General features: G+C 45.8%; 88 protein-coding genes (2 of these 88 only partly in view). 50 read left to right on the forward strand and 38 right to left on the reverse strand.

Features of this window, described 5'->3' with window-relative positions:
- The 9 genes from BBC0122_RS04120 to BBC0122_RS12770 all read left to right on the forward strand — a co-directional run.
- On the forward strand, nucleotides 1–3425 hold the 3' portion of the coding sequence (locus BBC0122_RS04120; protein WP_077991616.1) for an invasin domain 3-containing protein. 772 nt of this gene lie to the left of the window's left edge; only the last 3425 of its 4197 coding nucleotides appear in the window; the start codon falls outside the window, past its left edge; its stop codon occupies nucleotides 3423–3425.
- Nucleotides 3422–3613, forward strand: coding sequence for an Ig-like domain-containing protein (locus tag BBC0122_RS04125; protein ID WP_077991618.1), 192 nt, complete (start codon nucleotides 3422–3424; stop codon nucleotides 3611–3613). The genes BBC0122_RS04120 and BBC0122_RS04125 overlap by 4 nt, the downstream gene beginning before the upstream one ends.
- A gap of 153 nt (nucleotides 3614–3766) precedes the next feature.
- On the forward strand, nucleotides 3767–3934 hold the full coding sequence (locus tag BBC0122_RS04130) for an invasin domain 3-containing protein (protein ID WP_077991625.1): 168 nt from the start codon (nucleotides 3767–3769) through the stop codon (nucleotides 3932–3934).
- Nucleotides 3935–4074: 140 nt separating this feature from the next.
- Nucleotides 4075–11469, forward strand: coding sequence for an invasin domain 3-containing protein (locus BBC0122_RS04135; protein ID WP_077991626.1), 7395 nt, complete (start codon nucleotides 4075–4077; stop codon nucleotides 11467–11469).
- A 229-nt stretch (nucleotides 11470–11698) separates the two neighbouring features.
- The gene (locus tag BBC0122_RS04140; protein ID WP_077991629.1) at nucleotides 11699–11920 is read left to right on the forward strand and encodes a hypothetical protein; all 222 of its coding nucleotides are present in this window, start codon (nucleotides 11699–11701) and stop codon (nucleotides 11918–11920) included.
- A complete protein-coding gene (locus BBC0122_RS04145; RefSeq protein ID WP_077991630.1) occupies nucleotides 11910–12182 on the forward strand; it encodes a hypothetical protein in 273 nt (90 codons plus the stop codon). The genes BBC0122_RS04140 and BBC0122_RS04145 overlap by 11 nt, the downstream gene beginning before the upstream one ends.
- A gap of 1168 nt (nucleotides 12183–13350) precedes the next feature.
- Complete coding sequence (locus BBC0122_RS04150; RefSeq protein ID WP_077991632.1) at nucleotides 13351–19413, forward strand: invasin domain 3-containing protein; 6063 nt, start codon at nucleotides 13351–13353, stop codon at nucleotides 19411–19413.
- 447 nt (nucleotides 19414–19860) lie between these two features.
- Complete coding sequence (locus BBC0122_RS04160) at nucleotides 19861–20424, forward strand: hypothetical protein (RefSeq protein ID WP_077991634.1); 564 nt, start codon at nucleotides 19861–19863, stop codon at nucleotides 20422–20424.
- 1655 nt (nucleotides 20425–22079) lie between these two features.
- Entirely contained in the window at nucleotides 22080–33485 is an 11406-nt protein-coding gene (locus BBC0122_RS12770) for an invasin domain 3-containing protein (protein ID WP_149866635.1), read from the forward strand.
- 263 nt (nucleotides 33486–33748) lie between these two features.
- Here the strand turns inward: BBC0122_RS12770 and BBC0122_RS04230 are convergent, their stop codons facing one another.
- Nucleotides 33749–35851 carry a transglycosylase SLT domain-containing protein gene (locus tag BBC0122_RS04230; RefSeq protein WP_077991635.1) on the reverse strand — a complete coding sequence of 701 codons (2103 nt, stop codon included), beginning with the start codon at nucleotides 35849–35851 and terminating at the stop codon, nucleotides 33749–33751.
- Nucleotides 35852–36136: 285 nt separating this feature from the next.
- On the opposite strand from BBC0122_RS04230, the gene dapA reads away from it, so the two are divergent.
- Nucleotides 36137–37021 (forward strand): 4-hydroxy-tetrahydrodipicolinate synthase, encoded by an 885-nt coding sequence (dapA, locus tag BBC0122_RS04235; protein ID WP_077991636.1) that lies wholly within the window; start codon nucleotides 36137–36139, stop codon nucleotides 37019–37021.
- A 53-nt stretch (nucleotides 37022–37074) separates the two neighbouring features.
- Nucleotides 37075–37551, forward strand: coding sequence for an SsrA-binding protein SmpB (gene smpB, locus BBC0122_RS04240; RefSeq protein WP_077991637.1), 477 nt, complete (start codon nucleotides 37075–37077; stop codon nucleotides 37549–37551).
- 585 nt (nucleotides 37552–38136) lie between these two features.
- Here the strand turns inward: smpB and BBC0122_RS04245 are convergent.
- Complete coding sequence (locus BBC0122_RS04245) at nucleotides 38137–38817, reverse strand: uracil-DNA glycosylase (protein WP_077991638.1); 681 nt, start codon at nucleotides 38815–38817, stop codon at nucleotides 38137–38139.
- Nucleotides 38817–39410 carry a LabA-like NYN domain-containing protein gene (locus BBC0122_RS04250; RefSeq protein ID WP_077991639.1) on the reverse strand — a complete coding sequence of 198 codons (594 nt, stop codon included), beginning with the start codon at nucleotides 39408–39410 and terminating at the stop codon, nucleotides 38817–38819. Before BBC0122_RS04250 ends, BBC0122_RS04245 begins: the two co-directional genes overlap by 1 nt.
- Nucleotides 39411–39606: 196 nt before the next feature.
- Between BBC0122_RS04250 and rpoZ the strand changes: the two genes are divergently transcribed.
- The 5 genes from rpoZ to hemN all read left to right on the forward strand — a co-directional run bounded on the left by rpoZ (nucleotide 39607) and on the right by hemN (nucleotide 45341).
- Nucleotides 39607–40011, forward strand: coding sequence for a DNA-directed RNA polymerase subunit omega (rpoZ, locus tag BBC0122_RS04255; RefSeq protein WP_077991641.1), 405 nt, complete (start codon nucleotides 39607–39609; stop codon nucleotides 40009–40011).
- Nucleotides 40012–40164: 153 nt separating this feature from the next.
- Nucleotides 40165–42393 (forward strand): RelA/SpoT family protein, encoded by a 2229-nt coding sequence (locus BBC0122_RS04260; protein ID WP_077991643.1) that lies wholly within the window; start codon nucleotides 40165–40167, stop codon nucleotides 42391–42393.
- 119 nt (nucleotides 42394–42512) lie between these two features.
- Nucleotides 42513–43091, forward strand: a complete 579-nt coding sequence (pyrE, locus tag BBC0122_RS04265) for an orotate phosphoribosyltransferase (protein ID WP_077991645.1) — start codon at nucleotides 42513–42515, stop codon at nucleotides 43089–43091.
- A gap of 90 nt (nucleotides 43092–43181) precedes the next feature.
- Nucleotides 43182–43934, forward strand: coding sequence for a helix-turn-helix domain-containing protein (locus tag BBC0122_RS04270; protein WP_149866636.1), 753 nt, complete (start codon nucleotides 43182–43184; stop codon nucleotides 43932–43934).
- Nucleotides 43935–44006: 72 nt separating this feature from the next.
- A complete protein-coding gene (gene hemN, locus BBC0122_RS04275; RefSeq protein ID WP_077991648.1) occupies nucleotides 44007–45341 on the forward strand; it encodes an oxygen-independent coproporphyrinogen III oxidase in 1335 nt (444 codons plus the stop codon).
- Nucleotides 45342–45417: 76 nt separating this feature from the next.
- Here hemN and BBC0122_RS04280 read toward each other — a convergent pair whose 3' ends face one another.
- On the reverse strand, nucleotides 45418–46614 hold the full coding sequence (locus tag BBC0122_RS04280; RefSeq protein ID WP_077991650.1) for an MFS transporter: 1197 nt from the start codon (nucleotides 46612–46614) through the stop codon (nucleotides 45418–45420).
- 173 nt (nucleotides 46615–46787) lie between these two features.
- Here BBC0122_RS04280 and BBC0122_RS04285 point away from each other — a divergent pair, with 173 nt between their 5' ends.
- From BBC0122_RS04285 to panB, 9 genes are all read left to right on the forward strand, one after another.
- Complete coding sequence (locus BBC0122_RS04285; protein ID WP_077991653.1) at nucleotides 46788–47393, forward strand: DUF2062 domain-containing protein; 606 nt, start codon at nucleotides 46788–46790, stop codon at nucleotides 47391–47393.
- A gap of 2 nt (nucleotides 47394–47395) precedes the next feature.
- Nucleotides 47396–47806, forward strand: a complete 411-nt coding sequence (gene acpS / locus BBC0122_RS04290) for a holo-ACP synthase (protein ID WP_077991654.1) — start codon at nucleotides 47396–47398, stop codon at nucleotides 47804–47806.
- Between the two features lie 67 nt (nucleotides 47807–47873).
- Complete coding sequence (gene lepB / locus BBC0122_RS04295) at nucleotides 47874–48665, forward strand: signal peptidase I (protein WP_077991656.1); 792 nt, start codon at nucleotides 47874–47876, stop codon at nucleotides 48663–48665.
- Between the two features lie 8 nt (nucleotides 48666–48673).
- Nucleotides 48674–49381: a ribonuclease III gene (gene rnc, locus BBC0122_RS04300; RefSeq protein ID WP_077991657.1), complete on the forward strand. Its 708-nt coding sequence runs from the start codon at nucleotides 48674–48676 to the stop codon at nucleotides 49379–49381.
- Nucleotides 49374–50279, forward strand: coding sequence for a GTPase Era (gene era / locus BBC0122_RS04305; RefSeq protein ID WP_077991658.1), 906 nt, complete (start codon nucleotides 49374–49376; stop codon nucleotides 50277–50279). The genes rnc and era overlap by 8 nt, the downstream gene beginning before the upstream one ends.
- A gap of 2 nt (nucleotides 50280–50281) precedes the next feature.
- Nucleotides 50282–51016, forward strand: a complete 735-nt coding sequence (gene recO / locus BBC0122_RS04310; protein ID WP_077991662.1) for a DNA repair protein RecO — start codon at nucleotides 50282–50284, stop codon at nucleotides 51014–51016.
- A gap of 647 nt (nucleotides 51017–51663) precedes the next feature.
- Nucleotides 51664–52152 carry a GlcG/HbpS family heme-binding protein gene (locus tag BBC0122_RS04320; RefSeq protein ID WP_077991666.1) on the forward strand — a complete coding sequence of 163 codons (489 nt, stop codon included), beginning with the start codon at nucleotides 51664–51666 and terminating at the stop codon, nucleotides 52150–52152.
- A gap of 60 nt (nucleotides 52153–52212) precedes the next feature.
- Entirely contained in the window at nucleotides 52213–53073 is an 861-nt protein-coding gene (gene panC, locus BBC0122_RS04325) for a pantoate--beta-alanine ligase (RefSeq protein ID WP_077991668.1), read from the forward strand.
- Nucleotides 53070–53891 (forward strand): 3-methyl-2-oxobutanoate hydroxymethyltransferase, encoded by an 822-nt coding sequence (gene panB / locus BBC0122_RS04330; protein WP_077991671.1) that lies wholly within the window; start codon nucleotides 53070–53072, stop codon nucleotides 53889–53891. The genes panC and panB overlap by 4 nt, the downstream gene beginning before the upstream one ends.
- A 57-nt stretch (nucleotides 53892–53948) precedes the next feature.
- Here the strand turns inward: panB and BBC0122_RS04335 are convergent, their stop codons facing one another.
- The 3 genes from BBC0122_RS04335 to ygfZ are packed head-to-tail and all read right to left on the reverse strand — an operon-like array spanning nucleotide 53949 to nucleotide 55969.
- A complete protein-coding gene (locus tag BBC0122_RS04335) occupies nucleotides 53949–54476 on the reverse strand; it encodes a tyrosine phosphatase family protein (RefSeq protein WP_335617820.1) in 528 nt (175 codons plus the stop codon).
- Complete coding sequence (locus tag BBC0122_RS04340) at nucleotides 54473–55093, reverse strand: HD domain-containing protein (RefSeq protein WP_077991674.1); 621 nt, start codon at nucleotides 55091–55093, stop codon at nucleotides 54473–54475. The genes BBC0122_RS04335 and BBC0122_RS04340 overlap by 4 nt, the downstream gene beginning before the upstream one ends.
- On the reverse strand, nucleotides 55094–55969 hold the full coding sequence (ygfZ, locus tag BBC0122_RS04345) for a CAF17-like 4Fe-4S cluster assembly/insertion protein YgfZ (protein ID WP_077991675.1): 876 nt from the start codon (nucleotides 55967–55969) through the stop codon (nucleotides 55094–55096).
- A 65-nt stretch (nucleotides 55970–56034) separates the two neighbouring features.
- Between ygfZ and BBC0122_RS04350 the strand changes: the two genes are divergently transcribed.
- Both BBC0122_RS04350 and BBC0122_RS04355 read left to right on the forward strand, forming a co-directional pair.
- The gene (locus tag BBC0122_RS04350; protein ID WP_077991677.1) at nucleotides 56035–57372 is read left to right on the forward strand and encodes a dihydroorotase; all 1338 of its coding nucleotides are present in this window, start codon (nucleotides 56035–56037) and stop codon (nucleotides 57370–57372) included.
- 6 nt (nucleotides 57373–57378) lie between these two features.
- Nucleotides 57379–58095 carry an HAD family hydrolase gene (locus BBC0122_RS04355; protein WP_077991678.1) on the forward strand — a complete coding sequence of 239 codons (717 nt, stop codon included), beginning with the start codon at nucleotides 57379–57381 and terminating at the stop codon, nucleotides 58093–58095.
- Between the two features lie 134 nt (nucleotides 58096–58229).
- Here BBC0122_RS04355 and BBC0122_RS04360 read toward each other — a convergent pair whose 3' ends face one another.
- The 3 genes from BBC0122_RS04360 to BBC0122_RS04370 form a co-directional block, all read right to left on the reverse strand.
- Nucleotides 58230–58898, reverse strand: coding sequence for a hypothetical protein (locus tag BBC0122_RS04360; protein ID WP_225868149.1), 669 nt, complete (start codon nucleotides 58896–58898; stop codon nucleotides 58230–58232).
- A 14-nt stretch (nucleotides 58899–58912) separates the two neighbouring features.
- Complete coding sequence (locus BBC0122_RS04365; RefSeq protein ID WP_077991680.1) at nucleotides 58913–59170, reverse strand: hypothetical protein; 258 nt, start codon at nucleotides 59168–59170, stop codon at nucleotides 58913–58915.
- Nucleotides 59171–59253: 83 nt separating this feature from the next.
- The gene (locus BBC0122_RS04370; RefSeq protein WP_077991687.1) at nucleotides 59254–59625 is read right to left on the reverse strand and encodes a TIGR02301 family protein; all 372 of its coding nucleotides are present in this window, start codon (nucleotides 59623–59625) and stop codon (nucleotides 59254–59256) included.
- Between the two features lie 353 nt (nucleotides 59626–59978).
- Between BBC0122_RS04370 and BBC0122_RS04380 the strand changes: the two genes are divergently transcribed.
- From BBC0122_RS04380 to rarD, 4 genes are all read left to right on the forward strand, one after another.
- On the forward strand, nucleotides 59979–60800 hold the full coding sequence (locus BBC0122_RS04380; protein WP_077991690.1) for an SOS response-associated peptidase: 822 nt from the start codon (nucleotides 59979–59981) through the stop codon (nucleotides 60798–60800).
- Between the two features lie 101 nt (nucleotides 60801–60901).
- Nucleotides 60902–62407, forward strand: coding sequence for a cysteine--tRNA ligase (gene cysS, locus BBC0122_RS04385; RefSeq protein ID WP_077991691.1), 1506 nt, complete (start codon nucleotides 60902–60904; stop codon nucleotides 62405–62407).
- 45 nt (nucleotides 62408–62452) lie between these two features.
- The gene (locus tag BBC0122_RS04390; protein WP_077991692.1) at nucleotides 62453–63121 is read left to right on the forward strand and encodes a DUF421 domain-containing protein; all 669 of its coding nucleotides are present in this window, start codon (nucleotides 62453–62455) and stop codon (nucleotides 63119–63121) included.
- A 40-nt stretch (nucleotides 63122–63161) separates the two neighbouring features.
- On the forward strand, nucleotides 63162–64112 hold the full coding sequence (rarD, locus tag BBC0122_RS04395) for an EamA family transporter RarD (protein WP_418214880.1): 951 nt from the start codon (nucleotides 63162–63164) through the stop codon (nucleotides 64110–64112).
- A gap of 107 nt (nucleotides 64113–64219) precedes the next feature.
- Here the strand turns inward: rarD and BBC0122_RS04400 are convergent, their stop codons facing one another.
- Nucleotides 64220–64795 (reverse strand): LOG family protein, encoded by a 576-nt coding sequence (locus tag BBC0122_RS04400; RefSeq protein ID WP_077991693.1) that lies wholly within the window; start codon nucleotides 64793–64795, stop codon nucleotides 64220–64222.
- A 152-nt stretch (nucleotides 64796–64947) separates the two neighbouring features.
- On the opposite strand from BBC0122_RS04400, the gene BBC0122_RS04405 reads away from it, so the two are divergent.
- The 4 genes from BBC0122_RS04405 to pssA all read left to right on the forward strand — a co-directional run bounded on the left by BBC0122_RS04405 (nucleotide 64948) and on the right by pssA (nucleotide 69518).
- On the forward strand, nucleotides 64948–65955 hold the full coding sequence (locus tag BBC0122_RS04405; protein ID WP_077991694.1) for an Ig-like domain-containing protein: 1008 nt from the start codon (nucleotides 64948–64950) through the stop codon (nucleotides 65953–65955).
- Nucleotides 65952–67832 carry an ABCB family ABC transporter ATP-binding protein/permease gene (locus tag BBC0122_RS04410; RefSeq protein ID WP_077991695.1) on the forward strand — a complete coding sequence of 627 codons (1881 nt, stop codon included), beginning with the start codon at nucleotides 65952–65954 and terminating at the stop codon, nucleotides 67830–67832. Before BBC0122_RS04405 ends, BBC0122_RS04410 begins: the two co-directional genes overlap by 4 nt.
- A 120-nt stretch (nucleotides 67833–67952) precedes the next feature.
- Complete coding sequence (locus BBC0122_RS04415) at nucleotides 67953–68651, forward strand: phosphatidylserine decarboxylase (protein ID WP_077991696.1); 699 nt, start codon at nucleotides 67953–67955, stop codon at nucleotides 68649–68651.
- 6 nt (nucleotides 68652–68657) lie between these two features.
- Nucleotides 68658–69518, forward strand: coding sequence for a CDP-diacylglycerol--serine O-phosphatidyltransferase (gene pssA, locus BBC0122_RS04420; RefSeq protein WP_077991697.1), 861 nt, complete (start codon nucleotides 68658–68660; stop codon nucleotides 69516–69518).
- 469 nt (nucleotides 69519–69987) lie between these two features.
- On the opposite strand, the gene BBC0122_RS04425 is transcribed toward pssA, so the two are convergent.
- The 10 genes from BBC0122_RS04425 to rpsF form a co-directional block, all read right to left on the reverse strand.
- Nucleotides 69988–70740: an SDR family NAD(P)-dependent oxidoreductase gene (locus BBC0122_RS04425; protein WP_077991698.1), complete on the reverse strand. Its 753-nt coding sequence runs from the start codon at nucleotides 70738–70740 to the stop codon at nucleotides 69988–69990.
- A 2-nt stretch (nucleotides 70741–70742) separates the two neighbouring features.
- On the reverse strand, nucleotides 70743–72230 hold the full coding sequence (gene purF / locus BBC0122_RS04430; protein ID WP_369805227.1) for an amidophosphoribosyltransferase: 1488 nt from the start codon (nucleotides 72228–72230) through the stop codon (nucleotides 70743–70745).
- Between the two features lie 91 nt (nucleotides 72231–72321).
- Nucleotides 72322–72900 carry a CvpA family protein gene (locus BBC0122_RS04435; protein ID WP_077991702.1) on the reverse strand — a complete coding sequence of 193 codons (579 nt, stop codon included), beginning with the start codon at nucleotides 72898–72900 and terminating at the stop codon, nucleotides 72322–72324.
- 139 nt (nucleotides 72901–73039) lie between these two features.
- Nucleotides 73040–74440, reverse strand: a complete 1401-nt coding sequence (radA, locus tag BBC0122_RS04440) for a DNA repair protein RadA (protein ID WP_077991703.1) — start codon at nucleotides 74438–74440, stop codon at nucleotides 73040–73042.
- A gap of 5 nt (nucleotides 74441–74445) precedes the next feature.
- On the reverse strand, nucleotides 74446–75948 hold the full coding sequence (locus tag BBC0122_RS04445; RefSeq protein WP_077991705.1) for a replicative DNA helicase: 1503 nt from the start codon (nucleotides 75946–75948) through the stop codon (nucleotides 74446–74448).
- Nucleotides 75949–76434: 486 nt separating this feature from the next.
- A complete protein-coding gene (locus BBC0122_RS04450; protein ID WP_077991707.1) occupies nucleotides 76435–77700 on the reverse strand; it encodes an SAM-dependent methyltransferase in 1266 nt (421 codons plus the stop codon).
- 242 nt (nucleotides 77701–77942) lie between these two features.
- A complete protein-coding gene (gene rplI, locus BBC0122_RS04455) occupies nucleotides 77943–78551 on the reverse strand; it encodes a 50S ribosomal protein L9 (RefSeq protein ID WP_077991708.1) in 609 nt (202 codons plus the stop codon).
- Nucleotides 78552–78573: 22 nt separating this feature from the next.
- A complete protein-coding gene (locus BBC0122_RS04460) occupies nucleotides 78574–79554 on the reverse strand; it encodes a hypothetical protein (protein ID WP_077991709.1) in 981 nt (326 codons plus the stop codon).
- A 117-nt stretch (nucleotides 79555–79671) separates the two neighbouring features.
- On the reverse strand, nucleotides 79672–79920 hold the full coding sequence (gene rpsR, locus BBC0122_RS04465; protein WP_075870048.1) for a 30S ribosomal protein S18: 249 nt from the start codon (nucleotides 79918–79920) through the stop codon (nucleotides 79672–79674).
- Nucleotides 79920–80330 (reverse strand): 30S ribosomal protein S6, encoded by a 411-nt coding sequence (rpsF, locus tag BBC0122_RS04470; protein ID WP_077991711.1) that lies wholly within the window; start codon nucleotides 80328–80330, stop codon nucleotides 79920–79922. Before rpsF ends, rpsR begins: the two co-directional genes overlap by 1 nt.
- Nucleotides 80331–80667: 337 nt before the next feature.
- Between rpsF and BBC0122_RS04475 the strand changes: the two genes are divergently transcribed.
- From BBC0122_RS04475 to gmk, 8 genes are all read left to right on the forward strand, one after another.
- Nucleotides 80668–81252 (forward strand): undecaprenyl-diphosphatase, encoded by a 585-nt coding sequence (locus BBC0122_RS04475; protein WP_077991713.1) that lies wholly within the window; start codon nucleotides 80668–80670, stop codon nucleotides 81250–81252.
- A gap of 83 nt (nucleotides 81253–81335) precedes the next feature.
- Nucleotides 81336–82280 carry an ACP S-malonyltransferase gene (gene fabD, locus BBC0122_RS04480; RefSeq protein WP_077991715.1) on the forward strand — a complete coding sequence of 315 codons (945 nt, stop codon included), beginning with the start codon at nucleotides 81336–81338 and terminating at the stop codon, nucleotides 82278–82280.
- A gap of 15 nt (nucleotides 82281–82295) precedes the next feature.
- Nucleotides 82296–83033, forward strand: coding sequence for a 3-oxoacyl-[acyl-carrier-protein] reductase (gene fabG, locus BBC0122_RS04485; RefSeq protein WP_077991717.1), 738 nt, complete (start codon nucleotides 82296–82298; stop codon nucleotides 83031–83033).
- A gap of 346 nt (nucleotides 83034–83379) precedes the next feature.
- Entirely contained in the window at nucleotides 83380–83616 is a 237-nt protein-coding gene (locus tag BBC0122_RS04490; RefSeq protein ID WP_077991719.1) for an acyl carrier protein, read from the forward strand.
- A gap of 118 nt (nucleotides 83617–83734) precedes the next feature.
- Nucleotides 83735–84997 carry a beta-ketoacyl-ACP synthase II gene (gene fabF, locus BBC0122_RS04495; protein WP_077991721.1) on the forward strand — a complete coding sequence of 421 codons (1263 nt, stop codon included), beginning with the start codon at nucleotides 83735–83737 and terminating at the stop codon, nucleotides 84995–84997.
- Nucleotides 84998–85555: 558 nt separating this feature from the next.
- Nucleotides 85556–86581 (forward strand): endolytic transglycosylase MltG, encoded by a 1026-nt coding sequence (mltG, locus tag BBC0122_RS04500; protein WP_225868176.1) that lies wholly within the window; start codon nucleotides 85556–85558, stop codon nucleotides 86579–86581.
- A gap of 607 nt (nucleotides 86582–87188) precedes the next feature.
- Nucleotides 87189–88076 (forward strand): YicC/YloC family endoribonuclease, encoded by an 888-nt coding sequence (locus BBC0122_RS04510; RefSeq protein WP_077991725.1) that lies wholly within the window; start codon nucleotides 87189–87191, stop codon nucleotides 88074–88076.
- 60 nt (nucleotides 88077–88136) lie between these two features.
- Nucleotides 88137–88805: a guanylate kinase gene (gmk, locus tag BBC0122_RS04515; protein ID WP_077991727.1), complete on the forward strand. Its 669-nt coding sequence runs from the start codon at nucleotides 88137–88139 to the stop codon at nucleotides 88803–88805.
- A 232-nt stretch (nucleotides 88806–89037) separates the two neighbouring features.
- Here gmk and rsmA read toward each other — a convergent pair whose 3' ends face one another.
- The 6 genes from rsmA to lptF form a co-directional block, all read right to left on the reverse strand.
- Nucleotides 89038–89874 carry a 16S rRNA (adenine(1518)-N(6)/adenine(1519)-N(6))-dimethyltransferase RsmA gene (rsmA, locus tag BBC0122_RS04520; RefSeq protein WP_077991729.1) on the reverse strand — a complete coding sequence of 279 codons (837 nt, stop codon included), beginning with the start codon at nucleotides 89872–89874 and terminating at the stop codon, nucleotides 89038–89040.
- The gene (pdxA, locus tag BBC0122_RS04525; RefSeq protein ID WP_077991730.1) at nucleotides 89871–90878 is read right to left on the reverse strand and encodes a 4-hydroxythreonine-4-phosphate dehydrogenase PdxA; all 1008 of its coding nucleotides are present in this window, start codon (nucleotides 90876–90878) and stop codon (nucleotides 89871–89873) included. Before pdxA ends, rsmA begins: the two co-directional genes overlap by 4 nt.
- Nucleotides 90878–91849 (reverse strand): peptidylprolyl isomerase, encoded by a 972-nt coding sequence (locus BBC0122_RS04530; protein WP_077991732.1) that lies wholly within the window; start codon nucleotides 91847–91849, stop codon nucleotides 90878–90880. The genes pdxA and BBC0122_RS04530 overlap by 1 nt, the downstream gene beginning before the upstream one ends.
- A 106-nt stretch (nucleotides 91850–91955) precedes the next feature.
- Complete coding sequence (locus BBC0122_RS04535) at nucleotides 91956–94319, reverse strand: LPS-assembly protein LptD (RefSeq protein ID WP_077991734.1); 2364 nt, start codon at nucleotides 94317–94319, stop codon at nucleotides 91956–91958.
- Nucleotides 94320–95411: an LPS export ABC transporter permease LptG gene (gene lptG, locus BBC0122_RS04540; protein ID WP_077991736.1), complete on the reverse strand. Its 1092-nt coding sequence runs from the start codon at nucleotides 95409–95411 to the stop codon at nucleotides 94320–94322. It abuts the gene before it with no gap.
- The gene (gene lptF, locus BBC0122_RS04545) at nucleotides 95408–96598 is read right to left on the reverse strand and encodes an LPS export ABC transporter permease LptF (RefSeq protein ID WP_077994497.1); all 1191 of its coding nucleotides are present in this window, start codon (nucleotides 96596–96598) and stop codon (nucleotides 95408–95410) included. Before lptF ends, lptG begins: the two co-directional genes overlap by 4 nt.
- Nucleotides 96599–96951: 353 nt before the next feature.
- Here lptF and BBC0122_RS04550 point away from each other — a divergent pair, with 353 nt between their 5' ends.
- Genes BBC0122_RS04550 through BBC0122_RS04560 form a run of 4 tightly spaced genes read left to right on the forward strand, consistent with a single transcriptional unit; the run spans nucleotide 96952 to nucleotide 99314 of the window.
- On the forward strand, nucleotides 96952–98439 hold the full coding sequence (locus BBC0122_RS04550) for a leucyl aminopeptidase (RefSeq protein ID WP_077991738.1): 1488 nt from the start codon (nucleotides 96952–96954) through the stop codon (nucleotides 98437–98439).
- 1 nt (nucleotide 98440) lies between these two features.
- Nucleotides 98441–98890, forward strand: a complete 450-nt coding sequence (locus tag BBC0122_RS04555) for a DNA polymerase III subunit chi (protein WP_077991739.1) — start codon at nucleotides 98441–98443, stop codon at nucleotides 98888–98890.
- On the forward strand, nucleotides 98890–99057 hold the full coding sequence (locus tag BBC0122_RS12970) for a hypothetical protein (protein ID WP_188318084.1): 168 nt from the start codon (nucleotides 98890–98892) through the stop codon (nucleotides 99055–99057). Before BBC0122_RS04555 ends, BBC0122_RS12970 begins: the two co-directional genes overlap by 1 nt.
- Nucleotides 99054–99314: a hypothetical protein gene (locus BBC0122_RS04560; RefSeq protein WP_077991741.1), complete on the forward strand. Its 261-nt coding sequence runs from the start codon at nucleotides 99054–99056 to the stop codon at nucleotides 99312–99314. Before BBC0122_RS12970 ends, BBC0122_RS04560 begins: the two co-directional genes overlap by 4 nt.
- A 13-nt stretch (nucleotides 99315–99327) precedes the next feature.
- On the opposite strand, the gene BBC0122_RS04565 is transcribed toward BBC0122_RS04560, so the two are convergent.
- Nucleotides 99328–100617, reverse strand: a complete 1290-nt coding sequence (locus tag BBC0122_RS04565) for an MFS transporter (RefSeq protein ID WP_077991742.1) — start codon at nucleotides 100615–100617, stop codon at nucleotides 99328–99330.
- A gap of 641 nt (nucleotides 100618–101258) precedes the next feature.
- The gene (locus BBC0122_RS04570; protein WP_077991743.1) at nucleotides 101259–103145 is read right to left on the reverse strand and encodes an ABC-F family ATP-binding cassette domain-containing protein; all 1887 of its coding nucleotides are present in this window, start codon (nucleotides 103143–103145) and stop codon (nucleotides 101259–101261) included.
- A gap of 216 nt (nucleotides 103146–103361) precedes the next feature.
- Between BBC0122_RS04570 and ndk the strand changes: the two genes are divergently transcribed.
- Nucleotides 103362–103784, forward strand: coding sequence for a nucleoside-diphosphate kinase (gene ndk, locus BBC0122_RS04575; protein ID WP_077991751.1), 423 nt, complete (start codon nucleotides 103362–103364; stop codon nucleotides 103782–103784).
- Nucleotides 103785–103935: 151 nt separating this feature from the next.
- Here ndk and BBC0122_RS04580 read toward each other — a convergent pair whose 3' ends face one another.
- The 9 genes from BBC0122_RS04580 to BBC0122_RS04620 all read right to left on the reverse strand — a co-directional run bounded on the left by BBC0122_RS04580 (nucleotide 103936) and on the right by BBC0122_RS04620 (nucleotide 112440).
- Nucleotides 103936–104790 (reverse strand): YbaY family lipoprotein, encoded by an 855-nt coding sequence (locus BBC0122_RS04580; RefSeq protein ID WP_077991753.1) that lies wholly within the window; start codon nucleotides 104788–104790, stop codon nucleotides 103936–103938.
- A gap of 251 nt (nucleotides 104791–105041) precedes the next feature.
- Entirely contained in the window at nucleotides 105042–105521 is a 480-nt protein-coding gene (locus BBC0122_RS04585) for a molybdenum cofactor biosynthesis protein MoaE (protein WP_077991755.1), read from the reverse strand.
- Between the two features lie 3 nt (nucleotides 105522–105524).
- Nucleotides 105525–105776: a molybdopterin converting factor subunit 1 gene (gene moaD, locus BBC0122_RS04590; protein WP_077991757.1), complete on the reverse strand. Its 252-nt coding sequence runs from the start codon at nucleotides 105774–105776 to the stop codon at nucleotides 105525–105527.
- Nucleotides 105777–105785: 9 nt separating this feature from the next.
- Complete coding sequence (pgsA, locus tag BBC0122_RS04595) at nucleotides 105786–106367, reverse strand: CDP-diacylglycerol--glycerol-3-phosphate 3-phosphatidyltransferase (protein WP_077991759.1); 582 nt, start codon at nucleotides 106365–106367, stop codon at nucleotides 105786–105788.
- Nucleotides 106368–106538: 171 nt separating this feature from the next.
- Complete coding sequence (gene uvrC / locus BBC0122_RS04600; protein ID WP_077991761.1) at nucleotides 106539–108551, reverse strand: excinuclease ABC subunit UvrC; 2013 nt, start codon at nucleotides 108549–108551, stop codon at nucleotides 106539–106541.
- Nucleotides 108552–108553: 2 nt separating this feature from the next.
- Complete coding sequence (locus BBC0122_RS04605; RefSeq protein WP_077991762.1) at nucleotides 108554–109315, reverse strand: SDR family oxidoreductase; 762 nt, start codon at nucleotides 109313–109315, stop codon at nucleotides 108554–108556.
- A gap of 933 nt (nucleotides 109316–110248) precedes the next feature.
- Nucleotides 110249–110776 carry a hypothetical protein gene (locus tag BBC0122_RS04610; protein ID WP_149866637.1) on the reverse strand — a complete coding sequence of 176 codons (528 nt, stop codon included), beginning with the start codon at nucleotides 110774–110776 and terminating at the stop codon, nucleotides 110249–110251.
- 19 nt (nucleotides 110777–110795) lie between these two features.
- Entirely contained in the window at nucleotides 110796–111653 is an 858-nt protein-coding gene (locus BBC0122_RS04615) for a 23S rRNA (adenine(2030)-N(6))-methyltransferase RlmJ (protein ID WP_077991764.1), read from the reverse strand.
- A 25-nt stretch (nucleotides 111654–111678) separates the two neighbouring features.
- Nucleotides 111679–112440 carry a L,D-transpeptidase gene (locus BBC0122_RS04620; RefSeq protein WP_225868150.1) on the reverse strand — a complete coding sequence of 254 codons (762 nt, stop codon included), beginning with the start codon at nucleotides 112438–112440 and terminating at the stop codon, nucleotides 111679–111681.
- Nucleotides 112441–112719: 279 nt separating this feature from the next.
- Between BBC0122_RS04620 and BBC0122_RS04625 the strand changes: the two genes are divergently transcribed.
- Nucleotides 112720–113571: a DMT family transporter gene (locus tag BBC0122_RS04625; RefSeq protein WP_077991766.1), complete on the forward strand. Its 852-nt coding sequence runs from the start codon at nucleotides 112720–112722 to the stop codon at nucleotides 113569–113571.
- 54 nt (nucleotides 113572–113625) lie between these two features.
- A protein-coding gene (locus tag BBC0122_RS04630; RefSeq protein ID WP_077991767.1) for a molybdopterin oxidoreductase family protein crosses the window boundary here: on the forward strand, nucleotides 113626–115343 show its 5' portion. Its footprint extends 403 nt past the window's final position; only the first 1718 of its 2121 coding nucleotides appear in the window; its start codon is at nucleotides 113626–113628; the stop codon falls past the right edge of the window.

Below are 115343 nucleotides of genomic sequence, written 5' to 3' on the forward strand. Positions count from 1 at the left end.
GTTTTGGCTATCGTTATTTCACACAGGATTATATGTTGGGCGGCAATGCGTTTTGGGATTATGACATTTCCCGTTCGCATTCGCGTATGGGAATTGGTGTCGAATATTGGCGCGATTACCTCAAATTGGGCATGAATGCCTATTATCGTCTATCGGATTGGCGAACCTCTCCCGATGTGGATGATTATTATGAACGTCCGGCCAATGGCTGGGATATTCGTGCGGAAGGTTATCTGCCATCCTATCCGAAGCTTGGAATGAAGCTGAACTTCGAGCAATATTATGGCAACGAGGTCGGGCTTTTTGGAAAGAGCGAACGGCAGAAGAACCCTTATGCGGTTACGTTCGGAGCCAATTATACACCGGTACCGCTTGTGACATTCAATGTAGACCACCGGCAAGGTGCGAATAGCAAGGATGATACACGTTTAGGCTTTCAGGTCAATTATCGTTTTGGTGTTCCGCTGTCGAAGCAGCTTGATCCTGATGCGGTCGGGGATATGCGCACACTTGCGGGAAGCAGATATGATCTGGTTGACCGTAATAACAACATTGTTCTTGAATATAAGAAGCAGGAAGTCATCAAGCTTAATATGGTTGGCGGCATTACCGGCTTTTATAACGAGACTTATTCGCTTGGCATATCGGTGCAGTCGAAATATGACGTTGCCAATGTTACGGTCATTGCAGCAAGTCTGATCGCAGCAGGCGGCAAGATTGTTCAGGGAAGTAGTGCAAGCGATTATTCGGTCGTTCTTCCACCCTATCAGCAGGGTGGTAATAATAACTATGTCATCAATGCCGTTGCAACGGATGTCAAAGGTAACACCTCGAAAGAGGCAACGACAACCGTGACAGTCAAGGCTCCGGGATTTGACAGCACCAACAGTACATTCGAAGCCGATCCACCCTCGATCGTCGCAGACAATACCGCGTACTCGACATTGACCTTTACGGCCAAGGACAAGTATGGCAACGTTATCGGTGGGCTCACCTCGAACTTGAAATTTGTTATGAAAAGCGGTCCTGATAGCAAGGGCATAACGATTGACAAGATAGAAGAGAACAAAACAGGTATCTATACAGCAAAGCTCAAAGGCACGATTGCCGGCGATTATACGATTGTACCGGAATATAATAACGAGCCCGTGGGTTCTCTTTCAGCCACTGTGACATTGACAGCCGGTGCTCCTGTTGAAAAAGGTGTCGAGCTTTCAACATTCGAAGCCAAACCAACCTCGATCATCGCAGACAATGAGGATGCCTCGACATTGACCTTTACGGCCAAGGACAAGTATGGCAACCAGATCGGCGGGCTCACCTCGAACTTGAAATTTGTTAAGGTCAACGGTAAAGACGGTGGCATAACGATTGACGATGTAGTAGAGACCGGAACACCCGGTGTCTATACAGCAACACTCAAAGGCACGATTGCCGGCGATTATAAGATTGTACCGGTATATAATAACGAGCCCGTGGGTTCTCTTTCAGCCACTGTGACATTGAGAGCCGGTTCTAAGCTTGATGAAAAGCTTTCAACATTCGAAGCCAAACCAACCTCGATCATCGCAGACAATGAGGATGCCTCGACATTGACCTTTACGGCCAAGGACAAGTATGGCAACCAGATCGGCGGGCTCACCTCGAACTTGAAATTTGTTAAGGTCAACGGTAAAGACGGTGGCATAACGATTGACGATGTAGTAGAGACCGGAACACCCGGTGTCTATACAGCAACACTGAAAGGCACGATTGCCGGCGATTATAAGATTGTACCGGTATATAATAACGAGCCCGTGGGTTCTCTTTCAGCCACTGTGACATTGAGAGCCGGTTCTAAGCTTGATGAAAAGCTTTCAACATTCGAAGCCAAACCAACCTCGATCATCGCAGACAATGAGGATGCCTCGACATTGACCTTTACGGCCAAGGACAAGTATGGCAACCAGATCGGCGGGCTCACCTCGAACTTGAAATTTGTTAAGGTCAACGGTAAAGACGGTGGCATAACGATTGACGATGTAGTAGAGACCGGAACACCCGGTGTCTATACAGCAACACTCAAAGGCACGATTGCCGGCGATTATACGATTGTACCGCAATATAACAACGTGGCCGTGGGTTCTCTTTCAGCCACTGTGACATTGAGAGCCAGTTCTAAGCTTGATGAAAAGCTTTCAACATTCGAAGCCAAACCAACCTCGATCATCGCAGACAATGAGGATGCCTCGACATTGACCTTTACGGCCAAGGACAAGTATGGCAACCAGATCGGCGGGCTCACCTCGAACTTGAAATTTGTTAAGGTCAACGGTAAAGACGGTGGCATAACGATTGACGATGTAGTAGAGACCGGAACACCCGGTGTCTATACAGCAACACTCAAAGGCACGATTGCCGGCGATTATAAGATTGTACCGGTATATAATAACGAGCCCGTGGGTTCTCTTTCAGCCACTGTGACATTGAGAGCCGGTTCTAAGCTTGATGAAAAGCTTTCAACATTCGAAGCCAAACCAACCTCGATCATCGCAGACAATGAGGATGCCTCGACATTGACCTTTACGGCCAAGGACAAGTATGGCAACCAGATCGGCGGGCTCACCTCGAACTTGAAATTTGTTAAGGTCAACGGTAAAGACGGTGGCATAACGATTGACGATGTAGTAGAGACCGGAACACCCGGTGTCTATACAGCAACACTCAAAGGCACGATTGCCGGCGATTATACGATTGTACCGCAATATAACAACGTGGCCGTGGGTTCTCTTTCAGCCACTGTGACATTGAGAGCCGGTTCTAAGCTTGATGAAAAGCTTTCAACATTCGAAGCCAAACCAACCTCGATCATCGCAGACAATGAGGATGCCTCGACATTGACCTTTACGGCCAAGGACAAGTATGGCAACCAGATCGGCGGGCTCACCTCGAACTTGAAATTTGTTAAGGTCAACGGTAAAGACGGTGGCATAACGATTGACGATGTAGTAGAGACCGGAACACCCGGTGTCTATACAGCAACACTGAAAGGCACGATTGCCGGCGATTATAAGATTGTACCGGTATATAATAACGAGCCCGTGGGTTCTCTTTCAGCCACTGTGACATTGAGAGCCGGTTCTAAGCTTGATGAAAAGCTTTCAACATTCGAAGCCAAACCAACCTCGATCATCGCAGACAATGAGGATGCCTCGACATTGACCTTTACGGCCAAGGACAAGTATGGCAACCAGATCGGCGGGCTCACCTCGAACTTGAAATTTGTTAAGGTCAACGGTAAAGACGGTGGCATAACGATTGACGATGTAGTAGAGACCGGAACACCCGGTGTCTATACAGCAACACTGAAAGGCACGATTGCCGGCGATTATAAGATTGTACCGGTATATAATAACGAGCCCGTGGTTCTCTTTCAGCCACTGTGACATTGAGAGCCGGTTCTAAGCTTGATGAAAAGCTTTCAACATTCGAAGCCAAACCAACCTCGATCATCGCAGACAATGAGGATGCCTCGACATTGACCTTTACGGCCAAGGACAAGTATGGCAACCAGATCGGCGGGCTCACCTCGAACTTGAAATTTGTTAAGGTCAACGTAAAGACGGTGGCATAACGATTGACGATGTAGTAGAGACCGGAACACCCGGTGTCTATACAGCAACACTGAAAGGCACGATTGCCGGCGATTATAAGATTGTACCGGATAAATAACACGCCGTGGGTTCTCTTTCAGCCACTGTGACATTGAGAGCCGGTTCTAAGCTTGATGAAAAGCTTCAACATTCGAAGCCAACCAACCTCGATCATCGCAGACAATGAGGATGCCTCGACATTGACCTTTACGGCCAAGGACAAGTATGGCAACCAGATCGGCGGGCTCACCTCGAACTTGAATTTGTTAAGGTCAACGGTAAAGACGGTGCATAACGATTGACGATGTAGTAGAGACCGGAACACGGTGGCATAACGATTGACGATGTAGTAGAGACCGGAACACCCGGTGTCTATACAGCAACACTGAAAGGCACGATTGCCGGCGATTATAAGATTGTACCGGTATATAATAACGAGCCCGTGGGTTCTCTTTCAGCCACTGTGACATTGAGAGCCGGTTCTAAGCTTGATGAAAAGCTTTCAACATTCGAAGCCAAACCAACCTCGATCATCGCAGACAATGAGGATGCCTCGACATTGACCTTTACGGCCAAGGACAAGTATGGCAACCAGATCGGCGGGCTCACCTCGAACTTGAAATTTGTTAAGGTCAACGGTAAAGACGGTGGCATAACGATTGACGATGTAGTAGAGACCGGAACACCCGGTGTCTATACAGCAACACTCAAAGGCACGATTGCCGGCGATTATAAGATTGTACCGGTATATAATAACGAGCCCGTGGGTTCTCTTTCAGCCACTGTGACATTGAGAGCCGGTTCTAAGCTTGATGAAAAGCTTTCAACATTCGAAGCCAAACCAACCTCGATCATCGCAGACAATGAGGATGCCTCGACATTGACCTTTACGGCCAAGGACAAGTATGGCAACCAGATCGGCGGGCTCACCTCGAACTTGAAATTTGTTAAGGTCAACGGTAAAGACGGTGGCATAACGATTGACGATGTAGTAGAGACCGGAACACCCGGTGTCTATACAGCAACACTGAAAGGCACGATTGCCGGCGATTATAAGATTGTACCGGTATATAATAACGAGCCCGTGGGTTCTCTTTCAGCCACTGTGACATTGAGAGCCGGTTCTAAGCTTGATGAAAAGCTTTCAACATTCGAAGCCAAACCAACCTCGATCATCGCAGACAATGAGGATGCCTCGACATTGACCTTTACGGCCAAGGACAAGTATGGCAACCAGATCGGCGGGCTCACCTCGAACTTGAAATTTGTTAAGGTCAACGGTAAAGACGGTGGCATAACGATTGACGATGTAGTAGAGACCGGAACACCCGGTGTCTATACAGCAACACTCAAAGGCACGATTGCCGGCGATTATAAGATTGTACCGCAATATAACAACGTGGCCGTGGGTTCTCTTTCAGCCACTGTGACATTGAGAGCCGGTTCTAAGCTTGATGAAAAGCTTTCAACATTCGAAGCCAAACCAACCTCGATCATCGCAGACAATGAGGATGCCTCGACATTGACCTTTACGGCCAAGGACAAGTATGGCAACCAGATCGGCGGGCTCACCTCGAACTTGAAATTTGTTAAGGTCAACGGTAAAGACGGTGGCATAACGATTGACGATGTAGTAGAGACCGGAACACCCGGTGTCTATACAGCAACACTCAAAGGCACGATTGCCGGCGATTATAAGATTGTACCGCAATATAACAACGTGGCCGTGGGTTCTCTTTCAGCCACTGTGACATTGAGAGCCGGTTCTAAGCTTGATGAAAAGCTTTCAACATTCGAAGCCAAACCAACCTCGATCATCGCAGACAATGAGGATGCCTCGACATTGACCTTTACGGCCAAGGACAAGTATGGCAACCAGATCGGCGGGCTCACCTCGAACTTGAAATTTGTTAAGGTCAACGGTAAAGACGGTGGCATAACGATTGACGATGTAGTAGAGACCGGAACACCCGGTGTCTATACAGCAACACTGAAAGGCACGATTGCCGGCGATTATAAGATTGTACCGGTATATAATAACGAGCCCGTGGGTTCTCTTTCAGCCACTGTGACATTGAGAGCCGGTTCTAAGCTTGATGAAAAGCTTTCAACATTCGAAGCCAAACCAACCTCGATCATCGCAGACAATGAGGATGCCTCGACATTGACCTTTACGGCCAAGGACAAGTATGGCAACCAGATCGGCGGGCTCACCTCGAACTTGAAATTTGTTAAGGTCAACGGTAAAGACGGTGGCATAACGATTGACGATGTAGTAGAGACCGGAACACCCGGTGTCTATACAGCAACACTCAAAGGCACGATTGCCGGCGATTATAAGATTGTACCGGTATATAATAACGAGCCCGTGGGTTCTCTTTCAGCCACTGTGACATTGAGAGCCGGTTCTAAGCTTGATGAAAAGCTTTCAACATTCGAAGCCAAACCAACCTCGATCATCGCAGACAATGAGGATGCCTCGACATTGACCTTTACGGCCAAGGACAAGTATGGCAACCAGATCGGCGGGCTCACCTCGAACTTGAAATTTGTTAAGGTCAACGGTAAAGACGGTGGCATAACGATTGACGATGTAGTAGAGACCGGAACACCCGGTGTCTATACAGCAACACTGAAAGGCACGATTGCCGGCGATTATAAGATTGTACCGGTATATAATAACGAGCCCGTGGGTTCTCTTTCAGCCACTGTGACATTGAGAGCCGGTTCTAAGCTTGATGAAAAGCTTTCAACATTCGAAGCCAAACCAACCTCGATCATCGCAGACAATGAGGATGCCTCGACATTGACCTTTACGGCCAAGGACAAGTATGGCAACCAGATCGGCGGGCTCACCTCGAACTTGAAATTTGTTAAGGTCAACGGTAAAGACGGTGGCATAACGATTGACGATGTAGTAGAGACCGGAACACCCGGTGTCTATACAGCAACACTGAAAGGCACGATTGCCGGCGATTATAAGATTGTACCGGTATATAATAACGAGCCCGTGGGTTCTCTTTCAGCCACTGTGACATTGAGAGCCGGTTCTAAGCTTGATGAAAAGCTTTCAACATTCGAAGCCAAACCAACCTCGATCATCGCAGACAATGAGGATGCCTCGACATTGACCTTTACGGCCAAGGACAAGTATGGCAACCAGATCGGCGGGCTCACCTCGAACTTGAAATTTGTTAAGGTCAACGGTAAAGACGGTGGCATAACGATTGACGATGTAGTAGAGACCGGAACAGGTGTCTATACAGCAAAGCTCACAGGCACGATTGCCGGCGATTATAAGATTGTACCGCAATATAACAACGTGGCCGTGGGTTCTCTTTCAGCCACTGTGACATTGAAAGCCGGTTCTAAGCTTGATGAAAAGCTTTCAACATTCACAGCCGAACCACCCTCGATCATCGCAGACAATGAGGATGCCTCGACATTGACCTTTACGGCCAAGGACAAGTATGGCAACCAGATCGGCGGGCTCACCTCGAACTTGAAATTTGTTATGGACAACGGTAAAGACGGTGGCATAACGATTGCCGAGATAAAAGAGACCGAAACAGGTGTCTATACAGCAAAGCTCACAGGCACGATTGCCGGCGATTATAAGATTGTACCGCAATATAACAACGTGGCCGTGGGTTCTCTTTCAGCCACTGTGACATTGAAAGCCGGTTCTAAGCTTGATGAAAAGCTTTCAACATTCACAGCCGAACCACCCTCGATCATCGCAGACAATGAGGATGCCTCGACATTGACCTTTACGGCCAAGGACAAGTATGGCAACCAGATCGGCGGGCTCACCTCGAACTTGAAATTTGTTATGGACAACGGTAAAGACGGTGGCATAACGATTGCCGAGATAAAAGAGACCGAAACAGGTGTCTATACAGCAAAGCTCACAGGCACGATTGCCGGCGATTATAAGATTGTACCGCAATATAACAACGTGGCCGTGGGTTCTCTTTCAGCCACTGTGACATTGAAAGCCGGTTCTAAGCTTGATGAAAAGCTTTCAACATTCACAGCCGAACCACCCTCGATCATCGCAGACAATGAGGATGCCTCGACATTGACCTTTACGGCCAAGGACAAGTATGGCAACCAGATCGGCGGGCTCACCTCGAACTTGAAATTTGTTATGGACAACGGTAAAGACGGTGGCATAACGATTGCCGAGATAAAAGAGACCGAAACAGGTGTCTATACAGCAAAGCTCACAGGCACGATTGCCGGCGATTATAAGATTGTACCGCAATATAACAACGTGGCCGTGGGTTCTCTTTCAGCCACTGTGACATTGAAAGCCGGTTCTAAGCTTGATGAAAAGCTTTCAACATTCACAGCCGAACCACCCTCGATCATCGCAGACAATGAGGATGCCTCGACATTGACCTTTACGGCCAAGGACAAGTATGGCAACCAGATCGGCGGGCTCACCTCGAACTTGAAATTTGTTATGGACAACGGTAAAGACGGTGGCATAACGATTGCCGAGATAAAAGAGACCGAAACAGGTGTCTATACAGCAAAGCTCACAGGCACGATTGCCGGCGATTATAAGATTGTACCGCAATATAACAACGAGCCCGTGGGTTCTCTTTCAGCCGATGTGGAATTGACAGCCGGTGATCCTGCTGAAAAGGGTGACAATGATGAAAAGCGTTCAACATTCACAGCCTTCCCACCCTCGATCGCCGCAGACAATACCGCCACCTCGCTATTGACCTTTATGGCCCAGGACAAGTATGGCAATGCGGTAATTGGGAAAGCCAAGGACCTGAAATTTGTTATGAAAAGCGGTCCTAATAGCGGGGACATAACGATTGACGATGTAGTAGAGACCGCAACAGCCGGTACCTATACAGCAAAGCTCAAAGGCACGGTTGTCGGCGTTTATACGATTGTACCGCAATATAACAACAAGGCCGTGGGTTCTCTTTCAGCCGATGTGGAATTGAAAATCGGTGATCCCGTTGACAAGGATGACGACGGTAAGCCGCGTTCAACATTCACAGCTGTTCCGGCCTCGATCGTCGCAGACAATAACGCCACCTCGCTATTGACCTTTATGGCTCAGGACAAGACTGGCCACGTTGTCGGTGGGATCGCCAAGGACTTGAAATTTGTTATGAAAAGCGGTCCTAATAGCAAGGGCATAACGATTGACGATGTAGTAGAGACCGCAACAGCCGGTACCTATACAGCAAACCTCAAAGGCACGATTACCGGCGTTTATACGATTGTACCGCAATATAACAACGTGGCCGTGGGTTCTCTTTCAGCCACTGTGACATTGAAAGCCGGTGATCCTGTTGAAAAGGATGAAAATAATGAACTGCGTTCAACATTCACAGCCTCCCGTCTTTCGATCGTCGCAGACGATGAGGAAACCTCGACATTGACCTTTACGGCCAAGGACAAGTATGGCAATCTGGTAGGTAACATCGCCGATAACTTGAAATTTGTTATGAAAAACGGTCCTAATAGCGGGGGCATAACGATTGACAAGGTACAAGAGACCGGAACAGCCGGTGTCTATACAGCAACACTCAAAGGCACGATTACCGGCGATTATACGATTGTACCGTTATATAACAACGTGGCCGTGGGTTCTCTTTCAGCCACTGTGACATTGGACGCCATTGAATTGGTTCTTTCCTGGAATAATGGTATCACATCGGTCTCGGTGGATGATACGCAACTGCCAACATTCTTGGTTGTTGTGCGTGACAAGAGCACCCTCAGACTCATTCCAAACAAAACTGTCACATTCACCTTAAGTTCAAATGGAGGTGGCAAACCGTCAATCTATCCGGCCACAGTAAAAAGCGGTGCCGATGGCCAAATAACACAAGCACCGGCCGTGTCTGATAATACGGCTGAAACTGTGACTGTTACAGGACAGATATCAGGAACAACTGTTACTACCGACTTAAATATTACGTTTACTGCGGGAGCGATCGACTTCGCTACAACTACGATTTCTGCTGATCCTGCTACGATTGTTGCAGATGGTAAAACCACCTCAACGATCCATTATAAGCCAAAGGATGGTTACGGGAACCCTATTACCAGCATCGATGCGAGCACAATCACAAGTGAAATCATTGGGATAACCGATAGTGGCATAACCATGGGGGGCTGGTCGTTTGTTGATGTTCATTATCAAGCGGTTTTGACATCTGGAACCAAAATCGGCGCTATCAAGGTGATACCGGTGATTAATGGAGAGGATGGCATTTCCCGCTCGACCGGTAATATACTCACCCTTATTCCAGGGCTTCTAGACGCTAGCCAAAGTGAGATCAAAGCGATTCCAAGCGAGATTGTAGCAAATGGAAAGTCAACAAGTCGTATCGAGTTTATCCCACGCGATGCAGCGGGCAACTTCATTTCGACGTTGAAAACTGAAACCATTGGTCAGGTGATTACCCCTCAAGATACCAACGGACCAAGAGACACGTCTATGTCAGCCTGGTCGTATGATAAAGGTGCGGGTGTCTATGTCAGCACGTTGACATCAGGTACAACGATAGGTGCTATCAACATCATGCCTACTGTTAATGGTTTAGATGCCGCTACAATAGGTGTAACGGATACATTGAAGCTTATTGAGATTCCTGGCCAGAACGTCAATATCGATATTGCTCATACCGATAACGCGATAGCCGATGGTGTTGCGACCAATGTTGTTACCATCACTTTAACCGATGACAACGGCGCAGCATTGGGTAATAGGCAAATCACTGTTACACCTTCCAATAGTGAGCTTTCGATTGATGGTGCAAAGGGCAGCACAGACCGTAGGACAGATGAAGATGGCAAGGTCATTCTTCAAATGTCATCAACCTATGCATCATGGCTTGGCAGCAATGGATTTACGGTCACTTTAGAAGGCTTCAGTGCCCAAGGGGAGACAAATTTCAGCCTCTATGTCGACAAAGATGCGTCGTTGGTCAGTCTGGATAAAGCCATACTTTACAATAATGGCACAGACAAGTTGACCGCAACCTATAAGCCTGTTGACAAAGAAGGACGTGCTATTCCTGCGGAGCTGCTCCCTGTAACGTTCTCGACAACAGACCTCGGATCAACACAGGTCATCACGCAAAATGGCCTCGTGGCAACTGTAAGCTCGAAAAGCAGCCCGTCTACCTATAAGCTTTCTGTCACGATGACCAATTATTCTCAAGGTTGGCAGCCTAAGCCTGTCAATTATAAACTCCAACCGTTATCAGGTGTTTTGCTGGCAACTCTGGAAATCTCGCCGAAACTATGTGGTACTACAACAAGCCAGATTGCGAATGGAATGCCATTCACTTACTGCACACCAACGGATGGCGTTGACTACTATCATTCAGGTCTTGGGTTCGTTATTGAACTGAAACAAGCAAGCCCATTATGGGATAAGCAGTTAACGCTACACTCATCAACGGTTGATGGCGCTATTTACGTTTCCACTAAAGATGGAACAAAGACGCAAAACTGTTCGGTTCCGGTATCGGTTCTTCAGTCGTGGATGAATGATTACGGGGATCGTAACAACAACCTTTATCTATCATTCACAGACAAAACCGCTTTCGATACCATCAGCTCGCCCGGTTATCGCAAGCCAAACGGTGGCGGCGGTATAGGCGCATGTGATTACTATGACGGTCGTCAACACCTTGCTTTGAAACCTGATCTGCAAGGAAGTGGTAGCGTTGAGTTTGAAGCCTATACGACGAACCCGAAATCCAGCACTTTTTTCAGTGTTCCATTGACAGGTAGTCGTATGGATGCCGGCAAGCTGACGTCAATTACGGTCAATATCTATGCTAATTAAGGGTTAAAAAAGTGAACCAACAGATATTTAGGCGAATAACCAAATTCGGGAATGTGCATTTCAGGACTTTCGATTTACTCGCTACAGGATTGTATAAATGTTTAACTCTTCGATCAGGAAAGCCACCTGTGCAAATGGGGTGTCTGTTTGCACTCTTATTGCGTCACTGTTTTACAGCAGTACATCTTTAGCAGAAACGTTAGTTTTTGACGGAAACAACACTTCTATTATGCAAATCGATCCAACAGGTAACCGCAGCACTTATAAAAGTCTTTATTCGAGCAATATTTATAGTGACAATGTTGTTTTATCGGTTGTCGAGGGGCGAAGTTCAAGCAGAGCGGGTTCTCTTCTGACACGTAGTGCTTCTGAAATTACGAGCACAACCGACGAACAGGGCGTTGCTATCATACGTCTGACCAGCACGAAAACCGGGTCTGATGGTCTATGACGAGTTGGATATGGGTGCCATTATGCCTGAAAAATTCAAACAGGCTTTTTCTTTTTTTCTGAATGTTTTGCCGATTATGAAAAACGGAGTTATCGCTGTTAAGGACGACCAACTAACATTTGACAGGGTAACTCTTTACAGGCTCAAAAACTCCCGGAATAGAGATGAAAGCATAGCAATTCCGACAGATTTTACGATTGACGAGACATGCGTCTGGGACAAGCCGAATGGCGGCTATTGGCAAAATCCGTGCTTGAACTAGGCAACTATTCTTTTTGAGCATGACATATTACATCCGAAGATTATTGCTTATATGAGAATTATATTTGGAAATGAGTTTCCACTCATTATCAAGAACTCGTTCAAGCGGGTTTTTATTATTTTTTGCGCCGACAAAATAACGGAATTTCTTTCTTGGAAACGTAAATAGGTTTAATTAAACTCATTCCGAGAATAGATGAATAAACTTTGATGATTCGACAATATTAGTAGTGGTATATAACTTAAGAAAAACTCAAAGTGAAGTTATCTTATGAATATAAATGAGTATTGCATTATTAATATAATTTGTTTACCTATGGATAACCAATTTTAAATGTGATAGATATAAAGTATTGATTCGATGTTTAAGTCGAATTGAGTATAAGTAAAGTCAGTTCTAAACATTTAGTTAGAGTCACGGTAAAAATAAGACAGGTATCGGTGGGGCCGTTAGCGTGAAAAATAGCGTCATACACTTTCAAACATTCAAAATGTGAAGACAAGCCGGTTCGGCAGGTCATCGCGATGTTCGCAAACCTTATTATTAGTGCCGCGCGTCAAGGACAAAAATAGCATACGACAAAAAAATAAAGTTTAATATAAAGTATTGGAGGGTGTACGCTTCGTCATAAAATCAGAGAAAAAATAAAAATATCAATTATGTAGTCTTCAAGTAAATAAGTATATAATAGATAATAGAATACATGATTGATTATTATCAATTGTAAACAAGATTGAAATTAAAATATGCATAAGTTAACAGAAAAATATTTAAAAATTTTATTAAAAATATTAATAATGTTATAAAAATACAACAAAAAATAAAATTAAGAAAAATAAATTATATTATATTATTTTTGTTTGTTAATTAAATTATAGATAATTAAAAAGATAAATTAAAAACATAACAAGTTATATTATTATTATGAAATTTAATAAGTTATTTATAAAAAATATTCATAAAAATACATTATTTTGGTAAAAAATTTCAAAATAAAGCGATTTAAAAAATTTTTTTATGATAAAAAGAAGTAGAAATATGTAATTAAATATCTTAAACATCACATATGATTCGATTGTATAGGTATTAAAAAGAATCGATCAGAAAAACATAAGTATTACGATAAAAAATCGAAGCTATGAGAAAAGTGTAATTATCGGGGTAGATCATGAATATGAGGGGTGGTTTTTTAGGTCGTTTTACAAACAAAACGATTTCGTGGCTTACGATATTTTTTTATGTTTGTTCGACGTTTCTCCTTTCGATAGCACAGGCGGATGCAGCACAGAGAAACCGTGATCGTCAATATGAGGGGGCTTATGGTAGCAACTCTTATCAGGGTGGTGGTTATCAGGGTGTCGATTATCAATCGCGAGGTTTGAATCCCGATAGTTATGGTAGCTCATCGTTAAATGATACCTATTCGACGCCGGTGATGACACGCGCCTATGTGCTGGTGTCGGGCGATACGCTTGATAGTGTTGCCAAACGCTATAATTTGAGTGTTGAAGGGTTGCGCCGTCTCAATCTGGATCGGTTTTTCAAGAACGGTTTTGACAAGGTAACGGTGGGGGATACGGTTTATGTTCCGCTGTCACCGGTTTCTGATGACACGGCGCATTATCTCGAAATGGGATCCTCGCAGGATAGTGCAATCAGTTCGCTGGCAACAAGGGCAGGGCATTTTCTTTCCAATGGAAGTCATAGCAGTGAACTGGAAAATATGGCCAAAGGATATTTTTCGGGTAAGGCCAATGGCGAGATCAATCGCTGGTTCAACCAGTTCGGCACGTCCCGTATCCAGTTGAATGTTGATGATGGCTTTTCATTAAAAAATTCGCAATTCGAGATGTTGTTGCCTGTTTATGACAAAGGCAACAGTCTTGCGTTTACACAAACCTCCATTCATCGCACGGATGATCGCACCCAGAGCAATCTGGGTTTTGGCTATCGTTATTTCACACAGGATTATATGTTGGGCGGCAATGCGTTTTGGGATTATGACATTTCCCGTTCGCATTCGCGTATGGGAATTGGTGTCGAATATTGGCGCGATTATCTCAAATTGGGCATGAATGCCTATTACCGGTTATCGGATTGGCGAACCTCTCCCGATGTGGATGATTATTATGAACGTCCGGCCAATGGCTGGGATATTCGTGCGGAAGGTTATCTGCCATCCTATCCGAAGCTTGGAATGAAGCTGAACTTCGAGCAATATTATGGCAACGAGGTCGGGCTTTTTGGAAAGAGCGAACGGCAGAAGAACCCTTATGCGGTTACGTTCGGAGCCAATTATACACCGGTACCGCTTGTGACATTCAATGTAGACCACCGGCAAGGTGCGAGTGGCAAGGATGATACCCGTTTAGGCTTTCAGGTCAATTATCGTTTTGGTGTTCCGCTGTCGAAGCAGCTTGATCCTGATGCGGTCGGGGATATGCGCACACTTGCGGGAAGCAGATATGATCTGGTTGACCGTAATAACAATATGGTACTCGAATATAAGAAGAAGGAAGTCATCAAGCTTTATATGGTTGGCGGCATTACAGGCTTTTATAACGAGACTTATTCGCTTGGCATATCGGTTAAATCCAAGCATGATGTTGCAAGCGTCAGTGTGATGGCAGCAAGCCTGATCGCAGCAGGCGGCAAGATTGTTCAGGGAAGTGGTGTCAGCGATTATTCGGTTGTTCTTCCCCGTTACCAGCAAAATGGTGATAACCGCTATACGGTTGAAGCAGTCGCGAAAGATGTCAAGGGCAACAGCTCGAAGACGGCGACAACGATAGTCACGGTCAATCCCCCGAAAATAGATGGAACCGGCAGCACATTCACACCGTCGGAAACAACATTGCCAGCCGACAATGTGTCGAATGTTGTGCTGACTTTGTCGCTGAAGACAACGCAGGGAACGCCTTACGATGCCGATGTCAAGGATATAGCGCTCACGGTAACAGGGAAAAAGACAGCCAGGGTTGATCCATCCTTCAAGCGGGTTGGTGAAGGCATTTATGAAATCACAGTAACGGCGGGCAAGGATGATGAAACATTAATTCTGACACCGTCAGTTGAAGGACAGAATATTGCGTCGGCCAAGGTTATTGTTGTCGCCAAAGCAGCGGCTCATGTCACCAATGTTTCAATTGTCGGTAACGAAACAGGCAAAGTGGCAAACGGAACCAATTATTTTGATTTCAAGGCAACGGCACAGGATGATGAGGGGAAAGCGGTTGCCGATGCAACGATCATCTGGTCGCAAGATAAGGGAGACAATGTTGTCTTATCCGTTGTCGAGGGGCGAAGTTCAAGCAGAGCGGGTTCTCTTCTGACACGCAGTGCTTCTGAAATTACGAGCACAACCGACGAACAGGGCGTTGCTATCATACGTCTGACCAGCACGAAAAAAGCGGTCAGCAATATTAAAGTGAGTGCCCATGTCCAGAATAGTGACAATATTGTTTCAGCCAATCCTGTAAGCTTTGTTGCCGGAGATATGCCGAAGGACGGGGAAGGCAATTCAACCTTCGAGGCGCAGCCTGCATCGATAGCGGCAGATGATGTTGCAACATCAACATTGAAATTTACGGCGAGAGACGAAAACGGCAATATTATCACCGGTCTTGGTGGAAAACTGAGATTTTCTTTAACGGACAAAAACGGCTCCAGACCGCAAGAGGAAAAGGTCAGACTATCGACCGTTCAGGAGACACCGGCCCAAAGCGGCATTTATGTAGCTACATTGCAAGGCACGCTTGCGGGAATTTATACGATAAAACCGGAGGTTTCTTCTGTTGCTGTCGGAGCTCTCAAAGCACAGGTAACTTTGAAAGCTGCATTGGTTGATGCAAACAGTTCGGAGTTCTGGGTATCATCGAAAACGATAAAGGCAAACGATGCTGAAGCCTCTATAGTGACGTTTAAACCGAAGGATGCCAATGGCGACATTATCACCGAGCTTGGTAACAAGTTGAAATTTGTTGTAACGGACAAAGATAACAAGGAGATAGATACAACTGGTCGTGCCGTTAATCTGTCGGAAATTCAAGAGTCACCGGATGGCACTTATACAGCCACATTAAAAGGCACGCTTGCCGGAATTTATAAAATTACACCGAAGGTTTCTTCTGCTGCTGTTGGAACTCTTGAAGCGGAAGTGACATTGACAGTCGGTGATGTCGATGGGGGAAAAGGCAATTCGGAATTTAGCGCAGATCAGGCATCCTTTAACGCAGGTGATAGCAAAGGATCAACACTCACCTTCAAAGCGAAGGATGCTTATGGCAATCTTGTTGCAGGATTAGGCAATGACCTTGCTTTTGACATTGTTGACGGGGGTGGTAACAAGCCGGATACGAACAAGGTTGTTCTGTCGAACATTCAAGAGACACCGGCTCAAAGCGGCATTTATGTAGCCACATTGCAAGGCACGCTTGCCGGAACTTATAAAATTACACCGAAGGTTTCTTCTGTTGCTGTTGGAACTCTTGAAGCCACTGTGACGATAAAGGGCGGTAAAGTCGATGGGGGAAAAGGAAATTCCACCTTTATCGCATCTTCGACATCATTTAACGCAGGTGATAGCAAAGGATCAACACTCACCTTTACAGCGAAGGATGCTTATGGCAATCTTGTTGCAGGATTAGGCAATGACCTTACCTTTGACATTGTTGACGGGGGCGGTAACAAGCCGGATACGAACAAGGTTGTTCTGTCGAACATTCAAGAGACACCGGCTCAAAGCGGCATTTATGTAGCCACATTGAAAGGCACGCTTGTCGGAACTTATAAAATTACACCGAAGGTTTCTTCTGTTGCTGTTGGAACACTTGAAGCCACTGTGACAATAAAGGGCGGTGATGTCGATGGGGGAAAAGGAAATTCCACCTTTATCGCATCTACGACATCCTTTAACGCAGGTGATAGCAAAGGATCAACACTCACCTTTACAGCGAAGGACACCAATAAAAATGCCATCACAGGATTAGGTAACAAACTTACCTTTGACATTGTTGACGGGGGCGGTAACAAGCCGGATACGAACAAGGTTGTTCTGTCGAACATTCAAGAGACACCGGCTCAAAGCGGCATTTATGTAGCCACATTGCAAGGCACGCTTGTCGGAACTTATAAAATTACACCGAAGGTTTCTTCTGTTGCTGTTGGAACACTTGAAGCCACTGTGACGATAAAGGCCGGTAAAGTCGATGGGGGAAAAGGAAATTCCACCTTTATCGCATCTTCGACATCCTTTAACGCAGGTGATAGCAAAGGATCAACACTCACCTTTACAGCGAAGGATGCTTATGGCAATCTTGTTGCAGGATTAGGCAATGACCTTGCTTTTGACATTGTTGACGGGGGCGGTAACAAGCCGGATGAGAGCAAGGTTATTCTGTCGAACATTCAAGAGACACCGGCTCAAAGCGGCATTTATGTAGCCACATTGAAAGGCACGCTTGTCGGAACTTATAAAATTACACCGAAGGTTTCTTCTGTTGCTGTTGGAACTCTTGAAGCCACTGTGACAATAAAGGGCGGTGATGTTGATGGGGGAAAAGGAAATTCCACCTTTATCGCATCTTCGACATCCTTTAAAGCAGGTGATAGCCAAGGATCAACACTCACCTTTACAGCGAAGGATGCTTATGGCAATCTTGTTGCAGGATTAGGCAATGACCTTACCTTTGACATTGTTGACGGGGGCGGTAATAAGCCGGATGAGAGCAAGGTTGTTCTGTCGAATATTCAAGAGACACCAGCTCAAAGCGGCATTTATGTAGCCACATTGAAAGGCACGCTTGCCGGAACTTATAAAATTACACCGAAGGTTTCTTCTGTTGCCGTTGGAACTCTTGAAGCACAAGTGACACTGACAGCCGGTGATGTCGATGGAGGAGAAGGCAATTCCAGCTTTGGCGCAGATAAGGCATCCATTTCAGCAGATGGAACTGAACAATCAATACTCACCTTTACAGCGAAGGACGCTTATGGCAATGTTGTTGCAGGATTAGGCAACAAACTTGCTTTTGACGTTGTTGACGAAAGCAACAAGAGACCGGATACGAACAAGGTTATTCTGTCGAACATTCAAGAGACACCGGCTCAAAGCGGCATTTATGTAGCCACATTGAAAGGCACGCTTGTCGGAACTTATAAGTTAAAGCCGCTTGTTTCGGGAGCTGCTGTTGGAACTCTTGAAGCACAAGTGGCAATAAAGGGCCATGATATCGATACCGGACGATCCACATTTGAAGTAGAGCCGAAATCCATTCCAGCAGATGGAACCATATCATCAACACTCACCTTTACGGCCATAGATGTTTCTGGCAACCCTATGAGCGGGCTTGCTACAACCGGTTCTGGTGACAAGGTTAGTTTTGTCGTCACAGACAAAAACGGAACAACGGTGTCTACAACTGGCAGTCCTGTTTCTCTCACTTCGCCCCAAGAGACAGCCCACGGTAGCGGCATTTATACTGCTACATTGAAAGGTGCAAAGGTCGGGGAATATACGATCAAACCGAACATTTCCAATAAACCTGTCGGAGAACTTAAAGCTAACGTGACGGTGACAGCCGGTGCGGCGAATGCAGCTACATCCACCTTTACGGTAACCCAGTCAAGCTTTAACGCAGGTGATAGCAAAGGATCAAAACTCACCTTCAAGCCAATGGACGTGAATAGCAATCCCATCAAGGGGCTAAGTGGCAGCGATGTCGGTTTTACCATCGAAGATAGTAGCGAGAATATAGTGGTTCCCGATGGCACTGCCCTCAATCTGACAGCAATCAAAGAGACGTCGCCTGGAACCTATGAAGCCACCTTCACGGGCACGAAAGCGGATACTTATTCTTTTACATCGACGGTTTCAGGTGTTGCAGTTCTTACCCAAGAGGTAACAATAAACCCCGGTGCAATAAATGAAGGTACATCGGAGTTAAAACTAGAGCCAGAAACAAATGTAGTAGCTACTGAATCATTCGCCATTTTTACGGCCAGAGATATTTACAACAACCTTGTGACTGGGAAGAAGAGCGACATTAATTTTGTCATCACGAAAAGTGTAGCTGCAGTTTCATGGACCCGTTCAGGAATAATGGAATTATTTGACGGACAATATTCTATGAGTATAACTTCTAACGATCCGGTAACTTTTACAATTACACCGAAGGTTTCCGGTGTCGTTTATAACAGTTTAACCAAATCCTTAACTGTAACACCGAAGTAACTTGACGAAAAAAATCCAGTTTAACAGTTGATAATAACAAGCCTTAACTTGATGATATCGTAACGCTCATCTTTAAATCTAGTGATAGCTTTGGAAATAACTCTGTTTATGATCCTCAAAATTGAGGTTGCAAGCATACACCTCATTTGAATTTCTGGATGCAACAAAAAGTGAAAATGAAGAAGGAACCTATCTACTGAGATTTAAAGTTCTAAGGAGGGGATCTGCGGTCTTATCTCCCACTTATGACGGGAAAGTAATTAAAGATGATTTTTACGTTATCCTGTTCGTTAATTCAAAACCGGTAAAAGAAAATACCAAGTTTTATGTGGTAAAGGATAGTTATGCTGAAACTAATTCTGTACATTTAAACATAGGTTTGCGAGATAAAATGCTGATGACGTTATAAATATCACAGATGATATAAAAGATTTTCGAAATAACCAAATGCAAAGTGTACTCACAATTCCGGGGTCGGATTATGTAAGATACTATTGCAATAACTCCACCTATTTAAGAAAAATAGATGGCCACACTTACATACAAGTTCCTTATGAAGCAATAAAAGTCGGCACGAATTTAACGTTCACATTAAAATATCCGGAATGGCAGGACGCATTGTCGAGTAATGCATTTTCTATAACGCCAGGCTATGTATTACCCGAATACTTGAAAATCGAATTGAATAAAAAAGAATATAAAGTGGGAGACGATATCATTGTCACAATTCATATCGTTGACAAATTTGGTAATCTCTCAACAGACTTTCATCCAGACAACACCTTCTACATTAATGCACCAAATGCCACACCAACATTGCGGGGGTATATAGGTTATGGTGTGCAGTTTAAAGATTGGATAAAAATAGATGACTATACCTATCAGGTGACCTATAAAGCGACCAAAGTAGGCACCGATCTACAAATATACGCATTGTGGGCTGATTATTCGACCATGCGTAATCACAGGGTGTATAAAGTCGGTGATAAATTCAGTATTGTAGACAATTAGAATGTAAGAATATTCTGATAATTAAATGGTTTTACAAAGCTGTGGCTGCTTTAGTGTTGAAAAAAATATGAAAGTTAAATTTATTGATAATCAGCGCAAAGGTTTTTAGTTATCTAACTCAAAACCTTTTCCAATCGTAATGTAGCAAATACCATTGTCGGCATTTAATTGTGTGATATTGTGGTGTTCATTGTGATATTGCAGGGTTCATCATAAATGCGCAAATAGAAAAGTGGTTTATCTATGCAGGAGTGTGATTGCGCTTAAGAGAATTTAAAGAATAAACCATCGGCTTTATCAAAATGTTGCCTGAATGAACCGCAGCGCGGGCGATAGGCATTTTATCACCAGACCGGCTTGGTAAAGTACAGTGGGGTGAAGGAAATAACGCCAAACAAAATTAAGCAGAGAAAACACAACCAAATTCACTTAAGCAACGCAACACGCAGCCAAGTAGATTTAAGCAAGGTAGAACGCAGCCCAGTAGATTTAAGTAAGGCAAAGCCCTGCAAAACAGTTGGTTCGGTCTATGTAAAGCGGTGTTAAGCCAAGTTTGTGGGTAAGGTGTATTTCATATTCGGTTGAAATAGCTTTATTTCTTTGCTACTACGATAGGCGCTACCGGCTTTTTTGTTTATAGTTTTAAACATACTGTGTTTTTTAAAACGACCGTGCGGAAAATATCAATTTAGGACGGATGGGCTTATCCAATCTGATCGATGTTGGTAATGGTTTGTAACTTCTGAAAAAAACTTCAAACGATGTTATCTTACGATTATAAAAAAGTATCAGATTACAAATATAATTTTTTTATAGATGAATATCCTGTTTTAAATGTGATAAATATAAAATATCAATTCCATATTTAAGTGGAAATGAGTTTAAATAGAATGAGTTCTAAACATTCATTTACAATTACGGTGAAAATAAGTCAGGTTCTGGTGGTGTCGTTTACCTGAAAAATAGCGTCATACACTTTCAAACATTCAAAAATGTGAAGACAAGCTGGTTCGTCAGGTCATCGCGATGTTCACAAACCTTATTAATGTTGCCGCGCGTCACAAAAATAGCATATGACAAAAAGTTAACAAAAAGTATTTTTCTGTATTCTCTTCATCATAAAAACATGTAAAAAATATAAAAATCCGTTCGTTAACACGATAGTAAATAAGTATAGAATAGACAATTGAATAGGTAATTGATTATTATCAATTTAAAAAAAATATGTATCGGAACAAGCGCAATATAACGTAAAAACATTTAAAAACTGTATTAATAATATTATAACAATAAAATAAAAAATAAAAATAAGACAATTAGATAATATTATATTATTTTGCTTGTCGATTAAATTATAAATAATTTAAAAAAATTAATTAAAAACATAAACAGTTATATTATAAATATGAAATTTAATTAATTATAGATAAAAAATATTCATAAAAATACGTTATTTTTGTAAAAAAATTTCAAACCAAAGCGATTTATAAAATTTTTTTATAATAAAAATAAGTAGAAATATATAGTAAAATATTATAAATATAACGTATGATTCTATTTTATATAAGTTAATAAAGAATCGATCGAAAAAATAAAAGTCATTACGATAATAAAAATAGAAGCTATGAAAAAAATTGTCACTATCAGGATAGAGAATGAATATGAGAGGTGGTTTTTTAGGTCGTTTTAGAAATAAAACGATTTCATGGCTTACGATATTCATTTACATTTGTTCGACATTTTTTCTTTCGATCGTACAGGCGGATGCAGCACAGAGAAGCCGTGATCGTCAGTATGAGGGGGCTTATGATAGCAACTCTTATCACAGTGCGGGTTATAAGGGTGGCGATTATCAATCGCGAGGTTTGAATCCTGATAGTTATGGCCGCTCCTCGTTAAATGATACCTATTCGACGCCGGTGATGACACGCGCCTATGTGCTGGTGTCCGGTGATACGCTTGATAATGTTGCCAAACGCTATAATCTGAGTGTTGAGGGGTTGCGCCGTCTCAATCAGGATCGGTTTTTCAAGAACGGCTTTGACAAGGTAACGGTGGGGGATACGGTTTATGTTCCGCTGTCACCGGTTTCTGATGACATGGCGCATTATCTCGAAACGGGATCCTCGCAGGATAGTGCAATCAGTTCGCTGGCAACACGGGCAGGGCAATTTCTTTCCGATGGTGGTCATAGTAGTGAACTGGAAAATATGGCCAAAGGATATTTTTCGGGTAAGGCCAATGGCGAGATCAATCGCTGGTTCAACCAGTTCGGCACGTCCCGTATCCAGTTGAATGTTGATGATGGCTTTTCATTAAAAAATTCGCAATTCGAGATGTTGTTGCCGGTTTATGACAAAGGCAACAGTCTTGCGTTTACACAAACCTCCATTCATCGCACGGATGATCGCACCCAGAGCAATCTGGGTTTTGGCTATCGTTATTTCACACAGGATTATATGTTGGGCGGCAATGCGTTTTGGGATTATGACATTTCCCGTTCGCATTCGCGTATGGGAATTGGTGTCGAATATTGGCGCGATTATCTCAAATTGGGCATGAATGCCTATTACCGGTTATCGGATTGGCGAACCTCTCCCGATGTGGATGATTATTATGAACGTCCGGCCAATGGCTGGGATATTCGTGCGGAAGGTTATCTGCCATCCTATCCGAAGCTTGGAATGAAGCTGAACTTCGAGCAATATTATGGCAACGAGGTCGGGCTTTTTGGAAAGAGCGAACGGCAGAAGAACCCTTATGCGGTTACGTTCGGAGCCAATTATACACCGGTACCGCTTGTGACATTCAATGTAGACCACCGGCAAGGTGCGAGTGGCAAGGATGATACACGTTTAGGCTTTCAGGTCAATTATCGTTTTGGTGTTCCGCTGTCGAAGCAGCTTGATCCTGATGCGGTCGGGGATATGCGCACACTTGCGGGAAGCAGATATGATCTGGTTGACCGTAATAACGACATTGTTCTTGAATATAAGAAGAAGGAAGTTATCAGCCTTAATATGGTTGGCGGCATTACCGGCTTTTATAACGAGACTTATTCGCTTGGCATATCGGTTAAATCCAAGCATGATGTTGCAAGCGTCAGTGTGATGGCAGCAGCCCTGATCGCAGCAGGCGGCAAGATTGTTCAGGGAAGTAGTGCAAGCGATTATTCGGTTGTTCTTCCCCGCTACCAGCAAAATGGTGATAACCGCTATACGGTTGAAGCAGTCGCGAAAGATGTCAAGGGCAACAGCTCGAAGACGGCGACAACGATAGTCACGGTCAATCCCCCGAAAATAGATGGAACCGGCAGCACATTCACACCGTCGGAAACAACATTGCCAGCCGACAATGTGTCGAATGTTGTGCTGACTTTGTCGCTGAAGACAACGCAGGGAACGCCTTATGATGCCGATGTCAAGGATATAGCGCTCAGGGTAACAGGGAAAAAGACAGCCAGGGTTGATCCATCCTTCAAGCGGGTTGGCGAAGGCATTTATGAAATCACAGTAACGGCGGGCAAGGATGATGAAACATTAATTCTGACACCGTCAGTTGAAGGGCAGAATATTGCATCGGCCAAGGTTATTGTTGTCGCCAAAGCAGCGGCTCATGTCACCAATGTTTCAATTGTCGGTAACGAAACAGGCAAAGTGGCAAACGGAACCAATTATTTTGACTTCAAGGCAACGGCACAGGATGATGAGGGGAAAGCGGTTGCCGATGCAACGATCATCTGGTCGCAAGACAAGGGAGACAATGTTGTTTTATCGGTTGTCGAGGGGCGAAGTTCAAGCAGAGCGGGTTCTCTTCTGACACGCAGTGCTTCTGAAATTACGAGCACAACCGACGAACAGGGCGTTGCTATCATACGTCTGACCAGCAAGAAAAAAGCGGTCAGCAATATTAAAGTGAGTGCCCATGTCCAGAATAGTGACAATATTGTTTCAGCCAATCCTGTAAGCTTTGTTGCCGGAGATATGCCGAAGGACGGGGAAGGCAATTCAACCTTCGAGGCGCAGCCTGCATCGATACCGGCAGATGATGTTGCAACATCAACATTGAAATTTACGGCGAAAGACGAAAACGGCAATATTATCACCGGTCTTGGTGGAAAACTGAGATTTTCTTTAACGGACAAAAACGGCTCCAGACCGCAAGAGGAAAAGGTCAGACTATCGACCGTTCAGGAGACACCGGCTCAAAGCGGCATTTATGTAGCCACATTGCAAGGCACGCTTGCGGGAATTTATACGATAAAACCGGAGGTTTCTTCTGTTGCTGTCGGAGCTCTCAAAGTACAGGTAACTTTGAAAGCTGCATTGGTTGATGCAAACAGTTCGGAGTTCTGGGTATCATCGAAAACGATAAAGGCAAACGATGCTGAAGCCTCTATAGTGACGTTTAAACCGAAGGATGCCAATGGTGAGATAATCACCGAGCTTGGTAACAAGTTGAAATTTGTTGTAACGGACAAAGATAACAGGGAGATAGATACAACTGGTCGTGCCGTTAATCTGTCGGAAATTCAAGAGTCACCGGATGGCACTTATACAGCCACATTAAAAGGCACGCTTGCGGGAACTTATAAAATTACACCGAAGGTTTCTTCTGTTGCTGTTGGAACTCTTGAAGCGGAAGTGACATTGACAGTCGGTGATGTCGATGGGGGAAAAGGCAATTCGGAATTTAGCGCAGATCAGGCATCCATTCCAGCAAATGGAACTGAACAATCAATACTCACCTTCAAAGCGAAGGACGCCAATCAAAATCCCGTCACAGAATTAGGAAACAAACTTGCCTTTGACATTGTTGACGAAGGAGGTAACAAGCCGGATACGAACAAGGTTGTTCTGTCGAACATTCAAGAGACACCGGCTCAAAGCGGCATTTATGTAGCTACATTGAAAGGCACGCTTGCGGGAACTTATAAAATTACACCGAAGGTTTCTTCTGTTGCTGTTGGAACTCTTGAAGCACAAGTGAAATTGACCGCCGGTAACGTGTTTGCAGGCAATTCGGAATTTAGCGCAGATCAGGCATCCATTCCAGCAAATGGAACTGAACAATCAATACTCACCTTCAAAGCGAAGGATGCCAATCAAAATCCCGTCACAGAATTAGGCAACAAACTTGCCTTTGACATTGTTGACGAAGGCGGTAACAAGCCGGATACGAACAAGGTTGTTCTGTCGGAAATTCAAGAGACACCGGCTCAAAGCGGCATTTATGTAGCTACATTGAAAGGCACGCTTGCCGGAACTTATAAAATTACACCGAAGGTTTCTTCTGTTGCCGTTGGAACACTCAACGAGGCCGTGACTTTGACCGCCGGTGAGATCGATACGGGAGTAGGCAATTCCAGCTTTCAATTCGACAAACAAACTATGGAAGCTGGTCAGACTGCAACGCTTACTCTTGTGGCCAAAGATAAGTTTGGCAATCCGATAGACTATGACCCCTCACAATTGAGTTTTGTTTCATCGTCTGACGGGAGCGCCATTGATATTGGTACAATAACGAAGGCCGGCGCAGGTACGTATAAAGCGGTCGTTACGGGCAAAAAGATTGGTCAATATAGATTTGTACCGAAAAAGGATAACAACACGCTTGCAGGGCTGTCGGCAACAATCAAGGTGACAGTTGGAACACCGGTTGAAAAGGACAAGGGTGGTGAAATCCGCTCGACCTTTGAAGCCGATCAGTACACGATTGTCGCGGACGGTGCAGCCTCATCGACCTTGACGTTCAAGGCGCAGGATTTTTATGGCAATGTTGTTGCAGGATTAGGCAATGACCTTACCTTTGACATTGTTGACGGGGGCGGTAACAAGCCGGATACGAACAAGGTTGTTCTGTCGGAAATTCAAGAGACACCAGATGGCACTTATAAAGCCACATTAAAAGGCACGCTTGCCGGAACTTATAAAATTACACCGAAGGTTTCTTCTGTTGCTGTTGGAACACTTGAAGCCACTGTGACGATAAAGGGCGGTGATGTCGATGGGGGAAAAGGAAATTCCAGCTTTATCGCATCTTCGACATCATTTAACGCAGGTGATAGCAAAGGATCAACGCTCACCTTTACAGCGAAGGATGCTTATGGCAATCTTGTTGCAGGATTAGGCAATGACCTTACCTTTGACATTGTTGACGGGGGCGGTAATAAGCCGGATGAGAGCAAGGTTGTTCTGTCGAATATTCAAGAGACACCAGCTCAAAGCGGCATTTATGTAGCTACATTGAAAGGCACGCTTGCCGGAACTTATAAAATTACACCGAAGGTTTCTTCTGTTGCTGTTGGAACTCTTGAAGCCACTGTGACAATAAAGGGCGGTGATGTTGATGCAGGAAAAGGAAATTCCACCTTTATCGCATCTTCGACATCATTTAACGCAGGTGATAGCAAAGGATCAACACTCACCTTTACAGCGAAGGATGCTTATGGCAATCTTGTTGCAGGATTAGGCAATGACCTTACCTTTGACATTGTTGACGGGGGCGGTAACAAGCCGGATACGAACAAGGTTGTTCTGTCGAACATTCAAGAGACACCGGCTCAAAGCGGCATTTATGTAGCCACATTGAAAGGCACGCTTGTCGGAACTTATAAGTTAAAGCCGCTTGTTTCGGGAGCTGCTGTTGGAACACTTGAAGCCACTGTGACAATAAAGGGCGGTGATGTCGATGGGGGAAAAGGAAATTCCACCTTTATCGCATCTTCGACATCATTTAACGCAGGTGATAGCCAAGGATCAACACTCACCTTTACTGCGAAGGATGCTTATGGCAATCTTGTTGCAGGATTAGGCAATGACCTTACCTTTGACATTGTTGACGGGGGCGGTAACAAGCCGGATACGAACAAGGTTGTTCTGTCGAACATTCAAGAGACACCGGCTCAAAGCGGCATTTATGTAGCTACATTGAAAGGCACGCTTGCCGGAACTTATAAAATTACACCGAAGGTTTCTTCTGTTGCTGTTGGAACTCTTGAAGCACAAGTGACATTGACCGCCGGTAAAGTCGATGGGGGAAAAGGAAATTCCAGCTTTATCGCATCTACGACATCCTTTAACGCAGGTGATAGCAAAGGATCAACACTCACCTTTACAGCGAAGGATGCTTATGGCAATCTTGTTGCAGGATTAGGCAATGACCTTACCTTTGACATTGTTGACGGGGGTGGTAACAAGCCGGATACGAACAAGGTTGTTCTGTCGGAAATTCAAGAGACACCGGATGGCACCTATAAAGCCACATTGAAAGGCACGCTTGCCGGAACTTATAAGTTAAAGCCGCTTGTTTCGAGAGCTGCTGTTGGAACTCTTGAAGCACAAGTGACATTGACCGCCGGTAAAGTCGATGGGGGAAAAGGAAATTCCACCTTTATCGCATCTCCGACATCCTTTAACGCAGGTGATAGCAAAGGATCAACACTCACCTTTACAGCGAAGGATGCTTATGGCAATGTTGTTGCAGGATTAGGCAACAAACTTGCTTTTGACATTGTTGACGGGGGCGGTAACAAGCCGGATACGAACAAGGTTGTTCTGTCGGAAATTCAAGAGACACCGGATGGCACCTATAAAGCCACATTGAAAGGCACGCTTGTCGGAACTTATAAAATTACACCGAAGGTTTCTTCTGTTGCTGTTGGAACTCTTGAAGCACAAGTGACTTTGACCGCCGGTGATGTCGATGGAGGAGAAGGCAATTCCAGCTTTGGCGCAGATAAGACACCCATTCCAGCAGATGGAACTGCACAATCAACACTTACCTTTAAAGCGAAGGACACCAATCAAAATCCCATCACAGGATTAGGTAACAAACTTACCTTTGACATTGTTGACGGGGGCGGTAACAAGCCGGATACGAACAAGGTTGTTCTGTCGAACATTCAAGAGACACCGGCTCAAAGCGGCATTTATGTAGCCACATTGCAAGGCACACTTGCGGGAACTTATAAAATTACACCGAAGGTTTCTTCTGTTGCTGTTGGAACTCTTGAAGCTGAAGTGACATTGACCGCCGGTGAGATCGATACGGGAGAAGGCAATTCCAGCTTTCAATTCGACGAACAGACTATTGTAGCTGGTCAGAATGCAACGCTTACTCTTGTGGCCAAAGATAAGTTTGGCAATCCGATAGACTATGACCCTTCACAATTGAGTTTTGTTTCATCGTCTGACGGGAGCGCCATTGATATTGGTACAATAACGAAGGCCGGCGCAGGTACGTATAAAGCGGTCGTTACGGGCAAAAAGATTGGTCAATATAGGTTTGTACCCAAAAAGGATAACAACACGCTTGCAGAGCTGTCGGCAACAATCAGTGTGACAGCTGGAACACCGGTTGAAAAGGACAAGGGTGGTGAAATCCGCTCGACCTTTGAAGCCGATCAGTACACGATTGTCGCGGACGGTGCAGCCTCATCGACCTTGACGTTCAAGGCGCAGGATTTTTATGGCAATGTTGTTGCAGGATTAGGCAATGACCTTACCTTTGACATTGTTGACGGGGGCGGTAACAAGCCGGATACGAACAAGGTTGTTCTGTCGAACATTCAAGAGTCACCGGATGGCACCTATAAAGCCACATTAAAAGGCACGCTTGCCGGAACTTATAAAATTACACCGAAGGTTTCTTCTGTTGCTGTTGGAACACTCAATGCGGCCGTGACATTGACCGCCGGTAAAGTCGATGGGGGAAAAGGAAATTCCACCTTTATCGCATCTCCGACATCCTTTAACGCAGGTGATAGCAAAGGATCAACACTCACCTTCAAAGCGAAGGATGCTTATGGCAATCTTGTTGCAGGATTAGGCAATGACCTTACCTTTGACATTGTTGACGAAAGCAACAAGAGACCGGATACGAACAAGGTTGTTCTGTCGAACATTCAAGAGACACCGGCTCAAAGCGGCATTTATGTAGCCACATTGCAAGGCACACTTGCGGGAACTTATAAAATTACACCGAAGATTTCTTCTGTTGCTGTTGGAACTCTTGAAGCCACTGTAACGATAAACGGCGGTAATATCGATGCTACAAAATTCGACTTTTTTGCAGAATCGCCATCCATTACAGCAGATGGAAGCACAGAATCGAAGCTCATTTTTAAGGCTAGGGATGCTTATTCCAATCCCGTTAACGGACTAAGTGGAGATATTATTTTTACCATCAAAAGAGGAACGGTGGTGGTCACAAATGGTAGCACCGTTAATCTGTCGGAAGTTCGGGAGACAGAAGCTGGCACTTATATAGCCAAATTGAAAGGCACGGCATCCGGAGTTTATACAGTAACACTTAACCTTTCGGGCAATGCATCAGTCACACGTACAACTCAGGTGACATTAACAGCCGGTGAAATAGATGAAAGCAAGTCGAGCTTAACATCGAGCGCGTCTTCGGTTATCGCAGATAAAACATTAACGCTGACGTTGATAGCGCAAGATAAATTTGGCAATCCGATTGATTATGATTTAAGCACGCTAAAATTTGTCGACAAAAACGGGAATGATTCAGGCGTAGCGATCGGTGAAATATCGAAAGCTAATGTGCCGGGGCGGTATCAAGCCACGTTAACCGGCGTGATTGCCGGAGACTATGAGATCGTGGCCAAGTCGGGTGACACAATTTTAGCAGCAGGTTCGGCACCCGTAAAAGTCATTTTTGGTGATCCGGTTGAAAAAGGCAAGAATAACGAATTCCGGTCAACGATTGGTGTCGATCGGGGCGAAATAGTTGCAGATGGAACAACAACGGCCAAGCTGACCTTTGTTGCGAAAGATATTTATGGAAATGCTGTGACCGGTATAAAGGACAAGCTTAAATTTGTCGTAAAAGCTTCTCCCACCGGATCATCTTATACAATTGGCACCATTGAAGTGGATGGCAATTCCTTTAGCGCAACTTTCAAAGGAACGACACTTGGTGTTTACACGATTGTCCCACAATATAATTCCAGTCAGGTTGGTTCGCTTTCTGTTAGTATAACTGTAAAGGCAGGTGACGTCGACACGAGTGAAAAAACGAAGTCCACATTCGGGGCGAGTGCTTCGTCGATTACAGCAAATGACGTTGAGACAATAACGCTCACTTTTAAAGCCAAAGACCCGTACAATAATCCGGTTTCGGGTTTGGGAACGAGACTTATATTTGACATTGCCATTCAAAACGCCGGTGCACCGAACGATGGTGATGTCAAGCTTGCTGAAATTCAGGAAACAACTGCGGGAAGCGGAGTTTATACGGCCAAGCTGAGTGGTCACGTGGCCAATTCTTATGTTATAAAGCCAAAAGTTGACGGTAATAATGTCGGAAATCTGAATGTCGTAGTCTCTCTAAAAGCGGGAACTATTGATCCGGACCACTCCACGTTCACTATTGATTCATCGGAAATTGTAGCAGACACGAACACAATAATAACGCTTGAGGCAAAAGACAAATTCGGAAATATTGTAAAAGGAGTTGCAACTCAGCTACAACTTGCAGGAACTCCGGCATTAGCAACGGGGACACTGGTGTCTACGACGGAGCCGCAACCCGGCATCTATAAATTCAAAATACTAGGAATAACTGCAGGCACATACAAAATTGTGCCTAAGCAAAACAGCAATGAATTAACCGGACTATCCGTTGACTTGACGATCAAAGCCGGTGCACCTGTAGCCTATATTTCTCCATCATATGAAGCGAGGTCAAAGTTCTCTGCCGATCAGGGAACACTTCCTGCAGATGGTGTAACCAATGCAAAACTCACATTTGTTGCAATCGACAAATATAAAAACCCGGTGAATGATATCGGGGACGATATCGAGTTCTATATCAAGTTTGTTTCGGACGGTGGTAATGCAGCTACGGTGAGCTTGGGAACCAAAGAAGCTAATGGCAATACCTATACAAACACCTTCAGGGCAACAGCGGCTGGTAGATATAGTATTTACGTAAAATATAAGAATGCTGATATCATGTCCGTTAGTGTGACGGTTCAACCTGGTCCGGTGGCTGTGCTGGGCGAGAATGGAGAGGTTCGTTCAACTTTTGTTGCCGACAGCACTTCAGTCACATTCGACGACAGCGTTAATTTTACGCTGACTTTAAAAGATAAATACGGCAATGTTATTACCGGTATCCCGAACAATAGTCTGAACTTGTTGCTTACAGGAAGAAATTCTGGAGTTTCAGGGGCTACTGAGAACAATTATTTTTATGAGACGTCCACAAAAGGTACTTATAGAATATATTTTTATTCGTCTTCTTACCCCGTTAAAAAACCCGACAGCTATACGATCGTACCACAGCGTCTTGGTACCCCTATTTCAGGACTTTCTGCGACTATTCAAGTTTCGCTAGGCAAACCATATAAGACAGATTCTTCAGGCAATAAAAACTCTACTCTTACTGCCACTCCGCAATCACGAACAGTAAGTGACACGGAATTTATAACGCTGACATTTGTCGCGAAAGACCGTTATGGAAACGATCTTACCGGAATTGCAAACCAACTTGGTGTTAATGTTCAATATGGTATCTATGGTGGAACAATCGAGAAATTTATCGAAACAGAAACGCCAGGTACCTACACCTCATTGGCTCGATTTACTAAAGCAGGGAAACAGACAATTTATGTAACATATAAAGGAAACAATGTCGCTTCCTACAACAACAGCAATGATTATCTCATGGTTGAACCTCGTTGGACGGCAGGTGATCCCGCTGATAAAGATATAAAAGGCAACCAACAGTCAACATTTGTTGCCACACCAACGAGCATAGAGGCGGATGGCATCGATAGTACGACCTTGACATTCAAGGCTATCGACATTTTTGGTAATGCTATTTCTGACGATATTACCGATAAACTCAAGTTTGAAGTAACGAGTGGTAATCAACAAGACTTATCATTTGGACAGATGGTAAAGTCAGGGAATGTCTATACGGTAACTGTAAAGTCAACAACTGCAATAGGACAATATACGATAGTTCCGAAATTTAACGGTGTGCAAATAGGATCGCTTGCGGTGACACTCGCGACGACTGCGCCTCGACCTGCTACAGATAAAACTATTATAAAACTCGACAAATCTAGTTACGCATTTGAAGAAGATATGTTGGTTACCGTAACGGTCAGGAATAAAAATGGTTATCTGTTGGTCGGGCAAACCAATTGGTTGAGTAATGGTGGTTATGGTGGCAAAGGGATTATGGTTGATGGAGGGAAAATAAAAGATACTGAGTGGATAGATAATGGTGACGGGACTTACACGCGCACTTATACGGCTTGGAACTCCGGGTCACGCTCATCCTACATAGCTATCACTAGTTATTCCAAGGCGACTTCGAATAAATATACAATTGGCCACGGGGAAGCACTTGCTGAATATTCATCAATTGATTTAGGCGGTAATACATTTACGGCTGGTTCTTATTCCATGATAAGTGTCAGTGTCACTATAAGGGACAAAGCAGGTAATGTTATTAAGGATAACTTGGACCCTGTACGTAATAATATTGTCGTACCGAAAAATATATCAGTATATAGTGACTGGAATTTATGTAACAACAACGATACTAAATCTTATTGTCGTTATTACGCGGTTGACAAGGTAGGTTCCAATTTGACTGTTACCTTGAAATTGCCCGAGTGGACCAGTGAAATATCATCTCAAACATTCAAAATCGTAGCAGGCTATATTGATAGAAATGCATCGACAGTAACTCTTGATAAATATCTGCTGCAAATAGGCGATGTCATAACTGTTACTGTTTGGATGGCGGATGTCAAAAACAATCCGATAACAACCTGGAACCCGTATGCTGGTGATGATGGTAGTATTTTCGACTGGGAGCCATGTTATGCTGTGGGAGGATATGGTTTTCAGCGTTTGACGAAATGGCTCCAGGAAAGCGATGGTAAATATACAGCTTCATTTAAAGCAACAACAGCAGTAACGAATTATTATTTTTCAATACAATATAGGTATCAATGTAAGGGATTACCCAACGGTAACTATGATTGGTCTAAATTATCTTTACCTTACACAATAAAGTAGTTTATTAAAATTGCGTATTTATAAATAAAATTACGCATTTAATTCATATTTTAAAAATTAAATTATAAATTTATAGTTGATTTTTATTGTATAATTTTTAGGTTCATAATTACAGATATTATATGGTAAGCCCGCGTACAAAAACTTATAATTAAACTATCGCGACTATTTTATTAAATTCCGGACTATAGTTTTCAAAAATCTCCGGATTTATGTTTGTTGCACTGACTTTACGGAATTCAAGACGCCAAGAGATTTGCTCTTTAACCGTGACGGCCGGCGGTTAGGTCGACATTAATATCGGCAGTGCCGGTAAGGCGTGCTTTATAAACCTGATAGTTTTCCATAACACGCATGACATAGTCGCGCGTTTCCGAATAAGGAATACGTTCAACCCAGTCGACAACCCAATCGACCGATTGCCCGCGCGGGTCGCCATAGCGGCTGATCCATTCATTGGCGCGTCGTGAGCCGGCATTATAACCGATAAATGTCAGGATATAGGAACCGTTGAAGCGGTCAAGTTGCTCACCCAGAAAATGGGCTCCCAAAGTCGCATTATAACCGGCATCGGTCGCCAATTTTTCCGGTTGCCATTTTATCGCGTTTTTGGTTGCAACCGCTTTTGCCGTTGTCGGTAGAAGTTGCAGCATACCCTTGGCACCCGCACCTGACACTGCATCTGTTTTAAATTCGCTTTCCTGCCTTGCAATGGCATAAGCAAGTGCCTTGCCGGAAGCCGAAATATTGGCGGTTTCGGGAATTGCTCCGACAGGGTGGGAGAGGGAGCCTACATCCATCCCCCTGATAACCGCACTTTTGCCGATCTTCAGGCTCGTATAATGGTCGCCTTTACGCTCTGCCATAACAGCCAACATTGCAAGTTCACCAGGGCTATCAAGCTCGTCTCCGAGCTCACGATAAAGGACGCCTGCACGATCGGAATATCCTATCGCTTCAAGCCTCTTTATAGCCATAACCGGTTCGCGTGATTCAAAACGCTGGCGGTCGCTTGCTGTCGGCTTCGGATAGGGAATTTCAAGCCTTTGTTCTCCAAGCCGGGCAGCGGCAAGCTGGCCGTAAAAGGTAGTACCATAATGGGCAGCACGGCGAAAATATTGTATGGCGTTGTTACGATTCCCCTGTGCTTCAGCAGTTCTGCCCATCCAGTAGTAACCACGCGAGGCTGCAACCGGTCGTGACGAGATTTGCACAATACGGGAAAAGTGTTGCATTGCGGTTTTATTATCGCCCAGAAACCGGAGAGCATACCAGCCGGCATGAAATTCTGCGTCGGCTGCCAAGGTCGGGCTTTCGGCCGAATGGGCTGCTGCCAGTTGATAGGCGATTTTCGGCTTGTTTTCATCAAGCATTTCGCGTGACAAAACACGCCGTTCGATCCACCAGGCATCGGGATCAACAAGCGTAAGGGCATCTTTCGGTGCTTTTAACATGAGTTTTGCCGCGTCATCGCATTGGCCGGAACGGCGCAAATATTGAATTTGGGCAAAAAGATAAAGTGAATCCTTACGGAAACTTTTATCAACATCTGCAAGTTTTTGGCGGGCATTCGAGTCATTATTGGCGACAGCCGCAAAACCGGCATAGAGAGACCGGGCATTTGCCAGTACAGCAACCCGTTCGGCTGAAGAAATGCGATTGGCATAAAGCATAGCGCGCATACGTTGGAGATGGTCGGCAGGTAGCAAGGCAGCGCCAGCCTTTTTCAAAACGAGTTGCTCTTCCGCAGCACTCAGCTTTGCTTTATACCACCACGGGGCAACAATTTGTCTGGCTCGTGCCGACTGACCGGTTTCGATCAGAGCACCGCCAAGGGCAGCCATGCCTTGGGCTGTTACCGGAATATAATTTCCAAAGCCATTGATAATCGCTTGCGGTGAATTCATTTCACTGGCAAGGGCACGCTCGGAATTTTTGCGCATTGCTGTCATGCCGGGCCAATCATGCAGTTCCTGTGCCGCATTGAATATTTCCGAACTTGGAACTCCTGATACGCCGGATACACCGATCGCCCAAGTGAGGATATGCCGGTCAAGGCTGTTCTTCGGCATTGCGTTGCGGATAGCAATGGCGCTTGACGCCTGTTTGTTATAAAGCGCATCAAGGCCGGATTTCAGGCTTCCGCTTGCCACGTCGCCATTCGTCCGTGGAATGCCACTTGTCACAATTGCATCGGACTTGAACGGGGTTGGTGCTTTCTGCGTTGAAGCAAACGGGCGGGTGGATGGCACGGGTGGATTGTTTTTCACCGAGCTTGCATAGCTTACAGTTGTGGCAAGCATACTGCTTGCCAAAAAGAATGAAAACGCCGTTTTTGCCAAAACACCTGATGAGTATTTATGCATCGTACTTATAAAGACCCATTTCCTCAATTTTTTAGCGTAACATAAGCTGCAACTGTGAAAGAGGCGTTAACGCTTTTTACCTCTTTTATTTTGTGAATGACAAAAATTCGCGCAACAAATCTGTTGGCGAATATCCTTTCTTCAAAGTGTTGCATATTTCTGCCATCGGGAACATGCGAATAGAACAAAATCAACTTGCGTCATTCGTATGGCGATACTATGGTCTTAAAGGCTAATTGAAGGGGCAATTGCCTTAATGCTGAATATATAATCAGGGAGTTTACCATGCTCAAGGGAGCACTGACCGCACTCATTACACCTTTCGACAATAATGGCAGCGTTGCAGAGAAAACATTATGTGATCTTGTCGAATGGCAGGTCAAACAGGGCATTAACGGCCTTGTCCCCGTCGGAACAACCGGTGAATCGCCAACACTGAGCTATCAGGAACACAAACGTGTGATCGAGCTTTGCGTTCGACAGGTTGCAAAACGCGTTCCGGTTATTGCCGGTGCGGGATCAAACAGTACCAAAGAAGCGGTCGAGCTTGCCGAATTTGCCGAAAAAGCCGGTGCAGACGCGGTTCTGGTGGTTACCCCATATTATAACAAACCGAACCAGAGAGGAATGTATCAACACTTCTCGACGGTCGCCAAAGCCATTTCTATTCCGCTTATCATTTATAACATTCCCGGCCGGTCGGTCATTGATATGACGGCTGATACAATGGCAAAACTGCATCATGACTGCAAAAACATCATCGGTGTCAAAGATGCAACCGGCAAGATCGAACGCGTCAGCGAGCAACGGCAAAAATGCGGCACTGATTTTGTGCAGCTTTCCGGCGATGACAGCACGGCTTTGGGCTTCAACGCACAAGGCGGGGTCGGGTGCATTTCGGTTACGTCCAATATTGCGCCGAAACAATGCGCAGAATTGTTTCAGGCTTGCCGCGAAAACAATTTTGCCAAGGCACTTGAGCTTAATGATCGCTTGATGCCGCTCAACCGCGCACTATTTATTGAACCAAGCCCTGCCGGTGTCAAATATGCAGCCGAAAAACTTGGTATCTGTACCAGTGTTGTACGTTCGCCGATTGTGCCTATCGAAGAGGAAACAAGAAAAATAATAGATGCAGCATTAAAACATGCCGGTCTTCTTGACGAATAATCATCGGGAATAATGACTGGCGACGGGAATAATTACTGGCTATCCGGGTATCTATGAATAAAAAAAATGCTTCTCCGGCCTATAAGGTTGTTGCGGACAATCGTAAGGCACGTTTCAATTATGAAATTCTGAACACATTGGAGGCCGGAGTGGTTCTGCAGGGAACCGAGGTCAAATCGTTGCGCTCACATCACGGAAACATAGCCGAAAGTTATGCAAGTTTTGAAAACGGCGAATTCTGGCTGATTAATTCTTACATTCCCGAATATACGCAAGGCAATCGCTTTAATCATGATCCGCGTCGGCTGCGAAAACTTTTGCTCTCGAAGCATGAAATGTCACGTTGGGCAAATGCGGTTGCGAGGGAAGGTTTGACAATTGTTCCATTGAAACTTTATTTCAACGATCGGGGACGGGTCAAACTGGAATTAGCCCTTGCACGTGGTAAAAAGCTTCATGACAAACGCCAAACCGAAAAGAAGCGCGACTGGAACCGCGAAAAATCACGTCTCATGCGCGAACGCGGCTGATATGTCACTATATCCCCATCAAGTTTATCTGTCCGGCGTCTCATGCCCTTATTTTCCGACATTATCGGCAAAGTTTCGCAACAGGCTACTATATAGATTGAACATTCGTGTGGCAGGTAGGGACGGAACATAACTTGTCGTAGTGTTCAAAAGAACCTGACATTTCGGGGAGGGGGGTTATTACCGCGATCATCATATTGGTGATGTAGAAATATCTACCGCAATAAAGGCATGTCGGAAATGGCCGACGACTTCAGAAATCACCCCCAATGTCGTGAGAGTGAATGTGTTATGCCCGTAACATAAGCTTGTGACTTAATATTTTTATGATTTGTGACCGGATTTTGACGAAAACGGGTGGCTTTTTGCGATGATTTAAAGAAATAGAAGGCCGGTTATTTCAGCACCGGTTTTTCATTTTCAGCCGCTTTATTTCAAGCCTTTGCACTTGAAGTTATCGGGACTGACATCTTTTGTCACATGATCGTTTTATTGAAAGACGAAAGTTCAAGGTAGTTCGGAAAAAAGATAACGGTTGCAATCAACCGAATGTCTGAATGTAAAAGTCGACTTTCAACCGGACAATCAATTTTTACCAAGATAATCGTGTACTGCCGAAAAGATTTCATGAAACATCAACTCGGTCAATCTTCCGGTGTTGGTGTTGTAGCGCGAACAGTGGTAGCTTGGAAATATGCGTATATTTCCGATTTCGGTTATTTTTCCGTGTCCAAAAGGGTGCAGTGCCAATTTGGCACCTAGTGCACGTATGGTTGATTGATGGGCAATCGAACCCAATGTCACAACGGCTGTGAGCTTTGGCAAAGAATGGAGGAGTGGAGCAAAAAATTGCCGACATTTGTTAATTTCGGCTCCCGTCGGTTTGTTTTCCGGCGGCACGCACCGCACTGCATTGACAATCGTCGTGTCGATAAGTTCCAGGCTATCGTCCGGTCTTGCCTCGAATATGCCGCGGGCAAAACCATATTTTTTTAACGTCGAATATAAAAGATTTCCGGCATAATCACCGGTAAATGGCCTTCCTGTGCGGTTCGCCCCGCGCAGCCCCGGTGCAAGACCAACAATAAGAAGCCGAGTTGAATTGGCGCCGCCAATCGGAAAAAACGGTTTAACCGGCCCATTATACCAAAGCGGTTCTTTTTTGCGCCATTCTTCGCGAAAATCATGGAGCCTTGGGCATAAACCGCAATCATAAGACGGTTCGGGACAACCGGCGGCAACAGTTTTATTCAAATGCTGAAGCATCAGTATAATTCGTCGTCGCCATTATCTTCGTCGCTGCCGACAGAATATTCCTTTTGCGGTTTATCCGACGGTGCACGGCCAATTTCCGGCTTTAACGTTGTGAGATCTATGAAATGGTCGGCCTGTCTCCTTAATTCGTCGGAAATCATGGCCGGCTGGGTGGTAAGGGTGGAGACAACACTGACTTTGCGGCCACGCCGCTGCAAAGCTTCGACGAGTGAACGAAAATCACCGTCGCCGGAAAAAATCACGAAATGGTCGACCGTATCCGACAATTCCATGGCATCGACAGCGAGTTCGATGTCCATGTTACCCTTCACTTTGCGTCGACCGGCGGGATCGGTAAATTCCCGCGCATTCTTGGTGATAACGCGATAACCGTTATAATCGAGCCAGTCGATCAACGGGCGAATGGATGAATATTCCTGATCTTCAATTAGTGCAGTGTAATAATAGGCCCTGAGAAGATAGCCACGCTTCTGGAAGGCCTTTAAGAGTTTTCGATAATCGATATCAAAGCCAAGCGTTTTCGAGGTTGCGTAAAGGTTCGCTCCGTCTATAAAAAGAGCTATTTTTTCTCTTGGGTCAAACATCGTTCTATATCCATTTTACCATAAAGGCATAAATCACTAATTATTACCGTTAGATATGTCAGCTCTGACAGCACTTGCCAAGAGAGCTTTTGGGAAAATTTATCAAGTTAATGCAGTTTTTCTTGTTTTTTAATTTCAAATTGTATATGCCAAAGACAATTTCATCAATTTACGAACTCTTAGGAAAGGGGCATCTATGGCCCGCGTTACGGTAGAAGATTGTATTGATAAGGTTGATAACCGCTTTGAACTGGTGCTTTTGGCAGCTCACCGTGCCCGCCAAATATCACAAGGCGCTCAAATCACTGTTGATCGAGACAATGACAAGAATCCCGTTGTAGCTCTGCGCGAAATTGCTGACGAAACATTGTCACCGGCAGATCTTAAAGAAGATCTCATCCATTCGCTGCAGAAACATGTTGAAGTTGACGAGCCGGAGCCGGAGCCCGCTTTGATCGGTCACAGTGAAGAAGCGAACGACGTGTTCGGTTCAAATGGCGACAAGTCGGATGAGAAAGTTTCGTTCGATCATATGTCGGAAGATGAACTGCTGGCCGGTATTGAAGGTTTGGTTGCACCGGAAAAAAATGACGATTATTGATTATCAATCCACATTTTAATCATGATATATGCGCTACCTTGTTGGTAGCGCATATTTTTTGTGCTTTTTGATTATTGTATTGTTTTTTTCCGGTACAAGATAAGCATGTTATTATAAACTAAGCCTATTATCGAATAAAAGGAGTATGCCTCAATGATGCGTCAGTACGAGCTTGTCGAGCGTGTCCAACGTTACAAGCCTGACGTTAACGAAGCATTGCTTAATAAGGCTTATGTTTATGCCATGCGCAAGCATGGCTCGCAGAAACGCGCGTCCGGAGACCCATATTTTTCACACCCTCTGGAGGTTGCAGCTATCCTGACCGATATGCATCTTGACGAGGCGACGATAGCGGTTGCACTTCTTCATGATACAATAGAAGATACAAGCGCAACACGTGCGGAAATCGACCAGCTTTTCGGACCTGAAATCGGTAAATTGGTGGAAGGGCTGACGAAACTTAAAAAACTCGATCTGGTGTCGAAAAAAGCCATTCAGGCGGAAAATTTAAGAAAACTTCTTATCGCCATTTCGGAAGACGTAAGAGTGTTATTGGTCAAACTTGCCGACCGGTTGCATAATATGCGCACTCTTGGCGTGATGCGGGAAGAAAAACGCCGTCGCATTGCCGAAGAAACAATGGATATTTATGCACCGCTTGCCGGACGCATGGGTATGCAGGATATGCGTGAAGAACTTGAAGATCGCGCATTTTTTTATCTTAATCCTGAAGCTTATCGCGCAGTGACAGACCGTTTGGCCGACCTGTCGCAACGAAACCGCGATCTGTTGTCGACCATCGAAAATGAGTTGACCAAGCTTTTTGCCGAACATGGTATCAATGCTTATGTTAAAAGCAGGCAAAAAAAGCCTTATTCGGTTTTCCGTAAAATGGAAACAAAGGCGCTATCATTCGAGCAATTGTCGGATATTTACGGTTTTCGTGTGATTGTTGATAGTGTTGCCGATTGTTATCGTGCACTGGGCATTATCCACACAACCTGGCCTATGGTTCCGGGCAGGTTTAAAGACTATATTTCAATTCCCAAACAAAATGATTACCGCTCGCTTCATACAACAATCGTGGGGCCATCAAGACAACGTGTCGAACTGCAAATCAGAACACGGGAGATGGACGAGGTAGCGGAATATGGTGTAGCCGCACATTCCATTTACAAAGATCGCGGCTCGAATAATTCGCCAAGCAAACTCGAAAATGAAACCAATGCCTATGCATGGTTGCGCCAAACCATACAATCATTGTCCGAAGGGGATAATCCGGAAGAGTTTCTGGAACACACAAAACTGGAATTGTTTCAGGATCAGGTTTTTTGTTTTACTCCGAAAGGGCGCCTCATCGCCTTGCCGAAAGGGGCAACGCCGATTGATTTTGCTTATGCTGTCCATACGGATGTCGGTGATTCATGTGTCGGTGTAAAAATTAACGGGCGTATCATGCCGCTCATGACAACCCTTACCAATGGTGACGAGGTCGAGATTATACGCTCGAAAGCACAGGTTCCGCCGGCCGCATGGGAATCTCTTGTTGTGACCGGTAAAGCACGCGCCGCAATCAGGCGCGCTACACGAGTGGCTGTGCGCAAACAATATTCCGGCTTGGGAACGCGTATTCTTGAAAGAACATTTGAACGGGCAGGAAAACAGTTTTCCAAAGAAGAACTCAAGAAAGTTCTGCCGCGTCTGGCACGCCTTGATGTCGAGGATGTGCTTGCTGCGGTTGGACGTGGCGAGTTGCCTTCTGCCGATGTCGTCAAAGCTGTCTATCCCGATTATCAGGATAATCGCGCGCAACAAAAATCTTCGGCCGGTCCGCGTGAAGAAGGCTGGTTTAATATCCAGAATGCGCAAGGAATGTTATTCAAAGTGCCTGACGGTGACAAGACAAAACCTGTAGGGTCTTATCAGGAAGACCATGCACTGCCAATTCGCGGAACACACGGTGATGTTCCCGTGCGCTTTGCACCGGAAGGAGCTGTTCCGGGTGACAGAATTGTCGGCATTATGCAACCGGGAGCCGGCATTGTCATTTACCCTATACAGTCACCGGCGCTGAAAGCGTTTGATGACCAGCCTGAACGCTGGATAGATGTTCGTTGGGATATTGATGCTGCAATGACCGAACGTTTTCCGGCTCGTATCAGGGTACTTGCAATCAATTCGCCGGGTTCACTTGCCGAAGTATCGCAAGCAATAGCCAAGAATGATGCCAATATACAAAACCTTTCAATGGTTCGGACAGCTCCGGATTTTACAGAAATGATTATTGACCTTGAAGTATGGGATTTAAAACACTTGAACAGAATTCTAACTCAACTAAAAGAAGCGGCATCGGTAAGCACGGCCGAACGTGTCAATGGTTAACATATTTGTCTGTCGGGCATTTGGTCGGGCAGGAAAAAGGTTCGGCCCTATTTTTGGAACTGAAAACAATTGAAAAATGAAGTGGCGGATTACACCGCGAAAATGACTGAGGTTTATTCATGAATACGCAAGATGTGCTGGATATTTTTAAAAAAGCGGGTGCCATATTGGAAGGCCATTTCATTTTGACCTCCGGTCGGCATAGCGCAATCTATATGCAGAAAGCGAAAGTTTTCATGCATGCCGATATGACTGAAAAACTATGCCGTGCGCTTGCCGAAAAAATACGTGCAAATGTTGCGGGTAAGATTGATTACGTTGTAGGTCCGGCAATCGGCGGATTGATCCCGTCTTATGAAACATCGCGGCATCTTGGAGTGCCTTCTATTTGGGTTGAACGCGAAAACGGAAAATTCCGCCTTCGCCGGTTCGATATTCCTGAAGGTTCACGTGTGGTTATTGTGGAAGATATTGTGACAACGGGCCTTTCCATTCGCGAAACCATTGAAGCTATGCGTGAAGCGGGTGCCGATGTTGTCGCCGCCGCTTGTATTGTTGACCGCTCGGCAGGAAAAGTTGATGTCGGAGTGCCTCTTATTCCGCTAGCAGAATATGCTGTTCCTTCCTATCCGGCCGACCAAATACCGGAAGAATTGGCAAAAATACCGGCTGTCAAGCCTGGCAGCAGAAATATATAATTGTTTTCTTTAACTTTCATCTTATCTCATTTATGCTGAGTTGAGAAAAAGTCTGCGGGTATTCAACAATATCATTGATGGGTAGCAAATTTGACTTCTAGGACTGACGAATATTGTCCGGATTGTTCGGGGAACATCAAGGATGCGGGGCGTTGCCAATCATGTATGGTGCACGATTTGGCAGTGTGTGCGCCGCTGCACGATGAAGACTTGCTCGAACTTGAACATCTTAAAACGCGCGAGAGCTTTTCAACAGGGGATACTATTTTTCAGGAAGGTTGCCCACGAGAAAAAATATATACAATTGTTTCCGGCGCGGTGCGATTGGTGAAAACCTTGAATGATGGCCGACGTTGCATTACCGGATTTGCTTTTGCCGGTGATTTTCTGGGATTTATTGAAAGCGGCAATCATATTTTGACCGCCGAAGCCGTTACGCCGGTTCATGTCTGTTCGTTTGATCGGAAAATGATCGAAGCCTATCTTCGCGAACATTCCGAGGTTCGGGATCGTGTGCTTGATATGGCAAAAAATGCGTTGCAACGCTCATATGAGAACCAGCTTATATTAAGCAGGTTGTCGCCGGTCGAGAAAGTAGCGCGTTTTCTTTATGATCTCATCGGGCGTATGGAAGATAACCGGTTGAAGGCGTCACCTCTCACTTTGGCGATGAACAGAACAGATATTGCCGACCACCTCGGTTTAACAATCGAGACTGTGAGCCGCTGTTTTTCCAAACTGAAAGTGCAGGGGATAATAAAATTGATTTCTGCCAATCAGGTAGAAATTGTTGACAAGATGATGCTGAAACAGACAGCGGCAATTACCGGCGAGGTTGAATAACACCTTGTCGATGACTATTTTGTAGGGAATGTGAATTAACGGATCTCTTCAGCCAACAGGGAAGGATATAACATGAAAACGGAAACACTGTTGCATTACGCGACATTGGCGGTCCCGCGTTATACCTCCTATCCGACAGCTGCGGATTTTGTAACTGTCAGCGATGGACAGCGGGCAACATGGCTTGGTAAAATCAAGCCTGATGAAGCTGTTTCACTCTATATTCACGTGCCCTATTGCAGGCAGCTTTGCTACTATTGCGGTTGCCATGCGAAGGCAACAAGGAAGGATGATGCAATTGCCGGTTATGCGGATAGTCTTGTAAAAGATATAAGGCTACAGGCACAGCATTTACAGGGTAAGCCGCGCGTCGTGCATTTGCATTGGGGCGGCGGGACACCTTCGATTTTGCCGCGTCAATCTTTTCAGGCAATTATGGAAACGTTACACGAATTTTTTGCATTTGATGAAAAGGCAGAACATGCCATCGAGCTTGATCCGCGGACCGTTACCCGTGACCTTGTCAATACCTTGTTGGAAATGGGTGTCAATCGGGCAAGTCTTGGTGTGCAGGATGTAAACCCGCAGGTTCAAAAAGCAATCGGGCGAATCCAGCCGGCGGCGGTGGTTAAACGGTCTGTCGATTATCTGCGCGAGGCAGGAATTGAACATATCAATTTCGATTTGATCTATGGTCTGCCGCTTCAAACAATCGAAACACTCAACGAGACATGCCGGACAATCGGTGACTATCGTCCGAACCGTATAGCCTGCTATGGTTATGCACATTTGCCGAAAAGACGTGCCAACCAGCGGCTTATTGATGCCGCATTGTTACCTGGTCCGCTTGAGCGTTTTTATCAGGCCGAGGCAGTTGAAAAAAATCTCGTCGCGTCGGGATATATGCCGATAGGCATAGATCATTTTGCTCTACCTGATGATAATTTGGCAATTGCTGCCAAACAACATAATTTGCATCGAAATTTTCAAGGCTATACCGACGATGATTGTCCGGTTTTGATCGGATTCGGTTGTTCTTCCATCTCCGAGTTCCACGACGGTTTTGCCCAGACAGTTGCCGGTATCGCGCAATATCGGCGCACAATTGATGCAAATGAAATGGCAACAGTTCGCGGTATTGCAATAAATGATGATGATCGGCTACGCAGTGCGATGATTGCCGAACTTATGTGCAACTTCAAACTGGATCTCTCGAAATTCGGTGGCAAAGAAAAATTTGCCGATGCTCTTGAACGACTTAAACCGATCATTGCTGACGGATTGGCGCTCGAACACAACGGCCTTATCGAGATGACAGACGAAGGTCGCCCCTTTGTTCGCGCAGTTGCCAGCCTGTTTGATGCCTATAGACAGCAAAATATCGCACAGTTCAGTGCTGCTGTGTAATAATCAATCGGGTTACGCAATATCAAGGCAATATCAGGCTGGTGATATTTTCTTGTCGTCGGGGTGGTGTTTTACGTCAAGCATGGCCTGTGCGTATTTTGGGAAGAAAAACCGCAATAAGTCCCAAAGCCGGCATATAAGAGCAAATTTCAAACATGGTTTGTGCCCCCACAATATCCATCACACGACCAAGTGCGGCAGCCGATAAAGCTCCGATTCCAAAGGAAAGACCAAAGAACAGCCCTGCGACAGTTCCGACTTTTCCAGGCAGCAGTTCCTGTGCAAAAACCACGATTGCCGGAAATGCCGAAGCCAGAATCATTCCGATAATCACGGTAAGAATCGCTGTGAAAGGCAAGTTCACATAGGGCAGAATGACAGTAAAAGGAAATACGCCCAGAATTGATACCCAGATGACTGTTCTTGCGCCGATTCGATCGCCAATGGGGCCACCGAATATTGTGCCTATCGCGATTCCGCCAAGATAAAGAAATAACAGAAGTTGCGCCTGATGAAGACTGACGCCGAATTTCTCCATTGTGTAAAACATATAATAATTCTGCATGCTGGCCATGTATACATATTTGGCAAACATCAAACCGACAAGAACGAACAAGGCGTTACGAACCTGCGCTTTGGGCAGATGATGTCGATCGGCGGAGGCTTTTTTGGTCAAACGTCTTTTGAGGTTATTGGCATACCAGTGGCTTACAAAAGTCAGAATGATGATACCAAAAAAGGCAAGAATGGAAAGCCAGCCGATGCGTTGTTGCTGGCTTATGAAAACCGCTGCAATGACCGGACCGATTGCCGAACCGCAATTGCCGCCAACCTGAAAAATTGATTGTGCCACACCATATTTCCCGCCGGATGCCAGACGCGCAACGCGCGAAGCTTCGGGATGAAAAATGGAAGAACCTAGCCCCACAAAGGCCGAACCGATCAATAATATGTAATAATGATGTGCATTAGCGAGCAGAAGAAGCCCGACCATGGTTGACGCGGAAGCAAAAGGCAGTGAATAGGGACTGGGTTTTTTATCTGTATAAAAGCCGATAACCGGTTGTAAAACCGAACCGGTCATTTGATAAACAGCCGTAATAATACCTATCTGGAGAAAGGTGAGGCCATAGTTTTCGCGTAAGATCGGATAAATTGCCGGAAGCATGGATTGCATGACATCATTGAGAAAATGTCCACAACTGACGGCCAGGATGATTGAAATGAATGTGGTTTCCACTTGTCGATCAGCATTGCTGTTTATTATGCTCATGGCTTCCTCACTCCCGTGGAAGGATATTTTTTAACTTTAAAAAAATAGTCGGCAAGATAAAAACTGTCGGGTAAAGTGATTGTGTTTTTGTATAGAAGTGAATTTTTTAAGTGAGGGCAATAATTTGAATATTAAACATTGTTTCCGGCTTTCAGGGCGTTTATGACAAAAAAATGCTTTTTCGCCGAAGAAAACCTGTAAGTTTCCTGGAACGCGTACGTTTGTGGCTTTGGCCACGGCGTTCATTTTCGCGTTCTTTGAAATATTATGGAAAACGCCTGCTACGCATCTCTGCTACACCGCATCAAGTGGCATTGGGGTTAGCAATCGGTGTATTGGCGGCAAGCTCGCCATTATTCGGCTTTCACATTATTCTGGCCGGTATTGTAACATGGCTTTTGCGCGGCAATGTGGCTGCTGCTATTCTCGGAACAATGCTATCCAACCCGTTGACATTCTTGCCGATAGTCATGCTCGACTATAAACTCGGACATTTCTGTTTTGCACTTTTTGGCAATGTCGACGGAATACCTCTCACCGAAATCAGAGCAATGTTCGAGGGGCTGTCTGTCTCGCAAGCCTGGGTCATACTTCTTGAAGCATGGGACACGGTGATGAAACCCATTCTGTTTGGCGGACTTATACTCGGATTGTTTTTGGGAAGTCTGGCCTATATTTGTGCTTATCGGGCAACAGCACGCTTCCAGAAGCACCGGCAGGAGAAAATGGCTGAAAAAGTTCGTATGCGGTTGAAAAAAGACCAGAAACAGGGTGCTTGATAGTGATTATAGGCATCGGCAATGATATGATCGATATTCGCAGGGTTGAAAAGACACTTGCGCGCCATGGAACACGTTTTATTGATCGTATTTTTACGCCGATCGAACAGAAAAGATCGGAAGGCCGGAAGAATCGTGTTGCGTCATATGCGAAGCGGTTTGCCGCCAAAGAAGCCTGTGCCAAGGCACTTGGTACCGGAATTTCGCGCGGTGTCTGGTGGAAAGATATGGGGGTTGTCAATTTGCCGGGTGGCAAACCCACAATAATGCTCACCAATAACGCGAAAATATTTCTTGATAAAATGACACCTGAAGGACATAAAGCTGTGATCCACTTGACAATTACAGACGATTTTCCTTGGGCTCAAGCTTTCGTCATTATCGAGGCAGTCTCTCTTGGAGATATTGCTTGAAACGTTATACCAATAACCGAAATCCATAAACAATAGAGTGAGCTTTATTATAAAAGGCAAAATGGAAATGAACGAAATGGAAAACACCACTCTTTCTCCCAAAGACAAAAAAAGCGGGGGAGCTGGCGAATTTATCTCTATTGTCATACAGGCGCTCATTATTGCTGTTCTGTTTCAAACCGTTCTTTTCCAGCCCTTCACAATACCTTCGGGGTCGATGCGCCCGACATTGCTTGTCGGCGATTATCTTTTTGTTTCCAAATATGCCTATGGTTATTCACGTTATTCTATACCGTTCTCGCCCGATCTGTTTTCGGGACGTATTTTCGGCAGTGAACCGAAAAGGGGCGATATTATTGTGTTCCGCCCGCCGAACCGAATAAACGATTATTATATCAAGAGACTTGTAGGCCTCCCCGGTGACAGGATACAGGTTCGCAACGGTACGCTTTATATTAACGATGAAGCAGTACCGCGTAAACTCGTCGGACAAATTACCAATGCCGATGTGACCGAAGTTTCAAGACCTGTCGATGTTTACCGCGAAACCATGCCGAATGGCGTGACCTATAATACACTCGATATGGAGTTTTATCCCGAACTCGACGATACCAAAGTGTTCGAGGTGCCAGAAGGCTATTATTTTATGATGGGGGATAATCGTGACCGCTCGGACGACAGCCGCATGAATGTCGGCTATGTCCCATACGAGAATTTGGTCGGCCGCGCCAATCTTATTTTCTTTTCGATAGGAAACGGTGCAAGTGCATGGAAAATCTGGCGCTGGCCAGTAGATATAAGGTGGAGCAGATTGTTTTCGTCGGTGAACACAATCAAATATTTTCCGCCTGATAAATAGGTATGAAGATGGATCACCAAAAAGTCGAAAAACTGGAAAAATCGACAGGCCACAAATTTTTGAACGAAGAACGTTTAAGACGTGCTCTGACACATTCGAGCGTTCAGGATCAAACACATGGCAATTATGAAAGGCTGGAATTTTTAGGCGATAGGGTGCTGGGACTGCTTGTCTCCGAAATGCTTTTCAGGTTCTACCCGCGTGCCAGTGAAGGTGAACTGTCTGTTCGCTTGAACGGGCTTGTCAATGCGGTGACTTGTGCCGAAATTGCGCAAGAAATCGGTTTGCCCGATATTGTCTATGTGGGCGCCGAAATGAAAAATCTTGATGAACGAAGATTGGCAAATATGCACGCCGATGTTGTCGAGGCGTTGATTGCGGCGATGTATCTTGACGGGGGGCTTGATGCGGTGCGCCCCTTTATTCGTCGATATTGGGAAGAGCGTGCCCGTCAATCGGGTGCTGCCCGCAGAGATGCAAAAACCGAATTGCAGGAATGGGCGCATACGCAAAATGGAGCGCAACCGCAATATAGGGTGCTTAAACGGCATGGGCCGGATCATGACCCGATTTTCGATATAGAGGTTCGGGTTTCCGGATTTGCTCCGGAAACGGGGCGTGGACGGTCGAAGCGGGAAGCCGAACGGAATGCAGCAGAAAAACTTCTGGTACGCGAAGGTGTCTGGAAAGAAACCGAAAGTCAAAAAGATGAATGATAATCAAAAGACCCGTTCCGGTTTTGTTGCTTTGATCGGCGCTTCCAACGTCGGTAAATCAACACTTGTCAACCGTCTGGTGGGAACAAAAGTATCGATCGTCACGCATAAAGTTCAAACGACGCGTGCGCTTGTTAAAGGTATTATCATTCACGACAATGCACAAATTGTGCTTATTGACACACCGGGAATTTTTCTCCCTAAACGACGTCTTGACCGGGCGATGGTCACAACCGCCTGGAGCGGTGCAAAAGACGCCGATATTGTACTTGTTCTGGTTGACGCGACCAAAGGTCTGGACGAAGAAACAGAAGAGGTGTTTACGTCACTTTCCAGAATAAAACAGGAAAAAATACTGGTTATCAATAAAGTTGATGCTGTGCCTCGTCCATCGCTCCTTGAACTTGCACAAAAGTTGAATGAAGGCCAACAGTTTTCCGAAACCTTCATGATTTCCGCGTTGAAGGGCACCGGTTGTGACGATTTGCTTGATTGTCTGGCAAAAAAGCTGCCGGAAGGCCCATGGTATTATCCGGAAGATCAGATATCCGATATGCCGATGCGGCAACTCGCAGCAGAAATTACGCGTGAAAAGCTTTATATGCGTTTACATAACGAGTTGCCTTATGCTTCCACGGTAGAAACCGAGAGCTGGGAAGAAAGACCTGATGGATCGGTCAAGATCAACCAGATCATCTATGTCGAGCGCGAGGGGCAGAAAAAGATTGTTTTGGGTACCAAAGGTGAAGCGATCAAAGCAATAGGGCAGGCAGCCCGAAAGGAACTGATGGAAATTCTCGAGCAAAAAGTGCATCTGTTCCTCTTTGTCAAAGTGCGTGACCATTGGAGTGATGATCCGGAACGCTATCGCGAAATGGGATTGGATTATTCAAACTAGCGATGCAATGGAAAGAACAGGCTTTTATTCTTGGCACGAGGCAGCATGGTGAAACGAGCGCCATTGTTGAAGTGTTAACCCGTTCTCACGGTCGGCATCTGGGGCTGGTCAAGGGCGGGAGATCGCGCAAGATGAGTGCTGTTCTCCAGCCGGGAAACAAAGTTATTGCCGATTGGTGGGCAAGGCTTGATGAACATCTCGGTATTTTTAAACTCGAACCGGTTGATTTCAATGCATCTCGTATGATGCTGGAGCCACACGCTTTATACGCTTTGCAATTGGCTGCCGCCCATATCAGGCTTCTGCCGGAACGCGATCCTTATCCGGCACTCTACGATATATTTGAACTGTTGATCGAAAATAGCGATAGCGAACTTATCGTCGGTGAATTGATGGTGAGATTCGAGATGCGGTTGCTGGAGGCCATGGGTTTCGGGCTTGATCTATCAAAATGCGGAGCAACCGGAACACGCGAAAATTTGAAATATGTCTCGCCAAAAACTGCGCGGGCCATTTGTGCAGAAGCAGGAGCGCCATGGAAAGACAAACTGTTACCTCTTCCCGAATTTCTGTTAAAAAAATCGGGACGACCGGAAGGGGTTGAAGACATAAAAAACGGCTTTCTGTTAACCGGTTATTTTTTAATGCGTAATGTCTGGAACGCGCGCGGCATTGAACCGCCGAAGGTTCGCGATCGTTTTATTGAAATGCTTTCGCGTGTTTTTGAAGGCGATTGATTGAGGTTCTGTTCATTGCGGGCAGATCATATTTGGCGAAATTAACAATGAAATTTGTAAGGATAATAATCTTGCCACGATTATTGCCGATAACCAAAGCAGATATATTTTAACAGAAAACTGTTCTTTTTGACTGAACCGGAAAGCAGAAGGTTTTTGAAAAGAGCAGAACAGTTCGGGGTTATAACGTGTAAAAAGCTATTTTTCGTTCCTGGAAAAGGGCATAGTTATCGGCCATAAAACAGTCGGTAAGACCGATCACTGTTCATTTCCGTTTTACATTTACGCTTTGTCGCGGATTGCATTGGAAAAACACTATATTTAGTATTTCTTTTACGAATCTCTGTTTTTTTAATGACAAGTTTGCAAAACTGGCAAACTGAACCGTCCGGCTGTATTATTGTTGTTTCATCTGAATATACGGTCTTGAAGATTGCATATGGCTTTGAAAATGTCCGGCTCTTTTAAAACAAAAAATTGTGTTCGTGGCACTTTTGTCGACATCTTCATCCGGCCAAATATCGCTACCAAGCAAACTCGGAAATCTCGGAATTTTGATTATAGAAGTTGCGCAATATCGGCCTATTGTCGGATGGAACCGCCTCGCGACTATATAAATTGAAAACATCACTGTAATGGAAAAACCAATGAAAAAACCGTTCAAGAAAATAATTTGTTTGGCATTTGTCGCGTCTGTCCTGTCGTCTACAGCAATGGCTGAATATATGACATCGGTCTTATCGCTTGATGACGCACGTGGATTGATTGCCAAGGGACATACGTCAGCGGATACATTAAAAGTCAATGTTTGTATGGCTGTTGTCGATCCGAGTGGTAGCCTTATTGCATTTGACCGGATGGATCGCGCACCATATGGTTGTGTTGATGCAGCCATTGCCAAAGCCAAATCGGCGGCTTTGTTCAGAGTGAAAACATCGGTCAATATGCAACGCGTCAACGGAGACGAACCCGCTATTGCCAGCACTCCGCATATGGTTCCTCTTGGTGGTGGTGTGCCGGTAACAAATAACGACATCGTTGTCGGCGCAGTCGGTGTGAGCGGCGCAACCAATGCAATGGAAGTAAAAATTGCCGAAGCAATGGTTGCCGGCTACGGTGTCATACCGGCAAAATAATTCCATTCGACATAGTTGTCGATTTTTGGTGGTCTCATCGCTTTAGCGGAATGCATGGACATGAAAATCTTCAATAGAATTGACGACCTTCGCCAGCAATTGGCAGAAGATAGAAAAGATGGCCGGACGATAGGTCTCGTCCCGACCATGGGGGCACTTCATAACGGTCATTTGTCACTTGTGTCGAAATCTCGGTCAATGTGTCAAAAAACCGTTGTTTCGATTTTTGTTAATCCCAAACAGTTCGGACAGGATGAAGATTTCAGCGCTTATCCTCGCGATCTGGCGGGGGATTGCACCTTGCTTGAAAAAGCCGGTGTCGATTATGTGTTTGCGCCTTCAGTAGAAGAAATGTGGCCGGAAGGAAACGCGACGTGTGTCGAAGTCGAAGGATTATCCGACATCCTGATTGGCAAATTGCGTCCCGGACACTTTCGGGGCGTCACCACAGTTGTCGCCAAGCTTTTCAATATTGCACAACCCGATTTGGCGTTTTTCGGCGAGAAAGATTATCAGCAGCTAGTTATCATCCGCCAAATGGTAAAAGATTTGTGCTTTCCGGTAAAAATAGAAAGTGTGCCTATTCTGCGCGATGAAGACGGCGTTGCAAGCTCTTCGCGCAATGCATTACTGACGCCGGAAGATCGCAAAGCCGCAATCGTTATTCCTCGAAGCTTGAAAGTCGCAGCCCGGCTTTTTCGCGAAGGGGAGCAAAAAATAGCCACTCTTCGTCAAAGAATTTCAGAGGTTTTGAATAGTGAACCACGAGCGAAACCGGAAGCAATAGATTTTCGTGATGCGGCGACACTGGAAGAAGTCGAAGACAGGATTGTTAAACCGGTCGTACTCTTGTTGACGGTGCGTTTTGGTTCTGTCAGGTTGATAGACCAATATCTATTCAAAGAGGGTGACAGAGAGTGAGCGCACAGAATGGCATCAAACGTGTAACAGTACCGGAAATCAGGGCAAGAAAAGGCGGCGAGCCGATTGTTTCGCTGACAGCCTATTCGGCCTATAGCGCGCGGATTGCCGATTCTTATTGCGACTTTCTGCTTGTCGGCGATAGTGTCGGCATGGTGGTTCATGGCTATGATTCAACTTTGCCCGTTACTGTCGATATGATGATTCTGCACGGGCAGGCTGTGGTTCGCGGCTCAAAACATGCGCTGGTTGTCGTTGATATGCCGTTCGGCTCCTATGAAAAGAGTCCCGAACAGGCTTTTTCAAATGCTTCCCGCATGATGTCCGAGACCGGTTGCGGCGCAGTCAAACTGGAGGGTGGCGCCGAAATGGCGAAAACTGTGCGCTTTCTGGCTCGTCGGGGAATACCGGTGATGGGGCATATCGGCCTGATGCCACAATACGTCAACAGCTTCGGTGGATTTAAAACGCAGGGCCGCCGTCAAAGTGACTGGCCTCGCATCGAGAGTGATGCCGCTGCAATTGCTGAAGCAGGAGCTTTTGCTTTGGTTCTCGAAGGTATTGTTGAACCCTTGGCGGCAAAAATAACACATGATTTATTTATTCCGACAATCGGCATCGGAGCTTCCAACCAATGTGATGGTCAAATTCTGGTTATGGAAGACATGCTCGGATTTGGTGACTCTGTTGCAAAATTTGTCCGCCGTTATTCCAATCTTGAACAGCAATATGGCGAGGCGATCAAACATTATGCCGATGATGTGAAAGCCCGCACCTTCCCTGGCCCGAACGAGACCTATGCAAAGCTCGACGAATAATATATTTTTTTCGTAAACGAAAATTCCCGCTTTAAAAACAGGCTGGACTATTTTACCTCATCCGGCCTGATTTTCGATAGGCAGAATAAAAGGTGTTCCTTCAAAAGCTTCTGCCCCGCGTCCAATATCCGCAATAGCGGCACTCATGCGCCCGCCGCGGCCGAGTATTTTATCAGCAAGTGCGACCATGAGTTTGTTAGGCGTGGCAGTAGCCGAATTTTGGCGTAGAAGTTTGGCAATGTCGGCTTCGCTTTTTTGCGGCTGGAGTGCACAGGCCATCAGAAATGCAGCCGCCGTTGAGCGTGATATTCCCAAAAAGCAATTTATCAGCAGCGGATGGGAACGGTTCCAGTTACCGGCAATATCAAGAAGCTTGTAAATTTCGGTTTCAGTGGGTGCAACAAGGCCGTCTTGCGGTTCATTAATATCATTGAATTCAAGGTAATAATGGCAATTTTCCGCAATCATGGCGGGGCGTTCCATTGCGGTGCCTTTATTCATCAAGGTAACAAGTTCGCGGGGAGAGTGCCGAAGGGCGGTTTCAGCCAATTTTGAAAGCGGTGATACGACAAGATAGGCCATCATTGCTTCCTTTCTTGTTCGATAGCGTTGAAACGGGCGAGAAACGCGCCCTCTATTTGCGGAGTTGGTCGTGGTACCAGATCAAGCCCTTCGGGTTTGATCGCATCAGGTTCGCCAAAATAACGGATTGCTTCTTCCTTGCTGAAGCCGGCAAGCCTTGTTGCTTCAAAAAATGCAGCAATACGATCGGCATGTTTTAATTGTTTTATGGTTTTTTTTGTGAGTTCGGTGGGAAGGCCGAAACGGATACGGATTGCGTCTTCAAGCCTTTTTTCTATGATTTCGTAACTCCCGCCCATAACCGCTTTGAAGGGCGAAATCATATCGCCAATGACATATTCAGGCGCATCATGGAGAAGCGCGAGTTGCTTTTCTTCGGCCGTTGCCGAGTGATTAAGGCGCCGGTAAATCTGTTCGACCAATAACGAATGTTGTGCAACAGAATAGGCATATTCGCCTTTTGTCTGTCCATTCCAGCGCGCAACACGTGCAAGACCGTGAGCAATATCGCTAATCTCGACATCAAGAGGAGATGGATTGATGAGATCCAGTCTTCGCCCTGACAACATGCGTTGCCAGGCACGGGCTTCTCCATTACGGGTTATTTCGGCATCAGCCATTCATTCACCTTCCGACACTTCATCGGGGAAACTGTAATTCATATTGGGTGCTATTGTCAGAGTTACGGGCACATTTTCCACGAAAAAAGGAATGTGTTTATCAATGCCTGCCTTCACCTTGTCAATCCGCACAATTGCCGAGGCATGGTTACCAATGACTGTGCCAAGATTGCCAATCGTTTTGCCGTCACATTCAATAGAACCCGCATTCGGAAGATTGTCTTTTCCTTCGACCACCAACATCCGGCGACGGATAGTGCCTCTATGGTGCATTCGCGACACCACTTCCTGTCCTATATAACATCCTTTTTTATAAGAAATGGCGCCGGTCTCGTCAAAATTGATGTCATGCGGGAAAACATCGCCGACATTAAAATCTTTTCCGCTTTCGGCAATTCCATATTTTATTCGCAGAAGATCCCATTGATCGGATGCTGTTTGCGAAAAGGGGCGGGCGGGCAGTTTTTTTCCATAAGTGCGGATAACTTTTTCTTGTGGCGGAAAGCGTTTATCGACAAAACTTGAATCACTTTCCGAAGTAGCTGAATCTTTTTGCCAGAAAATCCGGATAACCGATTCAGGAGATTCATTAATTTCCACTTTGGAACGCATTCGATAAAGGTTCAACCGTTTCATAAAATTGTCGGCAAGGCTCGCAGAAATATCAATGAGATAAGCAGTGTCGGACCGGCCAATCAGAAAATCGAAAAGCACTTTACCTTGTGGTGACAGTAAGGCGCCGGGCAATAGTTCGCCAACGCCGATTTTTTCGACATCGGTGGTTATCAGACGTTCCAAAAAATGCGTCCTATCATCGCCTGTAACAGTCAATAGACGGTGGTTTTCGAGGGTAAGAGAGCAGTGACTTTCAAGCATTTTCCTTGCCTTTCTTCTCGCATTTACGTAATCGGTATAGTTATGGGCTGCAAGGAGCAAAAGTAATGTCGAGAACATTTGATAGGATTTTTAAAGGCGGAACAGTTGTCAATCATGACGGGATCGGCCAAAGGGACATTGGCGTTGTTGATGGGCGCATCGCCGAAATTGGTGATTTGTCGGCTTGTTCGGCTGGTGAAACGGTTGATTGCACGGGGCTTCATATTTTGCCCGGAATGATTGATAGCCAAGTGCATTTTCGGGAACCCGGTGGCGAATATAAAGAAGATCTTGAAACCGGTTCACGGTCAGCCGTATTGGGCGGTGTGACAGCAGTCTTTGAAATGCCCAATACCAATCCTTTGACAACCAGTGAAGCAGCTCTCGCCGACAAAGTGAAACGTGGCTACCACCGCATGCATTGCGACTTTGCTTTCTGGGTCGGTGGAACGCATGAAAATGCCCGCGATGTCGGTGAACTCGAACGTTTGCCCGGTGCTGCCGGTATAAAGGTTTTCATGGGGTCATCAACGGGTAATCTGCTTGTTGCCGACGATGCGGGAGTGAAAGAAATACTCAAACATACCCGCCGTCGCGCAGCATTCCATTCCGAAGACGAAGCACGGCTTAATGAACGCAAACATTTGCGTGTCGAAGGTGACCCTTCATCCCATCCGGTCTGGCGCGACGTGGAAGCAGCCCTTCATTGCACGAAGCGTCTGGTCAAAATTGCACATGAAACCGGAGCACGCATTCATGTTCTCCATGTCTCGACGGCCGAGGAAATCGAATTTCTCAAAAATCATAAAGATGTTGCCACTCTAGAAGCAACACAGCACCATTTGACTTTGACAGCAGATGATTATGCGCGTTTGGGGACACTTATCCAGATGAACCCGCCAATCCGTGAAAGCCGCCATCGTGCCGGTATATGGTATGGCGTCAGACAAGGCATCATTGATGTTCTCGGTTCCGACCATGCGCCACACACATTGGAAGAGAAGCACAAAACCTATCCGGCATCACCTTCGGGCATGACAGGCGTTCAGACCACAGCAGCCATTATGCTCGATCACGTCAATGCCGGCAGACTTTCGCTTGAACGTTTTGTTGACCTCACCTCGCATGGCCCCAATCGTATTTTCGGTATCAGTCGCAAAGGGCGCATTGCCGCCGGTTATGATGCAGATCTGACAATTGTCGATTTGAAACGTGAAGAAGTTATTCGCAATGAACAGATCGGCTCGAAAGCCGGTTGGACACCCTATGACGGCAAGAAGGTCAAGGGGTGGCCGGTGGGAACCATTATTCGCGGAAAAACTGTCATGTGGCAGGGCGAAATTGTTACGCCATCGACCGGCGAACCGATCGAGTTTCTGGAATGTTTGCACCATACAAACTAAACGGTAATGACGATCACCACTATCGGCCTTGATGGCGATGATACACTTTGGCACAATGAAAAATCGTTTCGGGAGGCTGAACAGCACTTTGTTCAGCTTCTTGAAAATTGTGCCGATAAAGAAACAATTGAAAACGTCCTTTTTTCTACAATTTCGCGTAATATCGGTCTCTACGGCTACGGTTTTAAACCGTTCACACTTTCAATGATCGAGGCCGCAAACCTCATTTGCAAACGAACTATTCCCTCACATTTGATAAAAGAAATTCTCTCGCTTGGCCGCGGGATGATGGAACAGCCGGTGAAGCTCATTGATAATGTTGTCGAAATTCTTGAAACGCTCCATAAAAATTACCGTTTGCTGCTCGTAAGCAAGGGAGATCTTGTCGAACAAGCCCGCAAGTTGGCAAAATCGGGATTGGCCGATTATTTTGACAGAATTGAAATTGTCAGCCACAAAGACAAAGCTGTTTACGAAGAACTGTTGAAACGCAACGGACTCAACGCCAAAAACTTCGTAATGGTAGGAAATTCATTGAAATCGGATGTTTTACCGGCACTCGCGGCGGGTACCTTCGCCGTCTATATCCCTTATGAAATTACCTGGATTCATGAAATGGCAGATGAGCCCTATAATCATGAGGGATATTTCAAAGTTGAAAAAATCGCTCTTCTTCCTCCTCTCGTTCAGGCCATAAGCTCACAAAATAACGGCGTCGCGTAACGTTGAAAGTTTACCTTCACCTGTGTGGCGCAGGCAATTATCAGGTTCATACAGGAAATTGTCACGCGAAATTCTCAGGAGAAATCGTCAAGCTAAATTGTTTGGCGAAATTGGCGGGCGGTCAACAAAATCGCCTAATCACCGGTGACAAAAAAACGCCACGTACCGTCCGGTGTTATGCCGATCCGGAAAAATGAGTAAGTTCCGATTTCCTTCATCTCTTCAAGATCACCGGCCGTCATAATCTGGAATAGTTCAACGAGCTGTGGCTTTGACAGCTTGTCAATCGGCAAGGCTACAAAATAGGGCCAGACATAAATTTCCTCGTCATCTTCTTCGTCGAGATGAACATAACCGGAGTTCAAGAGATCAATCATGATAGCCATGGTTTCAAGGCCATCACCATCGCCGGAAAGCTGTTTTATATAAGCAATCGGATCTTTCACATTGTCGGAAACCGAAAGCTGGGTGGGATCACTACTTGTACCCAGTAACGGTTTAAGGTTGTTGACGTCACCGCTTTTTGCCGCATCAATAATTTTCTGCCGCATCAGTTTGACAGGGGCGGGCAATTTCTCGATGTCATATTCAACCTTGGGCGGTGTATCTGTGCTTTTTACCGCTTTGCTTTTTTTGGCTTCCGGCAAAGGAATGGGATTGGCAGAATCATCGACTTTCGGAATATCTGTTTTTACTTTCACACTCTCGTCGGTCAAATCGGTCGAGGCGAGTTCAAGCGAATTTGCAACCGGCGAGTAAAATAAAATACCACCCAAGAACGCGCAAAAAACAAATTTCTTCAATGATGTAAGACCTTTTATTGAATCGTTTTATGATCGCTTAATTCACCCCTTATGACTTTGTCATGCATACGGGACAATAATTTCAGTACCTGTTTTTCACTACGCGCCTGAAGCAGATATTTGAGCGCGGTATCAAATGCAGCTTCTGCGAGAATTTCCGGTTCAATTCCGTTGGAAATACCGCCCACCCACGCTTCTGATTGAAACTCGTGGGCTACATGTTTTTGCTCTTCGGCAATAATGGCCGGAAGGTCAGTATTCGATTGGCTCATCGGTGAACTCGTTATATCTGTGCTGTTCAGGAGCTTAGATTACCATAAAATCTTTGTCTGTCAGTCTTAATAGTCAAAAAGGGTTAATTGCCATAACGGTTCAAAAGCTCGTGCGAAAGGGCTGTTCCTTCCTTGATATAGCGACGATCAGCAGCAACAGCAGCTTTTGTGCATGTGTGATAATTGTCGGAAAAAGCACGATAGGCATTGTTGAAAGCCGCATAAAGGCGTGCACGGCGTGTCGGTGTCGGGTCTTCGGCTTTGATAAGCTCTTCCATCTTGTCGCGCCACAGAGGCGTCTTTTCACCACATAAATTGCGCAAATAATGGAGCGAGCCAAGGATTTCGGCAAGCCGCAACATTTTGGCATCATATTGGGGAACCGGTTCGGCATGAGCCGGAATTATCGACAAAAGAAAAGTAAAAATAACAAGGTGTTTCAAATACTTGTTCATTTTTCCGGACTCTTTTTGTTAGCAGGATTGAAGTTAAATCCGATTGCGATGATCTTTATAGGGCTTTTTGCGGTTTTCGGGCAATGTCAAAACGTCACTTTATAGCGGAATTGGAAAATGCTTTGAAAAATGGCCTTTTATCCGGTTTCGTTTTATTGTCTCCGGCTTTTTTGCCCGATATTATAAATCGGATATGAAAAATCTATCGGATAGGCCTTGGTCTTTTGATTCGGCGGCATATTTTGTTGTTACCTCGACTGTCGCCTGACGCGAACCGTTATTTTTTACATGATGAAAGCTCCCCTTTCTTGTGTGAAGACTATTTTGGAACTGGTGAATAAAGAAGGATTGCCATGTGTGGTCGCTACGAGCTTGCAGCCTCGAAAAACGAGGTTGCCAATGCTTTTGATGCCTGGATAGAAGAAGATTTTCCCAAGCGCTACAATATTGCGCCAACCCAACCAATTCTGGTTGTCAAAGCGCCGGAAGCCTTTCGTGATCGTTTCTCGAACAAGCCTGAACATGATGCTGTTCTGGTGCGCTGGGGTTTTATTCCTTCCTGGACAAAAAATCCCGATCAATGGCCGCTGACATTCAATATACGCTCTGAAACAGTTGCGGTGAAAAAGTCTTTTACCAACGCATTGCGACATCATCGTGTGATTATTCCGGCAACCGGCTTTTATGAATGGAAGAAACAGCCCCATGGCAAGTCACAACCTTATCATGTGGCTTTCAATGATAACGCCATTATCGGTTTTGCAGGGCTTATGGAAACGTGGAGTGGTCGTGAAGGTTCGCAAATTGATACCGCGGCTATTTTGACAACCGAGGCAAAAGCACCTTTAGCGGAAATTCATCATCGTATGCCGGTTATCGTTCGCAAGAAGGATATAGAAAGATGGCTTGATTGCCGGAATTATCGACCCGCCGACATTATGGATATTCTAAAAAACACGCCTGCCGAAGAACTTCATGTCTTCCCTGTATCCGATAAAATCAATAATGCAAATTATCCCTATAGCGACGTAAAAGCCAGGATAAGCGTTGTCGACGAGAACAACGACACCGGTGACCGGCTTAATCATAAGGCTGAAAAACAGCAAAATGAAAAACCGGACGATCGAAAACAGGGGAAAACTTTAAAGAATAAAGACCAGCTTGATCTTTTCTAAATGCTTCACTGAGATATTTAACATTATAAGGGTAAATGCCTTGACCATTTTTTTGTGGCTTGCCAAGGATCTGGTATTACCTGACAGATGAAAGATTATAGATGACCAGTTTGCATTTCTACAACACGCTCACAAGAACGAAAGAGGAATTCCATCCGATCGACGCTGACAAGGTGCGCCTTTATGTCTGCGGGCCTACAGTTTATGACTATGCCCATATCGGCAATGCACGTCCGGTTGTAGTTTTTGACGTGTTATTTCGTTTGCTGCGCCATGTTTACGGAAAAGAACATGTCATCTATGCCCGTAACATTACCGATGTCGACGATAAGATCAATGCACGTGCCGCCCGTGATTATCCCGAACTTCCGTTAAACGAGGCCATCCGTATTCTTACAGAAAAAACCAATAACCAGTTTCAGGAGGATGTGGCGGCTCTTGGCTGTCTTCCTCCGACAACCCAGCCACGTGCAACCGATAATCTTGATAATATGCGTGCGATGATCGAACGTCTGATTGAACGTGGTCATGCCTATGTTGCGGAAGATCATGTGTTGTTTTCTGTATCCAGCATGGGAGATCATCCCCGTTATGGTGCTCTTGCACGCCGGTCGCTTGATGAAATGATAGCGGGAGCCCGTGTTGATGTTGCCGCCTATAAGCGTGACGAAATGGATTTTGTTTTGTGGAAACCGTCAAAAGAGGGGGAACCGGGTTGGCCTTCTCCTGCGGGTATCAAAACCAGAGGGCGTCCGGGGTGGCACATAGAATGTTCGGCTATGTCGATGGCAAAATTATTGGTTCCCTTTGGCGGCGGCCTCACATGTGATAATCCGCAGAACAATGTTTTTGATATTCACGGCGGCGGCATAGATCTGGTTTTTCCCCACCATGAAAACGAAATTGCACAAAGTTGCTCGGCCTTTGGAACAGAGCGCATGGCAAATCTGTGGATGCATAACGGCTTTCTACAGGTTGAAGGGCAAAAAATGTCCAAAAGTCTGGGCAATTTCATCACGATTCATGATGTGTTGGAAACCGCACTTAATGAAGTATCGCCACAAGTTGACGAAAAACTGCGCCACCAGTGGGTGGGCCTCAGTGCGCGCCTTTCCATGTTGCAAACCCATTATCGCGAACCTTTAAACTGGACAGCACAGCGCCTTGCCGAATCAAGCAGCGAACTTTATCGCTGGTATGAATTATTGCGCCAGCAAAACGTTCGTTCCGGGGATGGTGCACCGGCAAGCGACGAGCTTGTCGAAGCTTTGGGCGAAGATCTCAATTGCTGGAGCGCCATTACCTTTTTGCGTCAGTATTATAAATCGCAAAATGTTGCAGCTCTCAAATCCGGCATGGAGCTTTTGGGCTTGTTGAATGAAACATGGCTTAATGACAAAGATTGCCTGCTCTTTAACAGACAAAGCGAAATAGATAGCCAATTTGTCGAGAGCCAAATTGCCAAACGCTTGTCGTTTATAAAAGACAAAAATTGGGCAGAAGCCGACCGCATCAGAGACGAGCTTCTCAAGAAAGATATAGTGCTGAGGGACGAAAAAAATCCGCAGACAGGCGAACGCGTGACACATTGGGAAATGAAACATTAATCCCGCCAGAATTCGCCACTGGCAATGATAAAGAAGGTCTAACGTATGGATTACCTTTTTGGTTATGGCTATGTGGCGCTCAAGCTTTTCATAGGTCTTGCTGTATTTCTTCTGGTGCTGCGTACAAGCGGTAGGGGAAGTCTCAGTCAGATGACGCCGACGGATTTGATTAGCAATTTCGTGATGGGCGGTATTATCGGCGGTGTTATCTATAATCCGAAAATCACAGTTATCCAGTTATTGATTGTTTTGATTATCTGGCAATTACTGGTTATCGGATTGAATTATTTGCGTCGCCATTCGGTGTTTTTCCATAATCTTGTGGCTGGTGGTGATGTTGCACTTGTGCTCGACGGCAAATTCCAGATGGATGAAATCAAACGGCTCAACATTGATGTGAACGATTTTGCAACAATGCTCAGAATAAAAGGCTGTGCACTTCATGAAGTAGCCTTTGCCCGCCTTGAGTCCAATGGCAGTCTTTCGGTTATCCGCAAGGAAGAGGGAAAAAACGCGACACTTGTTGTAAAAAATGGAAGTATCGTTGATGGCAGCCTTGATGAAATCGGTAAAGATGAAGCCTGGCTTGAAGAGCAGTTGAAGAAGAAGAAAGTATCTCTTGATAATATTTACGCAGCCGAGTGGTATGAGGAAAAAAGCCGGAATGGCAGAACACGCACGGGACTTTTTGTTGTAAAAGGTACGACCAGATAATTTTATTGAACAATTAATAAAAAGCGGGATTATTTGACAAATGTTTATGAAAAAGCCTGTTTTAAATGATAATAAGGTCTTTCCGGCCAATATTTCAGGCTTTTTGGCGGCACTCGGCGCATATGCTATTTGGGGCATTTTTCCGCTTTATATGAAAGCTGTCGCCCATATTCCGGTCATGGAAGTCGTTGTTTATCGGGTGTTGTGGTCGCTACCTATTGCGCTTGGCATTATTATTGTCATCGGGCACACGCGTGCCCTTTGGGAAGCATTGAAGAAGCCGGGAATGGTGGCTATGGCTTTTCTGACGTCTGCCCTTATCACTGCCAATTGGAGCATTTACATTTGGGCAATCGGCAATAATCATGCCGTTGACGCTGCGCTGGGCTATTACATAAACCCTTTGGTAAATGTCATACTGGCGCTTATTTTCTTGAGGGAACACCTCAGTCGTTGGCAGTGGGTTGCTATTGCGCTTGCCTTTATTGCGGTTTCCATTTTGACAATAAACGCCGGTGGTCTACCATGGATTGCGATTTTGTTACCGCTCACTTTCGGCTTTTATGCTTTTTTCAGAAAATCTCTACCTATCGGACCGACAGAAGGTTTTGCACTCGAAACATTGATTATGACGCTCCCCGCATTGATCGGTTGCTTTTATTTTATTGCAACGGGAGAGGATTATTTTTTCCACGGTTCATGGAAGGATGTCGGGCTTCTCGTATTGGCCGGCCCCTTTACAGCAATTCCGTTTATCCTGTTTGCAGTCGGAGCCAAGACGTTGAATTTGACCACACTGGGCTTGATGCAATACATGACCCCGACATTTCTTTTTTTTATAGCCATTTTTGTTTTTCACGAACCGTTCTCGTCAGTGCAATTGGTTGCCTTTTCAATAATCTGGCTGGGACTGGCGATTTATACCGTATCCAGTCTGTCAGCGATCAAACATAAAAAGACAAAAGAAACGATTATCGAACTTAAAAAATAATCGGAAAAACAAGAGATCACCCCGAAACATATCGAAGCGACAGATTTCAGGAAGTTAAAGGTGGAATTCTCGTCATTGCGGGAAGAATATCGAAAGCTTTCAATGACTTACAATACGCTAAGACCCTGATTTTTTGAAAGAGCAGTGATAATTTTTTCGATGTTGTCAATAACAAGAGGCTTCAATCTATGGTCGGAATGGATGAAGCCTTGTCTTGCCATATGGTCGAGAAGAGCAATCATCGGGTTATAAAAGCCATCTATATTGGCAAAAGCGATCGGCTTCATATGTCGGCCAAGCTGCGCCCACGTCATGATCTCGACAATTTCTTCCAGTGTTCCAATGCCACCGGGTAGAGCAAGAAAAGCATCCGAGCGATCGAACATCAATTGTTTGCGCTGATGCATTGTTTCAGTGACAATGAACTCGTCAAAGAGGTCATCATTTTTATTGCGGGCTTCTTTTCTGATGAGAAAATCTGGAATGATTCCGACCACTTTTCCACCATTGCTTTTTACTGATTGTGCAATTGTGCCCATAATGCCGGTTGTGCCACCGCCATATACCAGTGTAATGCCCGCTTGAGCCATAAGTTTGCCAAGTTTGCTTGCGGCGTCGACATAATCGGGATTGTTGCCCGATGAAGAACCACAATAAACGCAGATAGAATTGATTTTTGTCATAAACAGTGTTTTGCCGTTTAAAAAAAATTCCGTCAAGTGGTTACGCACACCACAGGAAAAAGATCGTCCGGACGAGTTTGGTATTCCGTTTGGGTTACAAATGGAATAGGACAGAAAAAGATTGGTCAAGTGCTCGAAAAACAGGATTGTTGATGGCATTCTTTTTGTCGATAAAAAAAATTGCCGTAACTTTGACGCTCTCATTGATGGGGGCGTTTATGTTGTTTGTCGGCATTGCATCTGCGCAAGAAGAAAAAAACAATGTTCAATCAGACCAGCTTGAAAGTCCGAGTTTCGAGAGTTTCATGTTGAATGACGATAATTACGCAGTCATCCTTGGCAAAGCACCGGCAAATTCGGTGGTCGAACTTATAGACGGCGCACGAAAACTTGGCGAAACAAATGCGGATGAAAAAGGCACCTTCACGCTGACATTGCAAAAAAATCTGGGTAAAGGCCAATATCATTTTGTTTTGAGGGCAACAGACAAATCGGGAAAATCATTCACATCGGTTGAAACGGTCACAGTTATTGTTTCACATAAAGGTGCAGACGGATTGACGGCTTTTATGAACGACCCTGCCGGTTCTTCGCGATTTATTTCCAATACTCCCGCAATTATCGAACTCGGAAAAAATAACGATAAAAATTTCGATATAACAAGAATCACCTACAAAAATAGTATTTTGACAATTAGCGGGCACGCCGGAAAACAAATGCAGGTTATTGCAACGCTGGGGAATATGCGGCTAGGGAGTGGCAAAACCGACGAAGCCGGAAATTTTTCTATTCCCCGTTTTGTGACACTATTTGCCGGTGACCATGTTTTTCGTGTCGACCTCTTCAATGAGGGAGGTGAAATTGTCGGCTCACTCGTTACACCTTTTCGTATCGGCGAACGTTACCGGCCCGTTAATCAGGTCTACCGTCACGGAAAACCTGTGAGAACCATTATTGTTGAAAAAGGTGACAGTTTATCGTCTATTGCCGAAAAAGCATATGGTTCAAGCCGTTATAGCGAGGCTATATATTCGGCAAATTCCGATATTTTGAAAAATCGTGACTATATCACAACCGGTCAGGAATTGGTTTTGCCCGAAATAGCCGACGTGCAAAAAACCGATGCTTCAGGTAGCCAAACCGATTTGAAAGAAAAATGACAGAACCTAATAGAGCAAAAACTGTTTCGGCCGATTCAGGAAATACGTTTCGTACGATCCTCAATCTTTGGCCTTATATGTGGCCATCCGATCGGCCGGACTTGAAGCTGCGCGTTTTATGGGCAGTCCTATATCTCGTATTGTCAAAACTGGTTCTGATCTCGGTTCCGTATTTTTTCAAATATGCCACAAATGCTCTGAATGTTGATTATACGCCACCTTCCTGGCTTCCGGCTATCTTTGCAGCACCTTTCATGATGGTTCTTGCCTATAATGTGGCACGCATTTTACAGGCCGGACTAAACCAGTTACGCGACGCTTTGTTTGCAACAGTCGGCCAACATGCTGTCAGGAGACTTGCCTATCAGACTTTCGTTCACATGCATGAATTGTCTTTAAGATTTCATCTTGAAAGGCGAACCGGCGGGCTATCACGAGTGATAGAACGCGGCACCAAAGGCATCGAGGCAATTGTCCGCTTTTCCATATTGAATACAGCACCGACCGTACTTGAATTCGCGCTTACCGCGCTGGTGGTCTATATCAGTTATGGCTGGCATTATATGAGCGTCGTTGCTGTAACTGTGGGGCTTTATACGTGGTTTACAATCAAGGCTAGCAATTGGCGCATTTCAATTCGCCGTGAGATGAACGAATCCGATACCGAAGCAAATACAAGGGCAATCGACTCGCTTTTGAATTACGAGACGGTGAAATATTTCGGCAATGAAGACCTTGAGGCAAAACGTTTTGATAGCTCCATGGCCGGTTATGAAAAGGCTGCTATCAAAACGTGGATTTCACTGGGGTGGCTCAATTTCGGTCAGGCCGTCATATTCGGTGCAGGTATGGCGGTGATGATGCTGATGTCGGCATATGAAGTGATGCATGGCACACACACGCTCGGCGATTTTGTTTTCATCAATGCGCTGCTCATGCAACTTTCGATACCGCTTAATTTCATCGGTTCGATTTATCGGGAAGTTCGCCAAGGTTTGACAGATATTGAAGCCATGTTCGATCTTCTGGATGTCAAACAGGAAGTTACCGACGCTCCCGATGCCAAACCGCTTATTGTTAAAGAAGGCGAAATCCGCTTCAACCATGTCGAATTTTCTTATGATACAAACCGGCAAATTCTTAAAGATATAGATTTTTCTGTACCGGCGGGAAAAACTGTTGCCATAGTCGGGCCTTCGGGGGCAGGAAAATCGACGATTTCAAGGTTGTTATTTCGTTTTTACGACGTTCAAAAAGGCTCGATTACGATTGACGGACAGGATATACGTTCTGTAACACAAAAAAGCTTGCGGCAAGCGATTGGCATGGTGCCACAAGACACAGTGCTTTTTAATGATACGATCGCCTATAATATCCGTTACGGCCGTCCGGATGCTTCCGACGAGGAAGTGAAGAAGGCGGCCAACATGGCGCAAATCGGCGATTTTATCGAGCAATTGCCGGATGGTTACCAGTCAATGGTCGGCGAACGCGGGCTGAAGCTTTCAGGTGGTGAAAAACAGCGTGTTGCGATTGCCCGTACAATTTTGAAAGCTCCACCTATCCTCATTCTTGATGAGGCAACCTCGGCTCTCGATACAGCTACGGAACTCGAAATCCAGCACGCGCTTGATGTTGTAAGTCGTGGGCGTACAACTTTGGTGGTGGCTCACAGACTTTCGACAATTATCGGAGCCGACGAAATTCTGGTGATAAAAGGCGGGCGGATTATTGAACGCGGCAAACATGAAGAATTGCTCGCCAAAGATGGCCTTTATGCTTCAATGTGGCACAAACAGCTTGAAGCTTCCAAGGCAGAAGAGCAATTGCGCAAAATTCGCGAGGAAGATGAGTTGGGCATTATCTCCCATCATTGACAACTATCTTGCAGATGAAGATGAAACAAACTATCGCTTTTTTCACGTTGATTGGATAAACAGGAACCGGCTTCGTGTCGAACGGGCAGGTGCGGTGTAAGATAAATGGGGAATACACGTATGAGCATTGTAAGATCGGTTCGTAACGGTTTTGCACCCATCCATAAGGAAGGGTACCCGTTTATCGTCGGTTTTTTCATTTTGTCGCTCGTTCTGGGGTGGATATGGGATCCACTTTTCTGGTTCGGGCTGGTTCTAACGATATGGTGTATCTATTTTTTCCGTGATCCGGAGCGTGTTACGCCGATTGATATGAACCTTGTTATGAGTCCTGCTGACGGTCGCATTTCATTTGTCGGTTTGTTTGTTCCGCCTAGGGAACTTGGTTTAGGCAACAATGAAATGATGCGCGTTTCGGTGTTTATGGATATATTTTCATGTCATATCAATCGCATACCGATGGATGGTGTGGTAAAATCCATTGTTTACCGGCCGGGAAAATTCGGCAATGCAGAGCTGGACAAGGCAAGCGACCATAACGAGAGAAACAGTCTCGTCATTGAAACAGCTCATGGTGAAATCGGTGTCGTACAAGTGGCTGGTCTTGTTGCCCGCCGCATAGTATGCTGGTCGAAAGAAAATGAACCTGTGGTCGCAGGCAAACGGTTCGGCCTTATCCGCTTCGGTTCAAGACTTGATGTTTATCTGCCTGCTCATGTAAAATTGCGGGTGGCGATCGGCCAGAAGGCTATCGCCGGTGAAACTGTTTTCGCTTCGTTTGATAAGAGCGCGACCATAACAGACTTTAGACTGGATTAGATTTTAATGGAGAGTTCTTCGCCTTTTTCTTCGTTCGATCCGGAGGGACACAAAAATGATGATGCGAAGCCGCGTCGGTCAATTTCGATACGCTTTGTCCTTCCCAATGTCATTACCATTCTGGCAATATGTGCGGGCGTGAGCAGTATCAGGCTCGCTTTTGAACACCGTTTTGAAACGGCTATTTTAATGGTTTTGCTTGCCGCTGTCCTCGATGGTGTCGACGGGCGGTTGGCGCGCCTCATGGGCGGTGGTTCTTCATTCGGTGCACAAATGGATTCCTTGGCCGATGTTGTGAACTTCGGTGTTGCTCCGGCCTTGATTGTCTATTCTTTTCTTCTCAATCAGGCTCATCAGGTTGGCTGGATAGCCGCACTTGTTTACTGTATTGCCTGTTGTTTGCGGCTTGCCCGTTTCAACGTGATGATTGATAACAAACACATTCCACGCTGGCAGCGGGAATATTTTGTCGGTGTTCCGGCACCGGCGGGTGCGTTGTTGGTATTACTGCCAATTTATCTCGGATGTCTTGGCCTCGAACCGGGTGCGGGCTGGGCTTTGGTTTTCAGCCTTTATACAGTTGTTATCGCTTTTCTGCTTATCAGCCGTCTACCGGTCTGGAACGGGAAAACAGTCGGTCAGCAATTGCGTCGCGACGTGGTCATACCCGGTATGCTGGTTGTTGTGATCTATGTCGGTTTTCTTGCCACTTACACGTGGCAGGTGCTTCTTGTTACAGCAATCGGTTACATGGTGTTTTTGCCATTCAGCTTGATGGCCTATCAAAAACGTTCGGTTCGTGAAGCGCAAAAAATAAAAGACGGCGTTGCAGCAGCCGATGAAAAAGAATCGGAAGACAAAGATTAAATCTCCGATTGGAACTCCGGTCTTTGTTCGTTTTATATGCTTACGACGAATTCCCGCATCTTGCTGTTCCGATTGAATTGGCGTTTCTATAGAACAGGCTGACAGAGCCGAAATCCGGAAAAACAGGCTTTCAGGCTTGAAAAGCTTTATTGGCGTTTTTAGACATTTTTCGGAACTTGCGCGGAATCTTCCGGCTGTTAAAATTCATATGACCGGATTGTTAGAGGCCGGAATTTTGGCGATTGTCACAAAATGTTCTGGCGATGGAGCGCGGCTTCAACTGCCGCAATTGTAAGAGTTATAAAAGGCAGGGGGTATAAAGCTACCCCCCATTTTTTCGTAAGGTTATTTCTGCCGGCGAAAAATGCATTGCGTAATCTGCGCCATTCATGAACGCAGATGGAGTTTTTAGAAGATAACCATGCAGGAAAAACAGTTCGGACTTTTCCTGCCGTTTATCAGGTTTTTCCTAATCAGGAACGTGATAGGTTAGAAAACGATTTTTACGGGCATCGAAAAACTGTCCCGTCTCTTCAAGATCGGGGGAAGCCAGTTGAACAATTTTGGCTGCAATTTCTTCGGCTGAAGGCAATGTGTTCGGGTCTTCGCCTGGCATAGCCTGTGCACGCATGGCCGTACGTGTGGCTCCCGGACTTGCAATATTCACCTTTACGGATGTGTTTTTCAATTCATCGGCCCAACAGCGCCCTAATACCTCGAAGGCAGCCTTGGAAGCGGCATAAGCCCCCCAAAAAGCCCGTGGTTTATGAACGACACCGGACGAAAATAGAATTGCGCGGGCGCAATCCGACTTTCTCAACAGCGGCTCTACGGCGCGGATCAAGCGCCATTGGCTGATAACATTGATTTCAAATACGTCTTCAAATGTTTTGGCTTCGACATGCGCAACCGGTGAAATAGATCCCAAAACACCGGCATTGGCAACCAGCACATCAAGTTTATGCCAACGTTCGTTAATCTCGTTTCCCAACCGGTCGATCGCTGCCATATCATGAAGATCAAGAGGTACCAATGTTGCAGAAGAACCAGCCTTCCTGATTTGGTCATCAAGTTCTTCCAAGCCACCAACAGTTCGCGCAACAGCAATGATATGGGCACCGCGTTTTGCAAGTTCCAAAGCGAGATGGTAACCGATACCCCGTGAAGCACCGGTTACAAGAGCAACACGCCCCTCAAGGTCGAATGATTGATTTTTTTCCATTATTATCCACAATTCAAAACAGAAAGCTTATGAACATTATCGGCATTTTCCTGATCGACAAGGCGGGTCGGGTAATCGCCGGTAAAATAATGGTCGGTAAATTGCGGATCGGCATTGTTTCTGACTTCACCGCCGACCGCCATATAAAGCCCGTCAAGCGACAAAAATTGTAATGAATCGGCGCCGATAAATTCACACATGGATTTAAGATCGGGATATTGGTTGGCGAGGAGTTTTGCAGCTTCCGGCGTATCAATACCGTAAAAATCAGGATAAAAGATCATCGGGCTTGCGACGCGTATGTGCACTTCTTTAGCTCCCGCCTCGCGCAGCATTTGCACAATTTTAATGGATGTCGTGCCGCGTACGATTGAATCATCAATCAGCACAACGCGTTTTCCTTCAATAACAGGGCGGTTGGCCGAGTGTTTGAGTTTGACACCGAAAGCGCGGATTTGTTGTGTGGGTTCAATAAAAGTCCGGCCGACATAGTGGTTACGAATAATACCAAGCTCGAAAGGAATGCCGCTTTGTTGCGCATAACCGATTGCAGCCGGTGTGCCGCCATCGGGAACCGGAACAACCACATCACCCTCACACGGGGCTTCTTTTGCAAGATAAATGCCCATATTCTTGCGGGCATTATAAACGCTGCGTCCACCAATAATTGAATCCGGACGGGCAAAATAGACATATTCAAACAGGCAAAGTTTTTCCGGTTTACGATCTTTCGGTTTGATTGTGTTAATTGTGATTTCGCCATTTTTTTGCAACTGGCAAATAATCACTTCGCCATTCTCGACATCACGAATATATTTTGCCCCGATAATATCGAGAGCACAGGTTTCCGAACAGAAAATCGGCTTGCCATCGAGTTCACCCATAACAAGCGGTCGAATGCCAACGGGATCACGGGCGGCAATGAGCTTCGAGCGGGTCAAGGCGATCATGGCAAAACCACCCTCGATCTGGCGTATAGCGTCGACGAAACGTTCGGATGATTTTGCGTGACGCGAGCGGGCGATGAGGTGAAGGACTACTTCCGAATCGGATGTCGACTGGCAGATAGCTCCCGATGCAATGAGTTGACGGCGGATTGTGAGCCCATTGGTAAGGTTGCCATTATGGGCAATGGCAATGCCGCCCACCTCAAGTTCGGCAAAGAGCGGCTGGACGTTGCGCAATGCTGTTTCACCTGTCGTTGAATAGCGTGTATGGCCGATTGCGCGGTCTCCGGGAAGGTTCGCCAATGTTTTCGGGTTGGTGTAATGGTCCCCGACAAGTCCCATATGTTTTTCCTGATGAAATACGGTTCCATCATAAGAAACGATACCCGCAGCTTCCTGACCACGATGTTGCAAGGCGTGGAGGCCCAGAGCTGTTAATGTCGCCGCATCATTATGTCCGAGAATTCCGAAAACGCCGCATTCTTCATGCAAACTATCGTCATCGAAAGAAAAATCGGGTTCACAAAAGACCTCTTTTGCCATTTTCACCATCCCGTAGAGAATTAAATAATATTAGCTATTAAAACATGTAATATAGGCAAAAATGGGTGGCATATATGCCACCCATTTTAATTCAATCACCCGGTTGTGCCGGATTTTCTCCGACGCTATTGTCGGTATTTGACGGTTCATCTTTTTTCAACACAGTCGAAGCCTTGTCGAAAATCCAGTCCGGATCCTTCGGTAATAAATCCCAAATCTGGTTACTCAAAGAATCAAGCATGGGCTTGGTTTTAGCATCTTTCAGCCAAGGTGCCTGATCTTCCGGTTTGATAAGCTGATTGATGAGCAACATGGCGATGACCATAATGAAAAGCCCGCGAACAACGCCGAAAATAAATCCTACGGTGCGATCCAGTGCACCGATTCGGCTATCTATAATAATATCCGCAATTTTCATTGTAATGATGGAAACAATGAGAAAAACAACGACAAAAATGATTGCCAGACTCGCAATAAGCGCGATTGTTTTGTTGGAAAGGTAAGATTCCACAAAGGGCAGGAGGTTTTTATAAAGAAGCACCGCCGCAACGGCAGCAATGACCCATGATGCCAAAGATAAAACTTCACGCGAAAAGCCGCGTACCATGGCCAGAAAGGCTGAAAACAGGATTACTGCAATAACCAGGCCATCAAGGGCTGTCATGAACATCAGGCTTGTCCTTAAGTTCGCATCGATTGGCAAAATATAATGACAGTGTCGTCAATTACGTCTTCAATGCCAGTTTGGAGAACCAATATCAATATTTCCCTTTATTTAAAAGTGGTAAGCCCGCTTTTTGTCCACAAAGTCAATTCTGTGTCGGGGGCGAGGCACGCCTTTTTCCGGAAGCAATTGCTGCAACAAGTTCGGGCAAGTCGCCAAAGCTTCTCTGCCTGAAAGAGGGCGATTTGATGGTCTCGCTCGTACCCGATGGCAAAATTGCGCCTTTAAATCCGAGTTTTTCAGCTTCCTTCAATCTTTGTCCGGAATGGGAAACGGCACGCACCGCTCCCGACAAACTGACTTCGCCAAAAAAGACATAGTTTTGAGGCAGCGTTATTCCGGCAAGAGAAGAAACAAGAGCTGCCGCAACTGCAAGATCGGCGGCGGGTTCGGAAATGCGGTATCCGCCAGCAACATTGAGATAAACATCATGTTGCCCGAAACGGACACCGCAATGGGCTTCAAGAACCGCAAGAATCATGGAAAGCCGGTTGCTGTCCCATCCAACAACTGCGCGTCTTGGCGTACCAAGGGAAGTTGGCGCAACCAAAGCCTGTATTTCGACAAGGATCGGCCTTGTCCCCTCCATGCCCGCAAAAACCGCCGCACCGGGCGCATTGCTGTTGCGTTCTCCAAGAAATAGTTCGGATGGATTATTGACTTCCCGCAAGCCATGATCCGACATTTCAAAAACACCGATTTCATCAGTCGGGCCAAAGCGGTTTTTCACGGTTCTTAAAATTCTGTACTGGTGTCCGCCTTCACCCTCGAAATAAAGCACCGCGTCAACCATATGTTCGACAACGCGAGGGCCCGCAATTTGCCCGTCTTTTGTGACATGACCAACAAGGACAACTGCTGCCCCCGTTTTTTTGGCAAAGCGTATCATCGCCTGCGCACCGGTTCTCACCTGCGTTACTGTTCCCGGAGAAGAATCGACCGCCTCGGACCAAAGCGTCTGTATAGAATCGATGATGACGAGATCAGGCTTTTTGGCATTTGTGAGCGTTGCAAGAATATCTTCGACATTGGTTTCGGCAGCAAGCTCCACAGTTGTGTTGGCAGCACCCAAACGTTGTGCACGCAAGCGGATCTGCGCCACCGCTTCTTCACCGGAAACATAGATAACATGACAGCCTTGACGGGCAAGCGCTGCTGCGGCTTGCGTTAGAAGTGTCGATTTTCCAATTCCCGGATCACCGCCTACAAGAAGTGCCGAGCCTCTCACAAAACCGCCACCTGTCACACGATCAAGTTCGGCGATTCCCGATTTTATCCGCGGTGCGTCTTCAATAGAGCCGGAAAGCGAAGTGAGGGCAACGACGCGCCCTTTACGGCTGCTTTTGGCAGGCCCGCCGCCAATACCGCCGCTCGTTCCTTCTTCGACAATGGTGTTCCATTCGCCACATGCATCGCATTTTCCCGCCCACCGGGAATAGACCGTGCCGCAATTTTGACAGACAAACTGGGTGCGTGTTTTTGCCATAGAGATCAGCCGAATTGCTCTGGTAGCTTGTCACTTTCAGCAAGATCGGAAAAGCGCGTATATTCGGACTGAAATGCCAATCTTACAGTTCCTGTCGGACCATGACGCTGTTTCGCCACAATCACTTCGGCCTTGCCAAAGACTTCATCCATCTCGGCTTGCCATTTCAAATGTTCTTCACTGCCAAGCTTCGGCTCTTTGTTTCTGATATAATATTCGTCACGATAAACAAACAGCACGACATCGGCATCCTGTTCGATAGATCCCGATTCACGAAGATCGGAAAGTTGCGGGTGTTTGTCATCACGCGCTTCAACCTGACGGGAAAGCTGCGACAATGCAATGATCGGGATATTGAGTTCTTTGGCAAGAGCCTTCAAACCGGTCGTGATTTCGGTAATTTCCTGCACGCGGTTTTCCGACGCGCGTTTCGAGACGCCGGTCATCAATTGCACATAGTCAATGACCAGAACATCAAGCCCATGCTGGCGTTTAAGCCGCCGCGCGCGGGCTGAAAGTTGTGCAATGGAAATGCCACCTGTCTGGTCGATATAAAGTGGCGCTTTCTGCAATCTTGTCATCGAATGAAGCAGTTTTGCGAATTGATCTTCGGTAATATCGCCACGGCGGATTTTGGAAGAAGAGACTTCCGCCTGTTCGGAAATAATACGCGTTGCCAATTGTTCCGATGACATTTCGAGCGAGAAAAAACCGACGATTCCGCCTTCATTTTCTTCTTCCGGAAGTTTGTTTTCTTTCGCTTTGATAAAGGCATTGGCAATGTTGAAGGCGATATTGGTGGCAAGTGACGTTTTACCCATGCCCGGACGACCGGCAAGGATGATAAGGTCGGAACGTTGCAAACCACCCATTTGCTCGTCGAGCTTTTTGAGCTGTGTGGGAATACCAGACAGTCGGGAAGTGCGCTTTTTTGCAGCTCCCGCCATATCGATCGCTTTTTTTACAGCATCATCGAAACTTTCAAAGCCGCCGCCATATTTACCGGTTTCGGCCAGTGTGAACAGTTTTTGCTCGACATTTTCGATTTGTTTTGAAGGAGTAAGGTCAATCGGCGCATCATATGCGGTATTGACGATCTCATTTCCCAGATCAATCAAAGAGCGACGTGTATAAAGGTCATAAATGGCGCGGCCATAATCTTCTGCATTGATGATGGTGACGGCTTCTGTTGCCATGCGGACAACGTAACTAAAGACCGTCATGTCGCCGATTTTTTCATTAGCCGGAATAAACGGTTTGATTGTAACGGGATCGGCATGCTTGCCGTTTTTAATAAATTCGCTCAAAACGGCAAAAATCGTTTGATGTAATGGCTCGAAAAAATGTTCAGGCTTTAAAAAATCGGACACACGGTCAAGTGCATCATTATTGATGAGAATTGCCCCAAGAAGAGCCTGTTCAGCTTCGATATTATGCGGAATCTGCCTGAACGGGAGTGTCTCATCACCATTGGTTTGCCCGATATTGAGAACTTTTGCTTCTGACATGAGTCTATTGCTGCTCGCCTGAATTTTGTTTAATTGGAAACCCCTGTTACTGTACACCATTGTGGGTAGGGACTGCCACTTTTTTTTCTCCATTAACAAGGTTTTACCCGATTGCCAGATTTTTCAATCTATTACCAGCCGGAAAAAGAAATGGCAAATGAACCGGATTTCCGTGCGTTTTAAATATTAAAATCCCGTTTTAAATATTAAAATCCCGTCTGCCGGAAATGGATTCACATTCCGGAAGAGAAAATACAAATTTTGTATTTTTTAAAAATGCCACACATCCGGCCATATATGGCATTTTTCTTCAAAAAGAAATTGTTTCGGCAACCGGAATGACAATTACTTTGAATGTTGAAATATCCGCATTTCCACGAACTTGTCGTTTTAGTGATTCACGGAATTTCATTTCAAGAGACCGGATTTTTACAGGGCATTTTCAGCGAAACCGGCGCTTTAATATTGTCCTGTTTTTCTATTGCCTCAGTTGCTTTTTTTGTTTTTTGCCACTTTCAAATTCGGATCGGCGTCAATTTTTTCAAGACGCGCTTCTTCCTCGGTAATATAATCGCGCGTTAAAGGAACTGCATCCTGCTTGTGGGCTAGCTGGATCTGGAAAACCATCATACCTTGCCAGCGGAAAGCACTTTCCGATGCTGCAAGATAGAATTCCCACATGCGACAGAAACGTTCGTCGTATAATGCTTTGGCTTCATCCCAATGAGCAAGGAAAGCTTCCCTCCAAGCTTTCAATGTTTCGGCATAATGCAGACGCAATATTTCTATGTCGGTAATGATAAGTCCGCTTTTTTCAATAACCGGAATGACTTCCGACAATGAGGGAATATAACCACCGGGGAAAATATATTTGGCAATCCATGGATTGGTAGCACCCGGTTCGCCTGAACGGCCGATTGAATGGAGAACAAAGCGCCCGTCGGGTTTCATCAATCTTTTGACATGGTCGAAATATTCTTTGTAATGGCCGATGCCGACATGCTCGAACATTCCCACTGAAACAATTTTGTCAAAGCTGTCATCAAGCTTGCGATAGTCAAGAAGCAAAAATTTGGCTTTATCCGAAAGTCCCATATCTTTGGCACGCTGGTTGGCAATGCCATGCTGTTCATGAGAAAGCGTAACACCTGTAACATTTGCACCGAGAACACGTGCAAAATAGAGACCAAGTCCACCCCATCCGCAGCCTATATCAAGAAGTTTTTCATCCTGTTTGACTTGCAACTTGGCTGCCAGATGGCGCTTCTTGGCTAATTGCGCCTCGGCAAGGCTGACATGCGGATTTTCAAAATAACCACATGAATACTGGCGATCGGGATCAAGAAACAATTCATAGAGTTTGCCTGATAAATCGTAATGATGCTCAACGTTTTTTGCCGAGCGGCGCAATGTGTTCATCTGCGCGAATCGTTTTGTAGCAGTGCGAATGAACGAAAATGCTTTCATCCATAGTTGATTTTCAGCAATTGGGCCTGTGCTTTCAAAAATTGTTTCGAGCAGCGTGTAAATATCGCCTTTAACAAATATAAACCCGCCTTCCATATAGGCTTCGCCCAGTTTCAAAGCAGGGTCGAGGGCAACTTCACGTTCCCATTTTGCCGATGTAAAGCGTATTTGAATTGGCTTGCCCGTCTGGTCGCCGAACTGGTGTGTGACCCCACGTGAATCGGTAATTGTCAAATTACCTTTAGTAATAATGTGGCTGGCAGCCGTCTTCAATAAAGCAAACATCTATCGAGTCCCATCTTCCATTTAATAAATTGGCCGCTTTTATGCATAAACAAGCGTTTAAATTGCTATTAAAAATCTATTTCAAGCGATGCGCTGTTTATAATGCTGATTTTAAAAAAAACACCCGACCATCGGGTCGGGTGTGTTCATTTTTTTTTGACATGTCAAGAAACAACTGTACCAAAACACTAGGACGGTGTGTCGCACTCAAGACAATGTTATCGTAAATGGCAACTCAAAGCTTATTCGGCTTTGGTTTCTTCCGTCTTTTCTTCGGCCTTCTTTTCGGCTTCGTGTTCGGCACCTTCCTCGTCGAAAATTTCTTCCGAGAGCGGTTGTTCCTCGATGCCGTAGATAGCTTCAATCGAAGTCAGATCTTCACCGGCAGCCTGACGTTCGGCTTCTTCAGCAGAACGGGCAATATTGATGGTGACATTGACCTGGACTTCAGGGTGAAGATTGACAGCGACATTATGCAGGCCGATTGTTTTGATCGGGTGATTAAGTTCTACCTGCGTGCGAATAATTGTGAAGCCTTCAGCCGTAATAATATCGGCAATGTCGCGGGTCGAAACAGAACCGTAGAGTTGTCCGGTTTCACCGGCAGAGCGAATGACGACAAATGTCTTGCCATCGAGTTTGTCGGCAACTTGCTGGGCCTCGCTCTTGCGTTCGAGATTGCGGGCTTCCAATTGGGCTCTTTCGTTCTCGAATTTCTTTTTGTTTGCTTCATTGGCGCGCAAGGCTTTTCCTTGGGGAAAAAGAAAATTGCGTGCAAAGCCGTCTTTCACAGAGACGGTATCACCCATTTGGCCGAGGCGGGCAATGCGTTCGAGAAGTATAACATCCATTTTAAATTCCTTTCAGCTGCATTTATTGTTTGATTTTGCCGTGTTGACGGCTGTCTTGAATGGTTGTCCATATCCCCATCAAAAGAAGAATGAGGGATACCGGAACAGTGAATATGAACGTGAAAAGCGAAACATAGACGAATCCCAATATAAAAATCCGCCCATTAATGCCGCGCGTCAGATTATGTAGATAGGCAAGTCCGGTCATTGAAATTGCCAATGTAAAAGTCGTGTTGAAGACCGACGCGCATAGATTAAGAAATGTCCCCAGTTGGAAAAATGTGGCTCCGAAGGCGACAATAAAAATGATAAGTGCGGGCAATGGCAGACGGAATTTTTTCGGCCAGTCATCGCGCGGGCGGGCGAGTCGTTTCATGCGTTGCGCACCGACAAGCGCAAAATACAGATTTCCGGTGAGAAAGAGTACGCCGTAAGTGGACAGACTACTCGATAATAACGGAACGATATTGGTTACCAGAAAGTCGTGGAAGGTGACGATGTCGGCTTCGCTTGCCGAATTGGTCTCACGCAAGGAGTTTGCGATAAAACTGGCAATTTCACCGGCAATGATCGGCGTGGTCGGGTTGTTGTAGAGTATTGTGCCGATGAAAACACAAATAATCGAGATAAAGCCGGTCAACAAAAAGATGACAGAAGAAAGCGGATACCACTTGATGGCATGGCCATCCTCGTCCATTTCGGCAAGCCCTAACAGCCAGGATGCATAGACGGCGGGAAGGAAAAACAGCAATGTAAAGCCAAGCCCGATATAGAAATTTTGTGCAAATATCAGAACGACTGTTGCTGTAACAAGAGAAATGACGCTGGCAGCCGTGCCCCAACCAAAGGCCACTATGAAAATCGGTAGCGACATAAAGCAGCCGAGTAACAATGCAAGTGGCGGAAAGACCAGAAAAAAGCTCATAATAGCTGTTGCAAGGACGGCAGCAAACAGCCCGCCCAAAATACCCGCCGGAAATGTATAGGATTTTTTTTGCAACATTGATTCGCTGTCCTGCCTTTGCAGTTAGGGGCCAAGATGATTGCTCCAACTCCGGTTTTATTTAAACCTGCACCGAAAGCAGGGGAAGCAGCCGGTCAAGCCGGCTGCCAGAATTGCTTACTTGACGACATAAGGCAGAAGGCCGAGGAAACGGGCGCGCTTGATAGCTTTAGCCAATTCGCGCTGCTTCTTCTGGCTCACTGCGGTAATGCGTGAAGGAACGATCTTGCCGCGCTCGGAAATATAGCGCTGAAGAAGTTTCACATCCTTATAGTCGATTTTCGGTGCGTTCGGACCTGAAAACGGACAGGTTTTGCGACGACGATGGAAAGGACGACGGGTCGGGATCTGACTAATATCAACCATTATTCATCTCCTTCATTGTTATCATCATCACGTGAACGACGCGAGCGGCGCGGACGGTCATCATCCTTGCCATAACGTTCATCACGATCGCGACGGGAAAGCATCGCGGATTGGCCTTCCTCAAGCTCGTGAACGCGAACGGTCATGTAACGGAGAATGTCTTCATTGATGCGCATCTGCCGTTCGACTTCTGCAATGGCAGCAGCCGGAGCATCAATATTCATCAAAGTGTAATAGGCTTTGCGATTCTTGCGAATGCGATAGGTCAGCGTACGCAAACCCCAATTTTCAATACGCCCGACTTTGCCGCCATTGGCTTCAATGACACCCTTGTAGAGTTCTACAAGCTGGTCAACCTGTTGCGGTGCAATATCCTGTCGGGCAAGGAACACATGTTCATAAAGAGCCATTGTTTTGCCTTTCTTCTGTTAATCTTTGTCGACTTCCGGCGCAGAGCCTCTGCGACTTGTCTTTCCGGCTAAAGCCGAAGAAGAAAGGACGCGTGTTTCGAGACATTCGAGAGCGGAGACACGGGAGGCTTGAAACATTAACGTTTCCTGTCGCTTGTTAGGCGACCCTCCGTTCAACCCCCGGCCAAATGCCGACAATGAACGCGCGGTCTTTACAGTGTATTTGGAAAAATAGCAAGCAGGAAGACAACAAAAACCGTTTTCGGGTTGGAAGAATGATATTGTCGATATATGAGTGATTGAAATTTAAACAGCCAATTTTCGGAGTTCAGGCAAAATGGCTTTTCTGGAAAATATCGATATTCTCATTTTCAATTTTTTCGCCGCAACCCCGCAGACCCCGACACTCATTGCTTATTTGGGCATTGTTTGTGCGAAATTCCTTATCTATTTCATTCCATTCCACCTGATTATATTATGGTTTCTTGGCGGGCGAGGGGAAAGGCAAGCAGCTCTTTCTATCGTGATTTCAGTGGCTGTAGCGCTTCTCCTCAGTTTTATTATCGGACAACTTTGCTATCGACCGCGTCCCTTTGTGGCAGGAATCGTCAAAGCTCTTATCGAACACAAGGAAAATGCTTCCTTTCCGAGTAATCATGCCTTGATTTTCACAATCTATGTTTTTTCATTATATTGGTATCGTTATAAACAGGTGGCGAGAATTGGTCTTGTCCTCGGTTTGCTGACTTGTTGGGGGCGTGTCTTTACAGGCGTCCATTATCCTTCCGATATTTTCGGCGGTATTGTTCTGGGGCTTGTAATTTCTGTGATAGTAGCGCGATTTCTTATGCCGTTTGTTCCCAAATTTATTTATGAATTGCCATATTCACCAAAAGGAAGAGGAACAGATTTACAGGCCTGATCCGTTAAGTCCGGCTTGACTTTTAGCGCTTTTATAGGCCAAGACCTGATAATCTTTGTTTTTAAGCCAGGGAGTACACTCTAATGGTTTGTGCATTTACCTTTCCCGGTCAGGGAAGTCAGACAGTTGGTATGGGCAAAGCACTGTCGGAACAATTTTCCGAAGCGCGTGCAGTATTTGAAGAAGTCGACGATGCTTTGGGTGAAAAACTTTCCTCGGTTATGTTTGAAGGGCCGGAAGATGTTTTGACATTGACCGCTAATGCACAACCGGCTTTGATGGCAGTTTCCATGGCTGTCATCAGAGTGCTCGAAAAAAACGGACTTGATCTCAAGAACAAGGTTTCATTCGTAGCAGGGCATTCTCTTGGCGAATATTCGGCATTATGTGCTGCTGGAACGTTCAGCCTTGCCGATACTGCGCGCCTTTTGAGAATTCGTGGAAATGCCATGCAGGAAGCGGTTGCAGTAGGCGAGGGAGCCATGGCAGCAATTATCGGCCTTGAAGAAAACGTTGTTGCAGAGATTTGCAGTTCGGTTCTGGGGGAAGGCGTTTGCGAAATTGCCAATGATAATGGCGGCGGGCAACTTGTTATTTCAGGCGCGACAAAAGCTGTTAACGAAGCAGTCAAACTTGCAACAGAAAAGGGTGCAAAGCGGGCAATTCTGCTTTCTGTTTCGGCACCGTTCCATTCCAGTTTGATGCAGCCTGCTGCTGAAGCCATGCATGATGCTCTTCTCGACGTGAATAAACTTGCACCAAGTGTGCCGGTTATTCCCAATGTTTCTGTCGAGCCGGAAACAAATCCGGAAAAAATCATAGAATTGCTCGTTCGTCAGGTCACAGGCCGCGTGAGATGGCGCGAAACAGTGGAATGGTTGGCAGCTCATCAGGTCGATACACTTTTTGAAGTCGGTAGCGGCAAAGTTTTAACCGGACTTGCAAGACGAATCGACCGGAATTTGCACGGCTTGACCGTAGGGACAGCCGAAGAGATTGACAATGCGCTGAAAGCGCTTGGTGTATGATTAAGGAATTTGGCGATGTTTGAATTTAAAGGGCGTAAGGCACTTGTAACCGGAGCGAGCGGTGGTATCGGCGAAGCGATTGCACGTCGGTTGCATGAACGGGGCGCTATTGTCGGACTTCATGGCACACGCGAGGAAAAGCTGAAAGCTCTTGCCGAAGAGCTGGGTGATAATTGTTTCGTTTTTCCTGCCAATCTTTCCGATCGTGAAGAAATTGCAAAATTGGCAGAAAAAGCCGAAAATGAAATGGATGGCATTGATATTCTGGTCAATAATGCCGGCATAACACGTGACGGCCTTTTCGTGCGTATGAGCGACCGTGACTGGGATGATGTGTTGGCTGTCAACCTGACAGCGGTATTTCTTTTGACACGCGCATTGACCCACCCGATGATGCGCCGCCGCTACGGGCGCATTATCAATATTTCGTCTATTGTCGGTGTTACCGGTAATCCCGGTCAAACCAATTATTGTGCAACCAAAGCCGGAGTCATCGGTTTCTCGAAATCTCTCGCTCAGGAAATTGCAAGCCGCAATGTGACAGTCAATTGTATTGCTCCGGGGTTTATTGAGTCGGCAATGACCGACAAACTTAACGACAAGCAAAAGGAAACAATTATTTCGGCTATTCCTATGAAGAAAATAGGAACAAGCGACGATGTGGCGGCTGCCGCGATCTATCTTGCAAGTGACGAGGCTTCCTTTGTCACCGGCCAGACATTGCACGTCAATGGCGGAATGGCGATGATCTGACGATTGATTGTGAAAGACTCGAATGAATATTCACCAATTTTAAAAGTGCAATATTTTGTGCCGGATGCTGTGTTTTTATAGTTTTTGCTTGAGCAAAAAGACATAATTCTGGCACAAAATGAAGAGAAAGACGCAAAATTTGCTAAAATATCTTTGCGCCTTGGCGCCGAGTATGGTAACTGGCGCCTTTAAGGCCGGCGGGTAAAGCCGGTTGATCCCTTGAGGGGATATCCACAGGATGTATTTGAAAACCTAAAAATGATAGGGTTAAATGCATCTATTGCTTGATTAGATGAGCCCGTGCCGCTAACCAAGGCAGGGAAACAACAAAAGTCGAGGATCCGACATGAGTGATACAGCAGAACGCGTCAAGAAAATCGTCATCGAACATCTTGGTGTTGATGCAGATAAAGTAACCGAAAACGCAAGTTTCATTGACGATCTTGGTGCCGATAGTCTTGACACCGTAGAATTGGTCATGGCTTTTGAGGAAGAATTCAACGTAGAAATTCCTGACGACGCAGCCGAAACGATTTTGACCGTTGGCGATGCCGTCAAATTTATCGACAAGGCTTCGGCCTGATTGCTTAAGGAGGCAAAAACCTTTGTCGGTTTTTGTCTCCTGTTCTTTTTTCTCGCCAATATTTGCTCGCCAATAAACGAGTAATCCGGTTTAATTTTTAAGATTGGGATTTGAAAGTATGAGACGTGTCGTCATTACCGGTTTGGGGCTGGTTTCTCCACTGGCCGGCGACGTGGAACATAGCTGGAAACGGCTTCTTGAAGGTAAAAGCGGCGTTCGCCGTGTAACCGAGTTCGAGGTCGATGATCTTCCGTGCCAGATTGCCGGCCGTATACCACTCGGTGACGGTACTGATGGAACGTTCAATGCCGATCTTCATATGGAGCCGAAGGAACAGCGCAAGGTTGATCCGTTCATTCTCTACGCAATGGGGGCGGCGGACGAAGCACTAGATGATGCCGGCTGGCACCCGTCGAATGACGAAGACCAGATTCGTACCGGAGTTATGATCGGTTCGGGTATTGGCGGTGTCGAAGGAATAGTGGAAGCCGGATATACTTTGCGGGACAAAGGGCCAAGGCGTATTTCACCATTTTTCATTCCCGGACGACTTATCAATCTCGCATCGGGTTATGTTTCGATCAAACACCACTTGCGCGGCCCTAACCACGCTGTTGTTACTGCATGCTCGACAGGCTCGCACGCGATTGGTGACGCATCAAGGCTGATTGCACTTGATGATGCTGATGTTATGCTTGCCGGCGGCACTGAATCACCGGTGAACCGCATTTCTCTGGCCGGATTTGCTGCTTGTAAAGCGCTGTCAACCGGTCGTAACAATGACCCCGAACATGCTTCACGTCCTTACGATAAAGACCGTGACGGGTTTGTTATGGGGGAAGGCTCTGCCGTTGTTGTGCTTGAGGAATTGGAACACGCTAAAAAGCGCGGCGCCAAAATTTATGCAGAAGTGATCGGCTACGGTTTGTCCGGCGACGCCTATCATATAACAGCTCCTTCCGAAAGTGGTGATGGAGCAGAGCGGTGCATGCGTGCGGCTATCAAGCGCGCCGGAATCGATCCTTCGGAAATTGATTATATCAATGCACACGGAACATCGACGATGGCCGATACAATCGAACTGGCAGCCGTTGAACGTGTCATGGGCGCACATGCCTCGAAAGTCTCGATGTCTTCTACAAAATCATCAATAGGCCATCTGTTGGGGGCTGCCGGTGCTGCCGAAGCTATATTCAGTGTGTTGGCCATCCGCGACAATATTGCACCCGCGACAATCAATCTCGATCATCCGTCTGTCGAAACGAAGATAGATCTCGTTCCCCATAAACCGCGTGAACGCAAGATCGACACTATTTTATCGAACTCGTTCGGATTTGGCGGAACCAATGCATCGTTGATTATGCGCCGTTTTTCAAAATAGATGAAAATTCCGGAATATTTCGCTTTTTCGCTACATTCTTGAAATTTTGCCGCAATCTTGAGATAACCGGTGATAACGGGAAATTTGTAGCAAACAGGATGTGTGCTTATGTCTGATGAAGAAAAGAAGATGACATCCGACCATAATTTTTCCCGGTCATCCTTATCAGAAAAAGAATCGCAACAACCGGAACAGGATCAATTCGCCTCGGAATCCGGTGCATTGTCATTAAAACAAACTCCTTCGCAAGCGGAACCGGCTACGCAGCCTTCCGGACAAGCTAGCGCACCAGTTGCCGAGGGAGAGGTCGAAAAAGATCAAAACAGTCTGCCGACTTTACAGCAATCTTCGATAGAGCCTGAAGAAGAACTTGAGGAAGCGGATTTATCGCAAAAGCCGACTGAAGAGCCTAAGGAAGCGCATTCATCGCGCTTGCAAATTGGCGGTAACGATCAGCAGCAAAACGAAGGGGTGGACCCCACGCCGTCCGGAAATGACAATTCCGGCAACATTCCGAACGAGAAAGGTACGACTTCGGAAAAAAATGGTGGCGCAAAAATAACAGCCAAACCGAGCCGGTCCAAAGTTGCGCGAAATCCGTTTATAATACTCGGAAATTTCTTCCTGATGCTGGTTCTGGTGGTGATTCTGGCAGTCACGATACCGATATATGTCGGAAAAAACATGTTTCTTGCAGCAGGACCGCAGGAATCCGAACAAGTGGTTCTCATCAGTCAAGGTTCCGGAATCAGGGAAATTGCTTCCATACTTGAAAAACAGGGCTTGATAAGGTCGGCAGATATTTTTGTTTACGGTGTCGGCTATCAGGATAAAGCGCGGCTTTTAAAAGCCGGAGAATATGCCATACCGGCACATGCTTCCATGAAAGATATTATGGACATTCTGGTGAATGGAAAATCGATAGAACATTCGTTTACCGTGCCGGAAGGGCTGACTGTGGCGCAAGTTTTCGACCGTCTTGCCGCCAATGATATTCTGGTCGGCGATTTACCGAAAGTTTTGCCGCCTGAGGGAAGCCTTATGGCAAATACCGTTAACTTTACCCGCGGGACGACGCGTGAACAGATTGTGAAACGGTTACGGGAAGGCCAGCAGAAACTGGTTGCCGACATCTGGGCAAAGCGCAGAGCCGATTTGCCTATAAAAAATATCAATGATTTTGTGACACTTGCTTCAATCGTCGAAAAAGAAACCGGCATCCCGTCCGAAAGACCTCAGGTGGCAGCGGTTTTTTATAACCGGCTTGAAAAAAATATGCGGCTGCAATCCGACCCGACGGTCATTTATGGTTTGTTCGGGGGGAAGGGTAAACCATCCGACCGGCCGATCTATCAATCCGATCTTGATAAAGAAACTCCCTATAACACTTATAAAATAAACGGACTTCCGCCTACACCGATTGCAAACCCAGGAAAAGACGCGTTAGAAGCCGTAGCCAATCCACCTAAAACGGATGCACTTTATTTTGTTGCTGATGGTACGGGCGGACATGTTTTTTCAAAAACATTGGATGAGCATAATGCAAATGTGCGCAAATGGCGCGCTCTGCAAAAAGACGAGTAAATTAATCAGGCAGAAAAATAACCTGTAAAACTCTTATCAAGCAGGCGGTCACCCGCACCGGATTGCGTCGACATTGCGATTTGCCGAATAAAGAGCATTATGATGTCGAATTATTCGTTACCGGCATTTTACGAGCATTCAAGTTGAAAGACGTTATCAAATCCGGCTTTTTAAATAGCACGGCGTTTTAAACATTTTTCTCAAATAAAGTAGGTTCATGATTGTCGGATGAACTATTCAAATGACCCTTTTTCTTGCATGCAATTCGATTGCCTCGATTTAACTGATAATATAAAAGTGGGAATGATTAGTTTGTCTCACGCTGTTTTGAAAAATTATGGACGCTGAACCAATAGAGAATCGGAAAAACTTAAAAACCAAAGTGCTTGAAGATGGTGTGCGGAAATGTGATTTTGTAGAAAATAAAACAGCGATCGGCATAGCTCGACAGAAATCACAGACCGGTTCTGTCGAAGGATCGCTTTTCCCGTCTGTAATTGTAAAAAGTTTGAATGTCTCACCACCGTGGGAAGGTTCTATGACTGTTTTCACCCGTTAGTTTTCAGAAATGTTGTTTGAGGGGGCAACAATATTTAACAGGAGTTTAGTGACATTGCAGAGTATGACAGGATTTTCCCGATCAATGATGACAGCGGAAAACGCGACAATTGTTTGGGAAACGCGTTCGGTTAACGGCAGGAATCTGGATTTGAGATTTCACTCGACCATTGCCATTGACACTATTGAATATGAATTGAAAAAAAAGGCGTCCGAGTTTTTTTCGAGGGGCAATATAAATTGTTCGCTTAATGTGTCTTTTGCTGCGGGCAATTCCCACCCGAAAATCAATCGGGAGTATCTCGATTGGGTATTGAAGTTATCCGACGAACTCGAACAGACATACGGGATTCAAAAACCCACGATCGACGGCTTGTTGAATATGAAAGGTATCCTTGAATACGGTACGCCGGAAAATGAAACAGTCGAAAACGAGGATCTGAGGCGGGCTATTGTGGGCGGATTTGAAAAAGCCCTTAATGAACTCAAATTTGCCCGCGAAAAAGAAGGGGGCAATCTTCAAAAGATTCTGTCAGGCCAGATAGATAATATTGAAAAACTGGTCAATGAAGCACGCAATGATCCGGCGCGAACACAAGAAGCAATAAAAGACCGGTTAAAAGAGCTTGTTGACTGTCTTCTCGGAGCCGGTGACAAATTCGACAGCCAGAGATTGGAAATGGAAGCGGTTTTGCTGGCTACAAAAGTCGACATTCAGGAGGAACTAGACCGTCTTGACGGGCATGTCGAAGCTGCACGATATTTGCTCGGATTGAACGAACCGGTCGGTCGGAGGCTGGATTTTCTTGCTCAGGAATTCAACCGTGAAGCCAATACGCTGTGCTCGAAGGCGCATACAGCCTCGCTCTCGACCATTGGGCTGTCTTTGAAAGCGGTGATTGACCAGTTGCGAGAGCAAATCCAGAACGTTGAATAAATGAAAAGTCATGGCGCTTGGGGCTTTACTGCTTTATGACGATTAATGAAGGAATGGACAATGGAAAATACATCTGAACGCGAACTCAATTTGAAAAATGCGGGAACACGACGCGGTGTATTGTTGGTGATTTCATCACCATCGGGTGCCGGTAAGTCCACATTGTCGCGTTTATTATTGGAAGACGGTCATCTTGGATTATCGGTTAGCGTTACGACGCGCGAACCAAGACCGAGCGAAATTAATGGTGTCCATTATCACTTCATCAGCGAAAAAGAATTCAAAGAGAAGCGCGATAATGACGAATTGATAGAATGGGCGGAAGTTCACGGCCATTTTTACGGTACATTACGCGAAACGGTGGATACAGCTCTCGCCGCAGGCCGTGATATGCTTTTCGACATTGATTACCAAGGCGCCAGACAATTACAGGAAAAAATGCCGAATGATGTTGTCTCCATCTTTATTTTGCCGCCTTCGATGAAGGAGTTGAAATCACGTTTAACCGGACGTGGAGAAGATTCAAAAGATGTGATTGACCTCAGGCTCCATAATGCACGCGGAGAGATCGAGCATTATAAATCATATGATTATGTGATAATTAACGAAGATCTCGAACAGTCATTTTCCCTTATAAAAGCCATCCATCTGGCCGAGGCAATGAAAAGGCGCCGCTGTCTCTACCTCACTTCTTTCATAAATGGCTTATTGAATGAAAAAGTGGAATAATTTGGTCTGAACGGGAATATCAGCCATTGGCAGTGTCAATGATACATGACGCTGCCCGATAAATCGCCTTTCGGTGTTTTGCGACATTTCACGAAAATATTGCCTCATGTTTTGGTTCGAGAAGCGAAAATAATTGATCGTTTGCAAACAATATTGCTTGATAGAAACGTGAGGGTAGCGTGCTCTCTGGAATTTGTCTGCTGGCGGTTGTTTTTCTGAAGCGGTAAAAGCTCTATCCTTGTTCTTCAAGGGCTTTGGCAAGGTCTACAAATTCTTTTATATCGAGTGTTTCGGCTCTTCTTGTGCCGTCGATTCCCGCTTTTTCAAGTAAAGACTCGCCACCGAGCGATTTGAGACTTTGGCGGAGCATTTTGCGTCTCTGTCCGAATGCCGCTTTGGTCACGTTTTCCAGATAATGCAGGTTACAGTGAAGCGGATTATCATTCGGTATGATGTGAACGATCGAGGAGGTTACTTTAGGGGGAGGTGTAAAGGCTTGTCTTGGAACATCAAACATTATGCGCGAATATGTGCGCCATCCGGCGAGAACGCCCAAGCGGCCGTAATGCGGGGAACCGGGGAGTGCCACAATACGTTCGGCCACTTCTTTTTGAAACATCAATGTCATGGATTTATAAAAAGGCGGCCAAGGTTCGGCTGAAAGCCAACGTATCAGAAGTTCGGTTCCGATATTATATGGAAGATTGGCAACGATTGCAGGCTTTTCAGTGCCGTTAAAAAGGCTTTGATAGTCTTCGACAAGTGCATCACCTGAAATAATACGTAGGCGATCAGGATAGATTCCAGCAATTTCTTCTAACGCGGCAATGCAACGTGTATCGCGTTCGATGACCGTCACAATTGCACCTTGAGCGAGCAGGGCGCGCGTCAAGCCGCCAGGACCGGGTCCTATTTCCAATACCGGCTTTCCGGCTATGTCACCCGCCTGACGCGCTATTTTTGCGGTCAAGTTGAGATCGAACAGAAAATTTTGTCCAAGCGATTTTTTTGCACTCAAGCCGAATTTTTCAATGACTTCACGTAAAGGAGGGAGTGAATCTATTGTCATGACTGGTGCGTGTTTTTTGCAAGTTTGTCGGCAAGCTTCAAAGCGGCGATGAAGCTTTCAGGTGAAGCTATTCCTTTTCCCGCTATATCAAAAGCTGTTCCATGATCGGGGGAAGTGCGAACAAAAGGCAGCCCCAGAGTGACGTTGACGGTGTCATCGAACCCGATTGTTTTAACCGGTATCAATGCCTGATCGTGATACATACACAACGCAGCATCGTAATTTTCGCGAGCACGGGCATTGAACATGGTATCTGACGGAAGTGGACCAATAAGCTCGATTCCCTCGGAGCGCAAAATGTCCATCGCCGGTTTGATAACGGTTTCTTCCTCGTGCCCCATCGCACCACCTTCACCGGCGTGCGGGTTAAGGCCGGCTATTGCCAGTCGTGGAGTTTTTATAGCAAACTTTTCGGATAAATCCCGTGCAACGATACGCCCTGTTTCGACCAACAATTCCTTGATTAAAGAGTGTGGAACTTCTTTTATAGCAATGTGGACAGTTACCGGAACGGTTTTTAATTCAGGACCGGCAAGCATCATAACCGGTTTATAAGGCCGTCCATCAAGCTTTGCCGCGAGATCGGCTAAAAATTCTGTGTGGCCGGGAAAATGAAAGCCTGCATCATAAAGAATTTTCTTAGCTATCGGACACGTAACCAATGCACATGCCTTTTTCGAGTGAACAAATCGAACACCGCGTTCTATTGCTTCCACAATTCCGGCTGCATTTTTTGAAGAAGGCTGCCCCGGTTCAGCCGATTGCCGGTTATTTAACGCGACAATCGGGAAAGTCTCGTCGAATTTTTTTTCGACCGCGTCAATATCAACAACTGCAAAGCGGACATCCATTTTCAATAATGAAATTGTCTTTGCGACCACATCAGGGTCAGCCAGAACAAAAAAAGCCGGTATCTGACGAAAATGGCGTAATTGCCAGGCTTTCAGTGCAATTTCCAGCCCGATTCCTGCAGGATCACCACTACTGACGGCAAGGACAGGCATCAAGGATTTTCAATGCGGGCTTTCGACCGCAATTCCTTCACATATTTTTCACTTAAGTCCTCGGCCTTTTTATCTCCGGACTTTTCATTGTCCTGAATAGTAAAGACCAATTGAGCGACTTTATCGTCCGAAACCTTTTTAATATTGCAAACGGCAATGGCTTCAACGCCCCTTGCAGTTTCCTGTGGTGGGGTCATGCGCCCGACAGGAGTTGCCTTGATTGCTTTTTCCCACTCTTCCGGCAATTGAGGCTCAAGCACGCGGCCGAGGTTACGCACAGTGACATCAAGCATAGTTGTTGCTTGTTGTTTAAGATTGCTGCAACCGGAAAATTTCGAGCGGAATAATTCGGCGTCCTGCTTCCTTTTTCCCAATATTGCATTGCGTCGGTCACTTGGAACAACAAAAATAACTTGCTGCAGTTCGTATTCGTTAGCGGTAGGTTTAACGCCACCGTTTTTCAACATACGCTGTACGGCTTCCTGTTCGGAAATAATTCCGCCCTCGGCGCGATAACGTGCACTGACCAAACGCCCCCATCCCATCTGGACGCGAATATAATTTTTAAAATGGTCGGCTGTTACACCGGCTTGGCCCAACATATCGGTAAGCTGTGCCACAGTCATATGATTTCGTTCGGCAAAGCCCATAAATGCCTTGTTTACCTCGTCGTCCGAAACGTCGATATTGCGTTTTTTCATTTCGACGCGCTTGAGCATTTCTTCAATAAGTTCGTCCTTGGCTTGCGCAGTCAGATTTCCTGTTTTTCTTTGCAATTTAAGGAAGGCAGCACGCCTTTGAATGTCATAATTGGTAATTGCATTACCATTAACAATGACGGCGACAGCTGTTTGCGCCGAAACTCCGGCCTGCTGGGCTCGTGGTGCACAAAAGGCGTTGCTGTGTAAAAAAGTTACGCCCATGAGCGACGCAATACATAATGCCAATGAGCTGTTTTTTATCTTCTTCATTGTTTCTAGCTTCCGCTTTTTGCCAATTTTTCAACAAATAATCGATATATTGTTCTTATCATAAAAACATGAATTCACCAAAAGACGCTCGTCTTGACTTACACTGTTACATGGCCTTGCCGATGTCTGCAACAGTACGGAAAGACAACAGAAAGCCGAATGTATGCTTTGGCTCGTTTTCCCAAGGGTTACGGGTTTGAGAATAACCGAGATTGAAGCCGAAACATTCGTCAAGATAATTCACGCCCGTGCCTAATCTCACGAAAGTATCGGAAACAAGGTCGTAACTCGAATTTGCATGAATCGACCAATGTTCTGTGAATTTATAATTGCCATAGAGGCTGACTTCCTGACGATCCTGAGCATAGCCATAATCCGGCTGACTCTGAATATAGGCGTATTGCGAGGAAAGCGAAACCCGCTTCCAGTTTTGTGAAGCTTCTACTTCGCCGCGCCGTATCGAACCGGAATCATTGTCGAAACGGCCACGCGAGGCTATTGCAAAACCATGTTCATTGCTTGCACCGATCATGGCAACGTAATCGGAACGGGCGCTTTCCAGCCCTGAATCGGCCCCGACGCTAACGAAATCTTTGGCGTTATAAGAGTTTTTCCCGAAAATCTGGAAAGATTGACCGGCCAGACCGTATAGCGACCAACCGTTGTCGAAGTTACCGGAATATCTCAGACCGACATTCGAGCGCGTTCCACCTTCTGCACGATCATAACCGGAAAATTTGTCGCGTTGAAATAATGTTGTGGCATCAAAGACAAAGCTTTGGGCATCTTCGTTAGGCAGGCGCCCGGTATATTGTTCATTATTGCGAATGAAAATTTGCGCGATCGGCTCGATGACATGGGTGGAATTACCGGCAGTAAAGAGCAGGGGATAGCGCAAATCCAGTCCCGCAGTTGCAATCCCGCGGAAAGCACCCGATTTGATATCCAACTGGCTATAGCTGCCATCTGTCATGTAGCCGCCATAATTACCATGGGCGTCCGCACCTATACCATCACCACGCAATGCCAGAATTGGTGTAAACACCAGACCGCCTTGACTAATCAGGCTTCTTTTCCATTCAACGTCGGAGGTCAAGCGGAAATCTGTTCCGGACATACCCGCGAGTCTTGCCGTATTAAGCGGGCGTCCTTGCCAGTCGGCAAATGCAAAATCCGCTTTATCACGGTAGATAGATTGTACATTGGCATGGAAGGTGAATTCGCCGCCATAGACTGCTTCGTCAGGTATAAAAGAATAATCAATGCGGGGAAGAACCCATGGTTGACGTGTATAACGTTCGCTTGGATTATCCTTCAGCATCGAATCCTGCACTTCAAAGTGATAAAAGCGCATATCGAAATAGTTGCGTCCGGCAAGACCTTCCAAATAGATCTGGGAACGGAATACATCGTTTTTGTAGCCTTCCAGATCATAGGTGCGGCTGAAATTTCTATCCGATTGGGCTAGAATATCCCATCCATATGTCCAATTGGAATTGATCCGGAAATCACCTTTGGTTGCCACCATATAACGATTATCGTTATTGCTATCAATCGTATCATGGTCGAAATCATCAGGATTTGCCTGATAAATATGGGCAAAACGGATATTATATGTACCGGTTTCCAAACGGTGGCGCCATTCGCCTTCGGTCAGCAGCCCTTGATTGGTGTAGCCGGTTGCGGAAAGTGTAAAATCATAATTGGGAGCCAGATTCCAGAAATAGGAATTACGGACACCGAAACCCAGATCATTGGTATAAACAAAATTCGGGGTTAAAAGACCTGTTTTGCGTTTGACTGTCGGATCCGGCATTTCAAAAACCGGAAACCATGCAACCGGCAAGCCAAAAAACTCGAAATGGCTATCCTCGAAACGCATTGTTTTGGTTGCGCCATTCCAGATGATCTTTTTCGCTTTAATCTGCCAGAGGACATCCTTATCGGGCTTATAATAGCAGGGTTCGCAGGCAGTATAAGCACCGCGATTGAAGACAGTCATCTGCCCGCCGCTGCGTTCGGCACTTACTGCTGCAAATCGTGTGTTATCCGGCGTTTCGGCTCTGAGAGAATTGACGAAGCCTTCCCCCAGATCATCGGTCATATCGATTTGCTGGGAATAATATTTGCTCCCGTCAGGCTGGACAATTTCAACATCACCTTCGGCCAGAACGCGATTCGTTTTCTGGTTATAGACAACTTTACGGGCGACAATGCGGTTGCCATCATATTCGATCTGCACATTGCCTTGCGCGGTGACCGTATTGGCATCACGATCATAGACAAGCTCGTCTGCTGAAAGCAACATACGTGCGTTAGGATCAGTTTGATGCGTGGCTTTCATAGCACTGAAGTCCTGGGCAGAAGCAACATAAACTGCGCCTATACCCAAAGAGCAACCCAATGCGGTACCGAGTGCCAACGCCCTGAGGCTGTTTGAAATTTTCATTCCACTTGTCAATTGTCTCACCTAGCCATCCTCTTTATGCAACAAAAAGGATATACCAAAAAATAACGCAATAACAACCGGCACCCAAGCAGCAATGACAGGTGGCACATAAGCCGCCTTGCCAAAAGCCTGCACAAGAACCGTGATTACATAAAGCACGAACCCGGCAATGATTCCACCCAAAATCATTGTACGTGATTGACCAAACCTTACAAATTTCAATGTAACAGTTGCTGCGATCAATGTCATCGCAATAAGAAGAGCAGGAAGTGCAATCAGAGATTGCAACTGCATATCGAACGAATTGGCCGAATAACCGAATGATCTGGCGATTTCAATTTTTCTGGGCAAATCGTAAAAAGGGATGGTTGCCGGATCGGCCAATTTTTCTTCGACAAATTCCGGTCTCAGATTTGTCGGAATCTTCAATTCTGTAAAATTTTCAGGCTCATGGCCAGCCCTGTAGCGAGCACCACTTTCGAGCAGCCAATAGCCGTGTGTGAGGTGTGCACGTGTGGCATTGAGCCAATCCTTGATTGTCGCATCGTCATTATATTCGACGAAGGTCGTATCCACCAGTGTCAAGCCGCCGTCAGCAGTCGATTTTGTACCTATGGTTGTAATGCCGACATCGGTTCTTTGCGTTAACCATGGAACACGTTCGTTATCCACAGTTGCCTCGACATTTTTACCTTTCCACTCGGAAAGTATTTTTTCCGACTGCGATGTTCCCCAGGCTGCGATCGGATTGACGACGACGACTCCGAAAAGGCCGAATAAGAATGCGCCGAAACACAAAGGCGTCAAGAACTGCCATGCCGAAACACCGATAGAGCGCGTAACGACAAGTTCCATTTTTCTGTTCAATGTAATCAACGTTGCCATTGCCGAAAACAGAGCAACAAACGGAAATAACTGTTGCATATTAAAAGGAATACGCAGTGCCGAGATAGCCAGTGCTCCGAATGCCGAATAGCCGGGTAGCCCTGCCAGTCGCCCGGCATTGATCGTGAAATCAATCAGCAGCGATAGAACGAAGATTCCGAGCAGAAAATAAATTGTGGTTTTTACATATCTTGTAAAAAAATACCGCCCCAAGGTCCAACCGATCATGATGCGCCTCCGTTGACATCAGATTGTTTGTGACGGAAAATTTTTGCTCTAATCCGCTTCATACCGGTCAGAAGTTTGTCACTGAACCGGTCGGGAAGTGTCATTTTTCGATTCGTTATAAACAGGAAGGCAATGAAAGCGCAAACGCCGATCGGCAAAATATATAAAAGCGGTATATAGCCGAGGTCATTGTCGGCACGGTCGCCAAAGAAATAGCCGACCGCATAAACGAGGAGCGAAAGCGAAATTGCGGAAAACGATGCCGAAATACGAGCCTGACGCTGCGAGCGTGCATCACCTGCCACTGCCAAAGCGATCAAGGCAAAAACAATCGGGTAAAGCCAATCGGTGAAGCGACGGTGTAATTCTGCGGTATATTGCAACGGACGCCTTTGAAAATAAGAATCATTGGCATCGGGATGAAACAAATAGACGAGTGGGCGATCTTTCGGAAAAATAGTCGGTGTTCCATCACTCGCGGTGAAATCGCTGAGGTTGAATGTATAAGAGCCGAACTTGATAATCGACACGGTTTCGGCCTTATTATCACGTCTTTGTACTTCGCCATTATTAAGGATAAGAAAATCACCGTTATCATTGCTGACGATAGAACCGTTTACGGCATAATAATAAAGGTCGGTAGAAGGGTCTCGCTGGTCGGCAATAAAAAGCCGCCCGATTGTGCCGTCATCGTGACGTTCGCCAATTTCCATATAAAGATCATCGGTTAATTCGCGAAAGTTCCCTTCCTGAATAAAAACATTGATAAGGTCGGAATGTGTTGTGGCCATCATTTGCCGCATGGTGATACGCGCCTGCGGGCTGATGAAATTGGTAATCACAAATGAACAACAAGCCGCCAGCACTGCGAGGATGAGAATCGGTTTCCAGACGGTTCCCCTTGGCGCTCCCGAAGCATTGATAACTACGAGTTCTGAATCCTGATTCATCGTCGATAAGGTTTGCGCTATCGCAATAACCAAAGCGAAGGGAATGACGAGGGGAATGACCGACGGAATAAATAAAGATGAAAATTGAAGAATAGTAAAAACAGTCTGGCCACTTGTCGTCAGGAAGTTGATTCTGGAAAGAACCTGCACCGTCCAGCTAATGCCGACAGCCGCTAGCAGAACTGCTGCAAACAGAACAAAAACGCGCCGAAGGATGTATAGTTCAATAATGCGCATTGGCAAAAAATACATCCTCACTATCAAAATTCATGACATCCAGCTTTTTAGAAGCGGGAATTCATATCCAAACCGTTCATTTCTCTTTTCTGTCAAATATCATAATGAATCTAACAAGAGGCAAAAAAATTTAGTTAACCGCTTCTTAACAATTTTCTTTTGCCACAAGTGACGGTTAAGTTGCAAGATGGCAAAAGACATCTTGCAGTGCACATGACAAAAAAATACATTTTAGTGCCGACAGGTCACACTGCACTTCCGGTTTCGATATTAAAGACAAGATTAAATGCAAGCCGAGCGATACGATTATGCGAATTTACGGCTTTAAATCAGCAATTGGCAGGAGTTATTGAATGCAAAAAGATATTTTAATAGATAGCAATACGGTTTCCGCGCCGAAGAAAGCGACAGTTGTTGTTCTTGTTAACGAAAACAGGAAAACCACTTTTGAAGTCGAAAAAATGGTGGGAAAAGCACTGATCGAAAGGATCGTTTCGGTACGCGGCTTCAAAGGGAAAAAACTTGAAGTTGTCGATGAAGTTTGTGACGGCAAAAAGGGTTTTGACCGGTTGGTTCTTCTTGGTATTGGCAATACCGAACAGCTTGACGGTGACGACTGGATCAAAATTGGCGGTGCAGCATTTGCATCCCTCAAAGATACTGATTCAGCCGATATTTACCTGACTGTAGCCGGTGAAAAATTAAAAGACGAAAACATTCTCGATTTTGTTTTAGGGCTAAGGCTGCGCAATTATTCGTTTGATGACTATAAAACCGTTTCAAAGACCAAAGATAGCCACACAAAGGCGATGAAACTTGTCCTCCAGTTGGAGGATGCAAAAGCAGGCGAGGCTCTTATTGAAAGAGCAAATTCGCTTGCCGATTCGGTTCTTCTTGCACGCGATCTTGTCAATCAGCCTGCCAACATTCTGGGAACCAAAGAGTTTGTCAAGGAAGTCGAGAAACTCGAAAAGATCGGTGTGAAAGTTGAAATCCTCGACGAAAAAGATATGAAAAAACTGGGCATGGGCGCTTTGCTTGGTGTAGCGCGCGGTTCCAAACGTCCGCCTTATCTTGCGGTCATGCAGTGGCAAGGGGGGAAAGCCAAAGATCGCCCATTGGCATTTGTCGGCAAGGGTGTGGTTTTTGACTCCGGTGGCATTTCCTTGAAATCGGGTGCAGGCATGGAGGGAATGAAAGGCGACATGGGCGGGGCAGCGGCCGTTACCGGCTTGTTGAAAGCTGTTGCTTCGCGAAAAGCCAAAGCCAATGTGGTCGGTGTGATAGGGCTTGTTGAAAATATGCCTGACGCAAACGCCCAACGCCCCGGTGATATTGTCACGTCGATGTCGGGGCAGACAATTGAAGTTATCAATACAGATGCCGAAGGCCGGCTGGTTCTTTCGGACGCATTATTTTATACCAAAGAGCGTTTCAAGCCCGCAATTATGGTGGATCTCGCCACTTTGACCGGTGCAATTATGGTTGCTCTTGGAACCGAATATGCGGGGCTTTTCAGTAATCAGGATGAATTGGCCGGTCGTCTTGTGAATGCAGGGCATAAAACAGGTGAAAAGCTGTGGCGGATGCCTTTGAGCGAGACCTATGACAAAATTGTCGATTCCAAGGTTGCGGATATGAGAAACAGTTGTGGCCGTCATGCCGGTTCGATTACCGCAGCTCAATTTTTGCAACGTTTTGTGGGCGAAACCGCTTGGGCGCATCTTGATATTGCGGGTACTGCGATGGAAGCACCGCTGAACGAATATAACCAATCCTGGGCTTCGGGCTTCGGCGTCCGCTTGCTTGACCGGCTGATTAGTGACAATTACGAGGCTTGAGGTGGCAGAAATCCTTTTCTACCATTTGACCCAATCAACGCTTGATGAAGCCCTGCCAGGGCTTGTCGAGCGTTCTTTGGCGCGGCACTGGAAAGTGACAATCCAGTTTATGAGCGATGAACGTCGCGATGCAATGGATTCCTACCTGTGGGTCTATGCTGACGATTCGTTTATCGGTCACGGAACGGAACGCGATAAATTTCCGGATCTTCAGCCGGTATATCTGACGGTGGGAGAGGAAAACCCGAATGGTTCGCAGGTGCGTTTTCTGGTCGAGGGCGCGGATTGTTCCAACCCGCAAAATTATGAGCGTCTGGTCGTCATGTTCGATGGCCGCGATCAGGAACTTCTTGCAGAAGCACGAAGACAATGGAAATCCTATAAAGAACAAAATCATCAGCTAACTTATTGGCAACAAACCGAAGATCGTCGTTGGGAGAAAAAAGCCTGATGCGCATAACCCCTGTTATTCTTATTTTTATCGGTTTTGCCGGTTTGATCTATCCGGAAAAATTTATTGAAGACGGTTCCGGCGGCGGACGTTGGGTTTTCGTTATTATTATCGCACTCGGCGTTTATACAATTTTGAGAGCCGCCAGAAAAAATCGGGACAGATGAATTTTATCCGGCTATTACATCTTATCTGGGCTGTTTTCTTCGCTTTCCTGATAACGTCATGGATTGGCTCGACCCGTATTTTATCAGCTACGTTCCATATCGAAAATATAGCCTTTGCAGCCAATGTTATTTTTATCTCTACAACAGTTCTGGTGGCTCTTTTACTTCATCTGGTTTTACCATCGGTTATGCCGAAAAAAACAGCAGTGGCAGCTTTTTTGCTGCCACTGCTATTTTTCCTGTTTTTGCTCGCCTGATATTTTTAATTTATCAGTGAGAAATTTCTTTGTCGGTAAAGCCTACAAAACATGTCAGAGAGATAAAGGAACTCAGTAACAGATAATAACCGATATAAGCGGTTCCGAAATTCTGGACGAGTGTCTCGGCAATATAAGGAGCAAATGATGCACCGACAATTCCCGCAAAGTTGAATGTCATCGACGCACCGGTATATCTGATTGTTGTGGGGAACGGCGAGGCAAGTGCTGCTCCGATCGGACCATAGGTGAGCCCCATCAGGCCAAGGCCGACGGCTGAAAGTATAAAGCTTCCGAATACACCTCCATCCAAAAGATAGGGCATGAGAAAAGAAAAAAGCCCGATAAAAATCGTAACCCAGATCATCAGAGTGCGGCGTCCGATACGGTCGGATATTTTTCCTGAAAACGGAATGAGAAGGCCGAAGAATACAGCACCAACCATCTGGATTTCGAGTGCTTGGCCGAAAGTGAGGTGAAGGTGGTGGGTTGAATAGGATAACAAATATGCGCTGCACAGGTAGAACAATACAAAGGTGGTCATACCGGCAAAGCTGCCGAGGAAAAGCGCCCGCGGATATTTAACAAAGACATCGATCAATGGCACTTTGACGCGTTCGGCACGTTCAATAGCTTTTTTGAATTCGGGCGTTTCGCTGATGGAAAGGCGTACCCAAAGGCCGATAATAATCAGGATAATCGAAGCGATAAAAGGTAGCCGCCATCCCCATTCAAAACGTTGGCTTTCGCTTAAAAAATTCCACATGAACCAGAATGTACCGGCAGAAAGGATAAGTCCTATGGGCGCACCCAATTGTGGGAACATTGCATACCAGCCACGTTTTTCCTTCGGTGCGTTTTCTGTTGCCAGCAAAACAGCGCCGCCCCATTCACCTCCCAGACCAAGACCCTGACCGAAACGGCAGAGTGTCAGCAATAACGGGGCGTACCAGCCAATGGATTCATATGTCGGTAGAAAACCGATAAGAACAGTCGAAATACCCATCGTCAGCAATGCAGCAACGAGTGTCACTTTGCGACCCAATTTGTCACCATAATGACCAAAGACGATTGATCCTAAAGGACGTGCGAAGAACGCAGCCGAAAAAATGGCAAAAGAACTTAGAAGCGCAACAGTCGGATCGCCCTTCGGAAAAAATAGTACAGGAAACAGAAGTGCTGCTGCCGTTGCAAAGACATAAAAATCGAAAAACTCGATTGTCGTGCCGATCATACTGGCAAGCAAAATCTGCGCAACCGAATTATGAGGTTGGGCATTTTCTTCGACGATAGCTGTTGACATGATTGGAAAGTCTCCACCCTATTAATCGTAATGAAATTATAAAAATAGTTTGCAATAGTTATAAAAATTTCTTTGTTGTGTCGAGTCTCGTTTAAATAAAAAATTTGGTGAACGATAAAACCATCAACATGTTGGGGTTTTTGTCTATAGACGTTAGCAGAGTTTATCTGTTCCGGCTTTTATTTTGCTTTAAGCGGGGTAGCTTTCGGGGTATCTCTCCGGTTTTGGCGAATAACAGCTTTTTGCCGCTTCGCTCACACCAAGAATTTCATGGCGAAAATTATATGATGAGGCACTTTATCTATATTTTTAACGTTTAAACGGCAGGTGCTGGCAGCTTGGAAAATGTGATGAATGGCGGTTCGACAAGTAAAAAATTGAACTTACTGCCTGTCGTCCGGCGATATTGATTTACCACGAGAGCTTGCAGCCCGATATGGTTGCAAATGAAATCGGCTTACGGAATTTCATGAAAACACTTGAATATAATCTTTAATCTGTTCATTGCAGACTAAAATTTTCCGTTCTTCATGGTTGACCGGACATTAAAAAGAACCCGATAAAGCCTGTTTTTCCGGCTTTATCGGGTGGTTGAGCAATAGATAATATATTGCTTGCTGCGGGTAATATTACATGGCTTGTTACCCGATAGCGTCCTCGTAATCGCTACTCATTTTAAGCCAGCGGCTTTCGGCGTCTTCAAGCCTGCTTGCAGCATCTGCACGTTCTTTAGCAAGCTCCGCGCCTTTTTCGGGCGATTTTGCATAAAGATCAGGCTTTGCAAGCTCGCCGTCCAGACGCGCAATCAGTTTTTGCAGCCTTTCTATCAAGGCTTCGGTATCGGTTATCTGTTTTTTGAGCGGCGCCAGTTCTGCGCGTTTTTCGGCACTGGCCTTGCGTTGTTCATTTTTTGATTTTTGCGGGGTGGCCTGTTTTTCTTCTTTGACTACGGATTTTGCTTTTGTGAGGCCCAATATGTCATTGCGATAATCATCCATATCGCCTTCATAGGGATGAACTGTTCCGTTACTTACAAGCCAAAGCCGGTCGGCTGTTGCTTCGATAAGGTGACGGTCATGCGCAATGAGAATGACTGCGCCTTCAAAATCATTGAGTGCCATTACAAGAGCTTCACGGCTGTCAATATCGAGGTGATTGGTCGGTTCATCGAGGATGAGAAGATTCGGTCCTTCAAAAGTTGCAAGTCCCATGAGCAAGCGGGCTTTTTCACCACCCGACAACTCTTTGGCTTTTGTCATCATTTTTTCGGTAGACAAGCCCATGCGGGCAACGGCCGCGCGAATTTTTGCTTCCGGTTGTTTCGGCATGAGGCGGCGTACATGCTCGATCGGATTTTCTTCCGGCCTCAAATCATCCATCTGATGCTGGGCAAAAAATGCAACTTTCAGATTGGGGGAAACTGTTATCGTACCGGCTTCGGGTTTGAGGCGCCCTGCAAGCAATTTTGCCAAAGTGGATTTACCGTTTCCGTTTGCCCCCAGAAGTGCAATTCTGTCGTCATTATCTATTCTAAGGTCAAGGCCTTTTAATACCGGTTTTCCCGCTTCATATCCGACATCGACTTTCGATAGTGCTATAATCGGCGAGGCGGCTATCTTTTCAGCAGAAGGGAATGAAAAAGGCTGGACGTGTTCATCTTGCCATACGCTCACAGGTTTCAGTTTTTCCAAAGCCTTCAAGCGCGATTGTGCCTGTCTTGCTTTGGTTGCTTTGGCACGAAAACGCCGGACAAAATCCTCCATATGCTTGCGATGGGCTTCCTGTTTAGCCGCCTGCTTCAGTTGCAGTTCTTTTGTTTCGGCGTGCTGGCGTTCAAATTGGTCATAATTGCCACGCCAGAGGGTCAATTTTTTATTCTCAAGGTGCAAAATAGAGTTTGTAGCACTGTTGAGCAATTCGCGATCGTGACTGATGATAATGACCGAATAGGGGTAACGGCGTATATATTCGATAAGCCAGAGTGTTCCTTCAAGATCAAGATAGTTTGTCGGCTCATCGAGCAGGAGCAAATCGGGTTCGGAAAAAAGAACCGCAGCAAGTGCAACGCGCATACGCCATCCTCCGGAAAAGGACGATGCCGGTCTCTGCTGGGCATCCGCATCAAATCCCAATCCCGATAGAATGCTGGCGGCGCGGGCCTCGGCAGAATGCGCGCCGATGTCACCAAGACGCGCATGAATTGCGGCAATTCGCATCGGGTCGGTTGCGGTTTCGGCTTCCTTCAGCAATGCTGTACGTTCTTTATCGGCCGCAAGGACAATAGAAATGAGCGAATCATCAGTTCCGGGAGCTTCCTGTGCAACCTGTCCGATGCGGGTATCTTTAGGGATGGTAACATCGCCTGTTTCCGGCGCAAGATCACCCATAATGACACGGAAAAGCGTTGACTTGCCTGCACCATTATGGCCGACAAAGCCGGTTTTCGTTCCCGTAGGGAGCGTGGCGCTGGAATGGTCAATCAGGAGACGCCCGGCGATGCGGACTGTAATATCGTTCAATATCAACATAACCTAAGGCTTTTGCATGGGTTTTGAACCGAAGGCAAGAAAAATCGCTGCAATAATTGTTTAACAAACTTGTTAAAGGCTCAAGGTCGTTATCAAGTCGAAATAATGCATATAATTTGTCGAATTGTGCCTTAACGGGAAAAGGGTTTTACTTGGCAAATGTCGGTTATACGGTTATAGAGACGCAACTGAAAATATATTTATAAAGGTGGCAAAATGGCTATAGAACGCACTTTTTCAATGATTAAACCCGATGCAACACGTCGTAATCTTACGGGTGCCATCACCAAGATGCTTGAGGAGGCAGGCTTGCGCGTTGTCGCTTCCAAACGTGTGTGGATGAGTTTGCGTGAAGCAGAAGGCTTTTATGCTGTTCATAAAGACCGTCCGTTTTTTGGCGAATTGACAGAGTTCATGTCATCTGGCCCGACAATTGTCCAAGTGCTTGAAGGCGAAAATGCCATTGCCAAAAACCGTGAAATCATGGGTGCGACCAATCCGAAAGATGCTGCCGAGGGGACAATCCGCAAAACATTCGCTTTGTCGATCGGGGAAAACTCGGTTCACGGTTCCGATTCGCCCGCAACAGCCAAAGAAGAAATTGCCTATTGGTTTTCCGGCACTGAAATTGTCGGCTGATGATGACGTCACTGAAAAAATTCGAGTAATAATAAAGCCCGGAACTGATACCGGGCTTTTTATTCGGTTGGCATTGAAGGCCGGAAGACAGAGTTTCCCGTTATTTGCTAAATTTTGTATTTGTTAAAGTTTCTTTCTGTTTTTCGATAGGTCAGAGATCCGGCACAAGGCGGGCAACATAATTGCCATTTTCATCTTTCAAAATAAGTCGGCCCAGATCATCGAACATGTAGGATTTTGCTTTGGCAAGCATTTCAATGAAGCGGCTTTCCTGTTGCGAAATCGCTTCTGCGCAGGCCATGAAAGTCATAGCTGGCGGGTCGAACGAGATAATGTCTCTCTCGTCATCAATAACAGCAGAGGTTGTATAACGATTACAGCCGCCACTGCCGGTTATACGATATTTCGGATGGTCACCGGCCTTTTTATCTTCAGCTTTCGGCTCGACGGCGACAGTCAGATGGGAATTGTCGATAATGCCGGTTCCGAACATATCTTCGACTTTCCATTCATGTCCGGAAATTGTCGTTGAAACAGGTTTCGGTGTTGTTGTCGATTGATTGACCATGCCCAATACAAGTTCATAACGAGCGTTTTTATCTTCGGGAACAATCATCTTTCTTTCATCGCTTACAAACCATAAAACATCGCCAACGGCAATGCGTGCCTGAAGCGCGTATTTGTGTTGTGGAGCAATATTGGCATGATCGACCGGAAGATCAAATTCGATAGGAACCGAACCATTAGGCTGTTGCGCGATTTCTGCAACGATAGGGAAGGGGCCATCAGCATTGGTAACATCGACGAGTTGAACAACGAGATAGGCATGTTGCGGAAGTTCTATCCGCTGGAGATAGGTGACATCACCATGAATGGTTAATGTTTCCGATGCAGCACTATATGTAGGTACAACTGTATTCATTATAAACGCCGGTAGAACAACGAGAGAAACACTTGCCAGCGCTGTCGCGCCAAATGTAAAAGCCGCCAGAATATGTCGTTTCATGAATTGATGTTACCCCTGTTGAACACAGATATATCAATGGCCAATGCCCCCGTTTGATTGAACCACTGTAGCTGCCGACAGTACGTCAACGCGCTACCCCATAAGTATGCCTCTTTTTCTGGAAAAAATAAGGCACAATGACCTGTGATCCACCAAAACCTGCGGATATATTTGTTCGTTGTTTACTTCTCTATTCCCCGATAAAAGACAATGGCGTCATAAGCATCGCTTTTAAAAGGATTCGGTTTGCATTATTTTTTCGATTGCCCGGACTTTTTTTGCCATCTCACCTTCGTATGTTCATCAGTCGCTTTGGCTTCAACCCAGTTTTGTGGTGTCCCGTCACGAAGATGTTCTTTCTTCCAGAACGGAGCTTCGGTTTTCAAAAAGTCCATAATGAAGTTCGCCGCGTCAAACGCTTCCCGCCGGTGAGGGGAGGCGGTTACAACCAGAACAATTTGTTCCCCGACCTTGATTGTCCCGAAACGGTGGATAACCGTGACGCCTTCCAGTGACCAGCGCGTCGAGGCATCGTCAACAATCTGTTTGATGCGTTTCTCGGCCATTCCCGGATAATGTTCGATTTCGAGAGCAGAAAGACGCCCGCCTTCGCTTCGGCATAAACCGCAAAAAGCCACAATACCACCCACCGAGGCAGAGTGATTGCGGATTTTGTCGACTTCGGCACCCATGTCAAAATCTTGCGGCTGGACAGAGATTTTAATTTTCATGTTTCAACCACCTGTCATCGGCGGAAAAAGGGCAATTTCATGCGAATTTCCAATGAGGCTATCGTGATCGACATGTTCTTCATCAATAGCCACGCGTATAAGCTCCGGGTTCTCCAGAGCGAAAGCATAGTTTTCCCCAAGGGTTTTGAGATAGGAGAGAAGATCATCTACCGTTTTCACGTTCTGCGGTAATTCAAGAGTTTCTTCTCCGCGACCGATACGTTCGCGAACCCATGCAAAATATTGTAATTTCATGCGTATCCTTCAATCAATCACGTGTTTAAGACCGGCGCGGAAATAATCCCAGCCCGTCCATAGTGTAAGAATAGCGGCGACCCACAACATGACAAGGCCAAATTCGGTGGCATAAGGAATAACTTTGTCACCGGCAGGGCCGGCAAGCAGAAAAACAATGGAAAACATTTGCACGGTCGTTTTCCATTTTGCCAATCGCGAAACCGGAACACTGACTTTGAGTGATGCCAGATATTCACGTAATCCTGAAACCAGAATTTCGCGGCAAAGAATGATGATTGCCGCCCACAGCGCCCAACCGGCAATTGTACCATCAGCGGCTAGCAACAGAAGGCAAGCCGAAACAAGAAGTTTGTCTGCAATCGGATCAAGCATACGACCGATATTCGAGGTCTGTTTCCAGACGCGCGCAAGATAACCGTCGAAAAAATCTGTAATAGACGCGACCACAAATATGATAACCGCCCACCAGCGTGCTGTATCGGTCGATTGCAGACGGCCTTCCACAAAAAAGCACAAGACAACAAGCGGTACGGCAACAATGCGTGCATAGGTAAGGATGTTTGGCAACGATAAAGTATGATTTTTCATTCTGCCGTATTCAATCCTTTTAACGTCTTGAGGCTGCTTGAAAACAAAACGAACAAAGCGGCCGATCGGGTGAACTTAAAAAAGCAATCAAATATACCCTTTTTGAGAAGAGCGTACCAATTGAATCAAGTTACCTCTATTAATTAGCGATAGAATCGTCAGAAACAAGCATTATCTTTCATTAAAATGATCGTGAATTTGTTGAGCTGTTGCTGCCGAGATTCCTTCAACTTTCATCAAATCTTCCACCGCCGCGCCTGCAACGGCTTTTGCAGTTCCAAAATGGCCAAGCAGGGCCCGCTTGCGTGCCGACCCGATGCCTTCCACTTCGTCGAGCGGATTCTTCATCATTTCTTTTTTACGTTTTATGCGATGGGTGCCGATGGCAAATCTGTGTGCTTCATCGCGCAAACGCTCAAGAAAATATAGGACAGGGTCGCGCGGTGGTAACATGAAAGGCGGGCGACCGGAAACAAAAAACCGTTCCCGTCCTGCCTCGCGATCAACACCTTTTGCAACACCGATAGCTGTGACAACATCGTCAATGCCGAGTTCTCTGAGCATCTCGTGCACCACTGTCATCTGGCCTTCGCCGCCATCAATCAGAATAATATCGGGCCATGCAGGAAAACTGTCGTCATTGGCCGCAGTATCATCGGCTTGGGGTACCGGTATACCATGCTCTTTGATAAGCCTTTTGAACCGCCGGTCGATAACTTCCTTCATCATACCGAAGTCGTCACCCGGTGTAATATCGGTCGAACGGATATTGAATTTTCTATATTGATTCTTGATAAAACCTTCGCGTCCGGCAACGATCATGCCGCCCACCGCATTGGTTCCCATAATATGCGAGTTATCATAGACTTCGATACGGCGGGGTACTTTTTCAAGTCCGAAAGTCTCTGCAACCCCTTGCAACAGTTTATCCTGTGTTGAAGTTTCAGCAAGCCGACGTCCCAAAGCTTCGCGTGCATTGGTCAGCGCATGTTCAACCAGTGACTTTCTTTCACCCCTTTGCGGCACCGATATTGTTACTTTGCGCTCTGCTTTTTCGGAAAGGGCTGTAGCAAGCAATTCTTCCTCGTCGACATGGTCGGAAAGCAGAATAAGCTTCGGTACCGGCTTGTCGTCATAAAATTGGGCAAGAAAAGCGCCGAGCACTTCGGGAGCAGAAATTGAAGGGTCGGCTTTCGGGAAATAGGAACGGTTTCCCCAGTTCTGTCCGGTTCTGAAGAAGAACACCTGAATGCAGGTCATACCGCCCTGTTGGGCGATCGCAAAAACATCTGCTTCGTCGACAGTTTGCGGGTTGATTTCCTGATGTCCCTGAATATGGGACAGGGCAGACAAACGGTCGCGATAGACCGCGGCTCTTTCAAAGTCGAGTTTATCGGCAGCTTCCCGCATGATTTTTGCCATATTGTCTTGAATAGCCTGACTTTTTCCCGAAAGAAAGGCTTCCGCCTCGTCGACAAGTTTCATGTAATCGGCGTCACTGATTTCGTGAGTACAAGGAGCCGAACATCTTTTAATCTGATAGAGCAGGCAGGGTCTCGTGCGTGATGCCATAACTGCGTCGGTGCATGTTCTGAGCAAAAACGCTCTTTGCATAGCATTGATTGTTCTCGTTACAGCACCGGCAGACGCAAAGGGACCAAAATAATCGCCTTTGCGAGAGCGTGCACCACGATGTTTATAAATAGCCGGAGCGCGTGTGTCGCGCGTAATGATAATATAGGGAAAGCTTTTATCATCGCGCAGCAGAACATTAAAACGCGGGCGCAACCGCTTGATGAGATTGGCTTCCAGAAGAAGGGCTTCGGTTTCTGTACTGGTAACCACAAATTCCATATAATGGGTGGCTCTTATCATGCGCGCGATGCGGTTGTTGTGTCCGTGTCCACGCGCATAATTCGACACACGTTTTTTCAGATTCCGCGCTTTGCCGACATAAAGGACGTTTCCATCCTTGTCGAACATCCGGTACACTCCGGGCTTGTTCGGCAGATTTTTGACAAATTCCTGAATGAGCGGTGCACCGGTGAGCTTCAGATCATCATTTTTGAAACCACCCTTATCCCAGATAATATCGGGGCCGTCGGAGCGCGAATGTTGATCTTCACCTGATTTTGCTTCCTGATTTTTAGCGGCATCAGTGTTTTGTTCGGTCAGGGAGTTCATAATTATTCATTTCGTCCTGCAATATCGGGCGTTTGCCACATTAAATGTTGCCCGCCATCCAATGCAATCATTTGTCCGGTTATTGATGTTTGACACCAAAAATAACGTATTGTTGCACCAAATTCGGCCAAGTCAGGCCCGTGTTCCAGCAAAACAGAATGCGCTTGTCTTACAAAATCGTCTTCATCCTGTCTCGAACTTTTAAGCGTCGGTCCCGGACCGATAGCATTGACCCGAACACGTGGTGCAAGTGCTTGAGCCAGAGTTTTCGTCAATGTCCATAAGGTCGACTTGGATAATGTGTATGACAAAAAGTTGGGGTTAAGCTTCAATACCCTTTGGTCAATAATATTGACGATCAAACCTTTGAGGTTTTCCGGTAATAAAACAAACATACGGTCGGCCAATAGAGCGGGCGTTTTTACATGTATAGCAAAATGGTTATCCCAAACATTCATATCAAGTGCGCCGATACCATCATCGAGAAATAGCGAAGCATTGTTGACAAGAATTTCAACCGGCCCCATTTTTTCCGTTACTGTTTCGACAAGACCTCTGCCATGGGTTTTCAAAAGATCGGATTGAAAAGATAAAGCTTTGGCTCCGGAAGCTTCCAATTTATGCAGAAGTGCATCGGCTTCCTGCCGTGCTTCATTATAATGAATTGCGAGATCAAAACCGTTTGCAGCCAGATCAAGCGCCATTGCGGCGCCTAAACGTTTGGCACCGCCTGTAATCAGAACAACAGGACGCCTCTTTTCCATTTAATCAAACAGTTTCCATTGACAATTTTGTGTAATATCCAGGCTCGCAACAAGTTTGGAACATTACAATCCAAAATGGCGATATTTTTCGGTGAAATCAAGGCTTGTAAAATCACAAAACAAATCACCCATGCGGTGAAGCAAAAAACGTGCGCTTTTATGTGTTATCATCGGTTCATAGATGAAGGCTTTATTTGTAACACTAAACTTACCGGATGCTGACGGACTAATTCATCAGATATGACAAGTGGTGATATTGCCCGATAACATTGCGATTTTGAATTTATGAATGCGGGTATATTCGTGAGAAAAATATCTTGCAGTGAACCACAATCACTCAAGCGCCCGTTTGTCGGAAATTGATTTTCGTCACTGGAGTTTTCCACCAAACGCAATATTTTTTAAACAGGCTCCACAAAATCATTGTCAGGCAGAACTAGGGTTCAATGTGCGGGATGCTGATGATACCGGCTTTTCAACCTCGCCGGATATATGAATTTGTCTGTTCAACTTTTATCTTTTCTATTCGGGAAAACAATTAATTTGCTCTGTATCATGGCAAATCTCGTTGTAAAATCTTCAACACGAGAGAGATATTCATGACGACAGTCGGAATAAACCGCTCAAGCTTTGGTTCGCAAACCACGATATTCCGCTTTCGGGACGACATTTTAAAATGTGCAATCGCAGCCAATAAGCGGATGATCGGAAATAGCAATGCGTGCTGCTGATAATCTGTTCAGGACACTTGTAAAATGCTGCCCGCCCGAAATGATTTCATCGCCAGATCGGAAGGATTCTTGATTGGGAGAATGGTAGGCGCAACTTTGCCGAGAACTGACGTTTCAGATCGAAGTCGTCAGAACGTGCTATGAAACTTGTATAATCACAAGACGGGAACGGAGAAGAAAGGCAGCGCGTGTCCGGCTTTTATTATTTGACTGCCCGACAGTTACCGTCCTGAATTCGCCATTTGTCGAAACCTTCAACGCAGAATTCGACATTGTAGCCACTTACACCTGTGAAGCCCTGACCATATTCCACCATATAATAAAGCGGATAGCTTGACCCGTCATTCATAATGGCTGTCGCACGGCAAAATTGGCGGGGAATATTGAGCTTTGTAGCCGGATTTTCGCCGCGACCCATTGTTATATCTGTAACATGTTCGATATGAACGGGCGGCAGACCCGGAACGTTTCGCACCTCATGACGGAATTTGTAACCGACTTCCCAAAGAATGCGTTTATAACCACACACGCCCGCATCGTTGACTGAAGAGGCTTGCGAACGGGGAGCAAGCGATGTTGCCAAGTCGGCTGCTGTTGCAGAATTCACGCAGGCGTAGAAGCCAAGCCCGAAAACCGAGAGAGACAAAACTTTGCGAAAACTTGCATTAAAGAACGATGACTTGTGCATGATTATTCCACGTTGACCATTTATTCCTGCAATATGTTTCATTGTCGCTATTCCGTCAAGTTCAAACAGCTTCACCATTTATCCATTCGTTGATTAATTGTGCATGTTTGTCTGCTCCAAGGCGATCAAGCAAAAATGGTTTAAGCTTGTCCATTTCATGGGGCAGAACATAGGGCGGATTAACAATAATCATACCACACCCGTCAAGTCCGGGCATTTCGGAGCGTTGTTTAATTCTAAGCTCCAGTCGCAAGATTTTCGGGATCGAAGTGCTTCTCAACTCGTTCATAAACCAATTGAGTTCATTATAATGTTTGACAGGATACCAAAGTGCGTAGATTCCGCCGGGAAACCGTTTATACGCTTTTTCAAGACCTTCGATAAGCCGCTCGAATTCGTCGTTTTTTTCAAATGGCGGGTCAACAACGATAAGTCCGCGCTTTTCCTTTGGCGGCACATGGGCACCAAGTGCAAGATATCCGTCGAGATGAATGACGCGGGTCTGATAATCACCGGCAAAATTATTCGCCAATTTTTTATAATCGGCTTCATGAAGCTCTATCGCTGTTAGCCGGTCCTGTTTTCTCAACAGTTTTCGCTCGATATAAGGTGAACCGGGATAACGGCCGAATTTTCTGCTTTTATCATTAAGCTCGTTGACCACATCAAGCCAGGGCTTGATGAGTAATGCAACATCCGGAGCCACAGCTTGATCGAGAATGCGGCCGATGCCATCAATCCATTCACCGGTTTTTTGTGCCTCATCCGAAGCAAGATCATAAATGCCGATGCCTGCATGTGTATCAATCACACGGAACGCATGGTCTTTCTTTTTAAGATATTCGATGATGCGGGCGATAATGATATGTTTGAACACATCGGCAAAATTGCCTGCATGATAAATATGGCGATAATTCATTGTTTTGTTCTAACCGTTCCTCACATTAGCCGAGGCCGATTTTATGCGGCAAAACGACAGCGCGGGTTCCCACCGGTACGCGGCTATAAAGGTCGATAATATCCTGATTGAGGAAACGTATACAGCCTGAGGATACCCGCTTGCCGATTGACCAGGGTTCGACTGTTCCATGTAAACGGAAAAGTGTATCTGTACCACCTCTATAAAGATAAAGAGCGCGGGCACCCAGCGGATTTCCGGGACCGCCTTTCATGCCATCCGACAGATGGCCGTATCTTTGCGGCTGCTTTTGCATCATGCTTGCAGTCGGGTGCCATGTTGGCCACACCGCTTTGCGGCCGATTGTTGCTTCTCCCTGAAAATCGGCCGCTGCCGACCGCGCAACACCGACGCCGTAACGCATGGCGCGTCCTTCGGAAAGCACAAAATAACAAAAGAAGTTGGTTGGATCGACAACAATAGTTCCCGGTTTATAGGGCATATGGAATGCAACTTCCTGACGCAGATATTCCGGATTGATCCGCCTTGTATCGACAGCATTCACCGGAAAACCGTTATCGGTTGTGGCGGCATACATGGATGCGTATTTTTCGTTTAACGGGTATTCGCCGTAACTGACCTTCTTCTTTTGCGTAACCTTCGGTTTTGCCTTGTGCCGCCTTATAACATAGGTCGTTGTCGTTACCGGCTCGCCGGTATCAATAGGAACCATTTTGGGTAAAGGGTGGCGAAAAGTACAACCGGCGAGAAAAAGCGGTGCTGAAAGAAGGAAAAAGCGTCTGTTCATTTTAAAGATCTCGATAGCCCCGACAAACCGTACGACTGTAGGTCGATTTTGGTCTGCCATGATTGGAAAAAGCAAATATCCTTCGATAAGGTTTGACGAGCAGATAAAAGAAAATAGATACCGACTCTTCTCTGCAAATCAATTTTTGTGCGGGAAGCTTTTAACACAAAATTAACGTGATTTGATAGAGCCTATAAAATCTGATTTTTTTAATTTCATATAATTTTGTTATTTTTATAGATTTGCTTTTGTTGTTTTGTCGAGCGGGAAGTATGCGGGATGTCGGGCTTGATGGTGTCACTTGTGCTTTTGGCGGCATTGATGCATGCGCTATGGAGCATCCTTCTGAAGTTAACCGGTGAGGCAAAAGCCAATATTACGGTTTTCATGGCCGGCTCTTCTCTTCTTGCGCTTGCAGGAATTCCTTTCCAATCCTTACCGTCACTTGCGAGCCTTCCGTTTTTGCTGGTTTCTGTCTTTGTGCAGATCATATATATGGTGCTTGTCGGGGTCATTTATCAAAAAGGCGATGTCAGCCAATCCTATCCGGTCATGCGTGGTGTCGCACCGCTTCTCGTTGCGATAGTCAGCGGGCCGGTTCTCGGTGAACAACTGTCTTTGGTGGCGTGGTGCGGCGTTATTCTTATCTCGTCGGGAGTGCTGACTTTGGCTTTTGAAGCAGTAAGACGCAGCGATAGGATTGAACCTTCTATCATTCCGCTTTCTTTGCTGACGGCTGCTTTTATAGCTCTGTATACTCTCCTTGACGGGATCGGTATCAGATTATCAGGGGCACCGGTCTCCTACATCTTGTGGTTATTTTTTTGGATCGGCGGGGCGAAAGTCGTATATGACCTATCAAAACGCAAGAAACGTCAGCATTTTTTGTCCAGCTTTAGAAAATATTGGTTTATCGGGCTTATTGGCGGTTTTTTGTCGCTCGGATCCTATGGCCTTGCATTGTGGGCAATGACAAAGTTACCGGTGGCACTTGTGGCCGCCGTGCGCGAAAGCGCAATCGTTTTTGCTGTTATTCTGTCGTATTTTGTATTGCGTGAACGTGTCAGCTTTTTGCGCTTTGTCGCCTCGCTGATAATTGTTCTTGGCGTTATTGCTGTGCGACTAGCCTGAAAATAGTAAAATTGGTAAATAAATCCGTCTTTACTGATTTGAGTCGGAATTGCCATGAGCAACGTAGAAATTGGTCATACAGCCTGTCCCCACGACTGTCCCTCAACTTGTGCACTTGATGTGGAATTGTTGTCTCCGACAAAAATAGGCAGAATTCGGGGGGCAAAGGAAAATAGTTATACGGCAGGTGTTATCTGTGCAAAAGTCGCCCGTTATAGCGAGCGTGTACACAATCCCGAACGATTGTTAAAGCCGCTTGTCAGAAAAGGTTCCAAAGGCGAGGGCAATTGGCAAGAAGTCTCATGGTCTGATGCACTCGACCTCATAGCCGAACGCTTTCAAAAGGCAGAGAGCAAATATGATTCAACCACGATATGGCCTTATTTCTTTGCCGGAACCATGGGATTGGTGCAGCGCGATTCAATCAATCGTTTGCGCCACGCTGGAAAATATTCGGGGCAATTTTCGACATTTTGTACCAATACGGCGGCAACCGGCTATTTTGCCGGCACCGGCCGAATAGCCGGTGTCGACCCGCGCGAAATGGAAAAATCCGATCTTGTGGTGATCTGGGGGACCAATGCGGCAAGTACGCAGGTCAATGTGATGACCCATGTCACCAAAGCGCGTAAAGACCACCATGCGCGCATTGTTGCAATTGATGTTTTCGAGAGTGCAACCGTCCGTCAGGCCGACCTCGGCCTGATTTTAAGACCGGGAACCGATGCTGCTTTGGCCTGTGCCGTTATGCATATATTGTTCCGTGATGGTTTTGCCGATTGGAACTATCTGGAACGCTATAGCGATGATCCGCATGGGTTCGAGCGCCACTTGAAAACAAAAACGCCACAATGGGCAGCCGAAATTACCGGCCTGTCTGTTGAAGAGATCGAAACCTTTGCCCATTGGGTCGGTACAACCAAACGCACATTCTTCCGGCTCGGATATGGTTTTACCAGACAACGTAACGGTGCGGTTGCAATGCATGCAGCGCTTTCTGTGCCCGCTGTTACGGGGGCGTGGCAATATGAAGGTGGCGGTGCATTTTTTTCCAATGCGTCGATATTTGCCCTTAACAAAAATGAAGTTGAAGGAACGGCTTTCTTTGACCCGAAAATCCGTTCGCTGGATCAATCCAAAATCGGCAGAATCCTGCTTGGCGATCAAGAAACACTTTATGGTGGACCGCCTGTAACTGTGTTGTTTATCCAGAACACCAATCCGGCAAATGTTGCGCCCGAACAAAGGTTGATCCGCAAAGGCTTGGCACGCGAGGACCTTTTTACAGTGGTTCATGAGCAATTTATGACAGATACAGCGAAAATGGCCGATGTCGTACTGCCTGCAACAATGTTTCTCGAACATGATGATATTTATCGGGCAGGTGGCCAACAGCATATTCTCTTGGGGCCGAAATTGATTGAACCGCCGCTCGGACCGAAACCCAATCTTTATGTTATAAACGAATTGGCAAAGCGACTCGGTTTCGGTCATATGGCGGGATTTGACAAGACAGCCATTGAACTTATCGATAATATGCTAAGAGCGTCACACCGCGGCACTTATGACGAACTTAAGAAAAAGCGCTGGCTTGACGTTCAGCCGCCTTTTGAACGGGCACATTTTCTGAACGGTTTTGCATGGCCTGACAAGAAATTCCGTTTCAAGGCCCGATGGACGGGTTATAAAGCTCCGGATACTCCCCCCGACACAATGGGCTATCAAGGACCTTATGATGAAATGCCGGATTTTCCCGACCAGTGGGATGTTAT

This window comes from Ditibartonella choladocola (assembly GCF_002007565.1).
GTDB classification, from domain to species: Bacteria; Pseudomonadota; Alphaproteobacteria; order Rhizobiales; family Rhizobiaceae; genus Bartonella; species Bartonella choladocola.

Excerpts from the sequence above, each read along its gene's own strand:
- BBC0122_RS04130 (WP_077991625.1), top strand. The coding sequence starts at position 3,767 with ATGAAAAGCTTCAACATTCGAAGCCAACCAACCTCGATCATCGCAGAC.
- BBC0122_RS04140 (WP_077991629.1), top strand. The coding sequence starts at position 11,699 with ATGCAAATCGATCCAACAGGTAACCGCAGCACTTATAAAAGTCTTTAT.
- BBC0122_RS04145 (WP_077991630.1), top strand. The coding sequence starts at position 11,910 with ATGGTCTATGACGAGTTGGATATGGGTGCCATTATGCCTGAAAAATTC.
- BBC0122_RS04150 (WP_077991632.1), top strand. The coding sequence starts at position 13,351 with ATGAATATGAGGGGTGGTTTTTTAGGTCGTTTTACAAACAAAACGATT.
- BBC0122_RS04160 (WP_077991634.1), top strand. The coding sequence starts at position 19,861 with ATGCAAAGTGTACTCACAATTCCGGGGTCGGATTATGTAAGATACTAT.
- BBC0122_RS12770 (WP_149866635.1), top strand. The coding sequence starts at position 22,080 with ATGAATATGAGAGGTGGTTTTTTAGGTCGTTTTAGAAATAAAACGATT.
- BBC0122_RS04230 (WP_077991635.1), bottom strand. The coding sequence starts at position 35,851 with ATGCATAAATACTCATCAGGTGTTTTGGCAAAAACGGCGTTTTCATTC.
- dapA (WP_077991636.1), top strand. The coding sequence starts at position 36,137 with ATGCTCAAGGGAGCACTGACCGCACTCATTACACCTTTCGACAATAAT.
- smpB (WP_077991637.1), top strand. The coding sequence starts at position 37,075 with ATGAATAAAAAAAATGCTTCTCCGGCCTATAAGGTTGTTGCGGACAAT.
- BBC0122_RS04245 (WP_077991638.1), bottom strand. The coding sequence starts at position 38,817 with ATGCTTCAGCATTTGAATAAAACTGTTGCCGCCGGTTGTCCCGAACCG.
- BBC0122_RS04250 (WP_077991639.1), bottom strand. The coding sequence starts at position 39,410 with ATGTTTGACCCAAGAGAAAAAATAGCTCTTTTTATAGACGGAGCGAAC.
- rpoZ (WP_077991641.1), top strand. The coding sequence starts at position 39,607 with ATGGCCCGCGTTACGGTAGAAGATTGTATTGATAAGGTTGATAACCGC.
- BBC0122_RS04260 (WP_077991643.1), top strand. The coding sequence starts at position 40,165 with ATGATGCGTCAGTACGAGCTTGTCGAGCGTGTCCAACGTTACAAGCCT.
- pyrE (WP_077991645.1), top strand. The coding sequence starts at position 42,513 with ATGAATACGCAAGATGTGCTGGATATTTTTAAAAAAGCGGGTGCCATA.
- hemN (WP_077991648.1), top strand. The coding sequence starts at position 44,007 with ATGAAAACGGAAACACTGTTGCATTACGCGACATTGGCGGTCCCGCGT.
- BBC0122_RS04280 (WP_077991650.1), bottom strand. The coding sequence starts at position 46,614 with ATGAGCATAATAAACAGCAATGCTGATCGACAAGTGGAAACCACATTC.
- BBC0122_RS04285 (WP_077991653.1), top strand. The coding sequence starts at position 46,788 with ATGCTTTTTCGCCGAAGAAAACCTGTAAGTTTCCTGGAACGCGTACGT.
- lepB (WP_077991656.1), top strand. The coding sequence starts at position 47,874 with ATGAACGAAATGGAAAACACCACTCTTTCTCCCAAAGACAAAAAAAGC.
- rnc (WP_077991657.1), top strand. The coding sequence starts at position 48,674 with ATGGATCACCAAAAAGTCGAAAAACTGGAAAAATCGACAGGCCACAAA.
- era (WP_077991658.1), top strand. The coding sequence starts at position 49,374 with ATGAATGATAATCAAAAGACCCGTTCCGGTTTTGTTGCTTTGATCGGC.
- recO (WP_077991662.1), top strand. The coding sequence starts at position 50,282 with ATGCAATGGAAAGAACAGGCTTTTATTCTTGGCACGAGGCAGCATGGT.
- BBC0122_RS04320 (WP_077991666.1), top strand. The coding sequence starts at position 51,664 with ATGAAAAAACCGTTCAAGAAAATAATTTGTTTGGCATTTGTCGCGTCT.
- panC (WP_077991668.1), top strand. The coding sequence starts at position 52,213 with ATGAAAATCTTCAATAGAATTGACGACCTTCGCCAGCAATTGGCAGAA.
- BBC0122_RS04335 (WP_335617820.1), bottom strand. The coding sequence starts at position 54,476 with ATGATGGCCTATCTTGTCGTATCACCGCTTTCAAAATTGGCTGAAACC.
- BBC0122_RS04340 (WP_077991674.1), bottom strand. The coding sequence starts at position 55,093 with ATGGCTGATGCCGAAATAACCCGTAATGGAGAAGCCCGTGCCTGGCAA.
- ygfZ (WP_077991675.1), bottom strand. The coding sequence starts at position 55,969 with ATGCTTGAAAGTCACTGCTCTCTTACCCTCGAAAACCACCGTCTATTG.
- BBC0122_RS04350 (WP_077991677.1), top strand. The coding sequence starts at position 56,035 with ATGTCGAGAACATTTGATAGGATTTTTAAAGGCGGAACAGTTGTCAAT.
- BBC0122_RS04355 (WP_077991678.1), top strand. The coding sequence starts at position 57,379 with ATGACGATCACCACTATCGGCCTTGATGGCGATGATACACTTTGGCAC.
- BBC0122_RS04365 (WP_077991680.1), bottom strand. The coding sequence starts at position 59,170 with ATGAGCCAATCGAATACTGACCTTCCGGCCATTATTGCCGAAGAGCAA.
- BBC0122_RS04370 (WP_077991687.1), bottom strand. The coding sequence starts at position 59,625 with ATGAACAAGTATTTGAAACACCTTGTTATTTTTACTTTTCTTTTGTCG.
- BBC0122_RS04380 (WP_077991690.1), top strand. The coding sequence starts at position 59,979 with ATGTGTGGTCGCTACGAGCTTGCAGCCTCGAAAAACGAGGTTGCCAAT.
- cysS (WP_077991691.1), top strand. The coding sequence starts at position 60,902 with ATGACCAGTTTGCATTTCTACAACACGCTCACAAGAACGAAAGAGGAA.
- BBC0122_RS04390 (WP_077991692.1), top strand. The coding sequence starts at position 62,453 with ATGGATTACCTTTTTGGTTATGGCTATGTGGCGCTCAAGCTTTTCATA.
- rarD (WP_418214880.1), top strand. The coding sequence starts at position 63,162 with ATGTTTATGAAAAAGCCTGTTTTAAATGATAATAAGGTCTTTCCGGCC.
- BBC0122_RS04400 (WP_077991693.1), bottom strand. The coding sequence starts at position 64,795 with ATGACAAAAATCAATTCTATCTGCGTTTATTGTGGTTCTTCATCGGGC.
- BBC0122_RS04405 (WP_077991694.1), top strand. The coding sequence starts at position 64,948 with ATGGCATTCTTTTTGTCGATAAAAAAAATTGCCGTAACTTTGACGCTC.
- BBC0122_RS04410 (WP_077991695.1), top strand. The coding sequence starts at position 65,952 with ATGACAGAACCTAATAGAGCAAAAACTGTTTCGGCCGATTCAGGAAAT.
- BBC0122_RS04415 (WP_077991696.1), top strand. The coding sequence starts at position 67,953 with ATGAGCATTGTAAGATCGGTTCGTAACGGTTTTGCACCCATCCATAAG.
- pssA (WP_077991697.1), top strand. The coding sequence starts at position 68,658 with ATGGAGAGTTCTTCGCCTTTTTCTTCGTTCGATCCGGAGGGACACAAA.
- BBC0122_RS04425 (WP_077991698.1), bottom strand. The coding sequence starts at position 70,740 with ATGGAAAAAAATCAATCATTCGACCTTGAGGGGCGTGTTGCTCTTGTA.
- purF (WP_369805227.1), bottom strand. The coding sequence starts at position 72,230 with ATGGCAAAAGAGGTCTTTTGTGAACCCGATTTTTCTTTCGATGACGAT.
- BBC0122_RS04435 (WP_077991702.1), bottom strand. The coding sequence starts at position 72,900 with ATGTTCATGACAGCCCTTGATGGCCTGGTTATTGCAGTAATCCTGTTT.
- radA (WP_077991703.1), bottom strand. The coding sequence starts at position 74,440 with ATGGCAAAAACACGCACCCAGTTTGTCTGTCAAAATTGCGGCACGGTC.
- BBC0122_RS04445 (WP_077991705.1), bottom strand. The coding sequence starts at position 75,948 with ATGTCAGAAGCAAAAGTTCTCAATATCGGGCAAACCAATGGTGATGAG.
- BBC0122_RS04450 (WP_077991707.1), bottom strand. The coding sequence starts at position 77,700 with ATGTTTGCTTTATTGAAGACGGCTGCCAGCCACATTATTACTAAAGGT.
- rplI (WP_077991708.1), bottom strand. The coding sequence starts at position 78,551 with ATGGATGTTATACTTCTCGAACGCATTGCCCGCCTCGGCCAAATGGGT.
- BBC0122_RS04460 (WP_077991709.1), bottom strand. The coding sequence starts at position 79,554 with ATGTTGCAAAAAAAATCCTATACATTTCCGGCGGGTATTTTGGGCGGG.
- rpsR (WP_075870048.1), bottom strand. The coding sequence starts at position 79,920 with ATGGTTGATATTAGTCAGATCCCGACCCGTCGTCCTTTCCATCGTCGT.
- rpsF (WP_077991711.1), bottom strand. The coding sequence starts at position 80,330 with ATGGCTCTTTATGAACATGTGTTCCTTGCCCGACAGGATATTGCACCG.
- BBC0122_RS04475 (WP_077991713.1), top strand. The coding sequence starts at position 80,668 with ATGGCTTTTCTGGAAAATATCGATATTCTCATTTTCAATTTTTTCGCC.
- fabD (WP_077991715.1), top strand. The coding sequence starts at position 81,336 with ATGGTTTGTGCATTTACCTTTCCCGGTCAGGGAAGTCAGACAGTTGGT.
- fabG (WP_077991717.1), top strand. The coding sequence starts at position 82,296 with ATGTTTGAATTTAAAGGGCGTAAGGCACTTGTAACCGGAGCGAGCGGT.
- BBC0122_RS04490 (WP_077991719.1), top strand. The coding sequence starts at position 83,380 with ATGAGTGATACAGCAGAACGCGTCAAGAAAATCGTCATCGAACATCTT.
- fabF (WP_077991721.1), top strand. The coding sequence starts at position 83,735 with ATGAGACGTGTCGTCATTACCGGTTTGGGGCTGGTTTCTCCACTGGCC.
- gmk (WP_077991727.1), top strand. The coding sequence starts at position 88,137 with ATGGAAAATACATCTGAACGCGAACTCAATTTGAAAAATGCGGGAACA.
- rsmA (WP_077991729.1), bottom strand. The coding sequence starts at position 89,874 with ATGACAATAGATTCACTCCCTCCTTTACGTGAAGTCATTGAAAAATTC.
- pdxA (WP_077991730.1), bottom strand. The coding sequence starts at position 90,878 with ATGCCTGTCCTTGCCGTCAGTAGTGGTGATCCTGCAGGAATCGGGCTG.
- BBC0122_RS04530 (WP_077991732.1), bottom strand. The coding sequence starts at position 91,849 with ATGAAGAAGATAAAAAACAGCTCATTGGCATTATGTATTGCGTCGCTC.
- lptG (WP_077991736.1), bottom strand. The coding sequence starts at position 95,411 with ATGATCGGTTGGACCTTGGGGCGGTATTTTTTTACAAGATATGTAAAA.
- lptF (WP_077994497.1), bottom strand. The coding sequence starts at position 96,598 with ATGCGCATTATTGAACTATACATCCTTCGGCGCGTTTTTGTTCTGTTT.
- BBC0122_RS04550 (WP_077991738.1), top strand. The coding sequence starts at position 96,952 with ATGCAAAAAGATATTTTAATAGATAGCAATACGGTTTCCGCGCCGAAG.
- BBC0122_RS12970 (WP_188318084.1), top strand. The coding sequence starts at position 98,890 with ATGCGCATAACCCCTGTTATTCTTATTTTTATCGGTTTTGCCGGTTTG.
- BBC0122_RS04560 (WP_077991741.1), top strand. The coding sequence starts at position 99,054 with ATGAATTTTATCCGGCTATTACATCTTATCTGGGCTGTTTTCTTCGCT.
- BBC0122_RS04565 (WP_077991742.1), bottom strand. The coding sequence starts at position 100,617 with ATGTCAACAGCTATCGTCGAAGAAAATGCCCAACCTCATAATTCGGTT.
- BBC0122_RS04570 (WP_077991743.1), bottom strand. The coding sequence starts at position 103,145 with ATGTTGATATTGAACGATATTACAGTCCGCATCGCCGGGCGTCTCCTG.
- ndk (WP_077991751.1), top strand. The coding sequence starts at position 103,362 with ATGGCTATAGAACGCACTTTTTCAATGATTAAACCCGATGCAACACGT.
- BBC0122_RS04580 (WP_077991753.1), bottom strand. The coding sequence starts at position 104,790 with ATGAAACGACATATTCTGGCGGCTTTTACATTTGGCGCGACAGCGCTG.
- BBC0122_RS04585 (WP_077991755.1), bottom strand. The coding sequence starts at position 105,521 with ATGAAAATTAAAATCTCTGTCCAGCCGCAAGATTTTGACATGGGTGCC.
- moaD (WP_077991757.1), bottom strand. The coding sequence starts at position 105,776 with ATGAAATTACAATATTTTGCATGGGTTCGCGAACGTATCGGTCGCGGA.
- pgsA (WP_077991759.1), bottom strand. The coding sequence starts at position 106,367 with ATGAAAAATCATACTTTATCGTTGCCAAACATCCTTACCTATGCACGC.
- uvrC (WP_077991761.1), bottom strand. The coding sequence starts at position 108,551 with ATGAACTCCCTGACCGAACAAAACACTGATGCCGCTAAAAATCAGGAA.
- BBC0122_RS04605 (WP_077991762.1), bottom strand. The coding sequence starts at position 109,315 with ATGGAAAAGAGGCGTCCTGTTGTTCTGATTACAGGCGGTGCCAAACGT.
- BBC0122_RS04610 (WP_149866637.1), bottom strand. The coding sequence starts at position 110,776 with ATGAAACATATTGCAGGAATAAATGGTCAACGTGGAATAATCATGCAC.
- BBC0122_RS04615 (WP_077991764.1), bottom strand. The coding sequence starts at position 111,653 with ATGAATTATCGCCATATTTATCATGCAGGCAATTTTGCCGATGTGTTC.
- BBC0122_RS04620 (WP_225868150.1), bottom strand. The coding sequence starts at position 112,440 with ATGAACAGACGCTTTTTCCTTCTTTCAGCACCGCTTTTTCTCGCCGGT.
- BBC0122_RS04625 (WP_077991766.1), top strand. The coding sequence starts at position 112,720 with ATGTCGGGCTTGATGGTGTCACTTGTGCTTTTGGCGGCATTGATGCAT.